Below are 113,092 nucleotides of genomic sequence, written 5' to 3' on the forward strand. Positions count from 1 at the left end.
CGAACGAAGCAGCTCTCTTCTCACACAGCGCCAAGCAGCTCCCTTCTCCCGTCGAACGAAGCAGCTTCCTTCTCACATAGCGCCAAGCAGCTCCCTTCTCCTGTCGAACGAAGCAGCTCCCTTCTCACATAGCGCCAGGCAGCTCCCTTCTCCCGTCGAACGAAGCAGCTCTCTTCTCACACAAAGCCAAGCAGCTCCCTTCTCCCATCGGGAGAAGGTGGCGCGTAGCGCCGGATGAGGGTACGGCCAGCAAGCGCCAGTAACGCTCTCGATGAGTGACGTCGCTGTCGCACATCCACGTGCAGCCACGCATGCTCCACAACGCAAAAGCCCGCATCGCTGCGGGCTTTTGCGTTTCCAATAGTTGTTGCGTCAATCAGCAGCGGCGAAGTGCGGAAGCGCGCGCCGGTTGCAGTCCTAGACGCCTTTGATCCCGGTGCGGGCGATCTCCGATCCCGCAACGTCCCGTGCCGATACCGGCGCGCTCCTAGTGCAGCGTGCCGGTATCGATAGGCGTGGGATCCAGGGTGGCGTCGACAAGCAGCGACGCCTTCCCCAGCGCGGGCTCAACCGCCCGGATTGAACGACAGCGTGCGGCGGGTGGTGACCGGTGCGGCAACCGGCTCGAAGCGCCAGCGCTTCACGGCGTTGAGCGCTTCGCGATCGAACACGCGCGGCGGGTTGGCGCGTAGCACGCGGGAGGCGGTGATCGAGCCATCGGTGCCCACGGTGAGCTCCACCAGCACTTCGCCGGAGGTACCGGCACGCAGCGCTTCGGGTGGGTAGCGCGGTGCCGGGGTGCTGATCGGACGCAGCGACTGCGCAGCGGGCGCTGCGGCGGCGGCGGCTGCCGGTGCCGGTGCCGGGCGTGGTGCGGCCGGGGCAGGGGCCTCCGCCTGACGGCGGGCAGCGGCCTGGCGCTCGGCTTCGGCGGTCTGCTGGCGGGCGGCTTCCTGCTGGGCGGCAATCTGCTGGGCAGCGGCGGCTTCGCGGGTCTGCTGTTCGGCCAGACGCTTCTGCTCGGCGGCCTGCTTGGCCTTGTCCTCGACCAACTTCTTGGCCTGCTCGGCATCCTGCTCGGAGCGGTTGGCGGCGGTCTTCATGCCCGTCTCCAGGCCCGACTTCAGGCGCGGCAGTGCCGGTGCCTTGGGGTCGACCTTTTCGATCAGCGCGATCAGGCGCTGCGCCTCGGGGAACTCTTCGCGGCTGATGCCTTGTTCGGCGGCGATCAGCGTGTACGGCAACAGGTCGGTCAGCGCGCTGTTGACGGTGGCGTCCTGCGGCTGCTTCTCACGCAGGGCCAGGTAGTACTCCACCGCGTTGTCGCCAACCGGGGCGTACATGCGGTTGTCCTGCAACGCCTTGGTGGCCGATTCGCGTAACTGATCGGCAGCCATCGACTGCACCTGCGGCGACACCGCGGTGGCGGGCGTCGGTGCCGCAGCCGATGCTGCCGGCGTAGTGCCGGTGGCAGGCGCGGTGGTGGCGGCCTTGTCTTCCTGCTTGGAGCAGGCAGCCAGGCCAACCAGCAAAATGACCGGCGCGATCCGGCGTGCCATACGGCCCTGTGTCAGATCCAACATGCGTCCCCCTTACCCCGAGTGCGAAAGATAACGTTGCTACGGCGAGCGCCGGCCATTGTTCCCGCAATGGACGGCAATGCCGCAATCTAGCATTGCTGGGGCGGTGTAAGCCAAGGGTTGCCGCAGCCGGATGCGAAATTCATCCTGCCGGGGCCGCCAGCGCCGCATCGGACGGCACGCGGGCGGCCGGGTCGGGCAGCGGCGGGGCGGGGCAGTGGTGACGCAGGAAGTCCGCATGCGGCGGCAACGTGGCCACGGTCGCGTCCACGCGCTGGCGGATGCTCTCCAGAAAATGGCGCAGCTCTGCATCGCCCATCAGGTCGGCGACCGGGTGGTGCTGCTGCGGGGTGATGCCCTGGCCCAGCATCACCTGCACCCAGGAGTTCTCTGCAAACAACTCGTTGCTCTGATGGAACACGCGCCCGCTCCGGCGGAACAGCTCCATGCGGTGGCGTAGCGAGTCGGGAATGTCCATCGCTGCGCAGTCGCGCCAGAACGGCGTGTCGCGGCGATCGGTGGCGTGGTAATGCAGGATCACGAAATCGCGGATATGCGCGATCTCATCGGCCGCCTGGCGGTTGTATTCGGCGATGTCCACCGCGTTGATCGTCTGCGGAAAGGTCTGCAGCAAGCGGACGATGCCGCGCTGGATCAGATGGATATTGGTCGACTCGATCGGCTCCAGAAACCCGCTGGCCAGCCCCAAGGCGACGCAGTTCTTTTCCCACACGCGGTGGCGCTGATTGGGTGTGAAGCGCAGCGCCCGCGGTTCGGTCAGCGCACGTCCTTGCAGGTTGCGCTCCAGCACCGCCCGGGCGCTGTCCTGATCGGTATACCGGCTGGAATACACGATGCCGTTGCCCACGCGGTGCTGCAGCGGAATGCGCCACATCCAGCCCGATTGATCCGCGCGCGATCGCGTATAGGTCACCGGCGGGCCCACCGATTCGGTCTGCACCGCCAGCGCGCTGTCGGCAAACAACCAGCGCGACCAATCGTCGCTGCCCACGCCCAGCGTCTTGCCGATCAGCAACCCCGCAAAACCGGTGCAATCGATGAACAGGTCGCCTTCCACGCGCGTGCCGTCCTGCAGCGTCAGCGCGGTGAGATAGCCGCTGTCCGGGTCGGTCTGCACCTCGCCGATGCGCCCTTCGATGCGCTGCACCCCAAAGCCTTCGCTGAAGCGGCGCAGGAAGCGCGCATACAGGCCCGCATCCAGGTGGTAGGCGTAGTTCATGCCACCGTTGGGCAGATGCGCAAAGCGGCCTTCCTGGGCGGCGCGCAATTCCAGACAGTAGTCGCCGAAGTCGCGTGCCACACCGCGTTGGCGGCCCTTCAACCAGAAGTGGTGAAACCCCGCGCTCCAGTGATCGGTGCCGGTGTGGCCGAAAGAGTGGATGTAGTGCTTGTCCACATCGCGCCAATGCTCGAAGCCGATGCCGAGTTTGAAGGTGGCCTGGGTGGCGGCCATGAACGCCGCTTCGTCGATCTCCAGCAGCCGATGGAAGGTGACCAGGCTGGGGATGGTGGCTTCGCCCACGCCTACCGTGCCGATCTCGTCCGACTCCACCAGGGTGATCTGCAACTGCCGGCCCAGCAGCTTGGACAGTGCGGCGGCGGCCATCCAGCCGGCGGTGCCGCCACCGGCGATGACCACGCGTCGCACCGGGCGCTGCTGGGGGTCCAAGGGGGCGGTGTACGACATGCGTCAATCCTCAGCGGTTCAAGCGTTGCAGCAAGCGTGCACGCAGGCTGCGGGCGCGGTTGTCGTCCATCGGGGCCAGCACACCGCGCGCCGCGTCGGGCACATGCGCGGCCGTGCTCTCATCGGCTTCGAACACGTAATGCCGGAACACCTCCTGCCAGGTGGCGCGTTGTTCCGGCGGCAGGTCGCGCATGGTGAGCAACGCCAGCATCAGCGCGTTCATCGGCGAATCCATGTAGGCCGGGCTTTGCCGCCACCAGAAATTGACCAGCACGTTGAAGCTTTCCAGCGCCTGGACGTGGTGCCACCACATGCTGGGAATGAACAACGCATCGCCCGGTTCCAGCTCGGCGACCACGGCATGTTCCAGCGCCTGCGCATAGCGCGGAAAGCGCTGCAGATCCGGCGCGGCGATATCCACCAGGCTGACCGGCTGCCCGGCCGGGGTCAGATCCAGCGGGCCGATGTACAGATTGCTCAACTGCTCGGGCGGAAACAGCGTAAAGCGGCGGCGCCCGGCGACCACGCAGGCCAGGTTGTCCGGCAAGTCCTGATGGGCGGCGATTCGCGTGCGGTTGCCGATCCAGATGCTGGCCAGCGGCTCGGCCTGCGGTAGCGCGATGGGATTGGCCGCGCGCAGGCCGGGCAGGTAGGTGTCCAGCGTGGTGGAGCCGACATAGATCGCCGGCGGCTGCGCGTTGTGCAGGTCGCGCAACAAGGTGTCCAGCACCACCGTCAGCGGCACGCGCTCGGGGCGGAAGTTGAAGCCGCTCATGTCCGCGTTGTAGAAGAATCGCCCGCCGATCTCCGGTGGCCCGACCTGCGCCACCACCGCTTCGCCGCGATCGAATCCACGCAGGTAAGCAGCTGCTGCCTGCGCGGACTGCGCACCGGCGCGGGCCAACGGCCAGTCGCGCACCAGCCCGCGCAGGACCAGCGGCGTGGTCGAACGCAGCAGCGCAGGATCCAGCTGTTGCGGATCCAGGCCGTGGCGTTCGTCGATGGCGCGCGGCTCAGCCGGCATGGCGGCGATTCAGGCGTTCGAGCAGGTGGCGGAATTGCGCGACCGAAGCCACCGCCATGTACAGCGGCTCCAGATCGCCATGCCGGTGCAGGTCCAGCAGCGCCGTCTTGCCGAGCGCGCGCAGGCGTTCTTCGTGCACGGTGTGCAGGCCGGCCAGCCGGCAGTCCAGGCCGTTATCCAGGGTCGCTTCGAACACGAACGGTTCCAGCAACTCGTAGCGCAGCAGGCGCTCGACGAAAGCGTCGCTCGCCGCCAGCCCATCGTGCAGCGTGCGCAGCAATTGGCTGATGTGATACAGAAAATCGGTGGTGCCGCCGTGTTCGCGGAACAGCAGCTCGCCGTCCTGGGTGCTGATGCGTGGGCTGTCCAGATCCACGTGCACCATCGGCCCTTCCGGTTGCTGGCCGATCAGAAACGGTTGGCGCTGGATCGCCAGTGGCACATACGGCGCATCCCAGCGCGCGCCATCCAGAAACAGGTTTTCGCCCAGGCGTAATCCCAGCAGGGCCAGCGGTTGAAACCGCCCGCTATCGTTGCGGTGGAACACGATCGGGTATTGGCCTTGCAGCTGGCGGAATTCCTGCGGAAACGTCGCCGCCGACATCACGTCATCGCCATAGGCGGCGCCATAGGCGGTGATCACGCGCAGATCGCGGTGATCGAGATTGTTCAACAACACAGCATTGGTCATGGGGGTCGCCACATCACGCGGGGGCGCGTGGCCCATGCTTGGACAGTTACCCCTCGCGCGGCAAGTGCCGCTGTCGTGCTGCACCTGTCGCAGGAAGGTCGTGCAAGCGTCCCGGCAGACGCGCTGCCGGGACGCTCGGTGCCGCAATTACATCACCAGAACTTGTAGCGCAGGCCCAGCATGTAGCGCGGGCCGGTCTGGGTGGCATAGACGATCTGGTTCTTCTGCCGGCCGTGCTGACGCTGCACTTCGTCGGTGAGGTTGATCGCCTCCAGGCTCAGCGACAGGTTCTCGTTCCACTGGTAGCCGATGCTCAGATCCAGCTGGCCATAGGCTTCGGTGTAGACCGGGTTGGGCTGGCCGCTACCGTCGAAACGCGCGGCCAGGAACTCGTCGCGCCAGTTGTAGGCCGCACGCACCTGCCACTTGTCCTTGTCGTAGAAGCCGACCACGTTGGCCGAATCGCTCAGGCCTTCCAGCGCGAACTGCTCGCCGATCACCGCGTTGTTGTAGGTCAGCCCGGAGTCGACCATGGTGTAGTTGGCCGACACGCCGAAGCCGCTGACGCCGAACATGTGCTGCAGGTTGAATTCCCAACCGTCCAGCGACGCCGAGCGCTGGTTGGCCGGCGCGGTGATGGCGAAGTTGGCCACCGGGTCGCCCGGCTGCCCGCTGATCACGCCGGTGGCGTTGCCGTTGGCATCGTCTGCCCCGCGCACCACGCCGGGCGCGCCGCCGCGGTTGCGGAAGATGTAGTTGCGGATACAGGTCAGGTCGGCCGAGGCGCAGCCGTTGCCCAGCGCTTCGTTCCAGTACGCACCGCCCACCGGGGTGTTCAATCCCAGCGCGGTGTCGTTGCGCGTGGTCACACCGATGTAGTTGTCGATGTTCTTGCGGAAGAAGCCCACCGAGGCGTAGCTGGCATCGCTGTAGTACCACTCCAGCGAAATATCGATGTTGTGCGAGAGCAGTGGCTTCAGGCCGGGGTTGCCTTCCTGGCCGGTGCCGCCTTCCAGGCGTGCGATCTGGTTGAGCGTCTGCCCGCCCTGGATGTCGCCCCAGCCGGGACGGCCGATGGTTTCGCCGTAGCTGCCGCGCAGCACCAGGTCGTCGGTGAGCTTGAAGCTCAGGTCCAGGCTGGGCAGCCAGTATTCGTACTTGCCGCTGCCGCCGGCGAAGGCCGAGTCGGCCAGACGGATCGGCAACTCGTTGTTGGCGACCCAATCGATGCCGACCGCCACCGGCACCAGCGCCTGCGCGTCCACCTTGGTTTCTTCGTAACGCACACCGGCGGCCAGGCTGATCGGCACGCGCAGATCGTCCCAGCTGTTATTCCACTGCAGGTAGGCGTTCTTGGATTTTTCGGTCACGCGGCGGTCGGTGGTAAACACCGGCGCAATGCGGTACAGCGACTCATCGCCGGCGGCTTGCGCGGCGGCCTGGCGTGCGCGCTCGAAGTCGAACAGGAACAACTGGTTGAACTGCGCCGGGTTGCCGCTGCCGCCGATCGCATCGAAATACTGCGCGAACGAGCTCGGAATCCACAGATCGTCCGGATAATCAGCCGCGGTGCCGTTGCCGCCCCAGGTATCGCGCTGCACGTTGGAGAACGCCGAACGATTCTTCACTTCGGTGCTGCCGATACCGAACTTCAACTGCGAATAATTTTCGAAGGTGAAGTCGCCGTTGACCTGCGCCTGGTCGATCTCCGACTTCATGTAGCTGTTGCGGAACGCCGAGCCGGTGACCAACGTGCGCGACGGGTCCAGCCCGTTCAGGCCAAAGCCCAGCTGCTGCTGCAACACCGGGAAATCCTTGCTGAAATCCACCACCGAGGTACCGCGGTAGAAGCCGGACACGCCCAGCGAATTGCTCGACCCGTACGGGCTGTCCGCGCCGGCTTCGGCGGTGGAGCGATGGATATCGAAGTTGAGCTTGAACTGATCGTTCACTGCCCAATCCACGTTGAAGCCCAGCGACTTGTTCTGGTTGCGCGTCGCGGCGTTGGAGCCGGCGGTAGCCAGATCGCTGGTAGCCGGGTTGACGATTTCCGAGTAGGTGATCGGACCTGCCACCGGACCATTGGTCCAGGCGCTGGCGGAGGGGCCGTAGTTGAACCACACCGACATTTCGTTGCGCTGCTGCTGGATCTTGTTTTCCGAGTACGTGTAATCCAGCGTGGTGGTGATGTTGTCCAGCGGTTTGTACTGCAGCACCAGCTGGCCATTGGTGCGCTGGCGCTCAACGCCGACCACGCGGTAGTTGAGGTTCTGCGGCACCGAGTAGATATCGTTCGGGCCGGGGCGGTTGACGATGTTCTCCGAGCCCGGCGTGCCCGGCTGCGGAATGGTGCCGTAGGCGGTGGAATCGCCACGGAACGAGCGCCAGCCGTTGGGTACGCCGACCTGGCTGTAGCCGAAGTCGCGTTCCTGGTAGCTGCCGCTCAACGACACGCCAAAGCGTCCATCGGCCGAGGTGGTGCTGAAGATGCCGGAGATTTCCGGCGTCAGCGAATCGCCCTGCAGGCGGCCGGGCAGGTTCTCGTTGGACGCATCGTGCACGCCCTTGAGGCCCACGTTGGCATGCATGCCCGGGTTGTCCAGCGGCCGGGCCGTCTTGATGTTGATGGTGGCACCGATGCCGCCGGTGGGCGTGCTGGCGCGGCTGGTCTTGAACACCTCGATGCCGGAGATCGACTCGGACGCCAGGTTGGCGAAGTCGAACGCACGCGAGTTGGAGGCATTGGATTCTTCGATGCTGGCGCCCGGCATCTGCCGGCCGTTCAACAGCACCAGGTTGAAGTCCGGGCCGACGCCACGCACGGTGACGCGCGAGCCTTCACCCAGCGAACGGTCGATCGACACGCCGCTGATGCGCTGCAGCGACTCGGCCAGGTTGGTATCGGGGAACTTGCCGATGTCCTCGGCCACGATGCCGTCGACGATGCCCTGCGCGTCGCGCTTGACGTTCATCGACGAGGTGAGGCTGCCGCGGATACCGCTGACCTGCACGGTATCGAGCGTGGCGGGGTCGGCTTGGCTGGAGCCGGGGACGGTCGAGGCCGACTGCGGCGCCGGCGCGGTTTGCGCGGCCAGCGGCGTCGACAATGCGAACAACAAGGCAGACGTCAAGCGCCGCGTGCGCGGCAGGGTGCGTAGCTCTCTCACGATGATTCCATCCCCAAGCAAAGAAAGCCGGCCCCAAACGGGACAGGCAAAGGTCGAACAGCAATCGCGCATTTGTTAGTGCCGGCTTAACAAAGTCAATTTGCAGTGCAGCATCGGCCGCAAGCCAATGGCGTCACACATCGTTCCAATACGCGCATCGCTTGATGCAGCCGCACTCGATCGCTTGGTCGTACCATCGGGCGTCGATGACACAGTGGCAGCTATCCCAGGGCGACCGACATGGCGACTGCGCACATCCAGCCGAGCGGAGTTGGCGCGTAGGTGCGGCAGGCAGGTTCAGCAGGGCGGGTGCGGGTGGCGACCTCGGCGCCTCGCAGGCCTGCCGACCACTTGCCTGCCGTGGTCCCATCGTCAGCCGCGCTGATCACCCTTTACGCACCGGAGCGAACCAATGATCGATCTGTACTACTGGCCCACCCCCAACGGCCACAAAGTCACCTTGTTCCTGGAAGAGGCCGGGCTGGACTACACGCTCAAGCCGGTCAACATCGGCAAGGGCGACCAGTTCGAGCCGGCATTCTTGAAGATTTCGCCCAACAACAAGATGCCGGCCATCGTCGACCATGCCCCGGCCGATGGTGGCGCGCCGCAAGCGGTGTTCGAGTCCGGCGCGATCCTGCTGTATCTGGCCGAGAAGACCGGCCGCTTCTTGCCGCGCGACGCCCGCGGCCGCATCGCCGCACTGGAGTGGTTGTTCTGGCAGATGGGTGGGCTGGGCCCGATGACCGGCCAGATGGGCCACTTCAACGTCTACGCACCCGAAAAGATTGCCTACGCCATCGATCGCTACAACGCCGAAGTCCGCCGCCTGCATGGCGTGCTCGACAAGCGCCTGGCCGAGCATGCGTTTTTGGCCGGCAACGATTACGGCATCGCCGACATGGCCAGCTATCCCTGGCTGCAGGTGTATGGCGACCTCAAGCCCGACTTCGAAGCGTTTCCGAATCTGCACCGCTGGCACACCGCCATCGCCGCCCGCCCGGCCACCCAGCGTGCGTATGCGCTCAAGGAGCAGGTCAATCCCAACGCCGGCAAGCCGCTCAGCGACGAAGAGCGCAAGCACCTGTTCGGCAAGCGTTGAGGCAACGCAGTAGGAGCGTTCGCGCAGCAGTACACGCGGCGATCGCGGCGACTGTTGCAACTGCGCAGCAACAACAAACGCAAGCAGCATCAGCAAGCAGAATCAGCAAGCAGCAAGAGCAAGCAGCAAGAGCAAGCAGCAAGAGCAACTAGCAAGAGCAAGCAGCAGCAAAGAGTTAGCAGCGGCACTCGCGCACATCACCCGCACGCGACAAATCGAACGCGGCTGATCGAGCCCCTCTCCCCCCGGGAGAGGGGTTGGGGTGAGGGTACGCAAGTAGCACCAGACCTACCGCGCCCCGCAATCTGCTTCGCATGCAATGCGCATGCATCCTCCGCAGCGCGCCAACTTCAACCGCCAGCCCAAACGCACTTCTGCTCGCCCAAAGCAGAGCGATCACACCCCCAGCACAGCCCTGCAGTACACGCACACACCCATGCGCGCACCATCCCGTGGCGAGCACACACCATCGCCACGCTTCTCAAACACCCCACGTGCCCGCATCCTGTGCGCTGTCTTCAGACAGGATCTTCGATGCGCGCCCTGTTCGCCGCCCTTGCCCTCATGCTCAGCACCGTCCCCATGGCCCACGCCGAAAAACTCACCCTGGAGGCCATCACCGGCCCGTTGCCGCTGTCGGGGCCGACATTGCTCAAGCCCAAGGTGGCCCCGGACGGCTCGCGCGTGACCTTCCTGCGCGGCAAGGACAGCGACCGCAACCAGCTGGATCTGTGGGAATACGACATCGCCAGCCGCCAGGCCCGCCTGCTGGTCGATTCCAAAGTGGTGTTGCCCGGCACCGAAACGCTCAGCGATGTGGAAAAGGCCCGCCGCGAGCGCCAACGCATCGCCGCGCTCACCGGCATCGTCGATTACCAATGGGCGCCGGATGCGCAGGCGCTGTTGTTCCCGCTGGGGGGCGAGTTGTATCTGTACGACCTGCACAAGACCGGCGCCGCCGCAGTGCGCCAGCTGACCCACGGCGAAGGCTTCGCCACCGACGCCAAGCTCTCGCCCAAGGGCGGTTTTGTCAGCTTCGTGCGCGAGCGCAACCTGTGGGTGATCGACCTGGCCAGCGGCAAGCAGCTGCAGCTCACCCGCGACGGCAGCGAGACCATCGGCAACGGCGTGGCCGAATTCGTTGCCGACGAAGAAATGGATCGCCACACCGGGTACTGGTGGGCGCCGGACGATTCAGCGATCGCCTTCGCGCGCATCGACGAAGCGCAGGTGCCGGTGCAAAAACGCCCGGAGGTCTATGCCGACCACACCGAGGTGATCAGCCAGCGCTACCCGCAGGCCGGGCAACCGAACGTCGCCGTGCAACTGGGCGTGATCGCACCGCGCGCCGCCGCCGTACCGACCTGGATCGATCTGGGCAAGCAGCCGGACATCTACCTGGCACGTGTGGACTGGCGCGATGCGCAGCGGCTGACCTTTCAGCGTCAATCGCGCGATCAAAAAAGGCTCGAACTGATTGAAAACACGTTGGCCAGCGGCAAGCAACGCACGCTGATCACCGAGAGCTCGCCGACCTGGGTGCCACTCACCAACGATCTGCGGTTTCTCAAGGACGGCCGCTTTGTCTGGAATTCCGAGCGCAGTGGCTACGAACATCTGTACCTCGCCTCCGAAGACGGCGCCACGCTCACGCCGCTGACGTCCGGCGCCTGGGTGGTAGACGCGCTGCTGGCCGTCGACGAGCAGGCCGGCCTGTTGTACTTCGCCGGCAGCAAGGACTCGCCCACGCAGACCCACCTCTACGCAGTGCCGCTGGCCGGCGGCGCCATTGAAAAACGCTCGACATCCAATGGCACGCATGCGGCCAGCTTCGCCAACAACGCCAGCGTGTATGTCGACACCTGGTCCAACACCACCACACCGCCGCAGATCGAGTTGTTTCGTGCCAATGGCGAAAAAATCGCCACCTTGCTCAAGAACGACTTGGCCGATCCGCACCATCCGTATGCCAGGTACCGCGACGCACAGCGCCCGATCAATTTCGGCACGCTCACCGCCGCCGATGGCAAGACACCCTTGCACTACCGGCTGACCAAGCCGGACAACTTCGATGCGAGCAAGCGTTACCCGGTCATCGTCTATGTCTATGGCGGCCCCGCTGCACAAACCGTGCTCGATGCGTGGCCTAGCCGTGGCGATGCGTTGTTCGATCAATATCTTGCGCAGCGCGGCTACGTGGTGTTTTCGCTGGATAACCGCGGCACTCCGCGACGCGGCCGCGACTTCGGTGGAGCGCTGTACGGCAAGCAGGGCACGGTGGAAGTGGACGACCAGCTGCAAGGCGTGGCCTGGCTCAAGACCCAGCGCTGGGTGGATCCGGCGCGCATCGGCGTGCAGGGCTGGTCCAACGGCGGCTACATGACGCTGATGCTGCTGGCCAAACACAGCGACGCCTATGCCTGCGGCGTGGCCGGCGCACCGGTGACCGATTGGGGTCTGTACGACACCCACTACACCGAGCGTTACATGGACCTGCCGGCCGGCAACGCCGATGGCTATCGCAACGCGCGCGTCGCCACCCACCTGGATGGCCTGCACGCCAAGCTGCTGCTGATCCACGGCATGGCCGACGACAATGTGCTGTTCACCAACTCCACCGCGTTGATGAGCGCGCTGCAGCAGCGCGGTACGCCGTTCGAGTTGATGACGTACCCAGGCGCAAAGCACGGGCTATCCGGCAGTAATGCATTGCACCGGTACAAGACCGCCGAGGCGTTTTTGCAGCGCTGCCTGATGCCGTCACAGCAGTAGACGGTTGCCGCTGCGTTAGACGTATCGCCTGTCGGTTTCCTCTGCGTTCGCACACGGAGTGCCATGTCGTTGCCGCCCCCCATTCCCGTTGCCTCGCCGCATCGTTTGCGCTCTGTCGAGTTCTGGAGCCGGCATTGGAAGTGGGTCGTTCCCGGCATCGGCGTGGCGCTATTCCTGCTGCTGGCATTGGTGATCGGCGCGTTGATCTACGTGATTACTGCGGCAGTGAAATCCAGCGATGTGTACCGCGACGCGCTGCGCATCGCCAAGGCCGACACGCATGTCGTGCAGACCCTGGGCACCCCCATTACCGAAGCGTTTCTGCCCGATGGCAGCATCAGTTATGTCGGCGACATCGGCGAGGCCCATTTCAGCGTGGGCCTGCACGGGCCGCGCGGTAACGGCAGCGTGCAAGTGGATGCCACGCGCAGGCACGGCCGTTGGACCTACCAGACCCTGACGTTTGCCGGTCCACACGGCGACCCGATCAGCCTGTCGCCAGCGACGTCTGCAACTCCCGCGTAGTCGCAGCCCCGTACGCCATGACTTAAGGCGGATTGCTGCCGCCGCCGCAGATGCGTAGGGTCGCGCTACTCAATTCGCGGATCTGCCTCATGAAGCCACTCGTTCTCGCCGTTGCGCTGGCGCTCGGTTCTTCGTTGCCGTTGCAGGCACAGACCGGCAAGACCGCGCCCACACAACCCGCCAGCCCGGCCTGGGTGCAGACCAGCAACGGATATGCGCAGATCCTGCTCAACGCGCAGGCGCCGTTCCAGCCCGAATACGCCAGCTTCTTCGGTGTGCCCGGCTACGACGATCAGGTTGTCGACCTGGGGCCGGACAACGCCGCGCGTTATCGCGATGCCATGCGCAAGGCGCGCGCCACGCTGCAAACCAAGCTCGCCATCGAGCGCGATGCCAATGTGCGCCAGGACCTGCAGATCATGATCGGCGCTGCCGAGCAGAACATCGAAGGCAGCGAGCTCAACGAGCGTTATCTGCTGCCCTGGAGCGACGCGCCTGAGGCGGTCTTCAGTGGTCTCAACGGTCTGCTGTCCGACCAGACCGTGCCCGAGCGCCGCGCCAAGGCGCTGGACCGCCTCAAGCGTTATGTCGGCCTGGTGCCAGGGAGCACGCCCACCACCACGCTAGCGCGCCAGCGCTACGAGGAAAAGCTGAGCAACAAGGCGTTGCTGCAGCCCACCCAGCGCGAAGTGGAACAGGCGCTGGCCAACGTGGACACCTACATCGCAGGCATCGGCGAGTTGTTCGCCAAGTACAAGATCGCTGGCACCGACGAAGCGCTCAAGGCCATGTCTACCCAGCTCAAGGATTACGCCAGCTGGACCCGCACCACCGTGCTGCCGAAGGCGCGCAAGGACACCCGTCTGCCCGAGCCGCTGTATGCGTTTCAGCTCAAGCAGGTCGGAATCGATATCGCCCCGCAGGTGCTGATCCAGCGCGCGCAGCTAGAATTCATGGAAACGCGCTCGGCCATGCGCCAGCTCGCCCCGCTGGTGGCCAAGGCCAAGGGCGTGCAGGGTAGCGATTATGTGCAGGTGATCCGTGCGCTCAAGGGCAACACCATCGCCGACGACCAGCTGGAAACCTACTACCGCGGCGTGATCGACCAGATCGATCCGATCATTCGTCAGCAGCGCATCGTCGATGTGCCCAACCGCCCGATGCAGATGCGCCTGGGCAGTGCCGCCGAAAGCGCTGCGCAACCGGCACCGCACTTCCTGCCGGCACCGCTGATCGGCAACACCGGCCAGCAAGGCCAGTTCGTGCTGCCGTTGGGCAACCCGACCGCCGACGGCGCCAAGAAGGAGCAGTACGACGACTTCAACTTCGGCTCGGCCGCCTGGACGCTCAGCGCACATGAAGGCCGCCCTGGCCACGAACTGCAGTTCACCGCCATGGTCGAACGCGGCGTCTCGCTGGCGCGCAGCATGTTCGCGTTCAACTCGGTCAACGTCGAAGGCTGGGCGCTGTATGCCGAAGCCGAAATGGTCCCGTACGAGCCTCTCGACGGGCAGCTGATCGCCCTACAGTTCCGCCTGCTGCGCGCCGCCCGCGCCATGCTAGACCCCATGCTCAACCTGGGCCAGATCGACCGCGAACGCGCGCGCCAGGTACTGGAAGACGACGTCGGCCTTTCGCCGGCGATGACCCGCCAGGAACTGGACCGCTACACCGTCCGCGCCCCCGGCCAGGCCGGCAGCTACTTCTACGGCTACACCCGCATCCTCGAACTGCGCATGCGCACCGAGCTGGCGCTAGGCAAGAAGTTCGACCGCCTGGCCTTCAACAACTTCCTGCTCGACCAAGGTCTGCTGCCACCGGATCAGCTAGCCAAGGCGGTGGAGACGCAGTTCGTTCCGGCGCAGCAGAACAAGCGCTGAGCACACGGCGCATCACAGGCATGCGGCAGCGGTCGTCAGCCGCCTCATGCCTGCGTTGTTTAAAGCCGTTGGACGGTTAGCGCGCTGGAGGTGGTGCGTCAGGCATGGCGCCGGTTTCCGCCCCCGCCGGCACCCAGATCGCCATCCCGGCCGCGCGCTTTTGCGTGGTCGGAATGCCGATCCCCAAACCGCCGCCGACGCGGCCGCCGTAGCTGCCGCCGCCGACCGACAGGCCGCCGCCGGAGCGCTCGGAGCCGACGCCGACGATGACCACGCCGTTGGCGCCAAGTTTGGCGGCCTCGCGTTTGAGCCGTTGCACGGCTGCATCGGTCTGGCCCTGGGTGCCGAAGCCGGCGGCGCTGGTGGATTCGAGCTGGGCGATCTCCATCGAGCCGACCGGGGCGTGCGAATAAACCTGCACCTGGGTGGGGTCGATCGGCGCGCGCGCCTGGCCGAGCATCACCTTGGAGCTGCTGGCGCAGCCGGCCAGCAGCAGGGCCAGTGCAGCGCCGACGACGAAATGCCTGTTCATGATGTGGCCCCCTGAATGTTGGTGATGACGGCGATGATCCGGCGCCCGGACTGAAGAGTGGCTAACACGAGGTAACAACCCACCTTCAGATGGGTGCTGGCGACGCGGAGGAGCCACGGTGTACGAGCGGTCCAGTCCGCACCGAGCACCCGCCTCGCCACCTAGTGGCGGCTGCCCAATGGGTTTGTCAGTCGCACTGGATCGCTCCGTACCTCGTCGCACCCTAGCCACGCCCATGTGAGGCTGCTGCCAAGCCGCCAGGGTGACCACCCGCCCACGGCGTCTTGGCAGCCGCCCCGTTAAGCTCGGCGTTTCTTCGATAGACGAGGTGGCACGTGGGATTGATCAGCCTGCTCTGGGGCATTGTGGCGCTGCTGTGGATGGTGCTGGCCTTCATCCCGTTGCTGGGATGGGGCAACTGGTTCCTGATTCCGTTCGCGGCAATGGGTGCGCTGATTGCGGCGATCGCGCTGTTGTTCACCTCGGCCGGCAACCGCGGCCGGGCCAAGACCGGCTTGCTGCTCAACGGGTTGGTGATCGTGGTTGGAGTGATCCGCCTGAGCCTGGGTGGCGGGGTGATCTAGGGCGCTTTCGACAAGGCTGCTAGGCATATGTGCGTCGGCGTGTGTCGACGCCCGTATCGGGCAGGGCTTGCATCCCCAGCCTTTGGGAGCGCTGCCTGACCTGCAGATAGGCCACGCCGATCGCGGCCTGCCATGCCGTTGCAGCGCTGCGACACTGCGTCGCAGCGCGTCCTGCGCGCGATGGCGGGCGTAAACTGACGCGCTATCTCAAGGAGCCGTGTCATGGCCCACCCGCACTATCGCCCCCGTCGCATGCGCCACGATGCGTTTTCGCGTCGGTTGATGCGCGAAAACACGCTGACCACCGATGACCTGATCTGGCCGGTATTCGTGCATGAATTATCCGGCCGCGCGCCCATCGCCTCGATGCCGGGCGTGGAGCGGCTGTCGCTGGACGAGCTGCTGCGTGAAGCAGAAAACGCGCTGGAACTGGGCATCCCGGTGATCGATCTGTTCCCGGTGATCGACCCGGCGGGCAAGAGTCTGGATGCCGCCGAAGCCTGGAATCCGGACGGCCTGGCGCAGCGTGCGGTGCGCGCGCTCAAATCGCGCTTTCCGGAGCTGGGGATCATGACCGACGTGGCGCTGGACCCGTACACCACGCACGGCCAGGACGGCATCATCGATCACACCGGCTATGTGCTCAACGAGATCACCGTCGAGGCGCTGGTCAAGCAATCGCTGTCGCATGCGCAGGCCGGCGTAGACATCATTTCGCCCTCGGACATGATGGATGGCCGCATCGGCGCGATTCGCCGCGCCCTCGATGCCGACGACCATCTCAACGTGCGCATCATGGCGTATTCGGCCAAGTACGCCTCGGCGTTCTACGGCCCGTTCCGCGATGCGGTGGGCAGCGCCGGCAATCTGGGCAAGGCCGACAAGACCACCTATCAGATGGACCCGGCCAACAGCGACGAGGCCATGCGCGAGATCGCGCTGGACCTGGAAGAAGGCGCGGACATGGTGATGGTCAAGCCGGGCATGCCGTACCTGGATGTGGTGCGCCGGGTGAAGGAAGAATTCCGCGTGCCGACGTTTGCGTACCAGGTCAGCGGCGAGTACGCGATGCTCAAGGCGGCCGCCGCCAACGGCTGGCTGGACGAGCGCCGCTGCGTGCTGGAAGCGCTGATGGCTTTCAAGCGCGCCGGCGCCGATGGCGTGCTGACGTATTTCGCGCCGCAAGTGGCGCGCTGGTTGCGCGAAGGCTGAGCGCGTCCAGACGTGCTGCGTGGAGCGGCGCTGTGGTGGCATCTTTCTTGGATGCCGCTGCAGGTGGGTGCGATGTAGTGAAGCAGGTCGTCGATCGTTTCGGTCGGATCTTCCGCGTGTTTGCACGGACCGGCACAGCCGGCCCGCCTCGCGCTGCAGCGATTGATCTGATGCCATGCGATCGACCTCCCGCACCTGGCACGGCGTCGGCCTGACAACACAGGCCGACAACTAAGCGTTGATCCGGATGCGCAGGAGTAGTCATCGGGCAGACCGCCTACGAGACCACGCAACCGCGATCGAACCAAGTGCGCCAGCTGCGATAACGATTCTCATCTACAATGGCGAGCCTTGCTGCTCCAGGTTGTTTGCGCGTGTTCAAGACGGTTCTGTTCCAACTGCACTGGCTGCTCGGCATCACCGCCGGTCTGGTGCTGTCGGTGATGGGCGTGACCGGCGCGCTGATGTCCTTCGAGAACGAAATCGTGCGGCTGGCCAACCCGGCCATCGCGCAGCTGGCGGTGCGGCATGCCGCCGGCGAGCGTGTGTTGCCGGTGGATGTGTTGCTGCAGCGCCTCGACCTGCTGCCGCGCGATGCAGGAAAACAGCAGGCGGTGACACGCATGCTGATCGACCCCACCGGCGCGCGGCCATCCACCGCACGTCTGGCGGGCAAAGGCGGCGGGCGCGTGTACTTCGATCCTTACACCGGCGCGCGTGTCGCCGCACCGCGCCTGAGCGGGGCGTTTGCGTTCATCGAGGACCTGCACCGCAATCTGACCGCGGGTAAGCGCGGCCAGGCAGTGACCGGGGCGTGCGCCTTGATCCTGCTGTTTTTCTGCGCGTCCGGGCTGTATCTGCGTTGGCCGCGGCGCTGGTGGAGCCTGCGGACCTGGTGGGTGGTGGAATGGCGGCGGCAGGGGCGCAGTTTTCTGTGGAGCCTGCACGCGGTGTTCGGCACCTGGTGTCTGCTGGTCTATCTGCTGGTCGCGCTGACCGGGCTGACCTGGTCGTACGACTGGTACCGCGACGGCATGGTGGCCTTGCTTGGCAAGGAGCCGGCCATGCGCGGCGACGGGGGCGATCATCGGCCGGCGACGGTGGATTTCGCACGTGTGCAGCGCACCTTGGACGGTATTCCTGGGACCCATCACGCCGCGTTGGATCTGCGGGTGCCCACCCGTGCCGGGCAGCCGATGAGCGTGCGGTTTTTGCCGGACCGGCCCGACCACGACCGCGCCTACGACAATCTGGAAATCGATGCCGCCAGCGGTGCCTTGCTGCAGCGCCAGGATTACGCGCGGCTGCCGCGCGGCCAGCAATGGCTGGTGAGCATGTTCCCGCTGCATTCGGGCAGTTTCTTCGGCTTGCCGGGGCGCATCGTGGTGATGCTGGCGAGCCTCGGCATGTCGGTGTTCTTCATCAGCGGCTGGATGCTGTACCTGGATCGCCGCCGCAAGAAGCGCGAGCTGCGCGCCGCACGCGTGGTGCTGCAGAACGCACCGCCGGCCTCGCAGGCTGAGCCATGGTTGATCGCCTTCGCCAGCCAGAGCGGCTTTGCCGAACGGCTGGCCTGGCAGGCGGCCGGGCATCTGCAAGCGGCCGGCCTGCCGGTGCAGGTGCGCGCGCTGGCGCAGGTGGATGTGCAGCAACTGCAGGCCACCCGGCACGCCTTGCTGGTGATCAGCACGTTCGGCGATGGCGAGCCGCCGGATGCGGCGCGCGCGTTCGAGCGCGAACTGATGCGCCAACGCATCGGTTTGCCGCAGCTGGCTTACGCGGTGCTGGCGCTGGGCGATCGCCAATATGCGCAGTTTTGCGGGTTTTCGCGGCGTATCGAGCAGTGGCTTGACGCGCAGGGTGCACGCGCGCTGTTTCCCACCGTGGAAATGGACAACGCCGATCCGCAGGCGCTGGCGCAATGGCATGCACAGCTGGCGCAGATTGCCGGCGCGCCGCTGGCCGCGGTTGCGCTGACGCGTCCGCGCCTGACCCAGTGGGCGCTGTCGTCGCGCACCCATCTCAATCAGGGCAGCGAGGGCGCGCCGATCTGGCGCATCGACCTGCAGCCACCGCTTGAGGCGCACTGGCAGGCGGGCGATATCCTCGAAGTGCAGCCTGCGCACGCCGATGCGCAGGTGTGTGCGTGTCTGGCAGCGTGGGGCCTGCCGTCCGATGCGTTGGTGCATGTCGATGCGCAGTTGCTGCCGCTGCATCAGGCCGCTGCCGAGCGTGTGCTGCCGCCCGCGCCCGCGACGCCGCCCGCGCCGTGTCCGGATCCACAGGCCTGGCTGGATGCCTGCGACTGGTTGCCCACGCGCGACTATTCGCTGGCCAGCGTGCCGGCCGATGGCGTGGCCACGGCGGTGGTGCGCCTGACCACCCGCAGCGATGGCAGTCCAGGGCTGGGCTCGGGCTGGTTGATCTGTCATGCGCCGATCGGGGCGGCAGTGCGCGCGCGGCTGCGCACCAATCCCGGCTTCCATCGCATCGAAGCGGCGCCGATGGTGTTGATCGGCAACGGCACCGGCATCGCCGGTTTGCGCGCCTTGTTGCGCGAGGCCGAGCTGGCCGGCGTGCACGGGCATTGGCTGCTGTTCGGCGAACGCCATGCCGCACACGACCGGCTGTTGTCCGACGAACTGCAGGCCTGGCAGTTAAGCGGTCATCTGCAACAACTGGACTGGGTGTTCTCGCGCGATCAGCCGCACAAGCGCTACGTGCAGCATCAATTGCGCGATGCCGGCGACGCGCTACGGCACTGGATCGATCGCGGTGCGGTGATCCATGTCTGCGGCAGCCTGGACAGCATGGCGCGCGCGGTCGACGTCACCTTGCGCGAACTGCTGGGCGACACCCGCGTGGACGCGCTGACGGCAGCGGGCCGCTATCGGCGCGATGTGTACTGAGCACAGTCATGACCACTGCGTCGCAGCCTTGGGGGGGGGGCTAACAACACGTCAAAGGCTGGTAGGTCGAGTGCGCGGCGCCCTCACCGCTCGCGGGACACGCCGTGCATCCGTCCGTGGAGGCTGGGTGGCAGCATCCATGCCGCCACACGGTCCCGCAAGCGGGGAGGACAGCGCACCAGGGAGTTGGTTAGTGGTCGCGTGAAAAGCGTCTTTCGCGCAAAGTGCATCGGTATTTGGTTGGTACGCCATTATCCAAAATGCACGTCACGCACTGCTCTTGACCGTGCACACCGACCATCTCGACGGGTCCTTGCCCGCTCACCGTCACGGGACCTTACGCGGCATGGATGCCGCGTAAGCGCTGACAAGTACTTGCAGCGTGTCCCGCGATGGTCGGCGGATGGGCCCTGCAGCCGAGCCGCAGATCAAGCCGCGAGTCAGCGCTCTGTAGCCCTGCAGCCAAGCCGTAAGTCAGCAGCTCTACAACCAGGCCGCAGAGCAGCTGCGCTGCATTGAAGACCCACATCCTCCGCTCTGAAATAGACCCGCGCGAAGTGCTTTGCCAGCCGCTCTTGTTTTGACTTCGCGCATCCATCCACCCTCAGCGGCAGCTGGCATCGCCCTCTATCGCCGGCGCCTTCATCCGGTAGAGATCCAGCTGGCCCGCGCGTGGTGCACGTGCGCTGCCGGTGACCAGCAGTTCGCCCGGTTTGGACGCATCCACCACCGCCGCAAACGTGCGCTCCTGCGGCCCGTTGAACGACAGCGGCAACGGCTGGCCCTGGGCGTAGTGCCCGTTGTTGCAAGCGGCTAGCAGCAACTGGCTGGGGCCATCGACCGCACCACGCGCCCATACCAGGCCACGCCCGTCGCCGAGCCAGGCCGCATCCAGTTCGTCGGCCGCGGTGTTGATGTCGCGCAGCGGCGCAGGCGCGGTGAACGCGCGCCCGTCCCAGTGCGCCACAAACACGTCCAGGCCGCCAGCACCGCCGTGGCCATCGCTGGCGAACAGCAGACGCGTGCCGTCCAGCGACAGGCTCGGTGCGCGCTCGTCGCCGCGGCTGTTGATCGCCGCGCCCAGCGATTGCACCGCGCCCAGGCCGCCTTGCGCATCCACCGGCACGCGGTACAGATCGCTGCCACCGGCGCCACCGGGCCGCGACGAGGCGAACAGCAGCCAGCGTCCATCGGCACTGAACAGCGGCGTGATCTCGTCCTGGGCGGTGTTGAGCGGCAGCGGCTGCGCGTCCTGCCAGCGCCCGCCGCGCAGCTGCGCCTGCCACAGGTCCCACCCCCCGGCGGCGCCGGCGCGGTCGCTGGCCCAGACGATGCGCTGCCCGTCCGGGCTGAGCGTGGCGTGCGCCTCGTTGGCCGGCGTGGACACCACACCCATGCCTTCGATGCCGAACTCGGCAAGTCCCGACGCGGACGGGACGAAGAGTAAACTCGCCGCCAGCGCGAGCGGCGTCCATCGAAGTTGCATGCGGTGTTCCTGCTCCAAGTCGCGCCCAGTCTAGTCAACCAGAGAGCGTTTCATGCCCGTATCCCGTTATGCCGTGTTCGGTCACCCTGTCGCCCATTCGCTGTCGCCGGCCATCCATGCCGACTTCGGCAAGCAGACAGGCATCGCGCTGGACTACACCGCCATCGATGCGCCGCCGGACGCGTTTGCCAGCAAGCTGCAGCGCTTCGCCGACGAAGGCGGCAAGGGCGCAAACGTCACCCTGCCGTTGAAGGAGGCCGCCTTTGCGCTGGCCGCCAGCCTGAGCGATCGCGCGCAGCTGGCCGGAGCGGTGAACACGCTGGTGCGTAACGATGGCCAATGGCAGGGCGACAACACCGACGGCGTCGGCCTGGTGCGTGACCTCACCGATCGCCACGGCCTGGATCTGCGCGGTCGTCGCGTGTTGCTGCTGGGCGCCGGCGGCGCCGCACGCGGGGTGGCACCGGCGCTGCTGGATGCCGGCGTCACCGAGATGGTGGTGGTGAACCGCTCGCCCGAGCGCGCCGACGCGCTGTGCGATGCGCTGGGCGAACCCGGTCGGGTGGTGTCGCGTTACATCGAAGACCTGCGCGAACTGGGCGACTTCGAGCTGATCGTCAACGCTACCGCCGCCGGGCGCGACCGCGACGCCGGTGCGTTCTCGCTGCCGCTGGGCCTGGTCAACAGCCTGACCGCCGCGGTGGATCTCAACTACGGCGAAACCGCCATCGCGTTCCTGGCCTGGGCACGCGCCGCGCACTGCCGTTACGCCATCGATGGCCTGGGCATGCTGGTGGAGCAGGCCGCCGAAAGTTTCGCGTTGTGGCATGGCGTGCGTCCGGACACCGACCCGGTGTACGCGGCGCTGCGCGCGCGCGACGCCGTGCTGGTCAGCGCGGACTGAGCCGTTGCCCATGACCACCACCGACATCCTGCTCAGCCTGATCACCAGCCTGCTGTCGCGGGTGCCGATGCTGATCGCCTTGTTGCTTGGGCTGGTATTGCTGTGGCGGGCCCCGCACGGGCCGCTGCGGCGTGCCGCGTTGGCCGGGCTGTGGCTGCTGCTGGGCTGTGTGCTGGCCGAGGTGGCCTTGCAGGCGATTCCGATGCTGTTGATGCAGCAGGGCAACGTGCGCCAGATCGGTCTGGTGATGGGCGTCGGCCGCTTCGTGCTGACCGCCGTGCAAGGCGTCGGTATCGGCGTGCTGGTGTGGACTCTGGCGCGCAGCCTGCAACGGCTGCCGCCTGCTGCGGGTTCGCGCGCATGATCCCGCTCAAGGCGTTGGCGCTCGTCCTGGTCGGGCTGATCTGTGCAGGGCAGGGCGGTTGGACGTTGCTGCATCCGCAGGCGCTGGCCACCGTCAACCGGGGCGGACTGCTGTACGAACGCTTTGGTCCGGCCGGTGTGGGCATCGGCATGCTGGCGATGGGCGTGGCCATGGCCGTGATCGGCGTGGTCTGGGCGCGCTACGCCTGGCCGCGACGCGGTTGATCCAACATTCCACAGAGTCCAGCTGTGGGGTGTACCCGGCGGTTGCCGGTCTTCGAGCGCCGCCAACGCATCTCTGAGTGATCCCAGAAGGACCGGGGTTGATCGAAAGCGGCAAGCGCAGCCTGCACGCAGATCTCGCGTGCAGCATTCGCCGCCATCTGCTGATGTGCGCGCTTGTGTCATCCGCTCCGGACATCGGTCTCCAAACCGTGCAAGGGCACCCGGCAAACAGGTTCAGCTGCCGCGCGTATCGGTCGCAGGCGCTGCGCCGGTCCGTGCGAAAATAGCGCGATGAGTGACCTTGCCCCACCGGCTGCGCCGTCCGCGCCCGTCCCCGCCCAGCGTGTGCTGACCGACCCGATCAAGGCCGGCATCCGCGACGCTTACGCCAAGCTGCAGGCCAATACGCCCGGTTTTGCCACCCGTCGCGCGCAGAGTCAGATGATCGGTCTGGTCTCGCGTGCGCTGGCCACCTCCGGCGGCATCGGCATCGCCGAGGCGCCCACCGGGGTGGGCAAGAGCCTGGGCTATCTCACCGCCGGCGTGCCGATCGCCCTGGCGACCAAAAAGAAGCTGGTGATCAGCACCGGCACCGTGGCGCTGCAGTCGCAGCTGGTGGAGCGCGATATCCCGGCCTTCCTCAAGGCCACCGGCCTGGAGGCAACCGTCGCCCTGGCCAAGGGCCGCACCCGCTATCTGTGCACGCGCAATGCCGCGGAGCTGGAAGGCGACACCAGCCAGAACGCCATGTTCGAAGACGAGCAGGCGCTCTACGATCGCCCGCTCAGCCCCGTCGATGCCGATCTGGCCAAACGGCTGGCCAAGGCCTACGCCGCACGCACCTGGAGCGGCGACCTGGACGATGCCCCCGAGCAGGTCTCGGTGCCGTTGCGCATGCGCATCACCACGCCCGCCTCCGGCTGTGCGGGGCGCCGCTGCAGTTATGCCGCGCAATGCCCGGTGCTCAAGGCACGCACCGATGTGCGCGAAGCGCAGATCGTGGTTACCAACCACGCCTTGCTGCTGTCCTCGCTGTCGTTGGGCGATGCCGAAAACGGCCAGCCGCTGATCGCGCCGCCATCGGACATGTTGCTGGTGCTCGACGAAGGCCATCACATCGCCGGCGTGGCCATCGACCAGGGCGCGGCCAATCTGCCGCTGGACGAGATGGCCAAGCGCACTGGCCGCATGCAGATTCTCATTGCCGCGGCGTATCGCGCGGTGGACAAGGACAAGGTCGGCAACCTGCTGCCCAACGAAGCCATCGATGTCGCCGCGCGGGTGTCCAAACTGCTCAAGGCCTTCCATGCCGAAGTCGAGCGCGTGTGGAAGCCCGAGCCTGGCGAGCGCGATCCGTTGTGGCGTGCCGCCAACGGCAAGTTGCCGCCGCAGTGGGGCCCGGCCATCGAAGAACTGGGCGAAGAAACCCGCGCGCTGTTCAACTGGGTACATGCCGCACATGGCGCAGTGGCCAAGGGCAAGCAGGACGATGCCGCACGCGAACGGCTGCAACGCAACCTGGGCCTGGCGCTGGAAATGGCCGAGCAGCAACACAATCTGTGGAGCGGCTGGCGGCGCGAGGATAAGGAAGGGCAGCCGCCGATGGCGCGCTGGATCACCCTCTCGCGCGAGGGTGATCTGATCTGCCACTGCTCTCCCGTGTCGGCCGCGCAAGTGCTGCGCACGATGATCTGGAACGAAGTGGATTCGGTGGTGATGACCTCGGCCACGCTCACCGGCGGTGGCGATTTCCAATCCTTCGCCATCGACAACGGTCTGCCCGATCACGCCGAAATGGCCTCGCTGGCCTCGCCATTCGACCTGCCCAATCAGGCCGAACTGATCGTGCCCAATTTTCCGGTCACCCCGGACGACCGCGAAGGGCATCCCAAGGAAGTGGCCAAATATCTGGTGCGCGAACTGGATTGGAACGCCAAGGGCAGCATCGTGCTGTTCACCTCGCGCTGGAAGATGGAAAAGGTCGCCGACCTGATGCCGCTGGCGCAGCGCAACCGTGTGCTGGTGCAGGGCGAAGGCAACAAGTCGCAATTGATCACCGAACACATGCGCCGCATCGCTGCTGGCGAAGGCTCGGTGTTGTTCGGTTTGAATTCTTTTGGCGAAGGCCTGGACCTGCCCGGCGATGCCTGCACCACGGTGGTCATCACCCAGGTGCCATTCGCGGTGCCGACCGACCCGCAGACCTCGACCTTGAGCGAGTGGCTGGAAAGCCGCGGCCACAATGCGTTCAACCTGATTGCGATTCCGCATGCGCTACGCACGCTAACCCAGTTTGCAGGGCGGCTGATCCGCAGCTCCAATGACCACGGCCGCGTCATCATTCTCGACTCGCGCCTGCTCACGCGTCGCTACGGCAAACGCATCATCGACGCGTTGCCGCCGTTCAAGCGGGTGATCGGGCGCTGAGTGCATCGGCACGTGGCATGCCAATGCAGCGCTCAGTGATCTCAAGCGCTCAGTGATGTCGACCGCTCAGTCGCGGTCGACAAGGTTGTACTTGAGCACTGCATAGCGACTGCCACGCATGGCAGCGTCGTCATCCGGCATGCCGCCGCGAGCGATCATGCGCAGCCTGTGTCACCTCATGCATGCGGGCGCAGTTGCTTGTCAGGCATCGCGTTGGTTGCTGCAGATGCAATGTTTTTTCGCGTGGCATCGCCTTGCAGTGCAGCATCGGTTTACGTATTTCGGTAGTGACGTCATGCGATGCGAATGCAGACGAGACGCTTGAAGCCGAAACAGTCGCGTTATCTGCAACACGCTGCCACACGAAAAGCGATGCATATCACGCAACGCAGTCATCATCATGTTCGCCTATCGCTGCGATCATAACTAATGACTTTTCACACTTCGGCCCGCTCGCCATGATTCAGGTCCTTCAACACGAGCTGACGCCATGCGCCCTGGATCCCTCATGGTGCTAGCCCTGCTAGCCCCCACGCTGATCGCTCCGCCGGTCTTCGCCCAATCTGTACTGACCCGTGACAACGGCGCCAAGGTTGGCGACAACCAGAATTCGCAGACGGCAGGTGCCAACGGCCCGACCTTGCTGCAGGACGTGCAGCTGATCCAGAAGCTGCAGCGCTTCGATCGCGAGCGCATTCCCGAGCGCGTCGTGCATGCGCGCGGTACCGGTGTCAAAGGCGAGTTCACCGCCACTGCCGATCTGTCCACCCTGACCAAGGCCAAGGTGTTCAGCGCCGGCGAAAAAACACCGGTGTTCGTGCGCTTTTCGTCCGTTGTGCATGGCAATCACTCGCCTGAAACGCTGCGCGACCCGCACGGGTTCGCGACCAAGTTCTACACCAGCGAAGGCAACTGGGATCTGGTCGGCAACAACTTCCCCACCTTCTTCATCCGCGATGCGATCAAGTTCCCCGACATGGTCCACGCGTTCAAGCCGGACCCGCGCACCAATCTTGACGACGACTCGCGTCGCTTCGATTTCTTCTCGCACGTGCCCGAAGGCACGCGCACGCTGACGCTGCTGTATTCCAACGAAGGCACGCCTGCCGGCTATCGCTTCATGGATGGCAACGGCGTGCACGCCTACAAGCTGGTCAATGCGCAGGGCGAAGTGCACTACGTCAAGTTCCATTGGAAGACGCTGCAGGGCATCAAGAACCTCGATCCCAAGCAGGTTGCCGCCGTCCAGTCCAAGGACTACAGCCACCTGACCAACGATCTGGTCGGCGCGATCAAGAAGGGCGATTACCCGAAGTGGGACCTGTATGTGCAGGTGCTCAAGCCGGAAGACCTGGCCAAGTTCGATTTCGATCCGCTCGATGCCACCAAGATCTGGCCGGACGTGCCGGAGCAGAAGGTCGGCCAGATGGTGTTGAACAAGAACGTCGACAACTTCTTCCAGGAGACCGAGCAGGTCGCGATGGCGCCGGCCAATTTGGTGCCGGGTATCGAACCGTCTGAAGATCGCCTGTTGCAGGGCCGTATCTTCTCCTACGCCGACACCCAGTTGTATCGCATCGGTGCCAACGGCCTGAGCCTGCCGGTCAACCGCCCGCGCGTAGCCGTTAATAACGGCAACCAGGATGGTCAGGGCAACATCGGTCAGACCAGCAGCGGCGTGAACTACGAGCCGAGCCGCCTGGAGCCGCGTCCGCAGGACACCGCCGCGCGCTACAGCGAACTGCCGCTGTCCGGTACCACCCAACAGGCCAAGATCACCCGCGAGCAGAACTTCAAGCAAGCCGGTGAGTTGTACCGCTCCTACGGCAAGAAGGATCGTGCAGATCTAGTGCAGAGCTTCGGCGAGTCGCTGTCCAACACCGACACCGAGAGCAAGCACATCATCCTGTCGTTCCTGTACAAAGCCGACCCGGAGTACGGCACCGGTGTGGCCCGTGTTGCCAAGGGCGACCTGGCCCGCGTCAAGCAGCTGGCCTCCAGCCTGCAGGACTGATCCATCCGACGGCATCGTGGCCACGCCGCGGTGCCGTCCCCGTCTTGGGAGAGCGATATGCGCACTCTGCTATTGATCATGCTGAGCGCCCTGTGCGCGCCAGCCATCGCTGCCTCGCCGTCTGCCACACCCGCAGCGACCACACCATCCACGTCCAGCCCCGAGCAGATCAAGCTGCAGCTACGTGAGTACTTCTTCGATGCCGCGCGCGAAGGCCGCCAGGAGATGCTGGCCGAGTTCATCCGCTCGCATTACGACCTCAATGCCCGCGATGAGAAGGGCTATACCGCGCTGATCCTGGCCGCCTACCACGGCCAACGCCCGGCGGTAGAGCAATTGCTGAGCGCAGGAGCCGACCCCTGCGCGCAGGACAAGCGTGGCAACACCGCGCTGATGGGCGCGATCTTCAAAGGCGAGCTCGGCATCGCAAAGCGGCTGATGCAGGCCGATTGCGCCCCCGACCAACGCAACAACGCCGGCCAGACCGCGGCGATGTATGCAGCGCTGTTCCAGCGGACAGACGTGCTCAAGGACTTGGCCGCCAAGGGCGCAGACCTCAGCCTCAAGGACGGGCAGGGCAACGATGTGACCAAGTTGCAGCGCGGCGAATTCGCCACCGCCCCGGCACGCTGAGCGTGTTCGGTAGCGCGACCTGCGGCCGTGCATGCTCCGCAAGTTGCGCGCCTGCGTAAGCTGTTCTTGAGGGTGCGCCACAGGGTGGAGTACGGACGATAGTCCGCAGCAACATTTGCCATGCGTGTTTTGCCATCACGCTACCAATGCTCCGAACGGCGGCGACCCTGGTGCGCGCAAGCGGCCAACAAGGCCATCGCCCAGCCACGGCCGCGAAGCCTTCCAGATCGGCGCGGCCGATGCTCCCAATTCGGCATGTATCACGCGGAGGCTGCGGTAGCTCCGTAGCGTCCGCATCTATTCGATCCTTGTTCGCTAGCGTTGTCAGCCAGTCGCATGACTTTCGATAGCGCTCGATGGCCGCGCTCGGCACGCGGTCAACGCATGAGAGTAAGTCGGCAGGTTTAGCGCAGCTCACCAAACGATGGTGCAGCCGCCAGATGGCGCGCACGTTGGTGGCCATATTCGTCCACTCCGGCTCTGAGCGTGGCGTCCACACCTACCTGACCACTGCCCGCCAGTGGTGTTAACCGCTCCTGGTCCCCGCGCTTGTTGTGGACAGACGACGAGTAGGGCATCCAGCCCAGAGCACCGATGCGTCCGGATGGCTCCGCACGGCCCTGGCCACGATGTCTCACGGTTCCGGCAAGCGCGCGGGGGGCACGTCTTTGACCGGGCTGCTGCTTGCATCCGGGGCTGCCCGGCGCGATCACCTCCGTGTGTCGCGCGCAAATCAGCAGGGCAACGACAGCACACGATCGTGACGTAAGCGACCTGGATGCGGCCACGCCAAACCGTGATGGCCATCCCGTCGGTTTTCCGCCACGCCTGCGTTGGAAGTCTGGCGGTGGTGATGATTTTTCCGCCATCCCGTCAGGAGATTTCTGACGTCGAAACCCTTGTGCGCCAAGGCTTTGACATAAAACTGAGCGCGCGCTGACTTGCTTGAAATTGGTTCGAAAAAAGCGCAAAAAACAGTTCAAGAACGGGTCGGGAACGCCGATGCTGGAGCTATCGCACCTTGGAACCCCCGGCCATGAAGCTCGATCCCTCCATCCCGTTCCTGATGTCCCTGCTCGCCATGGTGCTGTGCACCGCCACCGCCGTTGTCGCGCTGGTGTTCGGCCAGGTGCACGTATTGGCTACCTCGTGGAGCTTCTATGCGGTGATGGGCACGTCCCTGATCACCCTGGCTGCCTCTTACCACGCCCTCGGCAAGCCGCTGAGCGCCGAAGAGCGTGTGGGCTTCCGCAACCCGTAATCGCACCTACGTCCGGAAACGCGCGCAGCGTTACGCCAGTACCGGATCAAAGAAGCTGCGCTCGTCATTGACGATGCACCGCGTTCGCTCCGCATAGGCGAACGCCGACAGACACCCCGCATCCTGCAGCGATGCCACCCGATAGCTCCCGTACTCGGCGCGCGAGGGAAACGAAAACAGCGCCAACGCGATGTTGTTCGCCCTTTCCGACGGCAGAAAATAGCCGTGATGCTGGCCGCCAAAGCGCGCCACCAGCGGGATCCATAACCGCGCGTCATGTTCGAATTCGGCCAGTTGATAGCGGTCGGTCACCTAGCGCAGCAAGCAGGTGATCGTGCAGCAGGATCCGGCATCACGCTGCATCAGCGTGCCAGGCCACACTGCCGCAGATTCATCGACGCCCGTGTAAGCTATTGATCCTGCTTCGCATTCCAATGGCCGCTCGCTGCGGCCAACCGTCGATGACCGCTTCTGCCGATCGCTACGCCGCCTCCCTACGCCTGTCCGTTGCCCCGATGATGGACTGGACCGACCGGCATTGCCGGGTGTTCCACCGCCTGCTGGCGCCGTCCGCACGCTTGTATACCGAGATGGTGCATGCCAACGCGGTGATCCATGGCGATCGCACGCGGCTGATCGGGTTCGATCCAGTCGAGCACCCGCTGGCGCTGCAGCTCGGCGGCAGCGATCCGGCCCTGCTCGCTCAGGCGGCCGGCATCGCACAGGAATGGGGCTATGACGAAATCAACCTCAATTGCGGCTGCCCGTCCGATCGCGTGCAGGCGGGGCGCTTCGGTGCCTGTCTGATGCGCGAGCCGGCGCTGGTGGCCGAGTGCGTCGCCGCCATGTGCGCGGCCACCGACCTTCCGATCACGGTCAAATGCCGCCTGGGTGTGGACGATGACGACGACTACGCCGTGTTCGCCCGCTTTGTCGATCAAGTCATCGCGGCCGGCGCGGCGATGGTGGTAGTGCACGCCCGCAATGCCTGGCTCAAGGGCCTGTCGCCGAAGGAAAATCGCGAGGTGCCGCCGCTGCGCTACGACTGGGCATATCGCCTCAGGCAGGAGCGTCCCAACGTGCCGGTGGTGCTCAATGGCGGCATCGCCGCCGTCGACGCCGCGCTGGCGCATCTGCAGCAGACCGATGGCGTGATGCTCGGTCGCGCCGCATATCACGACCCGTATGTCTTGCATCAGCTCGATGCCGCATTGACCCAACGCCCGGTGCAGCCGCGCGAGACGCTGCTACGGGCGCTGCGTCCCTACGTAGAGTCCCAACTGGAGCAGGGGCTTGCGCTGAAGCACATCACCCGGCACGTGCTGGGCCTGTTCCATGGGCAGCCGGGCGGGCGGGCGTTCCGTCAGGTGCTGAGCGAGGGCGCACACCGTCCAGGCGCTGGCTGGGAGCTGGTCGAGCAGGCATTGCAGCGAACCGACAGCCAGCTCTGGCGCGTCGTTGCCTGATTGGCCCGGCGCTTGCATTAGCTGAACAGGCAGGCCAGGACCGTTGTTGATCACGATCTCGGAGCCCGGCATCGAGCGCGAAAGCCTTGCTGGCAGGGCGTCTGCTCCTTCGTGGCATTCATTTGGCTGAATGGCGTTAACACGAAGCTAAAAAGTTCAGATCGGATTCACCCCCAAAAATCAAGAATTTGGCTCAATTTACGGAACCCGGCCATTGTGTGATGCATGCTCGGTTTTACGAATTTTGAATGTTCCTGAACAACCCGCTAGGATCCAGTTGTGACCCATCCGCTCAGCCGCGTTCGCTCTGTCGCCCTGGTCGCCCTCTGGGGTGTCCTGGCCGCGCCGTCGGCGTGGGGTCAGGGGTATCCCATGGTGCAGGGTGGTCGCGAGGGCATGCCGGCATCGGCACGCGGTAACAGCCGCACCTTGTCGGACACCATCCGCCATGTGCAGCGGTCTACCGGTGGACAAATTTTGGCTGCCGAGCGTGTGCCGTACGATGGCGGCAACCTCAATCGGGTCAAGTACATGAAGAACGGGCGCGTCCACACCGTGGACGAGCTAGAGCAGCCGCAGGCCGCTCCACCGCCCAGCGCTGCCCCGCCCGATCCGCCAGCGCCACCACGTAGCGATAACCACTGAACGTAGATAGTTCTGCGTTCAGTCTCATAAATTCCCCGGCCGTTGGCCGATAACGTTACTAGGGAGAGTGCATGCGTATTCTTTTGGTCGAAGACGAAGCTCCGCTGCGCGAGACCCTTGCCGCGCGTCTGAAGCGTGAAGGCTTTGCGGTCGACGCTGCACAAGACGGCGAAGAAGGCCTGTACATGGGCCGCGAAGTGCCGTTCGACGTCGGCATCATCGACCTTGGCCTGCCCAAGATGTCGGGCATGGAGCTGATCAAGGCGCTGCGCGACGAAGGCAAGAAATTTCCGGTGTTGATCCTGACCGCGCGTTCGAGCTGGCAGGACAAGGTCGAAGGCCTCAAGCAGGGCGCCGACGATTATCTGGTCAAGCCGTTCCATGTCGAAGAGCTGCTGGCTCGCGTTAACGCGCTGCTGCGCCGTGCCGCTGGCTGGAGCAAGCCCACGCTGGAATGCGGCCCGGTGGCACTGGATCTGGCCGCGCAGACGGTGAGCGTCAACGGCGCCAACGTCGATCTGACCAGCTATGAGTACAAGGTGCTTGAGTACCTGATGATGCATGCCGGCGAACTGGTCTCCAAGGCCGACCTCACCGAACACATCTATCAGCAGGACTTCGATCGCGACTCTAACGTGCTCGAAGTGTTCATCGGTCGTCTGCGCAAGAAGCTCGACCCGGATGGTGAACTCAAGCCCATCGAGACCGTGCGTGGTCGGGGCTACCGCTTCGCCATCCCGCGTACCGAAGGCTGAGTCCGCGCGTCGGTAAACAGGAAGATCAGGTGCCGGGCCGCTCCAAGTGGTACAGACGTTGGCGGCCGCGCTCCCTGCAGGCCCGCCAGCTGTTGGCCGCCAGCCTCAGCTTGGTGGCCTTTCTGGCGTTGGCGGGCTACGCGCTGGATGTCGCCTTTGCCGATACCGCCGAAAAGAACCTGCGTGAGCGGCTGAAGAACTACGCCTCTGCCTACGCCGCCAACATCGACTTTGTCCGCGACGGTTCGATCTACATCGGCGGGCAACCGCCCGACCCGCGCTTCGATGTGCCTGGTGGCGGATTGTATGTGGAAGTCGTGCGTCCCGACGAAAGCTGGACCTCGATGTCGGCCGAAGGCCCGAACATTCCGCATGGCCGCATGCTGGAGCCGCGCCAGGAAGAATTCATCGGCCCGCTGGAGATGACCCAGATCGATGGCAGCCTGGGCCAGTTGTATCGCTATGGCCTGGGCGTCAGTTACGTCGAACGCGAACACGGCGGCGAGATTCCTTACACCATCTATGTGATGGAAGACGCGCGCTCGATGGGCGCGCAGCTGCGTGTTTTCCGTGGCGCGGTGTGGTTTTACCTCGGCAGTGCCGGCGTGGTGTTGTTGGTGCTGCAGGCGTTCATCCTGCAATGGAGCCTGCGCCCGCTGCGGCGTGTGATCAACGAGCTGACCAAGGTGCAGCGCGGCGAAATTCAGCGCATGAGCGAACAGCATCCACGTGAGCTGGAGCCGCTGACCGACAGCATCAACGCCTTCATCGAGAGCGAGCGCGACAACCTGGAGCGCCAACGCAATACGCTGGCCGATCTGGCGCATAGCCTCAAAACGCCGATCGCGGTGCTGCGCACGCAGCTCGACAGCGGCGCCTCTGAGCACGATCTGCATAAAGAGATGGACGTGCAGCTGCGGCGCATGAACGATCTGGTGTCGTATCAGTTGGCGCGTGCGGCCTCCAGCGGTCACAAGTTGTTTGCCGCGCCATTGCCGATCGAGCCGTCCGCCGAAGAAATCGTGCGCGGGCTGGAGAAGGTGTATTCGATCAAGGGCGTGTTGTGCGAGTTCGATATTTCGCCGGATGCGCGCTTTCATGGCGAGCCGGGCGACCTGCAGGAACTGCTCGGTAATCTGCTGGAAAACGGCTTCAAATGGGCGCGCAGCCGGGTGCTGCTGACCGCACAGCCGGGTCCGACCACCGGCAGCCGGCGTGCCGGCCTGATCCTGTCGGTGGAAGACGACGGCCCCGGCATTGCGCCGGAAGATGTCGCCAAGATTCTGCAGCGTGGTGTGCGTGGCGATGAGCGCGTGCAGGGGCATGGCATCGGCATGTCGATCGTGCAGGATCTGATCAAGGCCTACCGCGGTGAACTGCAGGTGGTGCGCTCGCAGGAACTGGGCGGCGCCCGCTTCGATGTGACCCTGCCTCCGGGTCTGTGACGCGCCTGCGTGTTCGGATGAACCCGTTGGCAATGGCCTGCGCTGCTCCGACAACCGTTTAACGCCTCGAACGTTTGCTTGACCATACTGGTCCGGTTGCAGGCAATTGCGATGGAGAGCCGCATGATCGAGCGCGTTGCACAGGTCTCTTGTGCGGAAACGCACCCTTCGCCACGGCGATGGCCGTGCAGGTGGCGCCTGGCGTTGCTGCTTGCCGGTGGTGCGGTTGCCGCCCTCGGCCACGCTGCCGAAGCGCCGTTGACGCCGACCCAGACGCGCTGGTTGCAACGTGCCACCTACGGTGTGGATGCCGATGGCGCCGCGCAGTTGCAACGGCTTGGCCCCAAGCGCTATGGCGCATTGCTGCTCCAACCCAGTGACGACGCTGTGTTACCGGCACCGATCCGTGCGCAGCTGCAAGGCTTCGACGCACTGCACACCCCGCTGGAAACCTTGTTGACGCGTTACGAGGCCGACAAGATCCGGCTGCAAGCCATGCCCGACGGCGATGAGAAAGTCGCCTTGCGCAAGGACTGGCAAGCGCGCGGCGGACAGATGCTCACCCAGGCGCGTCAGGCGCAATTACTGCGCGCGGTGTACGCGCCGGATCAGCTACGCGAGCAGCTGGTGTGGTTCTGGCTCAATCACTTCAGCGTGTATGCCGACAAAGGCCGCGTGAAGTGGATGGCCGCCGATTACATGGAAAACGCGATCCGCCCTAACGCCACCGGCAAGTTTGCGGATCTTGTTATGGCGACGCTGCAAAGTCCGGCGATGCTCGAGTATCTGGACAACGCCAAGAACGCCAAGGGCAAGGTCAACGAAAATTACGCGCGCGAACTGATGGAACTGCATACCCTCGGCGTGCATGGGGGCTACACCCAGCAGGACGTGCAGCAGCTGGCGTTGATCCTCACCGGCGCGGGCCTGGTGCCGATCAAGGCCGCAGGTGCGCCGCCCGTGCCAGCACCCGTGCGTGGCCAGCCGCAGGTGGTGCGCAAGGGAGTGTTCGAATTCAATCCGGCGCGCCATCAACCCGGCGACAAGGTGTTGTTGGGTCAGCCGATTGCCGGCGGTGGGCTGGATGAAATCGAACGCGCCGTGCAACTGTTGGTGCGCCAGCCGGCATGTGCGCGCTTCGTCTCGCAGCGCATTGCCGAGTACTTCGTCAGCGACACGCCGCCGCCGGCACTGGTCGCGCGCATGGCCAGCACCTTCCAGCGTAGCGATGGCGATATCGCCAAGGTCATGCAGACCATGGTGAATTCTGCAGAGTTTGCACAGGCGCAACCGCGCAAGTTCAAGGACCCCAATCGCTTTGTGGTCTCGGCGATGCGGCTGGCCTATGAAGACCAGCCCGTGATCAATGCCGGCCCGATGGCCAGTTGGGTACAGCAACTTGGCGAGCCGCTGTTCGGGCGCATCACCCCGGATGGGTGGTCGCTGCAATCGCAGGCCTGGACCAGCTCCGGGCAACTGGCGCGCAGGTTCGAGGTGGCGCGCGCGCTGGGCAGCGGGCCCAAGCAATTGTTCCGGCGCGATGGCGACAACGACACGCCGATTCCGCCGCTAACGCGCATCGACACGCGCGCGTCCTATCGCTGGATTGCGCCATCGCTGGCGACAGGTACGCAGCAGGCGCTGGAGCAGGCGCGTTCGCCGGCGGAATGGAACGGGTTTCTGTTGGCATCGCCGGACTTCAACTACCGCTGATTCATATCGCTGATTCACCGATGCTGATCACCGAGTGCGATGCAGGCATCGCCGTGGGAGTACACCATGCAACGACGTCAATTTCTGCTTGCTTCTGCTGCCGCCGCCGCCGCGACGAGTCTGCCCTGGGCTGGTCGCCTGTTTGCCGCTCCGCGCGACAGTGCGCGCCTGCTGGTGGTGTTCTTGCGCGGCGGCTACGACAGCAACAATCTGTTGGTGCCGCATGGCAGCGATTTTTATTACCAGTCGCGTCCCACGCTGGCGATTGCACGGCCGGATCCGGCCAATCCCGACAGCGCCATTGCGCTGGACGCGCAGTGGGGTCTCAACCCGGTGATGCGCGATGCCTTGCTGCCATTGTGGCAACGCAATCAACTGGCGTTCGTACCGTTTGCCGGCACCGATGATGTGTCGCGCAGCCACTTCGAAACCCAGGACGACATCGAATCCGGGCAAGCGGGCAAGCACCGCGACTATCGTTCCGGGTTCATGGCGCGGCTGTCGGGTGTTCTCAGTGGCGTGCCGGCGATTGCCTTCACCGATTCGTTGCCGCTGACCTTCCAAGGCGGCGGCGATCTGCCCAACGTCTCGCTGCGGGGCATCGGCAAGGGCGGGCTGGACGCGCGTCAGTCGCAGATCCTGTCGCAGATGTACGACGCCACGCCATTGGCGGCAGCGGCGCGCGAAGGACTCGCGTTGCGCCAGCAGGTTACCGCGCAGTTGCGCGAGGAGATGGAGCAGGCCGGCCGTGGCGCCGCCAGCGCACGTACGTTTGCCGATGAAACCCGGCGCATGGCGAGCTTGATGCGCGAGCGGTATCGGCTGGGATTTGTGGATGTTGGCGGTTGGGACACGCATGCCAATCAGGGCAGTGTGGCAGGCGGGCTGGCCAACAACTTGCGCAATCTCGGCGAAGGGCTGGCCGCGTATGCCGATGCGTTGGGCCCGGCCTGGGACGACACCGTGGTGGTGGTGATTTCCGAATTCGGCCGCACCTTCCGCGAGAACGGCAGCAAGGGGACCGATCACGGGCATGGCACCACGTACTGGGTGCTGGGCGGCGGCGTGCGCGGCGGTCGCATCGTCGGCGAGCAGGTTGCGGTGGACCAAGCGCATCTGCTGCAAAATCGCGATTACCCGGTGCTCAGCAATTACCGCAGTTTATTTGGTGGCGTGTTGCAGCGCTTGTGGGGTTTGTCGCCGACGCAGCTGGAGCGCGTGTTTCCAGGCGCGACACCGCGTGATCTTGGATTGGTGTAAGCGGCCTGTTGTGTTCGTGTCGGGCCACTCAGCGTAGTGCGCGGTATCTGCACCTGCTCATCCGCGCGCTGCATCTTCCTGCATTGCCATGTGCGCGTGGCGACGACGGTGAGAGGCAAGCACTCACAGCATCGTGGCGCCAACGTTTAACCGTGCGCACACGCCCAAACACGATCAGATTCACGCGACCTACGCGATGCAAACTGCGTCGCGCATGCATTCAAACCATGACGCAATGATCGCGCAGCGCCATCAACGTGACGCCTGCGACGCGAACGGCGACGGCCCGTACACGCTGACCAGATGCGCGGCGACCTCCGGCATCACCCGCTGCAGCACCTGCGGCGCCGAGAAGTGATATTCGCTGACCACCGCGAAAAATTCTTCCGGAGCCTCGGCTGCATACGGGTCGATCTCGGTGTCCTGGCCGGCATCCACGCGTTGGCAGAACGCAGCGAAGGCGTGCTGAAAATCGCGCGCCCAGCGGCGTTGCCGATCGCGCGGCAATGGTGGCGTGCCGTCGAGCGCACCGTCCAGTGCATCGAGCTTGTGCGCCATCTCGTGCACGATCACGTTGCAGCCGGCCTGCGGGTCGTCCAGATCGGCTTGCACATCGGCCCAGCTGACGATCAACGGACCTTGTTCCCAGGCCTCGCCGATCAAGGTGTCATCCCAGGCATGCATCACGCCGGCCGCATCCATCTGGGTGCGCTGCACGCGGAAGGCGTCCGGGTACACGATCAGTTGCGACCAGCCACGCCATCCCGCTGCGCCGATTTCCAGCAGCGGCAGGCAGCAGGTGGCAGCCAGCAACACGTGGTCGTGCGGCTGCAGCTGCAATCCATCGACCGGCGAAATGGTTTTTTGGTCCAGGAACTGCGCGGTCAGTGCACGTAGACGTTGCCGGCGTTGCGCATCGAGCGCAGCAACCCAGGCGCAGCGGTCATACACTGGCTGCCAAAGCGCATCAGGAATCTCGAGCGGCGGCCGGCGCAGCCAGCGCGTCAACCACTGGATCAGCGGAACATGCCCGGCAGAAAACTGTGCCAGCGCGGCATCATGCGCATGCGGGGGAACAAACTGTCGCCATCGCTGCCACCACCGCCGGTTGCCGGCGCAGGCTTGTGTTGCGGCGCGCGCGCCGGTGCTGCCGCGTCGCCATTTGGGGTTCTGCCGCGTGCGGCCGAGTTGGTGCTGACGCAGCTCTCATGATCGCCGTCGACCAACTGGTCCGATGCCAGTGCGGCAAGCGGAGCCAACAAGAACAGCAGGCAAACAGTGAGTCGGCGCATCGTCCACATCCAGGGCAAGCGGCGTGAGTCGCCGATCATAACGCGGTTTTCACTCCCTCACGCAAGCCGCGCTGGGCGGCCGCGAAGGCTTGGCGCATACTTTCGCGGATCGATTTGGGAACCGTTGCCGTGGATGACCGCGCGTTGCTGGCCAAACTTGCGAGCGGCCGGCTGTCCGGCGATGCGTTGGCGCGCGATGCCGGGTTGACCCGTGCTGCCGTGTGGAAGCGCATCCAGAATTTGCGCGCTGCCGGTGTCGATATCGACGGACGGGCAGGCGATGGCTACCGCCTGGCCGCGCCGCTGGACCTGCTGGATGCCACGCGGATCCGTGCCGCCATGGCAACCGACGCGGTGGCAGGCCTGGCCGCGCTGGAGGTGGCCTGGACACTGGAATCCACCAACACCACGCTGCTGGCGCGCCCGGCACCGGAACACGGCGTGTCTGTGTTGCTGGCCGAGCGTCAGACCGGCGGGCGCGGTCGCCGCGGCCGCCAGTGGACCTCGCCGCTGGCCGCACACATCTATCTGTCGGCATCGCGCCGTTTCAGCGGTGGGTTGGGTCAACTGGCCGGGCTGAGCCTGGCTGTGGGCGTGGCTGTGGCCGAAGCCCTGCGCGGGTGCGGGTTTGCCTATGTCGGTCTGAAGTGGCCCAACGACCTGCTGGCGCGCGAGCGCAAACTGGGCGGTCTGCTGATCGAAGGCGGCGGCGAGATGGCCGGCAATGCGCGTGCGGTGATCGGGCTGGGCTTGAACGTGCACATGCCGCCGGCCGCCGCCGCGGCGATCGATCAACCATGGGTGGATCTGGACACCCTGGCCGGGCGCGCGGTGTCGCGCGACAGCGTGGCGGCAGCGGTGCTGTCCAGCCTGCTGCCGGCACTGGATCTGTTCGAAGCGCAGGGGTTGGCGCCGTTTCTGGCGCGCTACGCGGCGCTGGATGTGCTGAGCGGGCGCACCGTGCAGGTTGAAGAAAGCGGAACCCTGCATCGTGGTGTGGCGCTTGGCCTGGCCGCCGATGGTGCATTGCGCGTGCAACTGGGCGAAACGGTGCGCCTGTTCCACTCCGGAGAAGTCAGCGTGAGACCTGCATGAGCGAGTGGTTGTTCGACCTGGGAAATTCGCGCTTCAAGTACGCCCCGCTGCACGGCAACCGTGCCGGCGACGTGCAGGCGTGGGCGCACGGTGCCGAGGCGATGGATGCGGCTGCGTTATCGGCGTTGCCGTCCGGGCGCATTGCGCACGTGGCCAGCGTGGCGGCGCCCGCATTGACGCAGCGGATGATCGCTTGCCTGCAGGAGCGTTTCGAGCAGGTCCGCATCGTGCGGACCGCAGCCGAATGCGCTGGCATCCGCATCGCCTATGCCGACCCGAGCCGCTTTGGGGTAGATCGTTTTCTGGCCTTGCTGGGTGCGCGTGGCGACGCACCGGTGCTGGTGGCCGGGGTGGGCACTGCGCTGACCATCGATGTACTCGGTGCCGATGGGCAGCATCACGGCGGGCGGATCGCCGCCTCGCCCACCACCATGCGCGAAGCGCTGCATGCGCGTGCGGTGCAGTTGCCGGCCAGCGGTGGCGCGTATGTCGAGCTGGCCAACGACACCGACGATGCCTTGACCTCCGGCTGCGACGGCGCGGCGGTGGCGCTGATCGAGCGCAGCCTGCACCACGCGCAGCGCAGCCTGGGCGTGCCGGTGCGGCTGCTGGTGCACGGCGGCGGCGCGCCACCGCTGCTGCCGTTGTTGCCCGATGCCAGCTTTCGCGCGGCCTTGGTGCTGGATGGACTGGCGACCTGGGCGATGCATTCGTCCTCGCCGTAGAGCGTCTTGTGCGGGTTGGACGAGAGGCGTTGGCCGCCAGCGGTGTGGAGCGGATGCGCTGTGGTGCCGGTGGGGCTGGCTCCGACATTCGGCAGCGGTGTGCTCGGCACACCAGCTTTGTAGAGCCCAGGCAGGGCTGCCTGACGCACGCGCTGCCGAGGGCCAACGCACGGAAACGACCATCGGGGGCGCCGAGACTGCGTTGCGCGCCTTGTCCCGTCACGGCACCGGACGCTTCGCACTCCCCCCAAGCCCCATGACACGCTCTAAAATCGGCGCATGTACGTACGCGCGCTCATCGTTGTCCTGATCATCCTCAATGCCGGGGTGGCACTGTGGTGGGCGTTGCAGCCACCGTCGGCGCCGCCGGCCGCACCACCGCAACCGCCCGGTGTTGCCCGGTTGGACGTGCTGCCGATGTTGCCGACCAAGGCGACAGCAGCGGTGCCGCGTCCAGAAGTCACAGCCGCTGCAACGTCGGATGCCGGTGCAACGGTTGCATCCAATGCGCCGGCCCCTGCGCCGACGACGCCTGTGCCGAAGCCAGTGCCAGCGGTGGTCGAGACAGCATCCCGTCCGGCCGAGCCTGCAGCGGCAGCGAAGGCCGCTTCCCCATCGGTTGATGAAGCCACCGCCGCCGCAAAGCCTGCAGCAGTGCCGTCGCCGGCGCCGCCGGCCGCCCCGGAGCGCTGTGTCAGCGTCGGGCCGTATGCGGCACGCAACGATGCCGATGCCGCGCTGGCGCGCGTTCGCGGCCAGGCTAGCCGCGCCAGCGTGCGCGAGGACGCCGACGCCGGGATCAGCACGTTCCGGGTGATGTTGCCCAACGTGGGCGACCGCGCCACGGCGCAGGCCTTGGTCAAACGCATTGCTGCCGCCGGCATCGGCGACTATTACGTGATTGCCCAGGGCGAAGACAACACTGTTGCGCTGGGGCAGTACCAGAGCCGCGAGCGCGCCGAGCGGCGTCAGGCCAGTCTGGTGAGCGCGGGCTTTCCCGCGCAGTTGGTGCCCAGCGGCAGCGGCCAATCGCGCTGGTGGGTCGATATGCGCAGTACGGCGACGGCCGCTGCGTTGCAGAGCGCCGCAGGCGCAACGCGGCAACGATCGCTAGATTGCTCCGCGCTGCGCTAGAATGCGCACCGGCGCGCAACGCGCCTGCCTTTGCCGGCATAGCTCAGTTGGTAGAGCAACCGCCTTGTAAGCGGTAGGTCCCCAGTTCGAATCCGGGTGCCGGCACCACGAAGGCCTTTCCGCTGTATCCCGGAAAGGCCCGCCCGCTGCCGGGCTTGGCGATCAGCTTCCCCAGAATGCGTCTTCCTGAACTTGATCGGCCGAGAACAGCCGGACTTCGACGATCTTGCCGTCTTCGATGCGCAGCAGATCCACGCCGGCCTGCTTGAGCGTCACGCCATTGGCCTGGCCGGAAAATTCCAGCGTGATGGCCACCCAGTCGCCACTGGCCATGTAGTCATCGGCACGGCTGATGGCGAAGGTGCCGTTGGAGACCTCCATCATCTTGCCCAGCATCGGCCCGACGACTGCCATGCCGCGGTGGGTGCCGGAGAACTGATGGTTGCCGGGCTGGTGCCAGATCACGTCGGGCGAAATGAGGCTGCCCAGCGTTGCGTGGTCGCCGGTCTGGACCGAGGTGATGTAGGACTTGGCAATGTCGATGTTGTTCATGGTGGTTTCCTTGGTTGGTTGAAATGTCAGCGTGCAAGGCCTGCAGGCGTGTGTGCCTGGTTGGCCGATCTTTAGTGGGAGTAAAGCGCGGTGCGGTCAGCGGCGATAGGTCAGGACATCAGGCTTTGCTGGGCGCCGGGATGTAACGTGATCGACCAATTGACGTGCACGACGCGCCAGCGTCCTTCGATGTAGCGGAAGACCTGTGTCGAATTCCAGGGAGTACCCGGCTTCTCACCGCCCTGGCCGTCGCCGAGGATGTTCTGCAGGTTGTAGTGCAACACAGCCATGTCGCGGTTATCGCTGACCATTACCACCGGCTGGATGTAGTCGTTGCGCAGGATCTTGAGCTTGCCCTCGAACACTTTGCGAAAGTAGGCCTCCACCGCCGCATGACCGTCCAGACGCAGCGCAGTCAAGGGATCGAAATACGACACGTCATCACTGTAGACCTCCAGTGCGCCATCGACGTCGCCCTTGTTCCAGCGTTCGTTGATGCCGTTGTCCACGGCCAGAATGGCCTGGGTGATCTGTTCGATATCGGCTTGCATCGTCTGTCTTCTCAGGAAAGTGGGGGGCGTGCTGTGGGAGTGATTATTGGACTTGATTCGCCGACGCGAGCGGTCCAAAGTGGACGGCTAATGATCATTTCCGGACATCTTTCAACTGGTGTGGGCAGATGACCAGTCCCGGGCGCACCCGTTTTGCGAAGGCGCAGGCGAGGTCGCAGATCCTGCCGCTGGCCTATCACCCGCAGGGCCCCTATGGTCTCGACCTAGAAGTCTTCACGGTTGCCGATCTACGAACCCGTGCAACCCCGGAAGAAGTGCAGGCGACGCACCGTTACGGATTCCACACCTTGTTGTGCGTGACCCAGGGCGTGTGCACCCAGCTGATCGACTTCAAGGCGATCGCCTGCGAGCCAGGTTCGCTAGTGATCGTGCGGCCCGGCCAGGCGCACAGCTATGGCATCAAGGACGACTGGGATGGTTGGAACGTGATTTTCCGCCAGGAGTTCGTGCTGCCGGCAGCAACAACGCCGGGCGATCTGAAGCTCGCCTTCGATCTGGGCAAACTGCCGGATCACGTGCACCTCGGTCGCGATGACTTGAAGCGGCTGACCGATGTGATCGTGCAGATGCGCCAGGACACGCAGATGGAGGCGCCGCAAGAAGACGTGCACGCCCTGTTGCGTCATCAGCTGCATGCGCTGCTGACGCGGCTCAGTATTCTGCATGGCCGTACCCACGTGCGCGATGTTGCGGTGTCTGCGGCGCTGCGCCGCTTCCACCGGTTCCAGCAGCTTGTCGAAGACTATTTTGCCCAGTGGCATCAGGTTGCCGACTACGCCGATCGACTTGGGTGCACGGAAAAGAGCCTGGCGCGCGCAGTGCAAGCGGCGATAGGCACCACCGCAAAGACCTTCATTGCCGCACGGATCAATCTGGAAGCCAAGCGCCTGCTGGTGCACACATCCCTGCCGGTTGCCGCAATCGCCGAGGAACTGGGCTTCGACGAAGCGACCAACTTCAACAAGTTTTTCAGGCGGGAAGTGAGTTGCACGCCGTCGGAATTTCGGCGGCGGTATCGGGTTGCCGAGCGATAGCGACCGCCTGCATGCGACTGCGCAAAGAGCGGTGACCCGCCGCCATCTCCGCCATCGGGACGTGATGGCGCGACGCGTCTGATGCGGTAGCGGCTTCGTCGGGACACCTGGCTGGCCGTGCCTTCAGCGCAACCGCGCTCCTCGGCAAGCGGGCCGAGCTCCCGTATGCGGGTAAGTCGCGCGTAGCTCGCAGCTCGAAAACCGACATCGCGCAGCGGTATTGCTGGCTGCGCGGCAGGACGCTTGGCAGGTCAGGCCGGGCGACCAGCCGAGAGCAGTTCCAGCACGGCCTTGCCGGCGTCGGACTGTGCGGCGTCGCCGCTCAAGCGTTCGGCCAGGGCTGCCACGACAATGGCATGGGTGTGCCGCAACACGCTGTCTGCATCGGCGCTGGCGTCCACGACATGTTTACCCGGCAATTGCAGCGCGGCGAAGATGGCACGGCAGCGTTCCAGGTTGTCCTGGGTTTCGAAGTGGTTGGGTGCGTCGCCGCGGGCGCGGATGCGGGCCAGGCCGGTGGGTGGCGGCAGGTCGAGCAGCAGCAGCACGTCCGGGCGCGGTGCGAAGGCATTGCGTTCCAACAGATCGTCCAGCGGCAGGCCGGCCGCGCCCTGGTAGGCGACCATCGACGGAAAGTAGCGGTCCAGGATCACGATGTCGCCGCGTGCCAATGCGGGGGCGATGAGGGTGTCCACATGTTCGTGGCGGTCGCGGATCAGCAGCTCGGCTTCTTCGTCCGCGCTCAGGCGGCCGGTGGCGGCGGACTGACGCAGCTGGGTGCCCCAGGGGCCATTGGTCGGCTCCTTGCTCAGCACGACGCGGGCGCCGGCCGCTTCCAGTGCGTTGGCCAGGCTGCGGGCGAGGGTGGTCTTGCCGGCGCCGTCGATACCTTCGATCGCGATCAGCAAGCCACCGGGCTTCAGTTCGATTGTCATCGCGCTACTTTATCCGATCGTGGCAATAGATCCGTCGCTGGCGATCTTGCAGGGCGTGCGCCCTGCATTGCTGCGGGGCGCTGGATCACGCAATGTCATGGCGTGATCGCAGGTGACGACCTTCATCCCAGACGACCTTCATTCCACATGAGCAGGTTGCGCAGGACGGTGGCGATGGTGGCAGCCCCGCTGGCACGTCCTCGCGCCCCGCTTGCTGGGCACGTTGGACCATGCATGCGCGTCCCGCCATCTGCCATCTGCCATCTGCCATCTGCCATGCACAAGCACCAAGCGTTCGAACACAACCCGCCGTCGAATCTATCGATGGCGCATCCGATGCCGAGCGGACGTATCAGCGAGGGTCTGGACAGCTCTCCCGCGCGCCGCCAGGCGCGGCAATCGCCGCAAGACGTCAGTCTTTGGCTGTGTGCAGCGGCGATCACTGCATCTGCGCCAACAGTGCGGTTCACGCGTGATATCGCGGGTTGTTCACGGGTTCCCCGGTCGCCGCGTTACCTGGCGCCGCCGGTATTGCCGATCCAGTATCACGGGTATGTCTTGCGCGATGTCAGGAATGTCCTGATGTCACCGCTTCTGTCCGCTGGGCATACTGAATAAGTCAGACACAGCGCTCATTTGTAGTACGACTGAGTCGCGTTTCTGGCTTCAAGGAAGAAGGACGCGTCGCCGCCACCCTAGAGGCGGCATCCCCCGCGTGACGCCCTTTTAGGCCCGTCGTGACCGGATTCCTTGTTTATTTTTTTGGCGTTTTGCCCGCCGCCGTACACGTACCGCGCCCGGGCGATCAGCTTGCCGAGGTATAGCGATAAGACAGCAGCGATTTCACCAAAAAGGTGATCTGGGTGGCCGAGCGCGCATCCACGCGCATGACCGGAATGCGGAAGCCTTCGGCCACCAGCGCATCGCGAAATGGCGGCAGCAGAAAGTCTTCGACCTCGTCGGTCATGGTGATGCCCACGGCCAGGCTGGCGTCCGGTGCGATCTGCGAAAACTCACGCAGCAACGCCAGGGTCGCGTCCAGCATCTGCGGGTCGCGCGCATTGCTCAGCACGATCACGCCGAGCGCGCCGTCGCAGACCAGCGGCCACATGAAATCCAGATATTTCTGGCCGGGCACGCCGTAGACGTGCAGCAATTCGCCGTCTTCCAGCTCGATGGAGCTGTAGTCCAGCGCGACCGTGGTGTAGGTCTTGTCGCCGTAGGCATCCTGGCTTAGCGGCATTTCGGTGCTGACCGGCTCCACGTCGGAGATGGCGCGCACCGCGGTGGTCTTGCCGGCGCCCATGCCGCCAACGAACACCAGTTTGTTGGCTGGAAGACTCATGACTGCGCCTGAGAAAGAGAGAGGCCAAACCGACGTGCGACCCAGGAGAAGAACCGGGAGTTACTGCTGTCCGGGCGACGCGGCGTTGAAGGCACGGGGATCTCCGCAGTCTGGGCAAGGCCGCTGGCAAGTGCGGCGGCGAACAGGCATTCCACCGTCTGCAGCGGTAGCTTGCAAGCATTGGCCAGCGCCTGCGGGCGCCACGGGCGCGCATGCAGGTGGGCAATGGCGAGCAGCTGCGCAGGCGAACTGGTGTCGGCGCTCAGCTCCGGCCACTGCCGTAGCTGCAACGCACGGCTGGCTTCCACCGCCGGCAGCGCGGGGCGCAGGTGCTCGGGCAGGGCGAAATACAGCGCTTCGAAGGAGAGGCGCTGCGTCAGAGCGGCATCGGCATCGCCGGTCACGCGCTGCCAGCCGGGGCGATCCAATGCGGCAACGAGCTCGGATAGCGACACGCCGGCCGGCAGGTGCAGGCAGTGACTGGATGGGTCCACGCGCACCAGCAGGTGCGCAGTGCGCAGCAGCACCGGGCTTGCGCCGAGTTCGCCGCGGCAATGGCGCAACAGCAGCGCCGGTTCGGCCACCTGGGCGGTATGTGGCGAAGACAACAGCAGACGCATCTGCTCGTTGAGTTCGCGCACTGTGGCGCCGTGCTTGAGCCAGGCGCCAGCGACAGGCGTGCGCGAGACAACCAAGACGCGCACCGGCTGGCCTTGCAATGCCTGCCATGCGGCCAGGCCGTCGGCCGTTTCCAGGCCCAGCACCACCACGTCGGCCGCATGCTGCGGCCATTCGCCCAACTGCACGTCGATACGCTCGGCGAGCAGCAGCGAGCACGCCAGTTTCAGGCGCGTGGTGTGCAGCAGATCCAGGCCGGCCGTGGCGACCCGCATGGCGTGAATGGGTGTGGTCATGAGATGGCGCCGTTTTGGCGCAGAAGAACGACAACACCTGCCGGTACGCACCGGCAGGCAGGGTCGGCGACGCGGGTGCGCCGCCGGACAGGCATCAACTGAAATCCAGGGTCTTTTCGAACGCCTTGAGCTCGTGGCGGGCCATGGCCAGGTTGGCCTTGGCGCGGTCCAGCACGACATACAGAAACAGCGTGCCGTTGCTTTCGAGCGGACGCAGCAGGTGGTACTGGCGCGACAGCGTGATCAGGATGTCTTCGATGGTGTCTTGCAGGCCGAGCTGCTCGGCGATACGGCGCTTGGCACGCACTACTTCGGTATTGCCGGCCGCGGCCAGTTCCAGGTTGAGCTCGGTGCCGCCGGTCATGCCCAGGGCCATGCCGCTATCGCTGTCGACCAGCGCGGCGCCGACGAAACCGGCGAGCGAATGCAATTGTTCCAGATTGAGTTTTGACATCGGTGGTCCCCTTCCAAACGGTGAGAAAAATCGGTGAGCTCATGCCAAGCACGAACAGTGCCAACGGCATCAGCCGGCCGCTTGCGCCAGGGCTGTGGCCAGGCGCCCGGCGCAGTCGCGCGCATTGAACAGCAGCGCGGCGGCATTGATATCGGAGCCGCCCACGGCGGTCAGCGTCAGCGGCTTGTCGGCGCGGATGCGGATCAGCACCAGTTGCCCGCCACGCGTGCTGATGGTCGCGTAGTCGGCCTCGCTCAGGCTCGACTCGCGGGCCAGCGTCTCGCCCAGGGTCAGGAACGAATTGGCCATCGCGGCTAAGCGACGTCCGTCCACATCCAGGCTGGATTGTTCGGTAATGGCGCGGCCATCGGCGGTGGACAGCATCAACAGCCGAATCCCCGGCTCGCGTTCGATGGTCTGTGCGAATTCGCGCCCGATCCGGTGCAGGTCGTACTGATGCGACGCCCGCGCGACTTCGCCCACGGCAGCCTTGACGACCTGGTTGACGGCGTTATGCGGCATGAAACTCCCCTGTTGCTGATGGCCCGAGCGCGTACGTGATGCGTGTCCTGCGCTGGCCGGCGCACCATACCACCGAGGTATTAGTGCGCAGTCACACCAGCCTCAGGCGCTTAACTGGGCGGTCAGACAAGCAGAATCTGCAAAGTCCAGCGGGCCACAAAGTGTCGTGGCACGTCACTGTAGCGGCGCGACAAGGCAGATCTAAACCCGTTCGTTTTGCCCGCAGACAGATGCAAACGGCATGCCGTGCTGCGCTGCCGCGCGTCACTGCGAGGGCGCGCCACTAGACTGCACGGCTTTATCGATGCTGGAGCAATACATGGCAACGCAGTACGTGCCGGTTTCCCTGATTGGCGTTCCCACCGATATCGGTGCCGGCCACCGCGGCGCACGGATGGGGCCGGAGGCGCTGCGCATCGCCGGGTTGCAGGAGGCCTTGGTCGGCCGTGGCGTGGAGGTGCGCGATCTGGGCAATCTGGATGGCCCGCGTAATCCGTGGCAGCTGCCGCAGGCCGGTTACCGGCATCTGGACGAAGTCGTCGCCTGGAACCAGGCGCTGATGGATGCCAGCTACGCCGAGCTGCAGGCCGGACGCATGCCGATCATGCTGGGCGGCGACCACTGCCTGGGCATCGGTTCGATCACCGCGGTGGCCAAGTACTGCCGCGAACAGGGGCGCCCGTTGCGGGTGCTATGGCTAGATGCGCACTCGGATTTCAACACCAGCGAGGTAACCCCGTCGGGCAACGTGCATGGCATGCCGGTGGCCTGCCTGTGCGGGCTGGGCCCGCAGGCGCTGACGCATCTGGGCGGCAGCGCGCCGGCGCTGCTCCCCGAGCAGGTACGGCAGATCGGCATCCGCTCGGTGGACCCGGAGGAGAAGCGCCTGATCAAGCAGCACCGCATCGACGTCTACGACATGCGTTACATCGACGAAGCCGGGATGAAGCGCACCATGGAAGCCGCGCTGCAGGGCATGAGCGCCGACACCCACCTGCATGTGAGCTTCGATGTGGACTTCCTCGACCCCAGCATCGCGCCGGGCGTGGGCACCACGGTGCCGGGTGGCCCCAACTACCGTGAGGCGCAGCTGGTAATGGAGATGATTGCCGACACCGGGCGCATGGGGTCGCTGGATATCGTCGAGCTCAATCCGGTGCTGGACAACCGCAATGCCACCGCCGAGCTGGCGGTGGATCTGGTCGAAAGCCTGTTCGGCAAGTCGACGCTGATGCGAGATTGATCCAGCGCTGAACGAGGCTGGCCCTCGTTCACATCAAATCCACGTCCGCGCAGTCAGATTTGGCGCCAAGCGAGGTGCGTTGGCACCGGGCGCAGACCGAGGAAGAGCAATGAAGCGACTGCTGACACTGATGGTGCTGGGCCTGTTCTCGGCCGGCGTGATGACTGGCTGCAACACCATGGCTGGCGCCGGCAAAGATATGCAGGGCGCGGGCGGCAAGGTCGAAAAGACCGCCGAGAAATGCAGCGACGGTAAGTGCTGATCCGTCACCGCTGGGTGGCGTTTGTTTGATTTGATTGATCTGCGGCAACGCGCCGCTTTACCCACGAAGGAGTCTGTTATGAAGCGTGCAATTGTGCTGCTGGTGCTGTCGATGTTCTCGGTCGCGATGTTGTCGGGTTGCAACACCGTCGCAGGTGCCGGTAAGGACGTGCAGGGCGCTGGCGAGAAAGTGGAAGACGCAGCGCGTAAGTGATCTGACGCCGCATGCAATGAAAAACGGGCCGCAGGGCCCGTTTTTTTTTGCCGAATTGACTGCGCTTCAGCGCACGCCGATCGCGCGGCTGCAGTGCTGCGCGCGCATGCGCAGATACACGTCAGCGCATGTGGTCGCCCGTTCAGTACGGTGATTGCCGGATTGACACCTCTTGATGCGCAACAAACGCAGCGCTCGGCAACCTGTCAGCACGGTCAATCGCGGCCGCATCAAGCGGAGTCAACGCAATGAACACTGACATCATTTCCGGCAAGTGGACCCAGCTCAAAGGCAAGATGCAGGCGAAGTGGGGCGATCTGACCGACGACGATTTCAAGGTTGCCGAAGGTAACGCCGAATACCTGCAGGGCAAGCTGCAGGAACGCTATGGCTGGGATCGCGACCGCGCCCAGACCGAAGTGCGCGCGTTCGAAAAGTCCGTGCGCGACGACACCTGATCTGCACACCGCGTCGCCCCCGCGATGGTGGGCGACGCTGCATTCTCTCGGGCCGCCCTGTGCGGCCCGTTCTGCGTCTGGCAAGCGCGCAGCCGGGGGATGAGGCGATGAGCAGCACGCGGAACCGTTAAACTTGCGCGCTGACTCCCTGGCATTACGCAGATGACCACTCGCGTTCTCACCGGCATCACCACTTCCGGCACCCCGCACCTTGGCAATTACGTCGGCGCGATCCGCCCGGCCATCCAGGCCAGCGCCGGCGACGATGCGGAGAGCTTCTATTTCCTGGCCGACCTGCACAGCCTGATCAAGGCGCAGGACCCGGCGCGCACCCAGCGCTCCACGTTGGAAATCGCCGCCAGCTGGCTGGCCTGCGGCCTGGACCCGGACAAGGTCTGGTTCTACCGCCAATCGGATGTGCCCGAGACCACCGAGTTGATGTGGTTGCTCACCTGTGTCGCCGGCAAGGGCATCCTCAATCGCGCGCATGCCTACAAGGCGGCGGTGGACAAGAATCGCGCCGACGGCGAAGACGACGATGCCGGCGTGAGCGCCGGGTTGTTCATGTACCCGGTGCTGATGGCGGCGGATATTTTGATCTTCAACGCGCACAAGGTGCCGGTGGGGCGCGATCAGATCCAGCACATCGAAATGGCGCGCGATTTTGCGCAGCGCTTCAATCATGTGTATGGACGCGACTTTTTTACCTTGCCCGATGCGGTGATCGACGAGCAGGTGTCCACCTTGCCGGGCCTGGACGGCCGCAAGATGAGCAAGAGCTACGGCAATACGATTCCGTTGTTCGCCCCGCGCGAGGAACTGCGCAAGCTGGTGTTTTCGATCCTGACCGACTCGCGCGCGCCGGGCGAAGCCAAGGACACGCAGGGATCGGCGTTGTTTCAGCTGTATCAGGCGTTTGCCACGCCGCAGGAAACGGCCGCCTTTGCGCAGGCATTTGCCGACGGCATCGGCTGGGGCGACGCCAAGCAGCAGTTGTTCGAGCGGATCGATCAGGAGATCGCACCGCTGCGCACGCGTTACGAGACGCTGATGGCCGATCCGGCAAAGATCGAAGCGATTCTGCGCGCCGGCGGTGCACGCCTGCGTGCGCGCTATGCCACGCCACTGCTGGCCGAGCTGCGCACTGCGGTGGGTCTGCGCGATCTATCCGATCAGGCGGGTCCTGCGGCCGCGCAGGCGGGTGAAAAAATCGCCTTGCCGCTGTTCAAGCAGTACCGCGAGAACGATGGCCAGTTCTATTTCAAGCTAACCGATAGTGCCGGTGCACTGCTGCTGCAGAGCGACGGCTTTGCCTCGCCACGCGATGCAGGCCAGTTGATCGCACGGCTGAAACAGGCCGAGCAGGCCAGCGATCTGCAGCTGCCGGGCGTGCATGCACAGGTCCAAGCCGATGCGATCCTTGCGGCAATGCGGCTGCTGCGCGAGGCGTGATCGGGGCGGGTGCGCAAGCTGCGGCAACCGCCTTGCGCGCGTGGGGAATTGCATCGCAGGTGCAATGCCGAGATTCAACAAGACGCTTGCGTAGTGCTTGAAGCCATCGTGCTAATGCATCGTTGCCTGGAACTACCGGCACACCGCGCACGCACTGCCTGCGCCTACACTGCGGCAGTCTTCTTTTAAGGCAGCTAACAAAACGTAGCGAGCGGTTGTCAGGTGGGTGTGGACGCCGCGCAGTGATCGGAGCGTACGCGTGGTACATGCCGCACCGAACAACGGCCGCACAGTCGTCTTGTCAGTTGCTTATCGCCACGGAATAGGAATGACAGCATTGAACGATCCCAGCATCCACACCATCGATACCGGCTTTGGCGGCGTGCAGTTCGACGCGGCGTATCTGATTGTCGAGGGGCAACGCGGGGCGTTTGTCGATTGCGGGACTTCCCTGTCGGTGCCGCATCTGCTGGCGGCAGTGCAAGCCGCCGGGCTGACGCCTGCGCAGGTGGAGTGGTTGATCCTGACCCATGTGCACCTGGATCACGCCGGCGGTGCCGGCGCCTTGTTGCAGCATCTGCCCAATGCGCGCGTACTGGTGCATCCGCGTGGTGCGCCGCATCTGATCGACCCGGCACGGCTGATTGCCGGTGCTACCGCGGTGTATGGCGAGGCGGAAATGGCACGCAGTTACGGCGAGATCGTGCCGGTGCCGGCCGAGCGCGTGGTGCAAGCGGTCGATGGCCAAGTTGTGCTGCTGGGCGAACGCGCGCTGCGCACGATCGATACGCCGGGACACGCGCGCCATCATCTATGCATATGGGATGCGCGCAGTCGCAGCTGGTTCACTGGCGACACCTTCGGGCTGTCGTATCGCCAGCTCGATAGCGCGCAGGGCGCTTTCATCCTGCCGACCTCTTCGCCGGTGCAGTTCGAGCCGGAGGCGATGCTGCAGTCGATCGCGCGGCTGATGGAGACCGCACCGCAGGCGATGTATCTGACCCATTACGGGCGGGTCACTTCGCCGGAGCCATTGGCGCAGGCGCTGATCGAGCAGATCCATGCGATGACCGCCATCGCACTGAGCTGCGCACAGCATACGGACCGCCATCGCTGCATGGTGGCGGGGTTGACCGAACTGTATCTGGAGCGCGCCCGCCAACATGGCTGCCGCCTGGACGACGCGGCGGTGGCGCAGCTGCTGGCCACCGATATCGAACTCAACGCGCAGGGCCTGGCGTGTTGGCTGGATCGCGCAACGCGGACCAGTTAGCGCGCTTGGAGCGGCTGACAAAATCTCTAGAACGCTGCATCAATTGCGGCGTGGATGCCGTCAACAATTCGATTAGCTCTCAAGCTGACCTACGCCTTGAGAAAGTAAGTCGGAGGACTGTGCTCACCGCCAAGCGGGCGCGGGCGCGGCCGGTGCTCGGTGCGGCATGTACCACGCGTACACTGCGGTTTCTCCGCGCCGTCCACACCCACCTGACGACTGCTCGCGACGTGTTGTTAGCCGCCCTTAGCCAGGCATGCAGTCCATGCGATTGAATACATTCTCGTGTCGTTGCGCTCCGGTGTTGGCCGCACGCTTGTAAACTGTGTGTCATCTATCTGTTGCAAGGCCACGCCGTGAATCCGATGCGCATCCTGTTGTTGTCCGCCTGCCTGTTTGTGGGAGGTGTGGCGCAGGCCGCCAACGATCTGCCGGGTGGCGGCATCGATGCGGAGGCGTTGTCGCGGCACGTGCGCTTGCTGGCATCGGATGAATTCGAAGGCCGTGCGCCGGCGAGCGCGGGCGAGCAGCGCACCGTCGATTATCTGGTCGAGCAGTTCAAGGCCGCCGGCGTGCAGCCGGGTGGCGAGCAGGGCGGTTGGACCCAGGCCGTGCCGCTGGTGCGCGCGCAGGTGGAGGGCCCGGTCAGCGCTACGCTGCGGGTGGGCGGTAAGACGCAGGCCTTGGTCAACGGCACCGATGTGACCTTGCAGAGCCTGCGGCCGATCGACAAGGTGGCGTTGAAGAATGCGCCGTTGGTGTTCGTCGGCTACGGCATCAGCGCGCCGGAGCGGCAGTGGGACGATTACAAAGGCGTGGACCTGCGCGGCAAGATCGCGGTGGTGCTGATCAACGATGCCGACTTCGACACCGCACAGCCAGGCGCGTTCGACGGCAAGGCGGTCACCTACTACGGCCGCTGGACCTACAAGTACGAAGAAGCCGCGCGCCGCGGCGCCGCCGGTGTGTTGATCGTGCACGAGACCGCGCCGGCCGCGTATGGCTGGGCCACGGTGCAGAGCTCGGGCCTGTCGCCGCTGTTCGATATCGAACGCAGCGATGCCGATGCGCGGGCGCAGCACGTGCCGGTGCGTGGCTGGATGCAGCGCAGCTTGGCAGCGTCGTTGTTCACGCAGGCCGGGCTGGATTTCGAACAGGCCAAGCAGCGTGCGCAGCAGCGCGACTTCGCACCGATGGCGCTGGGCGATGCCACGTTGTCGGTGGACTTCAAGCTCAAGCGCGAACGCGTGGTCACGCATAACGTGGTGGCCAAGCTCACCGGCACCCAGCATCCGGACGAGACGGTGATTTTCTCCGCGCACTGGGATGCGTTCGGGATCGGCAAGGCCGATGCCAGCGGCGATACGGTGCGACGCGGTGCAGTGGACAACGCCACCGGCGTGGCCAGCGTGCTGGAACTGGCGCGCGTGTTCGCCGCCGGCCCCAAGCCGCAGCGCACGCTGTACTTCATTGCATTGACCGCCGAAGAAAAGGGCTTGCTCGGTGCCAACTATTACGCGGCGCATCCGCTGGCGCCGTTGGACAAGACCGTGGCGGTGCTCAACATGGAGATGTTCAGCCCCGACGGCCCGACGCGCGATATCGCCTCGTGGGGCCGTGGCCGCGTGTCGCTGGAAGGCGATCTGGAACAGGCCGCCAAAGCGCGCGATCGCAGCTATTCGCCGGACCCGAATCTGGAAGCGGGCTTCTTTTACCGCGCCGACCATTTCGCCTTTGCGCGCATGGGCGTGCCGGCGATCACCGCAGGCCCGGGTCTGGACATGCTCAAAGGCGGCGTCAAGGCGGGCAAGGCATTGCGCGATACATACTTCGCCGACTGCTATCACCAGCCCTGCGACCGCTGGACTCCGCAATGGGATGCCACAGGCCATGCCGCCGATACCACGCTGGTCTACGACGTAGGCGTGGCGCTGGCCAATGGCCGGCAGTGGCCGAGCTGGCAGGATGGCTCGGAGTTCAAGGCGATCCGCGCCAAGAGCGATGCCGCGCGCAAGTAAGGCCTGACGGGTCAAACGCCCGCTGCGGTGTTACCGGGCCGGGCGTTGCATCGCTGGCGATGGCCGTGCGCAGCGCATCCAACCGCTAAGAGCAGCTAACAAAACTACTGTGCAGCCGCCAGGCGGGCGCGGCCGGTGCTCGGAATCGGCATGTACCACCCGTACACTCCGGTTCCTCCGCGCCGTCCACACCCACCTGACGACTGCTCGCTACGTTTTGTTAGCCGCTCTAAAGCGCGGAGCGTCGGCTGCAGTTTTATTTTTTGGGTTTGCCGCAGGGATAGCGCTTGCGCAGCGCTTCGATGATCAGGCCGGGAGCGGCTTCGTCCAGGCGCGCATCGGGCAGCGCGGTGATATCGGCGATGATCGGCAGCAGATCCGGCGGGCCGGCCTTGCCCGCCGGCATGCACCATTGCGTGCGATAGCTGGTGCTGGCCACGCCAAGCACGTAGGCGCCGGCGCGGCTGGCCGAGACCATGACCTTGAGTTCGGGCTGGTTCGGCGCGTTGATCTCAGGCGCCAGCGAGCCATCCAGCCCCGCCTCGATCAATTTGCGTCCGCTGAGTTCCCACGGCTCGAGTGTGCGTGCCGCTGCGGTGGTGGAGAGAAAGGTCAGGGCGGCCATGGCCAGCCAGGGAAGGCGACGCTGCATCTGCGCTCCGCAATGATGGGGTGAGTTGCACCATAGCGCGCAAGGCGGCGAAGGGCGTGCATGTAACGCCTCGGAGCGCCCCGCACTGCGACTGCGCGACCAGCAGACGCGCGCGGCCGGTGCTCGGCATCGGCATGTGTCAGATAGGCGCCAGTTCCTGTGCGCCGTCCATACCCGCATGCAGCCGTTCTTAGGTTGCGGCCAGACAGACGCAGCCGTGGCGCACTAACAACATGCCGCGCGTGCAGTGGTGTTGGTGCACGCCGTCCACGCGCTTGATACGTGGCTGCCAGGTGCCGTCAGCCGTTTTTGGGCTTGGGTAGGTGCTCTAGAATGAACGCTTCCGCTGCACTTGGCCCTGTTCCGATGTCTTCCTCTCACGACGCTGCCGCGCCTGCGCGCAGCGGGTTGGTCGCTCTCGCGTTGCTGCTAGTCTACGTGGTCTGGGGCTCGACCTATCTGGCGATCCGGTTTGCGCTGGAAGGCGGCGCGCAGCCGCTGACGATGGTGTCCGGCGCGCGCTTCATCATCGCCGGCAGCGTGCTCTACAGCGTGCTGCGTTGGCGCGGTGTAGCGGCACCGACGCGTGCGCAATGGAAGAACGTGGGCTTGATGGGCGCGGCCTTGTTGCTGCTGGGTAACGGCATGGTGGTGCTGGCAGAGCGCAGCGTGTCTTCGGGCTTGGCGGCCACGTCGGTGGCGTCGGTGCCGCTGTGGATGGCGTTGTTCGGCGCGTTGCGCGGGCAGCATGCCAGTCGTGGCGAATGGCTGGGCATCGTGATCGGATTTTTGGGCGTGGTGTGGCTCAACGCCGGCAGCAGTCTCACCGCAACGCCGGGGGGATTGGTGTTGTTGCTGATCGCGCCCATCGGCTGGGCATTCGGCTCGGTGTGGTCGCGTGGACGCGATCTGCCATCGCCCTTCATGACCGCTGCCGGGCAGATGCTGTGCGGCGGTGTGCTGCTGGTGAGCACCGGCCTGCTGATCGGCGAGCGCCCGCAGGCCTGGCCGACGTCGCAGGGACTATTGGCGGTGGCGTACCTATGCGTGTTCGGCTCGATCGTGGCGTTCACTGCGTACGTGTGGCTGCTGCATCACGTCCGCCCGGCGCTGGCCGGCAGCTATGCCTACGTCAATCCGGTGATTGCGGTGGCGCTGGGGGCGTGGCTGGGGCATGAGCAATTCACCGCGCACGATATCGGCGCGATGGCGGTGATTCTGGGTGGCGTGCTGGTGGTCACCCTGGCCAGGGCACGGCGATGAGTACGCCTGTGCCGGTGCCGGCGGAGGACGCGCGGCGCGGTCTGTTGATCACCGCCTCGGCCTTCGTGATCTGGGGTCTGGTGCCGCTGTATTGGCATCTGCTCAAGGCGGTGCCATCGCTGCAGATCATTGCGCACCGTATCGTGTGGAGCACGGTGCTGGTGGTGGCGTGGCTGGTGGCGACCTCGGGCCTGCGTTGGTGGCGCACGATTGCCGCGCAGCCGCGCGCGTTGTGGATGCTGGCTGGCAGCAGCGTGGCGATTGCGTTCAATTGGGGCCTGTATATCTGGGCGATCAACGCCGGGCATGTGATCGAAGCCAGCCTGGGCTACTTCATCAATCCATTGCTGAGCGTGTTGCTGGGCGTGCTGGTGCTGAAAGAGCGCCTGCGCGGCATCCAGTGGCTGGCCGTGGTGTGCGCCGCAATCGGTGTGCTGTGGTTGACCATCGATGCCGGTGCGCCGCCGTGGATTGCGCTGGGGCTGGCGGTGTCGTTCGGTATGTATGGCCTGCTGCGCAAGCTGGTGGCGGTGGATGCGGTCGCCGGCCTGGGCGTGGAAAGCGTGTATCTGTTCGTGCCGGCGCTGCTGCTGGCGGGATGGGGCGAGCAGGGCCACGGCGGCGCGTTCCTGAGCGGCTGGGATCTGCGCACCGATCTGTTGCTGATCTTCGGCGGCGTAGTGACGGCGGTGCCGCTGATCGGGTTTGCGTATGGCGTGCGGCGGATCCCGCTGTCGCTGGTGGGCATCCTGCAGTACATCGGGCCGAGCCTGCAGCTGTTGCTGGGCGTGTGGTTCTTCCATGAGCCGTTCGATCAGGGGCGTGCGATTGGATTCGCTGCGATCTGGGTCGGCTTGCTGCTGTTTGTCGGCGACAGCGTGCTGCGCGCGCGGCAGCCGGTGGCGGTGCGCTGAGCGCGTGCCGGCTGCGTCCTGTGCAAAGGACGCAGCGAGTGCTCGATCAGCTACTCGGTACCGGCATCGGCAACGCAACCGCCAGCGTGGAGGCCGGAAGTGCCTGCGGAGCGGGGCAGTGGCCGGGGCTGTGTTGAACCTGCGCCAGCCAGTGGTCGATCGGTGCGCCCAGCAGGTCCAGCCGCAGCGGCAGGCTCAGATGATTTTCGCCGCGCAACTCGACGTAATGCGCGCGCGTGCTGGCCAGCGCCAGGGCGCGGCCATGCGCCACCGGAATGTGTTGATCGGCATCGCCATGCAGCAGTAACACGCAGCTGCGCGTGTCGGCCAGCGCCTGCGCCACATCGACATGGTCCAGATCCAGTTTGAGCTGGCTGTCGGCGGCGGCGATCACCGCATCGAGATTCTGGTCGGCATAGCGCCAGCGTGCGTACGCCGCCACCGCGTGCCCGCGCCAGCCGCTGGGATGGCTGGTGAGCAGGTGCGGCACCATGTCGCGGATGCCGCGCCCGGCATTGGCGAAGGATTCCATCGCCACCACGCCGGCCACGCGCGGGCCGAGTTTGTCGGCGGTGAACAGCGCGGTGGCCGCACCATAGGAAATGCCGAACAGATACAGCGGCCCGTGGATTTCGCCGCGCGGCTGCAGTGCGTTGATGACATCGATCACGTCGTCGGACTCGCGCGTGCCGTAGCCCGACGGCCCACCGCCGGAATGGCCGTGGTTGCGCAGATCGATGGTGATCACCCGATAGCCGGCCTGTGCCAATTCCAGCGACCACGGCAGCAGCGAATCTCCATCCATCATCCAGCCGTGCAGCAACACCACGGTGCCGCGTGGCGTCGGTGGCGGCACGCGGGGCACGCTGAAGCTGAAGTCCACATCCAGCGCATGCGCCGGGTCGTTGCGCTGGCCCAGGTAGCGGTAGTGCATGGCGTATTGGCCCGGATCGATCGCACGCCAGAAGATCGGCACCGCATCGCGCGTGACCACATGGCCGCTGCGGTTGGGCACCGTGGCGATGGTGGCGGCGATGCGTTCTTCGTCCAGCAACGGCGACACACCACCGGGCGCGACCAGGCGCTCGCTGAGCGAGGTGGAGGACGAAGAACAGCCGGCCAGCCACAGGCAGGCGCAGGCCAGCAGAAACAGGCGCGTCATAGCGGCACATCGTTGGATCAAACGGCCGAGCAGGCTACGGCCTGCCGGGCCCGCGCATCTACCGCACTGGGGTGACAAAACGGTGACAGCCTGCAATACATTCAGTTACTGCAGGCAGCGCTGCGGCGACGGAGGCGGCGACTTCAAATCCCGACGCCCAACCCCAGGCGGTCCAACAACCACCTGAAACCGGAGACGCCACGATGCCGCCGCCACCGGCATCGCGCCTTCGCTGTAACCAATCCCCACTCCCAAATCCCGGCACTCCAACGGAGTGCCTACACCTCGCGCAATGCGGTGGTGATCGGCAAGCGCGCCGCGCGCAATGCCGGGAACAGCCCGCCGACCAGGCCAATGCCCAGCGCCCACTTCAAACCGCTCCACAGCAGCTCCGGCGACACCTTGAACTGGAACACCACTTGGCTGAAGTTGTTGCCCAGCGTGGAGACGGTGTAGCCGTTGAACACCGCCCAGGCGATCAACCCACCGAGCAGCCCACCCAGCAGCGCCAGCAGCATGGTTTCCAACATCAGCGCCATGATCACCGGCGTGCCGCGAAACCCGATCGCCCGCATCGTGGCGATCTCACGCGCACGCGTGGCCACCGCCGCATACATGGTGTTGAGCGCACCGAACACCGCGCCCACCGCCATGATCGCGCCGATCACCGTGCCCAGGATGCTGATCAGGCGGTTCAATCCGCCGCCTTGCTTGCCGTAATACGCGCGGGTGGTTTCCACATCCAGCTTGAGCCGCGGGTCGGCTGCCATGGCCGTCTTGAACTGATCGAAGCCGGCCTTGCCAGCGGTGCGCACGGTGATCGACTGGTACGCGCGGCGGTTGTAGGTGGTGGCCAGCGTCTGCGCATCGGTCCACATCTCCGAATCGTGCGCATCGCCGGAGGCGAACACGCCCACCACCGTCCATTGCTGGCTGCCCAGGGTGAGCGTCTTGCCCAGCTCCAGGCCGCGGAACTGATTCAACGCACCTTTGCCGACCACCATTTCGCGCAGGCCGGTGGTGAAGCGGCGGCCCTGCACGATCTTGACCTTGTCATGCACGCCCCAGGCCTGCTCGCCCACGCCACGCAATTGCGCATTGACGTCGGTGCCATCGGAGCGCGAAGCGATGTTGACCACCTGCGACAACTCCGGCGACACCATCGGGCGCCCGTTGGCATCGGTGGCGATCCCCGGCAGGCTGCCGATCAGCGGCACCAGGTCGCGGGTGATCACCGAGTTGGTCTCCGCCTGCGAGCCGCCACGCAAGACAATGGCGGTGGTGTCGTCGCCGGTGCTGTTGAGAGTGGCCTGGAAACCCTGGCCCATCGCCAGCATCGCCACCAGCACGCCGACCACGCCCGCAATGCCGACCACGATCACCGAGGTGGAGCCCCAGCGTTGCGGCAAGCTGGCGATGCCGATGCGTGCGGCGGCCAGCGACAGGCGGCCACTGCGCGTGACCACCAGCCACAGCGCCAGCAGCACCGCGATCGGCAGCAACCACATCCACGGCAGCGCGATCCACAGCCCCAGGCCGAGTGCCAGCAGCACCACGGACAACAAGGTGACGCCACGATCTTTCCATTTGCGTTGCATGTGCATGCTCCTGTCAGCGGCCGGCGAGGGCATCGACGATCTTCAAGCGCTGCGCGCGTAACGCCGGCAGCACACCCACCACGATGCCGATGCCGGCCATCAAGCCGAACGCCACCAGCCAGGTCTGCAACGGCACGGTCTGGGTCGGCATCAGCCCGCCGCTGCGCGCGGATACCGCCGGGATGACCAACTCTGCCAGGCCCATGCCGATCAACCCGCCCAGGCCGATCAACAACACCGATTCGATCATCACCAGGCTCAGCACCGTGCGGTCCTGAAAGCCCAGCGTCTTGAGCGTGGCCAACTCCGGGATGCGCTCGCGTACCGCCTGCGCCATGGTGTTGCCGGTCAGCAGCAACAGGGTGAAAAACACCGCGGCCATGATCGAGGTGACGATCAGCCCGATATCGGCGAACTGCTTGACGAAGGCCTGCTGAAACGCCGATTCGGTTTGCGACTTGGTTTCGTGATCGGAGTTGGCCGACAGCGCATCGATGGCCTGCGCCACGCGCGAGGCCTGGTCGGGGTTGCTCAGGGTCACCGTCAACCAGCTCACTTGATTCTTGATGTAGTCGTTGGATTCGTCGAAGTATTTCCAGTTCATCATCAACTGGCGTTCCTGATTGGCCGCCACGGTGCGATCCTTCATCCGATAGATGCCGACCAGTTGCAACGGCCAATCGTTACTGCCGCCACGCGGAAAGATGGTGGCCTGCAGCGGGATGGTGTCGCCGATCTTCCAGCCGAATTGCTTGGCCAGGGTTTCGCCGACCACCGCACCGGTGCGCGTGGTCTGAAAGGCCTTGAGTTGGTCTTTGGGAAGTGCGTATTCGCTGTAGACGTCGAAAAAGTTCGGCGCCACTGAAAAGTTGGGAAAGAAATTCTTCGGGTCGCGATAGATGCCGCCGAACCACATGGCCGAGGTCACATCGCGCACGCCCGGCACGCCGCGCACCTGCGCTTCCAGGCGGATCGGCAGCGATTGGGTGATCGACAGGCGCGAGGCCACCACCAGGCGATTCACCCCGCTGACGCTGCCGCCGGAGGTAAACGCCACACGCACCGAATCCAGCATGCCGAATAATAAAAACGCAGCCACCACCGACAACAGCGTCAGCAAGGTCCGTGTCTTGCTGCGAAACAATTGCGCCCACACCAGCGAGAAATACTTCATGGCAGCGCTCCTTTAGAGCGCGAGTGGCGCGTCGGCCAGCTCGCCCTTGTCCAGATGGATGGTGTGCGTGGCGTACTCGGCGGCCTTGGGGTCGTGGGTGACCATCACGATGGTCTTGCCGTGTTCGCGATTGAGTTCCTGCAGCAGGCGCAGAATTTCTTCGGCGTTGTGGCGGTCCAGATCGCCGGTCGGTTCGTCGCAGATCAAAAAAGTGGGGTCGGACACGATGGCGCGCGCAATCGCCACGCGCTGCTGCTGGCCGCCGGACAATTCACTGGGCTTGTGGCTGCGTCGCTCCTGCAGGCCCACCAGGGTCAAGGCGATCTCCGCATTGCGCTTGCGCTGCGCGGCGTTGAGCGAGGTCAGCAGCAGCGGTAATTCCACATTCTTTTGCGCAGTGAGCATCGGCATCAGGTTGTAGAACTGAAACACGAAGCCGACGTGGTGGCTGCGCCAGGTGGCAAGCTGCCCACCGCTCATGCGGTCGATGCGCTCGCCCTCGATTTCGATCTCGCCACCGCTGGGGCTGTCCAGCCCGCCGATCAGATTGAGCAAGGTGGTCTTGCCCGAGCCGGACGGGCCCATCAACGCGACGAAATCGCCTGCGGCAATTTCCAGATCGATGCCGTGCAGCACCTGCACCTGCTCCGGGCCGCGTTGGTAGGTCTTGGTGATGTTGCGCAAGCTGACGAGAGCGGTCATGGCGACTCCTGGCGATGCAATGGGATAAGGAAGCGATGCGGCACAACAACTGCGATTGTGTGAGCGACGATGCGAGGCACGACGACGGTGAAGCGATCCATCAGCAGCGTGGTGCTGTGCGGTGTGCGCGGAGAGCCAGCCGGATCGCCGTGTGCCGCACTCGCGCGACTCCCCGTGTTTGATGCCGTTTGAGGCCCTCTCAAACAGCACCTAACACCTGCTGTAAGCGGATGGGCTGGATCGCCTTCCGCTCTCTAACGACGATGTTTCATTGCAACAAGCCCATCCCGATGCAGCGTGATGCTGGCAACACCGATGCCGCGCGCCGCAAGCGATACCGCGGAACGGCGTTGTGCGTGCCGGGCCAGCCGTTACTGCGCAGCGTCGGCATCTGCTTCGGCCACGGTGTCGCCATCCTTCAAGGTCGCTGGCGGATTCACCACTACGCTGTCGCCGGCACTCAACCCCGAGACCACCTGGCGATCCTCGCCCATCGTCATGCCGGTGGTGACGGCGCGCTCGCTGACCGCATTGCGCTCGCCGACCACGAAGGCCACGGTGCGCGTGTCGCGTTCGACCAACGCCGCTGCCGGCACGCGCACGCCTTGCGGCTTGGCCGCTTCCTGCGGCTTGGCCTGTTCCAGAAAACTCACCCGCACGCCCATTTCCGGCACGATGCGCGGGTCCTTGACCTTGAGCGCCACCCGCACTTTCACCGTCGCCTTGCCGCGGTCGGCAGTGGGGATGATGGCGATCACTTCGCCGGGAATCTTCCATTCCGGGTAGGCGTTAAGTACCGCTTCCACCGGCATCTGCGGCTGCACACGTCCGATGTAGGACTCACCGACTTCCACTTCGATTTCCAGCGATTCCATATCGACGATGGTGCCGATGCCGGTACGGGTGAAGCCACCACCGGCAGACAGTGGCGAGACGATTTCGCCCGGCTGCGCCGCCTTGGCGGTGACCACACCGGCAAACGGTGCGCGCACCACGTTGAAGTCCGAGCGGATGCCGGCAATGGCCAGTTGATCGGAGGCCACCTGCACGTTGCGCTGTGCGTTCTGCAACTGCGCACGCAATGCATCGCGTTGCGCGGTGGCTTGTTCGTACTGCGAGCGCGATACCAGTTGTGCGCCCACCAGCGATTGCAGGCGCGTGGCATCGGTGTTTGCCACGGCCAGTTGCGCCTGTATGTTGTCGACCTGGCTGCGCGCGGCCGACACCTGCGATGCAGACAGTGTGCGCTGCGCATCGGCATCCAACGGGTCCAGCGTGGCCATCACCTGGCCCTGTTCGACGCGCATGCCTTCTTCGATCATCACTTCGCGCACCTTGCCGGTGACCTGCGCCGACACCGTTGCCATACGCCGCGCCACCACGTAACCCGAAGCATCCAGCACCGAGGCGCTGCTACTGCCGGCACTGATCGCCACCACCGGCGCGGTCTGCACCTTGATCACCGGTGTGCGGGTGAACCACCACGCGGCCGCAGCCAGCGTAATGACCATGACGATGGCGGCGATGATCCAGCCGGTGCGGCGCACAGGCGGCGGCGTGGCAGGACGCTGGCGGTCGATGCGGAGTTGCTTGAGCAGATCGGCGGATGTGTTCATCGATAACCAGGACAGAAGGCTGCGCAGAATGTGACTGCCTGCAGGGCGCGCCGCAAGCTGCCGGAAGTCACCAACTGCAGCGAGGCGACCAACGGTAAGCCGGCACGGCGCAACTGCAAGGTGCTGCGCAGCATGCGGCCAAGGCCGCCGTATCGACCAGTGACAGGTGTCACCTGCACGCCATGACAGGCGCGACTGTGCGCATCGGCTGCAAGCGACCACGCTTGCGCCACCGCCTGATTGCCGAAATCCCCATGCGCTGTCTCCGCCAGTCCGACGTCGACGTCCCTGCTGCCGCAACATCACATTGCACACCATCCACCAGCGGCGGTGACCCGCATGCATGAGGCCGCTCGTCCGCCGCGACCTGCCACGTGGCGCGCCCAGGCGAACCCGGCAGTGGCAGAATCCGCTCACCCCTACGGATCCATCCCGATGCACCTGAGTCTCCCGGCCTGGCTTCGTCCGGCCGCAAATTCGCAAGTGGCCGCGCGTCTGGCGCAGGGCCAATCGCCCTGGATGGATGCCGTGCATCTGCTGTGGTCGGCCTGGGTGTTTGTGGTGCCGGTGTTTTCTTCGCGCGGGTACGACAGCACCTGGTGGCTGTGCACGTTGCTGTCCTATCCGGTCTTCCTGCTGCTGTACGCACGCATGTTGCTGGCACCGCGCGGCACCCTGTACCGCTATGCCTGGGCGATGGGCGTGCTCAGTGCCGCGCTGCTGCCGATATACGCCTCGGGTATCAGCTACTTCGTATTTGCCTGCCTGAGTCTGCGCCCGTCCACGCGGTACGCGTTGTGGCGGCACTTCGCCATGCTGTTGCTGATGAACGCGCTGTACCTGGGCTGGGCGCGTTGGCTCGGGCTGGGCTGGCAGTCGTTGGTGTGGTTGCCGGTGTCGGTGCTGGGCATGGCGGCGGTCGGCGCGGTGTACAGCATCAACGAGCGCAAGGACGCGCTGCTGCGGTTATCGCAAGACGAAGTCCGCCGCCTGGCCGCCACCGCCGAACGCGAACGCATCGGCCGCGATCTGCACGACTTGCTGGGCCATACCTTGTCGCTGGTGGCGCTCAAATCCGATCTGGCCGCACGCCTGATCGAGCGCGACCCGCAGGCCGCACGGAGCGAGATCGATGCGGTGGCGCAGATCTCGCGCGACGCACTGGCGCAGGTGCGGCGCGCGGTCACCGGTATCCGCGCCGCCGGGCTGGTGGCGGAGCTGGCATCGGCCAAGGTGTTGCTGGACATGGACGGCATCGCGCTGGAGCACACGCTGGAGGCGCTGCCGCTGCCGCCCGAACACGAAACCGCGTTGGCGCTGGTGGTGCGCGAGGCGGCCACCAACGTGCAACGTCACGCGCAGGCACGGCGGGTGCGGGTGAGCCTGCGTGCACACGGGCAACAGGCGCTGCTGGAAATCACCGACGACGGCCGCGGCGGGGTGATCGTGCCGGGCAACGGCCTGGACGGCATGCGCGCACGCGTGCAGAGCCTGGGCGGTACGTTGGAGGTGGAGGCGTTGCCACGCGGCATGCGCTTGCGCGCCAGCATGCCGTTGCCGCAGCCCGTGCTGGAGCCGGCGAGTCCGCCATTGCCGGTGCCGCTGATGCCGCAATCGCGCTGAGCGCGCCCCTGGTTGGCACAGCGCTGCCGTGGCACGCGGTGCGTCAGCACTGCTATGGTGCCCAGCCGTTGCACAGATGCGAGCGCGAGCGATGATCCGGGTGTTGTTGGCGGAAGACCAGGCACTGCTGCGCGGCGCCTTGGTGGCCCTGCTGGGACTGGAAGACGACATCGAGGTGGTCGGCAGCGCCGGCGATGGCGAAGCCGCCTGGCGCGAGCTGCAGCGGCTGCAGCCGGATGTGCTGGTCACCGATATCGAGATGCCCGGATTGAGTGGCCTGGAACTGGCGCAACGCATCCAGCGCCAGGCGCTGCCGGTGCGGGTGATGATCGTCACCACGTTTGCGCGCCCGGGCTTTTTGCGGCGCGCGCTGGATGCCGGCGTGGCGGGGTATCTGCTCAAGGATGCGCCGGCCGAACAATTGGTCAGCGCGCTGCGACAGGTGCATCGCGGCGGCCGGGTGATCGACCCGCAACTGGCGATGGATGCCTGGGTGGAAGCCGACCCGTTGAGCGAGCGCGAACGCACTGTGCTGCGGCTGGCCGGCGAAGGCCGCTCGGCCAGCGAGATCGCGCAACAGTTGCAGCTCTCGCACGGCACCGTGCGCAATTACCTGTCCGAATGCATCGGCAAGTTGGGCGTGGCCAATCGCATCGAAGCGTATCGACTGGCGCGGCAGAAGGGCTGGTTGTAAGAGCAGCTAACAAAACTACTGTGCAGCCGCCAGGCGGGCGCAGCCGGTGCTCGGAATCGGCATGTACCACCCGTACACTCCGGCTCCTGCGCGCCGTCCACACCCACCTGACGACTGCTCGCTACGTTTTGTTAGCCGCTCTAAGTGTCTGCAGGCGCTGCGGTGTGTGATCGCTACTGACGCGTTTCAGCTGGCGCCAATCGAACGCCGCTGATCGCAAAGCGGGCGCGGCCAGGGCGTTCAATCGTCAGAGCTCATGCGAACGGTTGGTGGTTTTACTGCAGCCATGCATGGCGTGCGCACGCGTGCGGCATCTTGTAAGCAAGCGCACTGCGACGTTGCACGTCGTGCGTGCTTTGCAATCGCTTCGATACGCAACGGCGTGCATCGGTCATGCGCTGCGAAGAGATCGACAGCTATTCCAAATGCGTGCGAAGGCATGCCGTTGCCGCGCAGGTACACTGCGCAGCGATCGTCATCATCGCGAGTAACTGCATGAAATCTGTGTGGCTGTTGGGCTTGCTGCTGATCTGCGCATTCAACGCATCGGCCGAGCAATTCAAGATTCTGGTGGCGGCCATTCCCAACCAGTATCACCACGATTACATTCCGGTGGCCAAGCCGCAGTTCGAAGCGATGGCACGCAAGCAGTATGTCGAGCTGGTGTGGGCGTGGAATGCCAAGGCCTTCGATGGCGATCTCTCGCAATACGCCGCCATCGTGCTGCTCAATACCCCGGCCACGGATCTGGATCCGGCCCAGCGCGCCAACTTCCAAAAATACGTGCGCAATGGTGGTGGCGTGGTCGCGGTGCACAAGGCGTTTGCGATCAAGCGCGGCGAGTGGGAGTGGTACGACCATCTGATCGGCCGCTCGTTCCGCACCCACCCGTACATGCAAACCGCGATGGTCGATGTGGTGGACGCCAATTTCCCCGCCACCGCCGGCTTACCCAAGCGCTGGGTGTGGAGCGATGAGTGGTACGAATACGACCCGCCCTACAGCGACGATCTGGTCACGCTACTCACGGTGGATGAAACCAGCTACGACCCCACGCTGATCTGGCCGGGCCAGGTCGCCAAGGGCATGGGCAAACAGCACCCGGTGGCGTGGTATCACCACTTCGAAGGCGGCCGCGTCTTCGCCACTGCCTTAGGCCATCTGGCCGAGGCCTACAACGACCCACGCTATCTGGAGCATCTGTACGGCGGCATTTATTGGGCCGCGACCGGCAAGGGCATCCAAGCCTCAGAGCCAGCGGCCAAAACAAAACGCCAGCGTTAAGCACTCACTCCTCTTCCTGCGGGAGATGAGTGAGGGTATGGGGGGCAAAGTCACTCCAAATGGCGGGAATCAGAGGCTTCGTCCGTACCTTCATACGCCCCTGCGGGGGCAGCCTCTTTCGGCGGGACAAGGGAGATCAAGCCCCTCTCCCGGCGGGAGAGGGGTTGGGGTGAGGGTACGTCCACGCAGTCAAATCACTCCGTACAAGACGTCTGCCAACACCCAACCAGACCCATCAACGCGCAGAGCGCTCCCCGCGCGCCATGCTGGAAAACACGCCGTCGCGGCGCACCCATGCATGAAACAGCGCTGCGCTCAGATGACCAACGACGGTGGCGAACAACAGATACGCCAACCAGCCATGCGCACTGCGTAGCCACGCGTACAGCGCTGGGTCGTGCGGGACGATCGCCGGCAAGTTCGCGCCGGGCCACAGCACGATCGGATACCCGCCGGCCGAGAGCATCGCCCAGCCGATCAGCGGCATGCCCAGCATCAACGCATACAACAGCCAATGCGAGGCGATCGCGGCGGCCTTCTGCCAGGTAGGCAAATCCGCGGGCAAGGCCGGCGGCCGGTGGCGCAGGCGGTTGATCAAGCGCAGCACCGCCAGGATCAGGATCGCAATGCCCAGCGGGCGATGCAGGTCGATCAACCACGGCCGCTGCGTCACCGAGGCCACCATGCCCACGCCGACAAACAACATGGTCAGGATCATCGCGGCCATCAGCCAATGCAGCACGCGCGCGGGCAAATTGAAGTGGGTGTGGCGGCTCATTGGTGGGCTCCCTGGCCGGTAGCGTCGTTGCCCTTGCCGTTGGCGATCTCATGCTCGCGGCGGTTGAACGACTGCGAATACACCGACGAGCGTGCCGCCAGAATCGGGTCGTTGGAGGCGGCAAGGCCCTTGGGCAGAATCAACGGGTCGTAATTCAGGTCGCGGCAGGGGCCGGTGGCTTGCGGCTGCGCATGCTCCAGTGACAGGGTGCCGGCCACGATCTGTTTGCGACTGGCCGGCCAGGGCTGCGAGGGGTCATCCACCGGGTCGCCCGGCTCGGCCACGGTCAGCACCAGATCCCAGCGCAGTGAGCCCTGCGCCAGGCGCGCGTCCAGGTCGGTGGCCAAAAAATCGCCATCGGCCTGTTTGCGCTGTTCGGCGCTCAATTCCTTGAACGGCGTATGCGGGCGCATCGACCAACGGATATAGCGCTCGCGACCATCGCTGGCGATCGCGCGGAATGCGTTGACCCCGTTGTATTGGGTATTGGCCCAGCTATCCGACCACGGCGCGGTCTTGGCCCACTGCTGAAACTTGGCGGCCTCCGGATACTGCTTGCCGAAGGCAGACAGTTTTTCCGGGTCCGGTTTGCCGGTGGCCGGGTCCGGCTTGGAGGCCACATTCAAAGCCTGGAAGCCGGCAGGCGTGGCCACCACGAAGAACGGAAAGCTGTTCATGGCGGTGCGCCATTCCTGCCCGTCGTCGCTGCGCAACAACAGCGCCATGCTGCGCACGCGCGCCGCGCCATCGGCACCGTGCGGGTCGCCACCGCCGATCGACATGCGCCCCAGCACCGGCGTGCTGGCCTGGCTGAAGATGCGCGCCGACGACACCCAGGTCGCCTTGCCGCTGGACTGGAACTGCCCGCTCACGCACACGCCCTTGCTATGCGCGCGGCGAAAGCCCGGATGCGGCGGCCCGCTGGATTCGATGGTGTCGGTCATGCGCGCAGCGGTGAGCCGGTCGCCACCGATCCACCCGGCGGTCCAGGCAAACGCGATGGCGATGCCACCGGCAATCGCGGCAATGCCCAGCAACGGCAGCACGGGGCTGCGCGTGCGCTGGGGCGAGGGAGGTGGCAACGTCATGGCTGGCTCCGATGTGATGCGATGGACGGCGTGTCGACGGTCGCATGGCCAAGCCTCATCGCTGCGGCCGAGCACGTCTGTACAACATCATCCGCAATAGGCTGCCTCCGGCGCGTGATATCTCATTGCCGCACCGGCTGGCGGCAATCCTCTAATCGCCCATGCGCAGCGGCGATGCCGGCACTGCGTGGCGGTGTCGCTGCCAGGCGGCCGAGCAACGGTTCTGCACCGCGTTTGGTGCTGGAGTGTTCCATGGCCGGCGCCGCGCAGTCGGGCGTGCAGCAATCGCAGGTGGCGCGCTACATCACTTCCGACTTCCGACTTCCGACTTCCGACACGCCGCGCCTGGCGGTAAGCGGCAGGCTCTATCGACGGCTCCTAGCCGCCGTAACGCCCCTGCAGCATCGCAAACGCCGAGCGCAGCGCCAGGGCTTCGCCACCAGCGGGGCGGCCGGGGCGGTCGCTGTCGTTCCAGGCGTAGACGTCCAGGTGCGCCCACTGCTGCCCCGGCGCCACGAAGCGCTCCAGATACAGTGCGGCGGTGACCGCACCGGCCATGCGCGAGCCAGCGTTGGCCATGTCGGCCACGTGGCTGTTGAGATAGCGCAGGTAGGGGCGCCACAGCGGCATGCGCCAGACCGGGTCGCGGGTCTGCTCGCCGGCGCTGATCCAGGCCTGCGCCAGCGCATCGTTGTTGGCGAACAAGGCCGGCAGATCCGGGCCCAGCGCGATGCGCGCGGCGCCGGTGAGCGTGGCGAAATCCAGAATCAGGTCCGGGCGTTGTTCGGTGGCGTAACTGAGCGCATCGCACAGCACCAGGCGGCCTTCGGCGTCGGTGTTGTCCACTTCCACCGTGACCCCGGCGCGCGTGGTGATGACCTCGCCCGGGCGGAACGCATCCGGGCCGACCGCGTTTTCCACCGCGGCGATCAGCAGCGTCAGCCGCACCGGCAACTGCTGCGCCATGACCAGCCCGGCCAGCGCCAGCGCATGCGCCGCGCCGCCCATGTCCTTTTTCATGTTGCGCATGCCATCGGCAGGCTTGAGATCCAGCCCACCGGTGTCGAAGCACACGCCTTTGCCGACCAGCACCAGATGCGGATGCGCGGCATCGCCCCATTGCAGCTGGATCAGCCGTGGCGCGCGATGCGAGGCACGGCCGACCGCATGGATGGTGGGGAAGTTCTGCGCCAGCAACGCATCGCCCACGATCGCCTCGACCTGCGCGCCATGCGCCTGCGCCACTGCGCGCGTGGCATCTTCCAGCTGCTGCGGGCCCATGTCTTCGGTCGGCGTATTGACCCAGTCCCGCACCTGCAGGCACGCCGCGATCAGTGCGTGCGTGGCTGCCGAAGGCGTGGCCGCCAACTCGGCCGGCGCACGCGGCACCTTGCGATACCGCGTAAAGCGATAGGCGCCCAGCCCCCAGCCCAGATGCAGCAATGCCAGTTCGGCATCGCTCAGGCTGTTGGCCAGCGTCCAGCGGCTGGCCGGCGGCAGCGCCATCGGTGCGTGCGCGTAGGCATACGCGTCGGCGCGGTCGCCGACACCCACGATCGCGCCGGCCAGCCCTTGCTCGCCGGGCAACAACAACACGCTACCCGGTGCGGCATCGAACCGCTGCGCCTGTGCCCAGGACAACACTCGCGTGGGCTGCTCGGCGCACCAGCGCGCAAAGCCCTCGCGGTCGAGCACATACAGCGGCAACGCGGCGGCGGCGGGATCGGTAAAACCGGTGAGGTGCGACATGGACATCCTTCAATGGCGGTGTGCGCCGTCGGGTTGAACTCAGGCGGGAATGCAGATGCCGTCGCGCGCGGCGCCCGGGTGCGGTTGCTGCGCGTCCAGCCAGTCGGCCAGCCCGGTCATGCTGTCGAACTCCAGGTCCGGCTGCTGGGTCGGATGCGACCACTCCGCGCCGTCGCGATTGATCCAGCAGGCACGCAGGCCGGCATCCAGCGCGCCCAGCACGTCCATCCGCACGTGGTCGCCTACATGCAGCACCTGTGCGGGCGGCACGTCCAGACGCGCGCATGCAGCCAGAAAGATGCTCGCCTCCGGCTTGGCGCTGCCGTGTTCACGCGAGCCCAGCTGAAACGCGAAGTGGTGCATCAGCCCGATGCGCTGCAGATCGGCATTGCCGTTGCTGAGCGCGGCCACCGGCACATGCGCGGCGATGCGTGCCAGTGCGTCCAGCGCATCCGGATAGCATTCCACCTGGTTGCGCGCGGCATAGAACACTTCGTAGGCTGGTTCCACCAGCGCCAGATCGCCGCCGCTCTCGCGCAAGGCCATTTCCAGCGTCAACCGGCGTAGCGCACTGAGGTCGTGATGCAGCTGCGGATTGTCGGCAAAGCTGCGCTCACGCAGCTCGCGCATCGCCTCCACCGGAAACCGCTCGGCGGTGACCGGGCTGTGCTCGCGCATCCAGTCGTACAGCACTTGATCGATGCGCGCACCGATCGGTGCGAAGGGCCACAACGTGTCGTCGAGGTCGAGAGTGATGGCGCTGATCTGGAAGCTCATCGCAAGATTTTACGGTCTTGCGTCGGGATTGGGGAATCGGGATTGGGGAGTGGGGAATGGCAAGGGCAGGAGCTGCGCTCTACCCATTCCCCACTCCCGATTCTCGATTCCCGGCTACTCAAGCAGCCGTGCCCAGCGCTGCATCCCTTCCACCCGGCTCAGCACCATCTTGATGCACACCAGCAGCGGCACCGCGAGCAGCAGGCCCACCATGCCCCACAGCCAGCCAAACAGCATCAGTGCCAGGATCAGCATCAGCGGCGAGATCGCCATGCGCCGGCCCAGCACGATCGGAGTGACCACCTGGCCTTCGATGGTATGCAGCGCCAGATACAGGATCGCCGGCAGCATCGCCGACAAGGGGGTGCGGAATTCCACAAAGCCCATCAACAGCATCAGCATGACGCCGATCAGCGGGCCGACGTAAGGCGCGAAATTCAGCAGCGCCACGACCGTGCCCCAGAGCAGGGCCTCCGGCAGCGGAATTTGCAGCACGTACAAAATGCCTGCAAAAACCAGCCCGACCAGCGTATTGATCACGCTGATGGTGAGCACATACCGCGAGACCTCGCGCTCGATGTCCAGCATGATCTCGGTGGTGAAGCGCTGTTGCTGTCGATTGGGCAACAACGCAATCGCGTGCCGTTGCAGGCTTTCGCCATAGACCATGAAAAAGAACGTCAGCAGCACCACGGCCAGCACCGAGGCGGCCAGCTTGGGTGTGCGCACCAGCGCCTTGTACGGATCGTCCATCTGCGTGCGCACGATCTGCACACCGCGCTGGCCTTCGCCACCGGCGGCGCGTGCAAAGTTTTCCGCAGCCTGGTTGGCCTGCATCACCGGCTTGGTGAAATCGCGCACATCGCGTGCGATCTGGCGCATCTGGCGCGGTGCCTGTTGCACCCATTCGGCGGCAGGCCCAGCCAATTGCGCCGCCAACGTGACAGTGCCGGCCAGGCCCAGGCAGAGCACCAGCAAGGCGCCGAGAAAGCGTGGGATATACAGCTTGCGCAGTCCGCGCAGGATGGGGTTGCCGATCAGTGCGAAGAATGCCGCCAGCATGACTGGCAGGATGATCGTCTGCGCCGCCCATAAGGTGTAACCGACGGCAAGTGTTGCCAGCACCACCAACGAAGCCGGTGCGCGCGGACGTGGTGCCGGAGGCGGCGGAAGCGGATCTGCCGGAATGGCAGCATCCAAAGATTCAACGGAGATAGACATGCGCGCCCTGGCAGCAGACTGGCGTGCTGCCAGCGATGGGCCATTATCGGCACAACGCGTCAACGGCGCGCACAGGACCTGTGCGTGCGGTGTCAGTCCCCTCGTAGGCGACTGGCGGTCTCGACCATGCGCGGTGACGGCGCCTGAGCGCCGCAGACAACCTCAAACATCAGGCGGCGCGCTCGGGGGGCACCTGTACCACGGTGACGGTCGGTTCGGCCGCCACTTCTTCGGCATTGTCGGCGGCACGTTCGGCCTGTTCGGAGGCTTCCTGGGCGCGGTGGGCCGTGAACAAGGCAGAGATCGTGCTGACCATCTGCAGAATCTTGGGAATACCGCCCAGCTTGCCGGCGATGCTGCCTAGCGCGGCCTGCGGCTCGTTGCGGCCGGTCACAAAGCCCAGCCCGAAGCCGATCATCATGATGCGTGCCGGCGACCAGCCCGCACGCCAGGTCTGGCGCAGTTCGCCCCAGTGCGTGCGCGTTTCCTGCGCGCGCCCTTCCACTAAAACTTCGGCGCGTTCCACGCGCTGACACAAGGTGCCGAACTTCATGACTTGCCTCCACTGGCAGGCGCTGCGGCGGTGTCGTCATCGCTGGAATCGTCGAAGATGCCTAGCTTGACCAACTGACGCCGCGTTGCATTCATGCCGGTGTGATCGAAGTAGAAGAACACCCGCCATGCCGCGATTCCGGTCACCAGCAAACTCGCCAACGCGGTAAAGAACATCGCCTGAAACCACGACAAACCGGCTCGCTGCAGCAAGGCAATAATGGCGCCTGCCAGCAACAGCCACGACGACGCGCCGAACACGACGGCCACGCATGCCCACGCCAGGCCGCGCCCGAATGCACTGCGTGCCAGCTTTAGGTCGGCCGAGACCAGCCGGCGCAAGGCGCGGCTGGTCTCGTGGGCCGAGCCCAGCGTTGCGCGGCCGGCAGCACCGACCGCGCGTACGCTTTCGTCCAGTCCCGGCGTCTCCGGACGCGCGTCTGGCGCGCCGGAACCGGCAGCTGTAGAAGCCTGATCGACCACGACTTAGTTATCGTTGCTACGCGCAAGCTTGGCGATGACCCAGCCAGCGGCAAACGCAACGCCGAATGCGGCAAGCGGACGCTCGCGGATCAGGTCGGTGGCGCTGTCGAGCAGGTCGTTGCCCTTGGCAACCAGCACGTCCATCTGCTCCTTGGCAGCGGCGCCGCCAAATTCCGCAGCCGCCATGCCGGACAGCGCGGTGTCAGACAACTCGGCCTTGACGTTGGCACGGCCGAGCTTGAGCTCGTCGCCCGCAGCGCTGGTGGCGCCCTTGACGGCTTCACCGGCGGCGCTGGCGGCCGACTTCAGGTGGGTGCCGGCGTCGCTCAGGTTTTCCTTCAGCTGATCGGTATTGGTGGGGCTCATGCGATATCTCCTTCGGTCATTGATGGCAGCCGCCACTCACGTGCGGTCGTGCAGTAGCAATAGCATCGGGGGGGTGTAGGAGGCGTTAGTGGGAGCCGCGTGCAGTGCACAGTGCGTCAACGCATGAGCGCGTCGTACTGCGCGTTGCCACGCAGGATGCGCACCACCAGTTGCTGCGGTTTGCGCTGGAAATTGGCACGCCAGCTGGCCAGGTCCGCAAACTCGCCCACACTGCTGGCCACGATCACATCGCCGGACACCAAGCCGTTGGCCGCGGCGCGCCCGCCACGTTTGACCTCGCTGACCATGACCCCGGTAATGCCGGACTGACGCAGCGACTCGGGCAGGTCCACAAAGGTGGCGCCGCTCAACCGTGGGTCCAGCATGTCGCCGGTGACTGCGCGGTCCTGCTCCTTCAAGGTGGCCTTGAGCTTGAGCGGCTTGCCGTCGCGACGGATGTCCAACGTCACCGCACTGCCAACGGCCTGCAGACCCTCGTAGTTGTGCAGCGCCTCGGCGCTGTCCACGCGTTGATCGTTGGCAGCCACGACCACGTCGCCCGGCTGCACGCCGGCTGCGGCCGCCGCAGCGCCTGGCAACACGCGTGTCACCAGCGCACCGCGCAGCGAATCCACGCCTAGGCCCTGCAGCATCTGTTGGGTGAGATTCTGGGTTTCCAGTCCGAGCGTGCCGCGCACCACCACGCCCTTGGTCACCAGTTGCTCGACCACGTTGCGCGCGAGGTTGGAGGGAATCGCCAGACCCAGGCCGATATTGCCGGCCATGCTGCCCTGCGGATTGAAGCTGGCGGTGTTGATGCCGACCAACTGGCCTTGCAGATTGACCAGCGCACCGCCGGAATTACCGGGATTGATCGAGGCATCGGTCTGGATGAAGTTCTGGTAGCCGAGCCCGCGAATACCGCTACGTCCCACCGCCGACACGATGCCGGAGGTGACGGTCTGGGTGAAGCCGAACGGGTTGCCGATCGCCACCACAAAATCGCCCACGCGCAGCTGATTGCTGTCGGCCAGTTTGATGTCGGTGAGGTTGTCGGCCTTGATGCGGATCAGCGCGATGTCGGTGTCGGCATCGGAGCCGATGAAGTCGGCCTTGACCGTGCGCCCGTCGCCGAGCGTCACCTGCACGTCGTCGGCATTTTCGATGACGTGATGGTTGGTCAGCACATACCCTTTTTGCGCATCGATGATGACGCCGGAGCCCAGCGATTCGTTGATGCGGTCCTGCGGAACCTGCGGGAACAACCGGCGCAGGATCGGGTCGTTGAAGAAGGGGTTGCGCACGCGCACCACCTGCTTGGTGTTGACGCTGACCACCGCCGGCATCGCCTGCTGCAGCATCGGTGCCAGCGAAGGCACCGGTTGCCCGGCAACCGCGGCCGGTAGCGCAGCAGCGGCCGGCAGGGTGAAGTTGGTAGCGCCGGCCGGCGCGGCGTCGGCGCGGTTGTCCAGCCACGCGTCGATACCGGTGGCGGCAAAACCACCGAAGGCGGCGGCCAGGGAAAGCGTCAGCAAGGTGGGAAGCGGTCGCATGGAACGGATTCCGGGTTACGCGGTGGAAAGGGAATAAGGTGTCTGGCTACGTAAATCAAGCTGAACGAGAGTGCCAGCCAGCAATTTAACTGCCGGTGAAAGCGCCGCGCATGCCTTGTCGCCACTGCGTTGACAGCCCGTCGAGCCGGGCGTAGCGTCCGCTTGTTCCGATGCCTGTTCAGCATACGCATGCCATCGCGCATCGCCCGCATTTATCGAACTGATGCCCTTAAGGAGGGTCTATGAGCAACGGCAATGGTGTAACCGCAACCCTGTCCGACGCCGTCGACAGCGTCAAGAGCACTGCAACTGAGCTGACCGACACCATCGCCAGCACCACCAGCGAGGCGGTGACCAACGTGCAGGAAGCGGCTGGAGTGGCAGTGGCGGAGGTCAAGACGCGCGTCGCCAAGGCCCGCAAGGCGGTGGTCAAGGCCGAAAAGAACGTGGTCAGCAAGGCTGGCGAGGCGGCGAGTGCCGTCAAGCGCAGCGTGGCCAAGACCAAGCGCTCCTTGACCGCGACCAAGGACGCTGCGAAAGACAAGCTGACGGCGACCAAGGATGCGGCCAAGCAGAAGCTGCTCTCCACCAAAGATGCGGCCAAGCAAAAGCTGACATCGACCAAAGATGCCGCCAAGCAGAAGTTGAGCAGCACCAGCGCCGCGGCCAAGAAAAAGATCTCCGATACCAAGGCCAACACCAAGCAGAAGCTGGAAACCGCCAAGGCTAACGCCAAGGCCGAAGCAGCGGCGCTGAGCGCCAAGACCGCCGCCAAGAGCGCGGCACGCAAGACCGCCGTGGCAACGGTGAGCGCGCGCACGGCCGCGAAGAAGGCCGCAGCCAAATCGGCGTCGCTGAAGAAGTCGGTCGCCAAAGGCATCGCCAAGAAAGCGCCGCTCGCTAAGCAGGCCGCAACCAAGCAAGCCGCAGTGAAAAAGGCCCCGTTGAAGAAGGCCGTGACCAAGACCGCATTGAAGAAAGCGGCCAAGGTCACCAAAACGCCTGCAACGCGCGCAGTGGCCAAGACCACCGCCGCCCGCAAGGCCGTCGGCAAGAAGGCAGTCAAGCGCGTCACGCGCTGACGGCTGAGGGCGGCATTGCGTGACGCCGCTCGTGCTGGAAGCGCAGATGTGCGTTACACGTTGAGATATACGTAGACGTTGAGACGTATCGAGAGAGGCCGGCGCTGCCGTACAGCGTCGGCCTTTTTCATGCGTTTGCGTTGCTCCAGCTGCGTGTTGCTCCAACTGCACAAGGCTGCGCACGTACCCTCATCCGCCCCTGCGGGGCACCTTCTCCCGGTGGGAGAAGGGACGTGCGCTTGAGCCCCTCTCCTGCGGGAGAGGGGTTGGGGTGAGGGGACGCAGCGAAGCGCTCCAGGTGTTTCGACTGCAGCTTGTGTTGCTCCAACTGCGTGTTGCTCTAGCTGCGTGTTGTTCCAACTGCACGAGGCTGCGCACTTACCCTCATCCGCCCCTTCGGGGCACCTTCTCCCGGTGGGAGAAGGGAACTGCGTAGGCTTTGTCTCTCACCTACTCGATCCCGTCAACCAACTGCTCGGCGCCCTTGCAAATGCCGGCCTTCGCCGCGTCATACGCGCCCAGGCTGGCCTTGATGTTCATTGCGCTGGGATATTGCTTCTCGACATACGCGGCGAGCAGGCGATCGCTTTGCGCATCGAAAATCTCCACCGCATAGCTGACCGAGCCGGAGAACGCGCCCTCCTTGCCGCGTGCGGCCTGCACCGCGTTGTACGAACCGCCGCCCAGATCCACCTTCATGATGGTACCCAGTACGCGCTTGCTGGGCTTGGCGCCGGTCAGGGTGATGCGGACGCGCAAGGTGTCGCGATCGGCCGTCGTCGTCGGGCGCCAGCGCCGCGCGATGGCGTTGCCGAATTCCTGCTGCATGACGTCGGCCAACATACGCTTGTCCTGCTCTGGCACGTTGTCGAACTGTGCATCCGGTCCGCGGTAAACGGCGACCGGCTCGACGATCGCTGTGCGGTAGTGCGTCCAATCCACGTCGCTGTGATACGCATACGGCATGCGGTCGCCGCGGCTGCCGTCGTGCGGGCGTAGATAGCTGGACGAAGGCAATTGGCTATATGGCATGGGACGTGTGCTGGCGCAGCCGATCAGGGTGATGCCGACAACGGCAAGCGTGCAGCAACGGGCGAAGGAACGAACGGACATGAAAACGGCCTATAAGGGATTTAAACGATGGGGCAGGAGCGCGTGCGCGCATGCTCAATGCAGCAGACAACGCAGCAGCGCCAGTGCAAAGGCCGCACCCGCGGAAGTGAACAACACGCTGCGTGTGGCTCGACGTTGCAAACGGCGTATCTGGCGCGCGCTGCGGATATCCGGCAACGCGCACCAGATGTCTCGGTTGCGCGTACCGGTGCGGCCGCAGCGAAATTCCGTTGCCGGTACCAACGCAGTGGTAGACGCGATCACGCTGTCATTGGCCGCGGTTTGCATGGCCAATTGCGACAGCACGGTTGGAGCGCGTGGGGTGGAGCGGGTCGAGCGAATCATCACCATGCATCCTGGATGCGTGCGGTGAGTGCACTCTAGGCAGGCAGGTTTAGAAACTTATTGGAAGCGAGCAGAACGCCGCTAACATCGCGCCTGGTCTATTGGCGCGATCACCAAAACCAGTGCGCACCCACCAGATAGGCGCGGTGATCTACAACCGGCGATGGCGTTGTGTGCTGCGTCCGGCAGTGCTGTTTGGCTGGCTCGATCCCGATCATCTCGCGCATGGAATCGGCAAGGACCAAGCGTCCATCCCGCTTTCAATACGCCGTCCACACTCGCGTGACGGCCGCCTGCCAGGTTGTTTCAGCTGCTCTTGGCCGTCGGCGCGCCATCGCCGGCAAACACCGTGCGGACACACAGGCCGCGTCCTTCGTTGCCTTCGCAAGTTTCGATCGTCGCGCCATGCAGGCGCGCAATGCCCGCCACCAACGACAGCCCGATCCCGCTGCCCTGCACTTCGCTGCCCGGCACACGATAAAAGCGCTCGAAAATGGACGTATGTGCGGACTCCGGCACACCTGGGCCGTCGTCGCTCACCTGCACAAACGGGTGCAGCACATCGGCACGCAGGCAGTAGCCGCAACTGACTTCCACCGTGCCGCAGCTGCGCCCGTAGCGGATGGCGTTGTCGACCAGATTGCGGATCAGGATGCCCACTGCATCCACATCGCAACGCACCAGACACGGCGATGCCTCCACATGCAGATTGATCTGGCGCGCGTCGGCCTGCACGCTGAATTCGTCCAGCACATGCGAAATCAGTTCCCCCATCTCCACCTGGTGATAGGCAGCCGAACTGATGCCGGCATCCAGTCGTGCCAGATCCAGCAACTGCTCGGCCAGGCGGTTGCTGCGGCGCGCGGTCTCCAGCAGCTGACGCAGCGCGGCGTCCTTGGCCTCCAGCGTGGGCGCACGCAGGGCGACTTCTGCATAGGCATGCAGCGCCGACAGTGGCGTGCGCAGTTCGTGTGCGGCATCGGCCACGAAGTCGCGCTCGGCCTGCACCGCTTTTTCGACACGTGCCAACAGGGTGTTGAAGGAAGCGATCAGTGGGCGGATTTCATCGGGGACCTGATCCAGCGGCACCGGTTCGGTTTCAAGCCCGGTGCGCTGTGCGATGGCGCACGAAATGCTGCGTAACGGTCGCAGCGAGGTACGCACCGCCCACCACACCAACAGGCCAAGAATGCCCAGCTGCAGGGTGTTGAGCACCATCGCAATCAGGGTCTGCTTGAAGCTTATGCGCGAGGACGCATTGCCGAGCGGGGCGTCGATGTCCGCGTCGTTGGATGCCGTTGCGGGTGTGTCGAAGTGGTGCTGCAGCGCATCGGGTAAGGTGCTGACCAAGCGGTCGCCGAGCAGATTGAGTTCCTGCTCGACCACGCTGTGATGACCCTGGGTGACCAGCGCAATCAGAATCCATAGCGACGTCGACCAGCTCAGCAGAACGATGGCGGTCAGCGCCGCCAGCATGCGCGCCTGCAAGGATTTCATTCGGGCGCCTTGCCGACCATATAGCCCTGGCCGTAGACGGTGGAAATCAGCTGGTCGCCCAGTTTGCGCCGCAACTGATGCACATACACCGCAATCATGTTGCTGCCGCCTTCCGACGGGCCGCCATACACGCCTTCTTCCAGCTGGTCCTTGGTGACCACGCGTCCGGCACGTTCCATCAATGCCAGCAGCAAGCGATATTCATGCGCGCTCAACGCCACCCAGGTACCGGCGCGGGTGACCTTGCGGCTGCTCGGATCCACGCAGACATCGCCCTGGTTGAGCACCGGCACCACGCGGCCCTGGCTGCGGCGGGTGATCGCGCGCAGCCGCGCCATCAGCTCGTCGAACTGGAAGGGCTTGACCAGGTAATCGTCGGCGCCGGCATCCAGCCCGCGAATGCGGTCGGTGAGCTGGCCGCGCGCGGTCAAGGCAATCACCGGGGTGGCGTCGTAGTGGCTGCGCATGAAGCGGATCACCGTCAGCCCGGATTCGCCGGGCAGGCCGATATCCAGCAGCACCGCGGTGTAGCGGTGATCCACCAGTGCGGTCTTGGCCGCGTTGGCGCTGCCGACATGGTCGATGGTCCAGCTCTGCTGGCGTACGCCGTCGCAGATGGCATTGGCCAACATGGTGTCGTCTTCGACAAGGAGCAGGTGCATATAGGGTCCGCCGGGTATCGGGCAATCCGAGATCCGCAGCACTGTCGAAGATGCGCGTTAGGGAAATATTAGTGCATGCCCCGTCCGGCGCGGTTGCGTACCCGATGGGCGGCCGGCACGCCCGAGGCGCTCGGGCCGGCGGTTAGCTCAGCGCTGCAGGATCGCGCGCAGCGCCGGCTCCAGTTGCGGGTACTGGAAGCGGAATCCGGCGTCGAGCGCGCGCTGCGGCAGCACGCGCTGGCTGATCAGCAGCAGGTCGGCCATTTCGCCGAAGCCCAGCCGCAGCAGCCCGGCCGGCAGCGCCAGCAGCGCCGGGCGGTGCAGCACCTTGGCCAGGGTGCGCGCGAACTCGGCATTGCTGGCCGGGTTGGGCGCGGTGGCGTTGTAGGCGCCGGGCTGGCCGTGCTGCAGCAGCCAGACCAGCAGCGCCACCATGTCGGCACGGTGGATCCAGCTCATCCAGTGCCGGCCGTTGCCGAACGGCCCGCCGCCGCCCAGCTGAAATGCCGGCAGCATGCGTGCCAGCGCGCCGCCATCGCGGTCCAGCACGATGCCGGTACGCACCCAGCTCACGCGAGGGCCAAGCGTGCCGATGCGGGCGGCTTCCGCTTCCCAGTCGCGGCACAGCACCGCCGAAAAGTCGTCGCCCGCGGCATCTGCTTCGGTCAACACCGTGTCGCCGCGCTCGCCGTAATAGCCCACCGCCGAACCGGAGATCAGCACCGACGGCCGCTGCTCGGGTGCCTGCTGCGCCATCCAGTCGTGCAGTTGGCGGGTGATGCCCAGCCGCGAATCGCGAAAGCGTTGCTTGCGCGCATCGGTCCAGCGGCCGGCGGCCAGCGGTTCGCCGGCCAGGTTGATGACGGCCTCGGCCTGCACGCCGTCCAGCGTGTCGACAGCGGTCACGCCGGGCAGGGTACGGCTGGCGCGACGGGTGTCGCGCGTCAGCACGCTGACCTGATGGCCGGCGTGCAGCAGCGCGGGGCACAAGGCCTGGCCGATGAAGCCGGTGCCGCCGGTGATGAGCAAGCGCATGGGAGGTTCCTGGGCCGAGTCGATGCGGCACCATAGGCCAGGGCAGACCGAAGCGAAGTGAAGCTGGCACGCGGAGCGCTGGAATCTTGCCGATGCCGTGGCCGATATCTTGGTGCAGCTGGATCGGGATGGCGGCGTCGATGCGGGCGCCTGCAGTCGCGGTTGGCGTGTCGAGCACGGTGATGCAGCAATGCGCTCGACGTACTGCTGCCGCCAAACGCAAACGCGCCGGACAGGCCGGCGCGTTGCAGGGTGCAAGGGTGGTGCGCTTACCTCGACGACGATACCGCGTGGGCACGTTCGAAGTGCGCCGACACCACACGACGGGTCTCTTCCAGGTGCTGCTTGACCGGTGCGCTCTCTGCGGCGGGCAGTAGTTCGGAATCGATGATCTTGATGGTGTCGCCATGGTCGATGACCATGGTGCGCATGAAGGCGTTGCGATACGCATCCTTGCCGTCCGGCAGGGTCAGCGTCTTGGACAATGCTTCCACGGCGGCTTTGCCCTTGGCGTGCAGCGCGTCCGCACGCGGGCTGTCCTTGGCGCCCAGTGCCTTGGTCTTCTCGAGGTTGGCTTCGTGGTCGTGCAACATCTGCTGGGCGAATTCGCCGGTGGCGCCGCCCAGGTCCTGCTCGATGGCCTGCTTGGCCAGCGCAATCTCGTTTTCATCGATCGCGGCCAGCACGCCCAGCGCGCCGCCATCGCCCTTGGCCAGTTCGGTGGCCCCGCTCCCGCTCACCGGCGCGGCGGTGGGTTCCGGCGACACTGCCGGTGCAGTGCGCGAGGTATCGCCACCGGGGCGATCGCAGGCGGTAAGGGTCAGCATGGCCAGCAACGATGCAGCAACAAAAGTGGATTTCATGAATGTCTCGGGCTGAGTCGGCAGCGCCGACGATGAAATGTAAAGGAGCCGCTGCGCGGCTCCGGTAGTGCGTTGGTCAGGCCCACTGCGGCTGGGCGAGCGGTGTCATGCCCAGGGGTCTGATCGGTGTGCGGATTGCGTCCTGCGCGGTGCGGCATTGCCGCGCCATGCGCGTCGTGCGCTCGCGAATCATCGCGTGTTCGCTGATAGGCGCGCTGCCCAGCAGGCTGGCCACATGGAAGCCAAGGATTTCCTCCGCGCGGTCGCCTTGGTCGCTGATGATGTGCGGTACCAACCGCTCCAATCGTTCCAGCTCCTGCTGCACTTGATACGGGGTTTTCATGACGATCTCCAATGAATAACGGGTCTTGCGTATTACGTGTGTGCTCAACTGATGCGCGCGCCCAGGCGCTGCCAGCAGTCGGTTGCCAGCTGTTCGTAGTTGGACTGCGTACTGGATGAAATGAAGTGATGCTCAAGACGGTCGCGAAACAAACGCAGACGTTCCTGATCGCTCGAACGCGGTGCCTGCAGATAGATATCGCAGGCCATTTTCACCACCGGTGACAATTCGCTGAACTTGCCTGCGCCCAGATTTCCTTGGGCGTGCCGCGCCTGCCAATGCGCGATTTCGGCTTGTACATCGATGACGGATGGGTCTCTGCTCATGACTTGGGGCGTTCCGGGATTAAACAAACTTGACGTGCAGAGTAACTGCGGGTATGTCAACGAATGATCATCGAACGCAACCATTGCCTGCGATTTCAGCGGGCGACGCTTAATTGGTCAGCTTGTTTTCGCCTCTCTACACGCGTTGCATGCACAGGCATCGGTGCGATGTATGCCGCTTGCCAAGACGCCAGCGTTGCGTGCTGATCGGCCACACGCAATCGATGGGCGGCAGCGCAGCGATACGCACTGTGTCAGTCGCTACCGCATTGGCGCTTTCAATGCGCCTGCTTTTGTTGCAAAAACAGGCGTGCGGTGCCGCATTTTACGGAAGATTCTGAACCGCTCCACACCTGTGTAACGTCTGATCCGTAAGGTAGGCGATGACGTAATGGAGAGAGCAGACAGGATGCAGGAGAGTGAAAGCAGTCGTGGGAAGCCGCGCCATGCCAGTGGTACACCAGAAGCGCGCGTGTGGTGGCATGCCTTATTGGAACTGCGCGGTGGGCGAATGGCCATCAGTTTGATCGTGGTGGTGCTGATCGTGGTAGGCCTCTATCTGGCCTTGAAATAAGCGCAGACGCGTACCTGCAACATCGCACTGCGCCCCTCGGCCGCAACGAGCCTGGCGCCGGGATGCGGCCTTGCCGCAAGGGGATGTGATGGCAGATCCGTCATATGAGTGGGTGCGTGGATACACCACACGCATGGTGTCTGACGATGGACATGAGCGCGCCACGCATGCCTGGGTGTGCAGCGAAATTGCACGCCTGCTGGGCGCACACGATGGCGGTCTGTCCGATGTTGCGATGATCGATGAGGGTATCGGGCACCGCATCTTGCACGTGCCCGACGACACCTTGACCACCGAACAGGCCCATGCATTGGGAATTCACGATGCAGTCGGCTTGCTGGGTGGCATTGTGCCGCACGCGTTTATCGCCACCAAGGTCATCGGCCATCCATTGATCAGCGAGACGGCGACGCGAATCGATGGCTGGAATCAGGCGCTGGCGACCGCGCTGGTGCCGGCTACCTTGCCTGGCTATACGGTGTTTTCTCGGGACGATGCGCTGCATGCGCTGGACCTGTTGCTGGCCGACGGCGGTGTGCGGCTGAAACTGCCCACCGGCGTGGGTGGGAGTGGACAATGGCGCATTGCCGATACCGGCGAACTGGTGCAGGCGCTGGACAGTCTGCCAGCGGATTACCTGCGCACCCATGGCGCTGTGCTCGAGCGCAATATCCTGCAACCGCTGACGCATAGCGTGGGCGAATTGTGCGTGGCCGGAATCCAGATCGCGTATTACGGCACGCAATGCAGCGTGCGCAATGCGCAGGGCGATGAGGTCTACGGTGGATCGTCGCTGCACGTGCATCGCGGCTCGCTGGAAGTGCTGCTGGCCACTGCATTGCCGCCGTTGCAGCGGCGCGTTGTGGAACAAGCATGCCGCTACGATCGCTGCATCACGAATGCTACTGCCGGCCTGCACATTTCGCGGCGCAATTACGATGTGGTCACTGGCGAAGATGCGCATGCGGTGCCTGTCTGCGGCGTACTGGAGCAATCCTGGCGGATTGGTGGTGCGACGCCGGCCGAGCTGGCGGCGATCGCCTGTTTCCAGCAGCAGGCCGGCCTGCGCTGGGTGCACGCATCCACGCACGAACTCTACGAGGGCGAACCACCGGCCGATGCGCAGGTGTATTACCGTGCAACCCAGCCCGGCGCCGGTCCGCGCTACAAATACCGAAGGGTCTCAACCGACTGATGGAAGCCAAACTTTCCAGCATCGACATTGCGGTCGATCACGACGCGCTCAGCGGCACCTTGCTCACGCCCACCGGCATTCCGGCGGTGCTGTTCGTCCATGGCTGGGGTGGTAGCCAGCATCACAGCCTGGTGCGCGCGCGCGAGGCGGTGGGCCTGGGCTGCATCTGCCTGACCTTCGATCTACGCGGTCACGAAGGCCATGCCTCGATGCGGCAGACCGTGACCCGCGCGCAAAACCTGCAGGACATCATCGCCGCCTACGATCAGCTGGCGGGGCTTCCGTATGTGGATCAACAGTCGATCGCCGTGGTCGGCCTGAGTTATGGCGGCTACCTATCGGCGCTGCTGACGCGCGAGCGCCCGGTGGAGTGGCTGGCGTTGCGCTCGCCCGCGCTGTACAAGGACGCGCATTGGGACCAGCCCAAGGTTAGCCTCAATGCCGATCCGGATCTGACCGCCTACCGCCAACGTGCCCTGACACCCGACGACAACATCGCGCTGGCGGCCTGCGCTGCGTATACCGGCGATGTATTGCTGGTCGAAGCCGAGAACGACGTCATCGTGCCGCATCCGGTGCTGCGCAACTATGCCGATGCCTTCGTCAATGCGCGTTCGCTGACCGCGCGCGTGATTGCCGGCGCCGACCATGCGTTGAGCGTCAAGGAGCATCAGCAGGAATACACCCGCGCGCTGATCGACTGGTTGACCGAAATGGTGGTGGGCCGCCGGATTGCCCTGGCCAAGGAAGTGGTGGCTGCACGCAAGCAACTGCTCAAGCAGCAGGGCGACGCAGCGTCAACGGGGCAGGACGCGCTGGCGTTTCGCGGCGATATACGGGCGGTGGAAAACACGTCCGGTTGATCTGCCGCGCGTTTGCGTCGCCGTGCAGGCACACGTGTTGCAGCATGTTGCGCGGCCATCCCGACCATGCGGAACGCGCAAGGCGTCGTGATGCCGCAAGAGGCTAAGGAGGCGCTGCAGGTTATGGCCCACCGCAACCCACACAAACAAACGGGCCCTCGCGGGCCCGTCTGGTCTACTGCGGATCACTGGCTTTTAGCGCGGCCAATGCGCCGCGGTCTAAACGAGCTACGGATTACACGCGTGGATCGGTCGGGTTGCGACGTGCCGCATCGCCATGATGGTCCGAATCGAACGCCTCACGCACAGCGTGCTTGGCCTTTTCCCAGGTCAAACGCGAGTCGGCCTTGAAGCGGTCCCAGCCATCGCCCAGGTCGCGTTCCAGGTGGTCGTCCCACTGGCGGCCGGCATGCTGTTGACGCGCCTGCATGCCATAGCGGTAAGCCGGGCGATAGTCGTCATACGAATACTCGCTGTCACGGTAGCTGGCGCTGTCGAAACGGCCGGCATAGTGCGTGTCGCCATCGCGATACACGGTGTGGGTGCGATCGGCGCGATCCCACGCGTCGCGTGCAGCCAGACGTGCGTCATCCCATTCCAGGCGCGATTCGCCACGATGACGCGGCCACTCGCCCGCCAGCGTGGCTTCGGTTTCTTCCCAGGTGCTGGCGGGGCGCGTCTCGCGTGCCTGCAGGCCAAAGCCATACACGGTGGCGTAGTCGCGGTCGTAGTCGGTGCCTTCTTTGTAGTACGGGCGGTTTTGATGCTCCTGGCGCCAGTATTCGGTTTCTACGGTCGGGTCGAGGCGCTCGGCCACGCCCTTACCGGCAGCCGCACCTGCCACAACGCCGGCGGCCGCACCGATCAAGGTGCCCAGCGGACCAAACACCGTGCCTGCCAGTGCGCCTGCCGCCGCACCGCCAGCGATGCCGCCCACACCCACGCCAACCGGATGCGAGCCCGGGGCACCGGAGATCGGGTCGCGGTTCAAATCCTGTGCGTCTGCTTTGCGTTCCTGCTTGTCGAGATTGCTCATGCCGCCTCCGGTTACCTGATGGATGCAGCCTGCGAAGACAGGCCGCGAACGTGGCGCAACCATGGCGGCGCAAGAGTGAAACGCTTGTGCTTTGATGTGAGTGCCATCGCGACATGACTGAACTGTGCATTCGCATATGCGGATGAGGTCGCAGACAGCTTGCAACCTCGACATCGCTAAAAACATGACGAAAGAGGGCCGCGACTGCGACCCTCGGTTATCCCTTGATGCACACCACCTGGCGCAGCGTGTGCAGCACCTCGACAAGATCCTGCTGCGCGGCCATCACCGCCTCGATCGACTTGTATGCCGCTGGCGATTCGTCGATCACCGCCGCATCCTTGCGGCATTCCACATGCGCAGTCGCCTCGCGGTGCTGAGCCAGCGTGATCTGTGCACGCGCTGCGGTTCGGCTCATCACCCGTCCAGCACCGTGGCTGCAGCTATGGAAGCTCTCTGCGTTGCCCAACCCGCGCACGATGTAGCTGCGCGTGCCCATGCTGCCGGGAATGATGCCCAGCTCGCCGTTACGTGCGCTCACCGCGCCCTTACGGGTGATCAGTAATTCCTCGCCATGGTGCGTCTCCTTCTGGACATAGTTGTGGTGGCAGTTGACCGCCAGCTTCTCCAGCTGGAACTTCGGCAGACGGTGACGCATCTCCGCCAACACCCGCGCCATCATCGCTTCACGATTTTCGCGGGCGTAATCCTGTGCCCACGACACCGCTTCCACGTACTCATCGAACAACGGCTCGCCCTGCATGAAGAAGGCCAGGTCCTTGTCGGGCAGATGAAAGCCCAGCACGCGGTGTGCCAGTTGCTCACGCGCCCGCTCGATGAAGTAGGTGCCGATCAGGTTGCCGGTGCCGCGCGAGCCGCTGTGCAACATCACCCACACCGCGTCGGTCTCGTCCAGACAGAGTTCGATGAAGTGATTGCCGCCGCCCAGCGTGCCGATCTGGCACGCCAGCTTGTCGGTGCGGATGCGCTTGTGCTGCTGCTTGATCGCTTCCAGGCGCTGCACCAGCCCCGACTGCGCGATCCGCGTGTCGATGCTGTCGGGCAGGTTGCGATGCTCGCCGCCACGGCCGTTGCCGACCGGCACGCTACGCTCGATGCTGGAGCGCAGTTGCGCCAGGTTGTCCGGCAGGTCGCTGGCACGCAGGGTGGTGCGCACCGCCGCCATGCCGCAGCCGATATCCACGCCAACCGCCGCCGGGATGATGGCACCGCGGGTCGGGATCACCGAGCCCACGGTTGCGCCCTTGCCCAGGTGCACGTCGGGCATCACCGCCACCCATGGGCCGACAAACGGGACGGCGGCGATATTGCGCAACTGCGCATGCGCCTGTTCTTCCAGCGGCACGCCGCGCACCCAGCCCTTGATCGGGGTGGTGCTGCCTTCGGCGTGCAGCCATTCGAAATGTTGTGAAGTACTCATGCTGTTCATTCCTTTGCGCGGGTGTGCGGCCAATCCTTTCGCCGCACGCCCGCATGACTATCTGAGCGTCACCAACTGCTTCAGCACGCCGTCCAGGCCGCCGAACACGGTGAGCTTGTCGATCTTTTCGGTGACCTTCTCCAGCGCCTCCAGCTCCTTCAATCGCATCAGCACCGGGCTGTCTTCGATCAGCTTGGCGGTGTTGAGCAGCGAGCGGGTGGCATTGGCCTCTTCGCGCCTGCGGATCACATTGGCTTGCGCCTGCTTTTCCGCCTGCACGACCGCATTGAGGATCTCGCGCATCTCACCGGGCAGGATCACGTCCTTGACCCCAACGCCGAGCACGTCGATGCCGAAACCGCCCACGCTGCCACGCACGTAGCCGAAGATATCCGCGTCCAGCGATGCCTTGTCGCCCAGCAATTCGTCCAGCGTCTTGGCCGCAACCGCGCGGCGCAACCCGTACTGCAACTCGCGGTACAGGTAGTCGCCCGCCTTAGCTACACGCGTCCGCATTGCCACCGCATCGGTGACGCGCATGCTCGCTGCCAGATTGACCCGCAACGACACCTTGTCGCGCGTCAGCAATTCCTGGCCGGAGACCTCCACCGATTGCACACGCAGGTCGATCACCTCGGTGGCCACGTTCTTCTGGAAATTCCAGAACGCGTACGCACCGGGGCCGAAAGGTGCCATCAGCATGCCGTCGACGAACACCAGCCCGTGCGATTCGGCGGGCACGTCCATGCACACGGCCACGCGCGACACGGTGCCGAGCTGACGCAGGCGCCGCTGCACATCGCCCGGCACCTGCAGGCCATCGCCCAACGGCAAGCTCTGCACCTCGACGGTGGCCGCGCCGCGCCAATACAGCGCGCGGGTGCCCGGTGCCAGGACCTGGTCGAGCTTGCCGTTGCGGATCCGCAGGCCCACTTGCGCGGTGCCGATGTCCGCCAGCACGAAGTGCTGCGGCAATGCGGCGCCCAGCGTGTCGATCAGCATGTCGGCATCGCGGCCGACCTCGTCGCCACTGTGGATGTTGTGCACGCTGACTTCGGTACGGCTCAGCGGGTCGAACAGGCGGTAGACACCGGGCACGAGCACGCGCTCGAACCGGCGATTCCGATACACCAGGCCGCGCTCGCCGTCGCCGATCACGACCCTCTTGGTCCAGAACATGACACTTCTCCTTGGGTTGGCTCTGGTGGTCCGATCCGTAGGTACTGCCGTTTTGCCGCCCGGATCGGACTGATGGCCAAACGTGTGCCGATGCAACGCGGCGTTGGAAGGTGGAAACGCCGGTGACGGCTGCCGTGCGGGGCACGCTGCGCTGTTGGCGCCTGCCGATGCGTTGCCGCAGCTGCGCGATGGTTTGCGAAGGCAGGGCTGAGCGCAGGGTGACGCGTCCAGGGCAAGTGCCCGGCGACGTCGCCGCTGCTGCGTGCATTCACGCGATGCATTGCTTGAATGCACGCAGCATGGGCGTTTCCGTAAAGGGACTTGCGTCCCCGAGATGACCGGAAAGGTCATTGCTTGGAGCGGGAGTCGAACCCGCGACAGACAGATTAGAAATCTGTTGCTCTACCCTCTGAGCTATCCAGTAGTGGGTAATGCGGAATTGAACCGCGCCTGCGGATAGTGCCGCCGCTCGACCACGAGCCGATACCCAAAACGAGAAACACCAGAAAGATGATCGGTATACGCCACGGCACAGCCGCGCGCACCAGCTGGAATAAACTCCAGTCCGCAGACGATCTTTCGCACTGTTTCCGATGGCCGTTTTATTCAAACGGTCATTCAGTTGGTGCATGACCACACACCACCCGTGCCCGAAACCTGGGCACAGCGCTAACGCGCCTCGTGGCGATCCAACATCCCTGTTGTCGGGCAATCCGTGCCCGGGTTTCAACTGCGGTCATCCACAGGTTCACTACGAACGCACAACGAAAAACGCCCCCGGATGCAGCATCCGAGGGCGTTCGCGTGCCTCGGAGATCGGGTGACCGATCTCCTTGAATCAGGACATCAGCCGGTGATGGTGCGCACGTCCTGTTTGGCCGTGCACGCAAACGATGCCGCGCGAAGCGCGCCGGGCAGTCGATTGCGTTCGATGAAATGGCTGGTGTGCATGAGCGTGGGTCAGGTCCGGGTGCAGACAGTGCTGCGTAGGGCGCGAACATTACCTGCAGGTTTTTGGTTATGCAAGCACTTTATGAAAATAATTGATTATGTTTTTCTTCGGGCGTTGGGAATGCGGCGATTGAAAGGGTCGATCCGCGATGGATAATGCCGGGTCGATTGGATAATGATCGACACACGTTGCGCAGGAACTGTCGATGTGCGGCTGTGCAGACAAGGGTATTCCCGTTACACGGATGCGGTCGGGCATGCAGTTGCACTCGTGGCCGATGGTGCGCGGTTAGTGGCGTCTGGGGATGTGCGGTCGCAACCATGATGTACGGCAGTTGCCGCTGCCGACCTCGTGCCAGTCGCGTGCCTGCCGCGTACCTGCCGCGTACAGCAGCGGGTCCGGTCATTCACTACGAAAGGCGCAACCCGGGCGCAGGCAGCAGGCTGCCGTACCAAGTGCGCGCGGCGAGTAAAACGGCGGAGCTCAGCGCCAGGCGAACGCGATTGGTGCGTCATGCGCCACGCATCCGCCGCTGTGATGAGCACCGCCGTCGACACCTGATCTGACCACTGCGCGCGACGTGCAGTGAGCCGCGCTCAGCCGCCGTGCGTGCCGAGCGTGCGCGCGCCGGTCAGGATCATGCGCAGCATCTGCGAGATCTGTTCGATCAGTTCCGGGTCTTTTTCCGGTGGCGAGTCCATCGCCACCGCGCCCATTGCAAAGACCAGGCGGGTGATCGCCTTGGACACCAGCGCCGGCGCGTGCAACTTGGCGTTATCGGCGGCGGCCAGGCGGATCAGGTCCACGCGCAATTCGTCTTCGAAATAGGTCAGCTCGCGCTCCACCGCCTGCTTGAAGGCGTCCGACCCCACCGCGCCTTCGCGCAGCAGCACGTGCAGCAGCTTGTCGTCGGCGCGCAATTGCTCCATGAACGCTTCCACGGACACGCGGATGACGCTGCGGTCGGTGGAGGTGGCGCGCTGGCGCGCCTGCCCGATGATGGTGCGCAGCGAGCGCCCGGCCAGATCGATCAAGGACACCGCGAGCTCATCCATATCGCGGAACTGGCGGTAGAAGCTGTTTGGCGCAATGCCGGCTTCGCGTGCCACTTCGCGCAGGCTCAACGTGGACAGGCTGCGGTGCGGGCCGATCAGCGACAGCGCCGCGGCAATCAGGTCCTCGCGTGAAATCGCCGGCTTGCGTGACGGCGGCGCGTCGTGGGAAGGCAGGGCGATGGAGGTCATGAGGCAGCAGCCGGGCGTGGGGATGAATCATAGCCCCTCTGGTCGATATACAACTGTATACACGCGCGTGCATGCATGCGTATAGTGCAACCTATGAGCCTGGCACCCACTCCCAAGAGCAAGTCCCCGCTGCCTACACGGCTGGTGCGCCGGCTGGTGTCGCCACAGCTGTTCGATTTCTGGGCAACCCGGATCAATCCGCTGTGGACGCTGGATCGGCCCATGGCCCGTCTGGTCGAACGCAACGCCGCCAGCCGTGACGCGGTGACCTTGGTGTTTCAGGCCAATGGCCACTGGCAGGGCCTGCAGGCCGGCCAGCACGTCAGCGTGGGTGTGGAGATCGACGGCCGCCGTCTGCTGCGCAGCTACAGCCCCACCGTGCTGGCCGATGGCCGCCTGGCGATCACCGTCAAGGCGATCGAAGGCGGGCAGGTGAGCCGTTATCTGGCGCACGATGCGGCGCTGGGCACGGTGGTGTCGCTGGACCCGGCCTTTGGCGACATGCTGCTGCCGGCCGCGCCCACCCCGCTGTTGCTGCTGGCAGCAGGCTCGGGCATCACCCCGATGCGCGCTCTACTGCGTGCAGCCGCGCACGCCGGCATGCCGGTGGATGTGGACCTGCTGTACTGGGTGCGTCAGCGCGACGAAGCCTGCTTTCTGGACGAATTCGAGGCGCTGGCCGCCGCGCATCCGCGTCTGCGCGTGCAGGTGCTGACCACCCGCGAGGGTGCGGCGCCGGCGGCGCGCGTGGACAGCTATCCGTTGGAGCAGATCGCCGACTTGTCCGCACGTCACGTCATGGCCTGCGGCCCGGGCGGATTTGTGCAGGCGGCGCGTGCACGGTTGGAAGGTCAGGTAGCGGCGTTTCAGGCCGAAGCCTTCAGCGTGCCGACGCTGGACGACGGCGAAACCGGCGACGTCCAGGTCCAGCTGTCACGCAGCGGCCGTACGCTCACCCTGCCGCGCGGCCAGTCGCTGCTGGAAGGGTTGGAAGCGCAAGGCCTGCGCCCGAAACACGGCTGCCGCATGGGCATCTGCAACAGCTGCGCCTGCGCGCGTCAGTCCGGCACCACGCGTCACCTATTGACCGGTGAGCGCAGCAACGAACCCACCGCACAGGTGCGCCTGTGCATCAGTGCCCCGAGCACTGACCTGATCCTGGATCTGTAAGGAATCTTCATGAGCCGAGTTCATAACCGTGCCCTGTCCGCCGCCGAACTGCAGTCGTTTGGCGACGAACTCGATGCCATCCGCGCCCGCGTGCAGCGGCAGGTGGGCGCCGCCGATGCGCGCTACATCCGTCGCATCGTGGCCGCCGTGCGCTGGACCGGCGTGGCCGGCCGCGCGCTGCTGTTTTTGGGCGCGTTCGTGCACAGCGTGCTGATTCCGGCCTGGATTGCCGGCGTGGTGCTGCTGACGCTGTCCAAGATCCTGGAGAACATGGAGCTGGGCCATAACGTCATGCACGGCCAGTACGACTGGATGGGCGACCCGCAGCTCAACGGCAACACCTACGAGTGGGACATCGTTGCCACCGGCGACAACTGGCGCAAGACGCACAACTTCAAGCACCACACCTATACCAACGTTCGCGGCATGGATGACGACATCGGCTACGGCCTGCTGCGGATCTTCCCCGAACAGCGCTGGCGCCCGTTCTACCTGGTGCAGCCGTTTATCGCGGTGGTATTTGCGCTGCTGTTCGAATGGGGCGTGGCCATCCAGGACCTGCGCCTGGGCCGCTGGTTCGCGGGCAAGATGAAGGCCGCCGAATTGCGCGCGTCGTTCCTGCCGGTGGGCCGCAAGATCGGCCGCCAGATGCTTAAGGACTACATCGTGTTCCCGCTGCTGGCCGGCCCGTTCTTCCTGACCGTGCTGCTGGGCAATCTGGCCGCCAACATGCTGCGCAGCATCTGGACGTTCGTGATCATTTTCTGCGGCCACTTCACCGCCGATGCGGAAGTGTTCCCGAAGGAATCGATCCGTAACGAGTCGCGCGGCCATTGGTATCTGCGTCAGTTGCGCGGCTCGTCGAATCTGACCGGCGGCAAGCTGATGAACGTGCTGTCGGGCAATCTGAGTCACCAGATCGAGCACCATTTCTATCCGGATCTGCCGGCCAATCGTTACGCACAGATTGCGGTCGAGGTGAAGCAGATCTGCGCGCGCTATGGGCAGCACTACAACACCGGCTCGCTGCCGCGTCAGTTTGGCCAGGTGATGTGGCGGATCGTGCGGCATGCCTTCCCGAGCCGGCCCAAGCCGGTGCGCCAACGCGGCGCTGCGCTGCAAAGCGCTTGAGTGATACGAGAAAGGCCGCCATTGGCGGCCTTTTTTTATGTGGGTTATCGCCGCGACGGTAAGCAAAGCAGCAAGACGCGGCGGGTCAGCGCAGCGCTGGCCTCACGCGTCTGCATGCGACCCACGCGTGTGGTCGGCGTTGGCAAGCGATGCACCCGGATCCAGTGCACGGGTGAGGGTGGCTGAGCGACAGCACAGTGATTGCGATCGCCACTTCGACAGCAGGCCAGTTTGTGCGTTAGCGCTGCGGCCACGTGTCTGCATGCGACGCACGCGTGTGGTCTGCTAGGCGAGCGATAGACACCGCTCCGGTGTACTGACGAGGTGGACCCAGCGACAGCACCGTGGTTGCGAGCGTCACTTCGACACCAGGCGACATCGTGAGTGATTGCAGCGGTTGCAGGATTTCAGCCCGATGACGGTGATGAGCCTGAGCGTCCCAGTCGTGCCAGCCGAGGCCAAGAAGCACGATAGTGCAGCCTAGATCCTGCGTGTGGTCTTCAAGGCATCGAAGCGGCTTGCCGGGTGCCTTGAGGGCAGTGGTTGCCTATCTGAAACCGTGTGCCGCAACGCTGCGCGCCTGCGCGTGATACGCGATGAAGCCGGTCGCCGGCAGCGCGCGCGAGAACAGCCAGCCCTGCGCAAGATCCACGCCGTGTGCGCGCAGGTAATCCAGTTGCTCCTGGCGCTCCACGCCTTCGGCAATCGTACGTAGCTGCAACGTCTTGGCCATTTCGATGATGTGCGCGGTCACCGAACTGGTGGCCGAGTGGGTGCCGATGGTGTCCACGAACGACTTGTCGATCTTCAACGCATCCAGTGGCAAGCCTTGCAGGTACTGCAGGCTCGAATAGCCGGTGCCGAAATCGTCGATCGACACCGTATGGCCGGCACCGCGTAGATGGGTGATGGTGGTGCGCGCCGCATCGATGTCCATCAGGCTGCGCTCGGTCGCCTCCACCCACAATTGCCCGCTGTTCACCCCGGTGCCTTGCAGCGCCTGCGCCAGTACCGACTGCACACGGCCGCTCTTGATGTCGCCGGCCGAGACGTTGATGGCCACATGCAGCGCGGGATCGGCGGCCAGGGTGGGGCCGAGGTCGCGGATCACTTCGGCCACTACCAGATCGGTGATCGGCAAGATCAGGCCGCTTTCTTCTGCCAGCGGAATGAAGGCATCCGGTGGCACCAGCACGCCGTCCGGCTGTTGCCAGCGCACCAGCGCCTCGGCACCGACGCAACGGCCGTCGTCGAGCGCAATGATGGGCTGGTAGTGCACGATGAATTCGCCGCGCTGCACCGCAATCTCCAGCCGTGCCAGCGGCGACAAGCGGCGTCGTGAGACCCACAGCACCAGGCCGACCAGCAGCACCGCCAGCGCGATGCCGGCCGGCACCACCTGCAGCCGTGCGGCGGCCAGCGGCCCGCGCAGATAGGCGGCAGGCTCGGTGACCACCGCGGCCCAGTCGCCGCGCCGGTCGCGCCCGGACAACACCTGCGCGTCGGCGATGCTGCGGATGTCGATGTCGATGTCGATGTCGGTGTCGGTGGCGTCGCGTGGCGTCACCAGCAACTGTTCGGCGGCGGTGCCGGTGCTGCTGAGAAGGTGCCCGTCGGGCGTGCCGATCGCCAGCTGCAGGCCGGGCGGGATGTTGATGTCGGTCAGCGTGTTCGGGTTGATCAGGACGTTGTAGTCGCCAAGCTGCAGCGCCATCAAGGGATGCTGCGGATTGGCCAGCGGCAACAGCCGGGTGGTCACCGCGATGCCGCGCTTGACCACGAAGTCCGGGCTGGTCTGCGGGATGCTGTCGGGCAGCTGCCCCCATGAGGTACAGCGCAAGCGGCGTTGCTGGAAATGTCCCAGTTCGACGATGTAGTGGTTGGTCAGCACCAGCGCGCGCATCTGCGCCAGATGCGCGGGCGAGCAGGACGGCATCCGTGAGGTGGCCATGCTCAGCAAGGCACCATGCGCTTCGTCGAAGGCGGTTTCGGTACGCCGGATCGACAGCGCTGCCAGCTGGCTGAGTCTGCTTTCTTCGCGCGACAACGCCAGCCGCCACGCCAGGTAGTAGGACAGGCCGATCGGAAGCGTTGCGCACAGCAGCACCAGCAGCACGGTCAGACTGATGATGCGTTGACGCTTCACGTCACCACCCGCATCGGCATGGGGGCCAGCTCATGCGCGCGGTCTCGTGTAACCGGCGCGGTGGACCACGATCTGCGCGTACGCCACGGCCCGATTGCCACGCGCCGTAGCGCGCCGTACCGGCGTGATGTGGACCACAGATATGGACGGATGAGGCTGCACGTCGCGAATGTACGACACACGCGTGCATTGCGCGCGTCCGTCGAGCGAAGTCGACGTGATTTTTCTGCCGCCAGGTGCACGTGCGCTGCGGCAGTTGCCACAGCCAATGGATTCACGCGCCTGCACGCAGGTGCGCGTTAGGGTCGGTACGTCTGCGCTCGCCAACGCGGGCTGCGGGACCACCCGGTCCCCTGCAAGGCGCTCTCACTGGAGGAATCACCTATGACAACGCAGAAAGAACGCGTCGGCGGCACCGATGCGGTACCGATCTTCAAGATGCACGAAACCACGCGCGATGGCGAACTGGTCAAGTACGTGGTCGGCGACACCGGCGTGGCGTTCGACAGCCTGGAGGGCGCGCAAGCTGCTGCCAAGGATCTGGGCACGCTCAACGGCTGAGTAGGGCGGTTGATTGCAACGGTTGATGACACGGGCGACCTGGTCGCCCCGGTAATCGCCGGAGGTCGAAGCGGCCGGAGCGGAGGAGCGGCGTAGCTTAGTGCGGCGCGGTTTCCATACTCCGGCCGTTGTTGTATGGGGTTGAGTAGCAGAGTCTGTCTGCAGCGGAGTGCTCGATCGCAGTGGCGCTTTGGATCGGCTAACAACCCGTGGCGAGCAGTCGTCAGTTGGGTATGGATGGCGCGCTCGGAGCCGGAGTTTGCGAGTGGTCCGCCGCACCGAGCACCGGCCGCGCCTGCCTGATGGCGGCGCAGTCGTTTTGTTAGCCGCCCTCAGTTAGCAATGCTGCCGGCAGCTTGCACCGATGCCTGGCGTGTGGGCCCGATGCAGGACGACTTCGTTAACAACACGTCGCGCTCAGCGCGTATGGGCGTGCTGTCGGCATATGGCGCATGCCGCGCGCTGATCAGCGGTGTACTGGGAGTCGAGGGCCAGCCGCATCTTGCGGAGTGCATGCCCAGGCCGCGGCTGACGTGCGCCGCGCACTAGCAGTGATCGCCACGCATCCTCAGGGAAGCGGTTGCTCGGTCAGCCGCCCGGTGTGCGGGGTGTGGATCAGTGGCGCCAGGTCGAACCCTTGTTCGCGCGCATGTGCCAGGTAAGTCTGGGCGATGTTTTCGTCCAGCTGCGGCAGGCGCGCCAGCAGCCACAGATAGTTGCGATCAGGACTGCCCACCAATGCGGCGGTGTATTCCGCATCGACCCGCATCACCCAGTAATCGCCCTTGGTGAAGGGAATCCAGCGCAGGCCTTCGGGCAGGAAAGTCACTTCGAGCCGGGCGTTTGTCGCGTCGATGGCGCGCGCCTGACCGACCGCTTCCTCCAACGCGCCGGCCGCGGTCAGGCAGCGGTTCTGCACGCGCACAGTGCCGTCGTCTTGCAGCGAATAGTGCGCCGACACATCGGTACAGTCCGCATCCTCGAAGCGGATCGGCAATCTGGCGATCTCGTACCAGGTGCCGAGATAGCGGTTCAGATCCAGCGACGCAACGGTGATCAGTTCGGGAAATCGGCTCATGACGGCCTCTGCGCAAGGGGATGGCAGACGTTGTACGTGCATGGCCATGAAGTGGATGTTGGGACGCGCAGACCGGCTGCCAGGTGCTTGCCATCGCTTGTGCTGCCACTGCCGGTGCCTGTTTGTCGTCGAAGTTCTGGGCAAGCTGTGGGTAGCTGGGCCATCAAGCGGATGTTGGAAAGCTCAGCGGCCGGCTATCAGGTACGTGTCATCGCTTCGCGCTATCACTGCCGGCGCCTGTTTGTCGCCGCCGTGCGCAAGCGATTGGTTGCAGATATACAGCGGCGTGCGATCTGGCGTTTTCTGCGCAGCCAACTAAGAGCGGCTCACAAAACGACTGCGCGACCACCATGCGGGCGCGGCCGGTGTTCGGTGCGGCATGGGCCACTCCTATAGCCCCGTTTCACGTGCGCCGTCGACATCCACCTGACGATTGATCGCTAGGTTGTGTGAGCCTCAGGATGCCTCACTGGCGGCAGTCAGTGCGCGATCCAGCTTGCGATAGCCGATCGCTTCGGTCAGATGAGGCGTGGCAATCGCGGCGCTGTCGTCCAGATCGGCGATGGTGCGCGCCACGCGCAGGATGCGATGCATCGAACGTGCGGACAGCTGCAGATGCTCGATCGCACGTTCCAGCAGCAGTTGGTCGTCGTTGTGCAGCCGGCAATGGCGATCGGTGTCCGGCTGATCGAGTTGCGCATTGGGCAGCGCGCTGCGTGCGAGCTGGCGCTGCCGCGCGGCAACCACACGCGCACGCACGCTGGCGCTGTCTTCGCCCAGGTTGCCGCTGCGCAATGCCTGTGGCGGCAACCGCGGCACATCGACATGCAGGTCGATGCGGTCCAGCAGCGGCCCGGAGATGCGGCTGCGATAGCGGCGGATGCTGTCGCTACTGCAGCGGCACCGCCCGCTGCCATCGCCGGCCCACCCGCAAGGACATGGGTTCATCGCCGCCACCAGTTGAAACCGTGCCGGGAAATCCACGCTGCGCGCTGCACGCGAGATCGTGACCAGACCCGATTCCAACGGCTCGCGTAGCACCTCCAGCGTCTGTCGTTGCCACTCTGGAAGTTCATCCAAAAAAAGCACACCGTTATGGGCCAGCGAAATTTCGCCAGGGCGCGGATGCGTGCCGCCGCCGACCAGGGCGACGGCGCTGGCGGTGTGATGAGGAGCGCGGTAGGGGCGCTGCCGCCAGCGGGCAAGGTCCAGTCCGCGGCCGCTGATGGAGGTAATTGCGGCAGTCTCCAGGGCTTCGGCTTCGCTGGCTTCCGGCAGCAGGCCGGGCAGGCGCGAGGCGAGCAGGGTCTTGCCGCATCCGGGGCTGCCGACCAGTAGCAGGTGATGGCCACCGGCTGCGGCGATCTCCAGTGCGCGGCGTGCGTGCGGTTGGCCACGCACGTCGGCCATGTCGGGCAGGGCACGTGCACCAACCGCTGCCACCGCCAGTTCGGCAGCAGGCGCCTGCTGGGTGCCATTGAGGGCGGCGCAGACTTCCAGCAACGTGCGTGCGGTGAAAGCCTGGAGGTGCCCGGCAATGGCGGCCTCGGCGCCGTTGGCCAGCGGCACGATGAGCCGTCGCCCGGCCTGCGCGGCAGCCAGGGCGGCCGGCAGCACACCATCGACGCCACGCAGCTCGCCGGTCAGCGCAAGCTCGCCGATGAATTCGTATTCGGCCAGCGCCTGCCGGTCGATTTGCCCGCTGGCAGCCAGGATGCCGAGCGCGATCGGCAGATCGAAGCGGCCGCCGTCCTTGGGCAAATCCGCCGGCGCCAGATTGATGGTGATGCGCCGGGCCGGGAATTCGAACTGTGCGCACAGCAAAGCGGCACGCACGCGTTCGCGCGATTCGCGCACCGCCGCCTCGGGCAGGCCCACGATCTGGGTGGAAGGAAGGCCGCCGGAGAGATGCACTTCCACCCGAACCTCAGGCGCGTGCACCCCCACGCGGGCACGGCTGTGCACCAGCGCCAGACTCATGGTGGAGGGCTCGTCAGGGGGTGTCGGAGGAACCGGGCGCCGCACTGGGCGATGCGCCCGGTGCGCGCGCTTCCAGTGCGGCGACGGCCTGCTCCAGCGCGTCGAGTTTTTCGCGCGTGCGCAGCAGCACTGCACGTTGCACATCGAATTCTTCGCGGGTGACCAGGTCGAGCTTGCCCAGGCCGGCCTGCAGTGCGCCCTTGAAGGTGCTCTGCAGTTCTTCGCGCGATTGGCGCAGGCCCGGCGGCACCAGGTCGCTGAGGCGGCGGGCGAGGTCGTCGAGCTGATTGAAATCGATCATGGTGTTCTCCGCAGGTCCGTAGGAAGCCTAGTGCAGGCCGGGACACACGGGACATCGGCAAGGCAGTCGGCAGGCGGTAAGGATAGTCCCATTCGGTTGTGGGCCGCGGTGACGGTGGCTAAGAGCAGCGAACAAAACGGCTGTGCTCACCGCCAGGCGGGCGCGGCCGGTGCTCGGTGCGGCATGGACCACTCGCACGCTCCGGCTCCTCCGCGCCGTCCGCATGCACCGGACGACTGCTCGCTACGTTTTGTTAGCCGCTCTAAGCATGGGTGAGTGTTGCAGCCGTCCACGGTATGCTGCGCGCCCGTCATGCCCTGGGATCTGCATCAATGAAAATGATCATGGCCATCGTCAAACCGTTCAAGCTCGACGATGTGCGCGAAGCACTCGCCGGCTGCGGCGTGGCGGGCATCACGGTGACCGAAGTCAAGGGCTTCGGTCGGCAGAAGGGCCACACCGAGCTGTATCGCGGCGCCGAGTACGTGGTCGATTTTCTGCCCAAGGTGAAGATCGAAGTGGCGGTGACCGACGACCAGGCCGAGCGTGTGGTCGAAGCCATCGTGGCCGCCGCCGGCACCGGCAAGATCGGCGACGGCAAAGTCTTTGTGTACGACCTTGGCACCGTGGTGCGCATCCGCACCGGCGAGCTGGATAGCGACGCGCTGTAAGGTCTGTCGAGTGCGGCGCTGCGGTGCGGCGGCGCCTCTGCTGCGTGCTGAAATATGCTCACGGCATTGACGCGCGCATCAGGGGTTTTTCAACGCTGACAGCGCATGCGCCGATCGATTGATGCGCTGGGCAAGGCCGTGTTGCAGGCAGAACGGAATGGCTGCAATGCGCCTGTCACTGACGTAGCGGCGGCGTCCACCGCATGCTGAAAGTGCTGGCGCTGTCGACGCGTGCATCAGGACTTCTGCGACGCCTACACCACACGCGCCGATCGAATGATGCATGCGGCGATGACGCGTTAGGGGCAAAACGGAACGGTGGGGATAACTGCCCTGCGCCTGTCATGGTGGGCCGCATGCGAGCCTGACCGCGCGACCGCTACATCCGATGTGCCACGGACTCAGGTCGGTTCCGACGCCAGCGTGGCGTCTTGGCAGCTCTCGTCATGGCCCCCGCGCGCTGGTGGAGCGTCGAGTACGCCCATGCTTCATTCGGCGATATGGCCGTCTCGCCGTCGCTTGATGTGGACTCGCTGCTACCGCAACCATGGTCCTGACTAAGCCAATCGCCCCGCGTTTCATACCATTTCAATACCGCAGCTCATGGCCGGCGCGCCTAGTTCCTTTCGGTCCGGACGGCGCATTCGCTCATAACAATCGCGGCCAAAACCAGGCTGGAACCTCTAAGACCAAGCCACGCTTGTCGCCACGCAGCGACTTGCCTACTCTATGCCGTAATACCATTCCAATACCGGAGTTCGGACATGAAGCGACGCAACAGGAAGTCGGGCTTGCGCCTGCTCTCGGTCTTGGTGGCAGTGGGACTGACCGCCCCTGCGCTGGCCGAGCCGGTCACTCAGCCGGCGCTGTTTCCGACCCCGGTATCGATCGTGCTGGATGGGCAGACGATCAGCTTGGGCCGGTCGGTGGTGCTGGTCGTCGCGCCGGGCGCGGACCCGGCCTCGGTCGCGTTGGTGCGCAGCCTGCTCGGGTCGGCCGGCGTCAGCAAGATCGCCACCGCATCGCGCCTGCCGACCACGCTCGATCGCCCGCATATCGTCATTGGCACCGGCGAGGCGGCGGTGGTGCGCGATGCACTGACGCGCAGCAAGGCCACGCAGGACACACATACCGAAGGCTATACGTTGACCAGCGTTGCGCTGGGCGGCGGCAGCCTGATCACGCTGGCCGGCCACGACAGCGATGGCCTGTTCCATGCCGTGCAGACCCTGCGTCAGTTGCTTGAGCGGCCGGCCATCCCGGCGCTGGTTATCCAGGATTACCCGGCCATGCCGATCCGCGGCACGATCGAAGGTTTTTACGGTGCGCCGTGGTCGATGGCCGACCGCAGCAAGCACATCGATTTTCTGGCGCGCACCAAGGCCAACACCTACATCTACAGCCCCAAGGACGACCCGTACGCGCGCGACCGTTGGCGCGATCCGTACCCCAAAGCGACCTTGAAGGCGCTGGGCACGTTGGCGGCCACCGCCAAGCGCAACCATGTCGATTTCGTCTATGCGATTTCGCCCGGGCCGAGTGTTTGTTTTTCCGATCCGGCCGACGCCAAGGCGTTGCTGCGCAAGTTCGATGCGTTCCGCGCGCTTGGCGTGCGCAGCTTCTATGTGGCGTTGGACGATATCGAATACACCAAGTGGAACTGCGAGCGCGACAAGACCACCTTCGGCGAGTCCGGTGCGCAGGCGGCGGGCATCGCGCAGTCGCATCTGCTCAATCTGGTGCAGGCCGATCTGGTCGCCCGCCACGCTGCTGCGTCGGAGCTGATCATGGTGCCGACCGAGTATTTCGACGCCAAGGAAAGCCCGTACAAGGAGGCGCTGCGTAAGCATCTGGACCCAAAGATCGTGGTGCAGTGGACCGGCACCGACGTGGTGCCGCCAGCCATTTCTATTCCCGATGCGCGCGCGGCGACCAAGGCATTCGGGCGCAAGACGCTGCTGTGGGATAACTACCCGGTCAACGATTTCGAAACTTCCGCCGGCCGCTTGTTGATGGCGCCGTATGCGCGCCGCGAGGCCGGGCTGTCGGCCGAGTTGTCCGGCATCGTCTCCAACCCGATGAACCAGGAAGTGCCCAGCCGCGTCGCAGTGATGGGGCTGACTGCGTTCGCGTGGAACGACAAAGGCTACGACGCGCAGCGCACCTGGCATGCGGCAGCGCGCGATCTGGCCGGTGGCGATGCGCGCGTGACGGCGGCATTGCTCACCTTCTTCGATACCCAGCATCTGGCGCCCACCTTTGGCAGCCAGCCGTGGCAGGAGCAGGCGCCGCGTCTGAAGGCCGTGCTCGACCAGGTGCGCGAGGCGATCGCGTTGGGCGATGCCACGGCGCGTAGTCAGGCCATTGCAATGCTGGCGCGTACCGCCGACGACATCGCCGCTGCGCCTCAGATCATTCGCGACGGTGTAACCGACAAGGGCTTTGCCGAACAATCGCGCCCCTGGCTCGACGCGATGGAAAGCTGGGGCCGCGCGCTGCAGCAGACCGCCGCCGGCCTGGATGCGGCCAATCGCGGCGATACCGCAGCGCCGGCGTTGTTTGCCGATGCTGCCGCAGTGGCCGCCAAGGCCGCGGCCGTCCCCTCGATTCCCGGCGCCACGCGCTTCGGCGGGCCGGTCAAGATTGCCGATGGGGTGCTCGACCGCTTCGTGGCAGACGCACCGACGCTGATCGCCTACAAGGTGCCAGCCGGATCGGCAGCGGTAGAGCACTGACGGCGCTGCTGGCGATTAAGAGTAGCCAACAACACGACGGTGCTCACCGCCAGGCGGACGTGGCGCGCGCGGTGTGGCATGTACCACTCGGACACTCCGGTTGCTCCGCGCCGTACGCACCTACCTGACGACTGCCCACTAGGTTTTGTGAGCCGCTCTTAGCTGTTACGCGTCGCGTTTGAGGCGGCGATACAGCCGCTTCCAGCCACCGCGCAGGCCACGCACCCAGCCCGGCTCGGCGCTGCGTGCGGCCTCGTCGGCGGTGGGTGCGATCCCGGCCAGGCGCTGGCGCATCTTCTGGAAATTGGCCACGTCGCTGCGTTGCAGTTGGCGTGCCACCGTGCCGCGCCGCAGCCAGCGCGGGATCCGCCACGCCGAGGTGAAATCGATCAGCACCGGCACCCCGGCACTGACCACCACGTTGGTGCCGTGCAGATCGTTGTGGGTGATGCCGAACGCATGCAGGCGACGCAGCGCCTGCTGCAATTGCTGGAAGACCTCCTGGCCCACCACCGCACTGGCGCTGAGCGTGTCGCCGGGAATGAACTCCATCCCCAGCGCCAGGCCGCCCAACGTACCGAGCAGGGCCGGGGCATGTCGCCAGCCGTGCAGGCGGCGCAGCATGCGCGCTTCATGGCGGACCATCAGCCTTGCGATGGGTGCCAGCAGCGTGCGGCGATAACGGCCGTAGTCCTTGACCACGGCCAGTTGCCCGTCCAGATGGGTGCGGTAGACATTGGGCTCGAGCAGCCGTGTGCCCTGTTTGAGCAACACGGGAGTGACGACCTGCAGGCTGGACACATCCAGCGGTTGGTAATGCATGACAGTTCTCCGGACCCTGGCGGCGCGGAGGTGTCACGCGTGACGCAGGTCCAAGGGGATCACAAGGGATCGGGGTCACGCAATTTTAGAACTTGCGAGTATTGAAATTACATTTGTTTAACAAATGAAATGTTCCGGACATGGAACGCCCTTGCAATTCAGTCGGTTGAAGCGCTCAGTTCCTTCCAAAACCACTGGGCTGCCGCGCGCTGCGGAAGCGCCACTCCGCAGGTGCCGGCACGTGCGACATAGCCGCCCAGTCGCCATCCGCGCGAGACCGGGACGGGAGGTGGCGATCGGTTGGCGGGGTTGTCAGCCTCGGTTTGGAACACGTCAAAGCCGCACTCCGGCGGACCGTCTGTCGACGCGCGTCTCAGCGCTTCTTGACAGGCAATGAGACTCCAGACACTGTGCGCGCTGCGGTCAGGGGGCTGCATCACGCGCGCGTCGCGCACATCCACGCCGATGTGCCACGGCCGCTGCCTTGGGCAGTGCAGTGATGCGGGGACGCTCCCGGAAAGATGACGGCAACTGCGCCACTTCCAGACGCTGTCGGGTCCGCCTGCGTGCGCACGGATGCGGGAACGAGGGAGGATCACTTCATGGGGAATGCGATGAAAAAGACTGCAACACTGCTGTTGGCCTGCACGGCGCTTGGCGTCACGGCACAGACCTCGGCGCAATCGTTGTCGCGCGGCTGGGATAGCTACCGGAAACAGCAAACGCAACCGCAGGCAGGCACGCAGGGCAACTCTGCACCGGCCGCGCCGCTGTCGCGGCCCTCGCACGCCGGCAACGGCGGCGCTCCGACGGCCGTCGGTGGAAGCGGAAGCGCAAATGTGGCCGAAGAGACTGGCGGATTTGCCACCGTCACGACGCAGACGCCTGCGGTGGATGCGCCGCCTGCACCGGCCTATGTGCTGCCAATGCCGCGCGAAGAGGATCAACGTCTGAAGAGCGGCGTTTTTCTGGGCGTGCAGGGTGGTCAGGGCAAAGTGTACGAAGGCATCGAACAAGACATGCTCGGCTTCAACGCAGGCTATCGTTGGAGGGCGGGTCCGGCGACGCTGGTCGGCATTGAGGCGGCAGTTGGGAAGCTGGCCCGTATCAGTGATCACGACGGCGCCTACGTCCCTAGCGTTGAGTTCGGAAGTCTGGGCGCCATGGCACGTTTCAACTTTGGCGACAGTCCACTGTTCGCCGTGGTGCGCCTAGGCTACTGGTCGGCCAACTCCAATGGCGAATCCAATGAACGGGTTTCCGGCGGGTATGCCGGTGCCGGATTAGGCGTAGATATTGGCCGGCATGCGAGTTTGAGCGTGCTCTATACGAACTATCTCTATGCCAACGACTACTACGATTCCGACGAAGACATCACCATCAATCGCGCGGATGTGTTCAACGTCGGCGCCGAAGTCCGCTTCTGAGTGAAGTGGATGCTCGCAAAAGGGCGGACGGCAACGTCCGCTCTTTTGCGTTCCGGCGACGCATCCTGACAGCGATATCTGGACACGCGTAGCACGCGTGCCTCAGCTGGCCAGCTTGCGTTGCAGAGGCGTCCATGCAGCTTGCTGTAGTGTCGTGCGCAACGCGGTGATCAGCCGGTGGTGAGAGCAGATGAACGCAGTGGCGCAGTTGTTGACAGACGAACAGGACCCGGTGGCCGCCGGCAAGATCCTGCCCAAGGTGACCGAGCTGTTGACCGCAGACGAGCAGGTCGCCTATCTCGGGATCCAGAAAAAGATGGTGATGAATCTGTCGCCCGATGCGGTGGTGCTGACCAACCGTCGATTCATCGTGGTGCGGCCAACCCTGTTTGGCATGACGTTCCAGGATTTCCCCTGGCGCGATGTCCAGGATGTGCACCTGAGCGAGCAAATGCTGGGCGCCACCATCACCTGTCGCACCGTGCAAGGCCGTATCGCGGCGATCGACAGCCTGCCCAAGCGGCAGGCGCGACGCATCTACGCCTACGCGCAGCAGGTGGAAGAGGTGGCCTACGAAAAACGTCAGCAGCTGGAAATCGAAAAACTGCGCGTGGCGGCCGGTGGCGTGGTGGTGCATGCGCCGCCAGCGCACCTGCAAGCGTCCCCGGCAGCGCAACCGCTGGCGATAGACGACCCGGTGCAGGTGCTGGGCAAGTTGAAGCAATTGCTGGATGCCGGGCTGGTCACCCAACAGGAATTTGATGTCAAGAAGGCCGAGGTATTGGCGCGGCTATGAGCTGCGTGCTCTGCGCGCATGCTTGAGCGGACACGCGAGGCCGTCGGCGTAGGCCTTGAAGCGGCTGATAAGTAGCCGGCGTGATGTGGAGACGGACGGCACCCTCGGAATCGGCCTGGACGCACGGCAGAGACCGATTGCGCGCGGCGAACGCGCCGCGGCCTGTCAGTGAGCGCAGCAGTGTTGTCATCCGCGCTTCGTCGCGCCGCTGCGCTGGCGCAATGCAGTGCGCTCAACCGTCGTTGCAACGGTTACCTCATCGCAACGAACTTCCCACCAGCGCGACCAGGTTTGGCAGCGCCGTCATCGAAGCGATGGCTGCGGATCGTTCAATCAACGACCACCGCAAGCGTAATGCCGCGCTCGCGGTGGTCGGGCTGCCTTACTCGCCCAGCGCCTTGGCCACGAACGGCGGTGACACCAGCACGCCGGTATGCAGATGGGCGGTGTAATACAGCGTGTCGAAGCCCTTGGCCTGCGCATCGGCCTGGCGGAAAGCGAAGTCGGCCTTGGGCTGCTTGCTGGCCATGGTCACGCTCCACCAGCCGGTGGGGTAGCACGGCTGCGGGAACGGCAGTGTCTTGAACGACTGGAAGCCGGCCTTGCCCATTTCGGTGCGCATTTCGTTGATCAGGTCCAGCAGCGCCAGCGGCGATTCGGACTGCTGCACCAGGATGCCGTCGTCCTTCAGCGCCTTGAAGCAGCTGTCGTAGAACGCCTTATTGAACAGGCCTTCGGCCGGGCCCACCGGGTCGGTGGAATCGACGATCACGATGTCCACGCTGCCGGCCGGGCAATTGGCCATGTAGGCCACGCCATCGTCGAACAACAGCTCGGCGCGTGCGTCGTGGTTGGAGTCGCACAACTCGGGGAAATACTTCTCCGACATGCGCGTGACCTGCTCATCGATATCGCACTGGGTGGCGCTTTCCACGCCCGGGTGCTTGAGCACCTCGCGCAGCGTGCCGCAGTCGCCGCCGCCGATGATCACCACGCGCTTGGGCGCGGCGTGGGTGAACAACGCCGGGTGGCTGATCATCTCGTGATAGAAAAAATTGTCGCGAGTGGTGAGCATCACCGCGCCGTCGATGAGCATCAGCTTGCCCCAATCGGTGGTCTGGTAGATCTCGATCTTCTGGAACGGGGACTGCACCTCGTCCAGCTTGCCGCTGATGCGAAAACCAATCGCCGAGCCGGTCGGCTGGAAGTGTTCGATGTACCAGTTGTCGTTGGCGCTCATGCAAAGTCCTAAAAGAAGGGGCTGTCCCTGCTCCCACCGGGAGAAGGTGGCGCAAAGCGCCGGATGAGGGGGAGGGCGCAGCCGCGTGCAGCCAAACTGCGCGGTGGCCGACCCCGCAGACCACCCCGCTCCAGCAGGAGAGGGGCGTTAAGTCGGCGCGGATTGTAACGGACCGTCTGCATGTCAGGCGTTACAATTCACGCCCTTTTGCCCCTGCCGAGACAACGAAATGAGCGATTGGTCCCTCGACCAAGCCCGCAAGACCTACTCGATCCCGCACTGGGCCGATGGGTATTTCGATGTGAACGCCGCCGGACACATCGTGGTCACGCCTACCGTCGACGGCCCATCGGTGTCGCTGCCCGAGGTGGTGGACGCCGCGCGCGCGGCTGGCGCCAAGCTGCCGCTGCTGGTGCGCTTCCCCGACATCCTGGGCCAGCGCCTGGGCAAGCTGCAGGCGGCCTTTGCGCAGGCGCAAGCGGAGTGGGACTACGCCGGCGGCTACACGGCCGTGTACCCGATCAAGGTCAACCAGCACCGCGGCGTGGCCGGTACCCTGGCCAGCCATCACGGCGACGGCTTCGGGCTGGAAGCGGGCAGCAAGCCGGAGCTGATGGCGGTGCTGGCGCTGTCGCGTCCGGGCGGGCTGATCGTCTGCAACGGCTACAAGGACCGCGAATACATCCGCCTGGCGCTGATCGGGCGCAAGCTCGGCCTGCAGACCTTCATCGTCATCGAGAAACCCTCCGAGCTGAAGCTGGTGCTGGAAGAAGCGCGCGCGCTGGACGTCAAGCCGGGCCTTGGCGTGCGCATGCGGCTGGCGTCGCTGGGCGCGGGCAAGTGGCAGAACAGCGGTGGCGACAAGGCCAAGTTCGGGTTGTCGCCGCGTCAGGTGCTGGACCTGTGGAAGACGCTGCGCGACACCGAGTACGCCGATAGCCTGCAGCTGCTGCACTTCCATATGGGCTCGCAGATTTCCAACGTGCGCGACATCGCCAATGGCATGCGTGAGGCCACGCGTTATTTCGTGGAACTGTCGCGGCTGGGCGCCAAGATCAGCCATGTGGATGTCGGCGGCGGTTTGGGCATCGACTACGAAGGCACGCGTTCGCGCAGCTATTGTTCGATCAATTACGGCCTGCATTCGTACGCCAGCAATATCGTGCAGCCGCTGGCCAGCGCTTGCGAAGAACACGGCCTGACCCCGCCGCGCATCGTCACCGAATGCGGCCGCGCGATGACCGCGCACCATGCGGTGCTGATCGCCAACGTGTCCGAAGTGGAGCAGGCCCAGGAAGGCCGCGTGCCGGATGCGCACGACGACGAGCCGGCGGCGATTCGCCACCTGCGCGAGATCCACGACGAGCTCGATGTGCGCCCGGCGGTGGAACTGTTCCAGGAAGCCCAGCACTTCCACGCCGAAGGCTTGAGCGCCTACGCACTGGGCCAGATCGACCTGACCCACCGCGCACGTATCGACGACCTGTTCTATGCCATCGCGCATGGCGTGCGGGCGCGGCTGAGTTTCGATGAGAAGAGCCACCGCCCGGTGCTGGATGAGCTCAACGAGCGGCTGGTGGACAAGTACTTCGTCAACTTCAGCGTGTTCGAATCGATCCCGGACGTGTGGGCGATCGATCAGGTGTTTCCGATCGTGCCGATCGAACGCTTGAACGAAGCGCCGCAGCGGCGCGGCATCATCGCCGACATGACCTGCGATTCGGACGGCATGGTCAAGACCTATGTCGAGAACGAAAGCCTGGACAGCTCGATGCCGCTGCATGCGTTGAATCCGGGCGAGAGCTACCGCATTGGGTTTTTCCTGGTCGGTGCCTACCAGGAAATCCTGGGTGATATCCATAACCTATTCGGTGATACCGATGCGGTGGAAGTGGCCGTGGACGGCGATGGCTATCGCATCGTGCAGCAGCGTCGCGGCGATACCACCGATGTGATGCTGGATTACGTGGGGTATCAGCTGGAGACGCTGCGCGCGACCTATGCCGAACGCATCGCTGCAGCGCAACTGCCACCCGCGCGCGCACAGGAACTGCACGACGCCCTGGAGGCCGGCCTGACCGGCTATACCTATCTGTCCGACGAACCCTTGGGCTGATGCATGGCGCGCGCTGCGGGCCTTTGCCGCAGCGCGTTGATCCTGTTTTCAACCAATCTGCTTCACGCGCTGCCACCGCAGAAGTGCACGCAGCGCGCTCGCCCGTGGCGCTGCCCAACGGCGCAATGCTGCGACCGGCGTCCGCCGCGTCGCACGTGACCCTGACCGCATAGCTGGCCGCCAGGCAGCCGTCTTGGCTGTCTTGATGGCAGCTAGGCGTAAGCCCGTACCAGGCAAGCTCAGCCGCACCATGGGCTGCGATCTGCGCAGCGCCACATCAGCAAAACGCGGCGACGCTGCATGCCGATGACAAGCAGACGACGCTTGCGTGATCGTGCGACCACCGGCAGCGTTGCTGCAGAAAACACCGTGTTTCATGCAGTGATTTGCATAATACGCAGGCGCATCAACGCTGGCATGTGCACTGGTCTTATGCGTTGCGATCCTTAGAGGTGGCGCGAACGCCGCATCCCCTCCTTCGTTGCGCTCAAGTGATCTGCACGTCATGCGCCGCCGTTGCAGCTGGCGCGTGTTGCCAAATACCCGCTGTTTTACGCAGTGATTCGCACGAAATGCAGGTGTATCAACGCTGGCGCGCGCACTGGTCTTATGCGCGGTGCTCGCTGCGAGTAACGCGATAAGCGCAGCGTCTGTTCGCTGCCGGGCGCAGAGCGTTTGCGCATTGGGTGCTGTATTCGCGGTGTTTTCTTCCAATGCGGATCGTTGTCGCATCGCATTTGCCTGCCGCTATGCATGCAGAACACTAGTTGAAATCACACTTCGGTTAAAAATTTTTGCACATCACATGCAATTCGTGATTTTTGCACGGTTCTGCCCGCGAACGAATTGTTAGTGTTCGTTTAACTTGTCGGGATACAAGTTGCTCTAATCAGACATCTGCACGTCGAAGTTTCGATTGTGCCTGTCGCCTCGTTGTGCGTGCCCATTGTGCGTTTCCACCGTGTATTGCCGGCATCTGCCGACAGTCGATGGTGCTTTCTATCTTGCGTTTTATTACTTAGGTGCTGATCCGGCGTCACTGTGACCGCAACGCGGCCAGGGTCCGCCGGGCGACCGCGCGCCACACAAAAGGATGCTTGCAATGCACGCCGATGTCGCCCCACTGTTTCCCTTGACCAGAGCGCAACGCGGCCTGTGGGTGGCCAGCAAGTTGCATACCGACAACACCTTGATGCTGTCGGAAGCGCTGGAAATGTTTGGTCCGCTGGACCCTGCGCTATTGATCCGCGCCACCCTGCAGCTGGCGCGCGAGTTCGACACGCTGCGGCTGTGCATCGTGGAGCACGATGGCGTGCCGCAGCAGGTGATCCTGCCCGAGTACACCGCGCCGGTTCCTTTCTTCAACGTCAGCGAAGATCCCGCGCCGCGCAATGCCGCCGAGCACTGGGTGGACGAACAAATCCGTCAACCGGAAGACCTGGAGCATGGGCCGTTGTGGCATTGCGCGGTGTTTCGGCTCGGCGAAGATCATCATATGTGGGTGCAGTGCGTCAGCCATCTGGTGATGGACGGCTATTGCGCATCGATCATGATGCAGCGCATGTCGGTGCTATATAACGCGTACGCCGCAGAGCTGGAGCCGGAACCTGCGCAGTACGGCAGCGCGTTGTCGCTGGTCGAGATGGAGCAGCAGTACCGCGCCTCCGACCGCTTCCAGCGCGATCGCGAGTACTGGATGCAGCAGCTGGCCGATCTGCCGCCGCCGGCAACCCTTGCACGCCCCGGCAATCATCTGTCCACCGGGCTGTTGCGCGGCACCGGGCAGTTTTCGCCGCAGCAGGTGGTGCGTCTGCGGGCGATGGGTAAGCACTACGGCGCCAGCTTGCCGCAGATGCTGATCTCGCTGATCGCCGCCTATTACTACCGCTGTACCGGTGCCGAAGATCTGGTGCTGGCAATGCCGGTGACCGGCCGCATCAATGCGCGCTACCGGCAGACCGCCGGGCTGGTGGCCAATGTGATCTCGCTGCGTCTGAAGATGGACCCGCAGCAGCCGATCCATGCGTTGTTTGCACAGGTCGCGTCGGTGGTCAGGCATGCCTTGCGGCATCAGCAATATCGCTTCGAGGACGTACGTCGCGACATCGGCATGTTCGGCATCGACCAGAAGTTCGCACGCCTTGCCGTCAATATCGAAGCCTTCGATTACGCCCTGCGATTTGGCGAGGCATATGCGATACCGCATAACCTGTGCAACGGCCCGGCCGACGATCTGACCATCTTCTGCTACGAGCGTGGCGACGGCGCGGCCCTGCGCTTCGATCTGGACGCCAATCCGGCGTTGTACGACAGCGACGAGCTGGCCGAACACTGCCGCCGTCTGACCCATCTGGCCGATGCCGTGCTGGCAAACCCGGAATGCGCGCTGGGCGAGGTGGACGTGCTGGGCGATGAAGAGCGCCACCGTTTGCTGCACACCTGGAATCACACCGCCGCGCCGTTGCCGGAAGCTGCCACGTTGTTGCACGGCATGTTGCAGCGTGCCGAGATGATGCCTGCGGCCGTTGTCGTGCAATACGACAACCGCACGCTGGATTACGCCACGCTGTGCGAGCTCGCCTCGCGGATCGCTGCGCAGTGGGTGGCCGATGGGGTGCGTCCCGGCGATGTGGTTGCGGTCGCATTGCCGCGCAGCGAGCATCTGCTGGTGGCCCTGCTGGCCATCATGTGGAGCGGCGCGGCCTATCTGCCGCTGGATCCGGAAAGCCCGGCGGCGCGCAATCGGCAGATGCTCAACGATTCCGGCGCCATTGCGCTGGTCTGCGAGCCGGCATTGTGCGAGCGCTATCTGCTCGGCGGCATGGTGTGGCTGGACCCGCGCCCGGCGCATTTGCCAGCGGCGATCGCCCCGATGGCGACCCCGGATGGGACGGCCTATGTGCTGTACACCTCCGGCTCCACCGGCACGCCCAAGGGCGTGGAGATCAGCCATCGCAACCTGTTCAATTTCCTGCATGCGATGGACCACGAGCTGGCGTTGCGTCCGCGCGACCGCGTGCTGGCGGTCACCACCATCACCTTCGATATCTCCGGGCTGGAGCTGTATCTGCCGTTGCTGGTGGGTGCCCGCGTGGTCATCGCACCGGCCGGCATCAGTCACGACCCACGCGGTCTGTCGCGCCTGATTGCCCACGAGCAGATCAGTCTGGTGCAGGCCACGCCGTCGCTGTGGCGCATCCTGCTTGCCAATCAGGATCTGTCGCTGGATCGCATCCATGCGCTGGTCGGTGGTGAGGCCTTGGTGCCCGAGTTGGCGACGCAATTGCTGAGCCGGGTCGGGCGCCTGACCCAGTTGTACGGACCAACCGAAACCACTATCTGGTCGACCATCATGCCGCTGCAGTTGGCCGATGCCACCGCACCGCCGATCGGCAGGCCGCTGCTCAATACGCGCGTTTACGTGCTGGATGCGCAGCGGCAACCCTTGCCGACCGGTGCGGTCGGTGAGCTCTATATCGGCGGCGCGGGCGTGGCCAAGGGCTATCGCGGCAAGCGCCAACTCACCAGCGAGCGCTTCCTGCGCGACCCGTTCGCCAATGACGGCAGCAGCATGTACCGCACCGGCGACCGCGTGCGTCAGCGCCGTGACGGCTTGCTGGAATTCATCGGCCGCGCAGATGCGCAACTGAAGATCCGCGGTCACCGCGTGGAGCCGGCGGAAATCGAAAATGCGCTGCTGCTGCATGCGCAGGTGGCACAGGTAGCGGTGGTTGCGCACAGCGATGGCGACAACGCCGTGCAGCTGCTCGCCTACGTCGTGGGCAAGCATGGCAACACGCCGTCGAGCGAATTGCTGCGCGCCCATCTGCAGCAGCGTTTGCCGGCGGCGATGATTCCGAGCCTGTGGATGCCATTGCCGGCGTTGCCGCTGACAGCCAATGGCAAGCTGGATCGCCGCGCATTGCCTGCACCGGGCGCGTTGCCCAAGCTTGCGCATGTGGCGCCGCGCGACGCACTCGAGCAGCAGCTTGCAGCCCTGTTGCAGGAAGTGCTGGGCATCGAGGTGGTGGGGGTGGACGATAATTTCTTCGAGCTCGGTGGCGACTCGCTGCGTGCGGCGGAAATGGCCGCACGTTTCCCGCAATTGTTCGGCGTCGACCTGCCCTTGGGCGCGCTGTTCCA

At 65.0% G+C, this 113,092-nt stretch carries 101 protein-coding genes, 2 tRNA genes and 8 other RNA genes (1 of these 111 cut by a window edge); 56 read left to right on the forward strand and 55 right to left on the reverse strand.

Annotation, left to right across the window (positions count from 1 at the left end; translation table 11 throughout):
- Nucleotides 1–566 precede the first annotated feature (566 nt).
- From ABQU90_RS18430 to ABQU90_RS18450, 5 genes are all read right to left on the reverse strand, one after another.
- Entirely contained in the window at nt 567–1,583 is a 1,017-nt protein-coding gene (locus ABQU90_RS18430) for an energy transducer TonB (RefSeq protein ID WP_323523336.1), read from the reverse strand.
- Nucleotides 1,584–1,722: 139 nt separating this feature from the next.
- Nucleotides 1,723–3,288: a tryptophan halogenase family protein gene (locus tag ABQU90_RS18435; RefSeq protein WP_323523337.1), complete on the reverse strand. Its 1,566-nt coding sequence runs from the start codon at nt 3,286–3,288 to the stop codon at nt 1,723–1,725.
- A gap of 10 nt (nt 3,289–3,298) precedes the next feature.
- Nucleotides 3,299–4,312, reverse strand: coding sequence for a cupin-like domain-containing protein (locus ABQU90_RS18440; protein WP_323523338.1), 1,014 nt, complete (start codon nt 4,310–4,312; stop codon nt 3,299–3,301).
- Nucleotides 4,302–5,003, reverse strand: coding sequence for a SapC family protein (locus tag ABQU90_RS18445; protein WP_323523339.1), 702 nt, complete (start codon nt 5,001–5,003; stop codon nt 4,302–4,304). Before ABQU90_RS18445 ends, ABQU90_RS18440 begins: the two co-directional genes overlap by 11 nt.
- A 152-nt stretch (nt 5,004–5,155) precedes the next feature.
- A complete protein-coding gene (locus ABQU90_RS18450; RefSeq protein ID WP_323523340.1) occupies nt 5,156–8,170 on the reverse strand; it encodes a TonB-dependent receptor in 3,015 nt (1,004 codons plus the stop codon).
- Between the two features lie 412 nt (nt 8,171–8,582).
- Here ABQU90_RS18450 and ABQU90_RS18455 point away from each other — a divergent pair, with 412 nt between their 5' ends.
- The 4 genes from ABQU90_RS18455 to ABQU90_RS18470 all read left to right on the forward strand — a co-directional run bounded on the left by ABQU90_RS18455 (nt 8,583) and on the right by ABQU90_RS18470 (nt 14,449).
- Nucleotides 8,583–9,272 carry a glutathione binding-like protein gene (locus ABQU90_RS18455; protein WP_115514187.1) on the forward strand — a complete coding sequence of 230 codons (690 nt, stop codon included), beginning with the start codon at nt 8,583–8,585 and terminating at the stop codon, nt 9,270–9,272.
- A 534-nt stretch (nt 9,273–9,806) separates the two neighbouring features.
- Nucleotides 9,807–12,044: a S9 family peptidase gene (locus tag ABQU90_RS18460; protein WP_323523341.1), complete on the forward strand. Its 2,238-nt coding sequence runs from the start codon at nt 9,807–9,809 to the stop codon at nt 12,042–12,044.
- A 63-nt stretch (nt 12,045–12,107) separates the two neighbouring features.
- Entirely contained in the window at nt 12,108–12,569 is a 462-nt protein-coding gene (locus tag ABQU90_RS18465) for a cytochrome c oxidase assembly factor Coa1 family protein (RefSeq protein ID WP_323523342.1), read from the forward strand.
- Nucleotides 12,570–12,658: 89 nt separating this feature from the next.
- Nucleotides 12,659–14,449, forward strand: coding sequence for a DUF885 domain-containing protein (locus ABQU90_RS18470; RefSeq protein WP_323523343.1), 1,791 nt, complete (start codon nt 12,659–12,661; stop codon nt 14,447–14,449).
- A 76-nt stretch (nt 14,450–14,525) separates the two neighbouring features.
- Here ABQU90_RS18470 and ABQU90_RS18475 read toward each other — a convergent pair whose 3' ends face one another.
- Together ABQU90_RS18475 and ABQU90_RS18480 are read right to left on the reverse strand one after the other, a co-directional pair.
- Nucleotides 14,526–14,981: a hypothetical protein gene (locus ABQU90_RS18475; protein WP_115529411.1), complete on the reverse strand. Its 456-nt coding sequence runs from the start codon at nt 14,979–14,981 to the stop codon at nt 14,526–14,528.
- Nucleotides 14,982–15,040: 59 nt separating this feature from the next.
- Nucleotides 15,041–15,116, reverse strand: a non-coding RNA gene (locus tag ABQU90_RS18480) — sX9 sRNA.
- A gap of 206 nt (nt 15,117–15,322) precedes the next feature.
- Here ABQU90_RS18480 and ABQU90_RS18485 point away from each other — a divergent pair.
- The 3 genes from ABQU90_RS18485 to ABQU90_RS18495 all read left to right on the forward strand — a co-directional run bounded on the left by ABQU90_RS18485 (nt 15,323) and on the right by ABQU90_RS18495 (nt 19,686).
- A complete protein-coding gene (locus ABQU90_RS18485; RefSeq protein WP_311239350.1) occupies nt 15,323–15,565 on the forward strand; it encodes a hypothetical protein in 243 nt (80 codons plus the stop codon).
- Nucleotides 15,566–15,787: 222 nt separating this feature from the next.
- Nucleotides 15,788–16,777 carry a porphobilinogen synthase gene (hemB, locus tag ABQU90_RS18490; protein WP_316689210.1) on the forward strand — a complete coding sequence of 330 codons (990 nt, stop codon included), beginning with the start codon at nt 15,788–15,790 and terminating at the stop codon, nt 16,775–16,777.
- A 374-nt stretch (nt 16,778–17,151) separates the two neighbouring features.
- A complete protein-coding gene (locus tag ABQU90_RS18495; protein WP_323523344.1) occupies nt 17,152–19,686 on the forward strand; it encodes a PepSY domain-containing protein in 2,535 nt (844 codons plus the stop codon).
- A 604-nt stretch (nt 19,687–20,290) separates the two neighbouring features.
- On the opposite strand, the gene ABQU90_RS18500 is transcribed toward ABQU90_RS18495, so the two are convergent.
- Nucleotides 20,291–21,172, reverse strand: a complete 882-nt coding sequence (locus ABQU90_RS18500) for a TolB family protein (RefSeq protein ID WP_323523345.1) — start codon at nt 21,170–21,172, stop codon at nt 20,291–20,293.
- Between the two features lie 52 nt (nt 21,173–21,224).
- Here ABQU90_RS18500 and aroE point away from each other — a divergent pair, with 52 nt between their 5' ends.
- The 7 genes from aroE (at nt 21,225) to ABQU90_RS18535 (ending at nt 28,999) form a co-directional block, all read left to right on the forward strand.
- On the forward strand, nt 21,225–22,076 hold the full coding sequence (gene aroE / locus ABQU90_RS18505; protein ID WP_323523346.1) for a shikimate dehydrogenase: 852 nt from the start codon (nt 21,225–21,227) through the stop codon (nt 22,074–22,076).
- A 10-nt stretch (nt 22,077–22,086) separates the two neighbouring features.
- Entirely contained in the window at nt 22,087–22,440 is a 354-nt protein-coding gene (locus ABQU90_RS18510) for a hypothetical protein (RefSeq protein WP_323523347.1), read from the forward strand.
- On the forward strand, nt 22,437–22,664 hold the full coding sequence (locus ABQU90_RS18515; RefSeq protein ID WP_055847167.1) for a hypothetical protein: 228 nt from the start codon (nt 22,437–22,439) through the stop codon (nt 22,662–22,664). The genes ABQU90_RS18510 and ABQU90_RS18515 overlap by 4 nt, the downstream gene beginning before the upstream one ends.
- 291 nt (nt 22,665–22,955) lie before the next feature.
- A complete protein-coding gene (gene dinG, locus ABQU90_RS18520; RefSeq protein ID WP_323523348.1) occupies nt 22,956–25,091 on the forward strand; it encodes an ATP-dependent DNA helicase DinG in 2,136 nt (711 codons plus the stop codon).
- A 508-nt stretch (nt 25,092–25,599) separates the two neighbouring features.
- The gene (katB, locus tag ABQU90_RS18525; protein WP_193552479.1) at nt 25,600–27,105 is read left to right on the forward strand and encodes a catalase KatB; all 1,506 of its coding nucleotides are present in this window, start codon (nt 25,600–25,602) and stop codon (nt 27,103–27,105) included.
- 57 nt (nt 27,106–27,162) lie between these two features.
- Nucleotides 27,163–27,738, forward strand: a complete 576-nt coding sequence (locus tag ABQU90_RS18530; protein ID WP_055847175.1) for an ankyrin repeat domain-containing protein — start codon at nt 27,163–27,165, stop codon at nt 27,736–27,738.
- Between the two features lie 1,036 nt (nt 27,739–28,774).
- On the forward strand, nt 28,775–28,999 hold the full coding sequence (locus tag ABQU90_RS18535; protein WP_055847177.1) for a hypothetical protein: 225 nt from the start codon (nt 28,775–28,777) through the stop codon (nt 28,997–28,999).
- Between the two features lie 30 nt (nt 29,000–29,029).
- Here the strand turns inward: ABQU90_RS18535 and ABQU90_RS18540 are convergent, their stop codons facing one another.
- Nucleotides 29,030–29,311 (reverse strand): NIPSNAP family protein, encoded by a 282-nt coding sequence (locus ABQU90_RS18540; protein WP_236699215.1) that lies wholly within the window; start codon nt 29,309–29,311, stop codon nt 29,030–29,032.
- A 149-nt stretch (nt 29,312–29,460) separates the two neighbouring features.
- Between ABQU90_RS18540 and dusA the strand changes: the two genes are divergently transcribed.
- The 6 genes from dusA (at nt 29,461) to ABQU90_RS18570 (ending at nt 36,283) form a co-directional block, all read left to right on the forward strand.
- Entirely contained in the window at nt 29,461–30,465 is a 1,005-nt protein-coding gene (dusA, locus tag ABQU90_RS18545) for a tRNA dihydrouridine(20/20a) synthase DusA (RefSeq protein ID WP_323523349.1), read from the forward strand.
- Between the two features lie 336 nt (nt 30,466–30,801).
- On the forward strand, nt 30,802–31,110 hold the full coding sequence (locus ABQU90_RS18550; RefSeq protein WP_055850192.1) for a hypothetical protein: 309 nt from the start codon (nt 30,802–30,804) through the stop codon (nt 31,108–31,110).
- Nucleotides 31,111–31,181: 71 nt separating this feature from the next.
- Entirely contained in the window at nt 31,182–31,865 is a 684-nt protein-coding gene (locus tag ABQU90_RS18555; RefSeq protein WP_002808458.1) for a response regulator transcription factor, read from the forward strand.
- A gap of 74 nt (nt 31,866–31,939) precedes the next feature.
- Entirely contained in the window at nt 31,940–33,310 is a 1,371-nt protein-coding gene (locus ABQU90_RS18560; RefSeq protein ID WP_172797239.1) for an ATP-binding protein, read from the forward strand.
- A 123-nt stretch (nt 33,311–33,433) separates the two neighbouring features.
- Complete coding sequence (locus ABQU90_RS18565) at nt 33,434–35,023, forward strand: DUF1800 domain-containing protein (protein WP_407078788.1); 1,590 nt, start codon at nt 33,434–33,436, stop codon at nt 35,021–35,023.
- A gap of 66 nt (nt 35,024–35,089) precedes the next feature.
- Complete coding sequence (locus ABQU90_RS18570) at nt 35,090–36,283, forward strand: DUF1501 domain-containing protein (protein ID WP_323523350.1); 1,194 nt, start codon at nt 35,090–35,092, stop codon at nt 36,281–36,283.
- 252 nt (nt 36,284–36,535) lie between these two features.
- Here the strand turns inward: ABQU90_RS18570 and ABQU90_RS18575 are convergent, their stop codons facing one another.
- Together ABQU90_RS18575 and ABQU90_RS18580 are read right to left on the reverse strand one after the other, a co-directional pair.
- Nucleotides 36,536–37,291 carry a M90 family metallopeptidase gene (locus ABQU90_RS18575; RefSeq protein WP_323523351.1) on the reverse strand — a complete coding sequence of 252 codons (756 nt, stop codon included), beginning with the start codon at nt 37,289–37,291 and terminating at the stop codon, nt 36,536–36,538.
- 8 nt (nt 37,292–37,299) lie between these two features.
- Nucleotides 37,300–37,614: a hypothetical protein gene (locus tag ABQU90_RS18580; RefSeq protein ID WP_055847189.1), complete on the reverse strand. Its 315-nt coding sequence runs from the start codon at nt 37,612–37,614 to the stop codon at nt 37,300–37,302.
- A gap of 90 nt (nt 37,615–37,704) precedes the next feature.
- Between ABQU90_RS18580 and birA the strand changes: the two genes are divergently transcribed.
- The 4 genes from birA to ABQU90_RS18600 all read left to right on the forward strand — a co-directional run bounded on the left by birA (nt 37,705) and on the right by ABQU90_RS18600 (nt 40,637).
- Nucleotides 37,705–38,670, forward strand: coding sequence for a bifunctional biotin--[acetyl-CoA-carboxylase] ligase/biotin operon repressor BirA (gene birA, locus ABQU90_RS18585; RefSeq protein ID WP_503064417.1), 966 nt, complete (start codon nt 37,705–37,707; stop codon nt 38,668–38,670).
- Nucleotides 38,667–39,395, forward strand: coding sequence for a type III pantothenate kinase (locus tag ABQU90_RS18590; RefSeq protein ID WP_323523353.1), 729 nt, complete (start codon nt 38,667–38,669; stop codon nt 39,393–39,395). The genes birA and ABQU90_RS18590 overlap by 4 nt, the downstream gene beginning before the upstream one ends.
- 279 nt (nt 39,396–39,674) lie before the next feature.
- Nucleotides 39,675–40,529, forward strand: a complete 855-nt coding sequence (locus ABQU90_RS18595; protein ID WP_323523354.1) for an SPOR domain-containing protein — start codon at nt 39,675–39,677, stop codon at nt 40,527–40,529.
- 32 nt (nt 40,530–40,561) lie between these two features.
- Nucleotides 40,562–40,637: transfer RNA gene (locus tag ABQU90_RS18600), tRNA-Thr, on the forward strand.
- Nucleotides 40,638–40,691: 54 nt separating this feature from the next.
- On the opposite strand, the gene ABQU90_RS18605 is transcribed toward ABQU90_RS18600, so the two are convergent.
- Both ABQU90_RS18605 and ABQU90_RS18610 read right to left on the reverse strand, forming a co-directional pair.
- Nucleotides 40,692–41,081, reverse strand: coding sequence for a nuclear transport factor 2 family protein (locus ABQU90_RS18605; RefSeq protein WP_115514171.1), 390 nt, complete (start codon nt 41,079–41,081; stop codon nt 40,692–40,694).
- Between the two features lie 110 nt (nt 41,082–41,191).
- The gene (locus ABQU90_RS18610; RefSeq protein WP_115514170.1) at nt 41,192–41,632 is read right to left on the reverse strand and encodes a YybH family protein; all 441 of its coding nucleotides are present in this window, start codon (nt 41,630–41,632) and stop codon (nt 41,192–41,194) included.
- A gap of 128 nt (nt 41,633–41,760) precedes the next feature.
- Here ABQU90_RS18610 and ABQU90_RS18615 point away from each other — a divergent pair, with 128 nt between their 5' ends.
- Nucleotides 41,761–42,687, forward strand: coding sequence for a helix-turn-helix domain-containing protein (locus tag ABQU90_RS18615; protein ID WP_323523355.1), 927 nt, complete (start codon nt 41,761–41,763; stop codon nt 42,685–42,687).
- Nucleotides 42,688–42,938: 251 nt separating this feature from the next.
- Here ABQU90_RS18615 and tmk read toward each other — a convergent pair whose 3' ends face one another.
- From tmk to ABQU90_RS18640, 5 genes are all read right to left on the reverse strand, one after another.
- On the reverse strand, nt 42,939–43,622 hold the full coding sequence (gene tmk / locus ABQU90_RS18620; RefSeq protein ID WP_055847214.1) for a dTMP kinase: 684 nt from the start codon (nt 43,620–43,622) through the stop codon (nt 42,939–42,941).
- A gap of 805 nt (nt 43,623–44,427) precedes the next feature.
- Nucleotides 44,428–44,967, reverse strand: coding sequence for a GTP-binding protein (locus tag ABQU90_RS18625; RefSeq protein WP_115554835.1), 540 nt, complete (start codon nt 44,965–44,967; stop codon nt 44,428–44,430).
- Nucleotides 44,964–45,881 carry a hypothetical protein gene (locus ABQU90_RS18630; protein WP_323523356.1) on the reverse strand — a complete coding sequence of 306 codons (918 nt, stop codon included), beginning with the start codon at nt 45,879–45,881 and terminating at the stop codon, nt 44,964–44,966. The genes ABQU90_RS18625 and ABQU90_RS18630 overlap by 4 nt, the downstream gene beginning before the upstream one ends.
- Before the next feature lie 94 nt (nt 45,882–45,975).
- A complete protein-coding gene (locus tag ABQU90_RS18635) occupies nt 45,976–46,335 on the reverse strand; it encodes a roadblock/LC7 domain-containing protein (RefSeq protein ID WP_055847222.1) in 360 nt (119 codons plus the stop codon).
- 69 nt (nt 46,336–46,404) lie between these two features.
- Nucleotides 46,405–46,857, reverse strand: a complete 453-nt coding sequence (locus tag ABQU90_RS18640; protein ID WP_055847225.1) for a roadblock/LC7 domain-containing protein — start codon at nt 46,855–46,857, stop codon at nt 46,405–46,407.
- 319 nt (nt 46,858–47,176) lie between these two features.
- Here ABQU90_RS18640 and rocF point away from each other — a divergent pair, with 319 nt between their 5' ends.
- From rocF to ABQU90_RS18665, 5 genes are all read left to right on the forward strand, one after another.
- Nucleotides 47,177–48,100 carry an arginase gene (gene rocF / locus ABQU90_RS18645; RefSeq protein ID WP_115555151.1) on the forward strand — a complete coding sequence of 308 codons (924 nt, stop codon included), beginning with the start codon at nt 47,177–47,179 and terminating at the stop codon, nt 48,098–48,100.
- A 109-nt stretch (nt 48,101–48,209) separates the two neighbouring features.
- On the forward strand, nt 48,210–48,362 hold the full coding sequence (locus ABQU90_RS18650) for an entericidin A/B family lipoprotein (RefSeq protein ID WP_055847227.1): 153 nt from the start codon (nt 48,210–48,212) through the stop codon (nt 48,360–48,362).
- Between the two features lie 78 nt (nt 48,363–48,440).
- The gene (locus ABQU90_RS18655; protein ID WP_005989324.1) at nt 48,441–48,575 is read left to right on the forward strand and encodes an entericidin A/B family lipoprotein; all 135 of its coding nucleotides are present in this window, start codon (nt 48,441–48,443) and stop codon (nt 48,573–48,575) included.
- A gap of 248 nt (nt 48,576–48,823) precedes the next feature.
- Nucleotides 48,824–49,033, forward strand: coding sequence for a CsbD family protein (locus ABQU90_RS18660; RefSeq protein ID WP_115514165.1), 210 nt, complete (start codon nt 48,824–48,826; stop codon nt 49,031–49,033).
- Between the two features lie 162 nt (nt 49,034–49,195).
- Entirely contained in the window at nt 49,196–50,485 is a 1,290-nt protein-coding gene (locus ABQU90_RS18665; protein ID WP_323523357.1) for a tryptophan--tRNA ligase, read from the forward strand.
- A gap of 192 nt (nt 50,486–50,677) precedes the next feature.
- Here the strand turns inward: ABQU90_RS18665 and ABQU90_RS18670 are convergent.
- Nucleotides 50,678–50,753, reverse strand: a non-coding RNA gene (locus tag ABQU90_RS18670) — sX9 sRNA.
- A 60-nt stretch (nt 50,754–50,813) separates the two neighbouring features.
- On the opposite strand from ABQU90_RS18670, the gene ABQU90_RS18675 reads away from it, so the two are divergent.
- The 4 genes from ABQU90_RS18675 to ABQU90_RS18690 all read left to right on the forward strand — a co-directional run bounded on the left by ABQU90_RS18675 (nt 50,814) and on the right by ABQU90_RS18690 (nt 54,002).
- Entirely contained in the window at nt 50,814–51,758 is a 945-nt protein-coding gene (locus tag ABQU90_RS18675; RefSeq protein ID WP_323523358.1) for an MBL fold metallo-hydrolase, read from the forward strand.
- A 166-nt stretch (nt 51,759–51,924) separates the two neighbouring features.
- A non-coding RNA gene (locus tag ABQU90_RS18680) (sX9 sRNA) lies at nt 51,925–52,000 on the forward strand.
- Nucleotides 52,001–52,123: 123 nt separating this feature from the next.
- Nucleotides 52,124–53,776, forward strand: coding sequence for a M28 family metallopeptidase (locus ABQU90_RS18685; RefSeq protein WP_407078789.1), 1,653 nt, complete (start codon nt 52,124–52,126; stop codon nt 53,774–53,776).
- A 150-nt stretch (nt 53,777–53,926) separates the two neighbouring features.
- Nucleotides 53,927–54,002: non-coding RNA, sX9 sRNA (locus tag ABQU90_RS18690), on the forward strand.
- Between the two features lie 30 nt (nt 54,003–54,032).
- Here ABQU90_RS18690 and ABQU90_RS18695 read toward each other — a convergent pair.
- Nucleotides 54,033–54,428: a Rap1a/Tai family immunity protein gene (locus ABQU90_RS18695; RefSeq protein WP_323523359.1), complete on the reverse strand. Its 396-nt coding sequence runs from the start codon at nt 54,426–54,428 to the stop codon at nt 54,033–54,035.
- A 366-nt stretch (nt 54,429–54,794) separates the two neighbouring features.
- Between ABQU90_RS18695 and yedA the strand changes: the two genes are divergently transcribed.
- Both yedA and rarD read left to right on the forward strand, forming a co-directional pair.
- The gene (gene yedA / locus ABQU90_RS18700; RefSeq protein ID WP_323523360.1) at nt 54,795–55,691 is read left to right on the forward strand and encodes a drug/metabolite exporter YedA; all 897 of its coding nucleotides are present in this window, start codon (nt 54,795–54,797) and stop codon (nt 55,689–55,691) included.
- The gene (gene rarD / locus ABQU90_RS18705) at nt 55,688–56,605 is read left to right on the forward strand and encodes an EamA family transporter RarD (RefSeq protein ID WP_115529393.1); all 918 of its coding nucleotides are present in this window, start codon (nt 55,688–55,690) and stop codon (nt 56,603–56,605) included. Before yedA ends, rarD begins: the two co-directional genes overlap by 4 nt.
- Before the next feature lie 46 nt (nt 56,606–56,651).
- Here rarD and ABQU90_RS18710 read toward each other — a convergent pair whose 3' ends face one another.
- From ABQU90_RS18710 to ABQU90_RS18730, 5 genes are all read right to left on the reverse strand, one after another.
- Nucleotides 56,652–57,767 (reverse strand): alpha/beta fold hydrolase, encoded by a 1,116-nt coding sequence (locus tag ABQU90_RS18710; protein ID WP_323523361.1) that lies wholly within the window; start codon nt 57,765–57,767, stop codon nt 56,652–56,654.
- A 278-nt stretch (nt 57,768–58,045) separates the two neighbouring features.
- Nucleotides 58,046–59,371 carry an ABC transporter permease gene (locus ABQU90_RS18715; protein WP_323523362.1) on the reverse strand — a complete coding sequence of 442 codons (1,326 nt, stop codon included), beginning with the start codon at nt 59,369–59,371 and terminating at the stop codon, nt 58,046–58,048.
- Between the two features lie 7 nt (nt 59,372–59,378).
- Complete coding sequence (locus tag ABQU90_RS18720; protein ID WP_323523363.1) at nt 59,379–60,539, reverse strand: ABC transporter permease; 1,161 nt, start codon at nt 60,537–60,539, stop codon at nt 59,379–59,381.
- 12 nt (nt 60,540–60,551) lie between these two features.
- Entirely contained in the window at nt 60,552–61,241 is a 690-nt protein-coding gene (locus tag ABQU90_RS18725) for an ABC transporter ATP-binding protein (protein WP_055847251.1), read from the reverse strand.
- Between the two features lie 371 nt (nt 61,242–61,612).
- Nucleotides 61,613–62,857 (reverse strand): efflux RND transporter periplasmic adaptor subunit, encoded by a 1,245-nt coding sequence (locus ABQU90_RS18730; RefSeq protein WP_323523364.1) that lies wholly within the window; start codon nt 62,855–62,857, stop codon nt 61,613–61,615.
- A 435-nt stretch (nt 62,858–63,292) separates the two neighbouring features.
- Between ABQU90_RS18730 and ABQU90_RS18735 the strand changes: the two genes are divergently transcribed.
- From ABQU90_RS18735 to ABQU90_RS18750, 4 genes are all read left to right on the forward strand, one after another.
- Nucleotides 63,293–64,480, forward strand: coding sequence for a sensor histidine kinase (locus ABQU90_RS18735; protein WP_323523365.1), 1,188 nt, complete (start codon nt 63,293–63,295; stop codon nt 64,478–64,480).
- A gap of 91 nt (nt 64,481–64,571) precedes the next feature.
- On the forward strand, nt 64,572–65,174 hold the full coding sequence (locus ABQU90_RS18740) for a response regulator transcription factor (protein ID WP_115514154.1): 603 nt from the start codon (nt 64,572–64,574) through the stop codon (nt 65,172–65,174).
- A 61-nt stretch (nt 65,175–65,235) separates the two neighbouring features.
- Nucleotides 65,236–65,311: non-coding RNA, sX9 sRNA (locus ABQU90_RS18745), on the forward strand.
- Between the two features lie 358 nt (nt 65,312–65,669).
- Complete coding sequence (locus ABQU90_RS18750; protein ID WP_104614822.1) at nt 65,670–66,458, forward strand: ThuA domain-containing protein; 789 nt, start codon at nt 65,670–65,672, stop codon at nt 66,456–66,458.
- A 235-nt stretch (nt 66,459–66,693) separates the two neighbouring features.
- On the opposite strand, the gene ABQU90_RS18755 is transcribed toward ABQU90_RS18750, so the two are convergent.
- The 10 genes from ABQU90_RS18755 to ABQU90_RS18800 form a co-directional block, all read right to left on the reverse strand.
- The gene (locus tag ABQU90_RS18755; RefSeq protein WP_115554825.1) at nt 66,694–67,236 is read right to left on the reverse strand and encodes a cytochrome b; all 543 of its coding nucleotides are present in this window, start codon (nt 67,234–67,236) and stop codon (nt 66,694–66,696) included.
- On the reverse strand, nt 67,233–68,324 hold the full coding sequence (locus tag ABQU90_RS18760; RefSeq protein ID WP_323523366.1) for a catalase family peroxidase: 1,092 nt from the start codon (nt 68,322–68,324) through the stop codon (nt 67,233–67,235). The genes ABQU90_RS18755 and ABQU90_RS18760 overlap by 4 nt, the downstream gene beginning before the upstream one ends.
- Nucleotides 68,325–68,446: 122 nt before the next feature.
- Nucleotides 68,447–68,578 (reverse strand): hypothetical protein, encoded by a 132-nt coding sequence (locus ABQU90_RS18765; RefSeq protein ID WP_323523367.1) that lies wholly within the window; start codon nt 68,576–68,578, stop codon nt 68,447–68,449.
- 124 nt (nt 68,579–68,702) lie between these two features.
- Nucleotides 68,703–70,073, reverse strand: coding sequence for a leucyl aminopeptidase family protein (locus ABQU90_RS18770; RefSeq protein WP_115554822.1), 1,371 nt, complete (start codon nt 70,071–70,073; stop codon nt 68,703–68,705).
- 39 nt (nt 70,074–70,112) lie between these two features.
- Nucleotides 70,113–70,850 (reverse strand): HAD family hydrolase, encoded by a 738-nt coding sequence (locus tag ABQU90_RS18775; protein ID WP_323523368.1) that lies wholly within the window; start codon nt 70,848–70,850, stop codon nt 70,113–70,115.
- A 114-nt stretch (nt 70,851–70,964) separates the two neighbouring features.
- The gene (locus tag ABQU90_RS18780; RefSeq protein ID WP_055847280.1) at nt 70,965–72,071 is read right to left on the reverse strand and encodes an AI-2E family transporter; all 1,107 of its coding nucleotides are present in this window, start codon (nt 72,069–72,071) and stop codon (nt 70,965–70,967) included.
- A gap of 169 nt (nt 72,072–72,240) precedes the next feature.
- Complete coding sequence (locus ABQU90_RS18785) at nt 72,241–72,624, reverse strand: hypothetical protein (protein WP_055847283.1); 384 nt, start codon at nt 72,622–72,624, stop codon at nt 72,241–72,243.
- Nucleotides 72,621–73,106, reverse strand: coding sequence for a phage holin family protein (locus ABQU90_RS18790; RefSeq protein ID WP_311239107.1), 486 nt, complete (start codon nt 73,104–73,106; stop codon nt 72,621–72,623). Before ABQU90_RS18790 ends, ABQU90_RS18785 begins: the two co-directional genes overlap by 4 nt.
- 3 nt (nt 73,107–73,109) lie before the next feature.
- Nucleotides 73,110–73,472: a hypothetical protein gene (locus tag ABQU90_RS18795; protein WP_055847289.1), complete on the reverse strand. Its 363-nt coding sequence runs from the start codon at nt 73,470–73,472 to the stop codon at nt 73,110–73,112.
- A 116-nt stretch (nt 73,473–73,588) separates the two neighbouring features.
- Nucleotides 73,589–75,025 (reverse strand): Do family serine endopeptidase, encoded by a 1,437-nt coding sequence (locus ABQU90_RS18800; protein ID WP_323523369.1) that lies wholly within the window; start codon nt 75,023–75,025, stop codon nt 73,589–73,591.
- A 242-nt stretch (nt 75,026–75,267) separates the two neighbouring features.
- Between ABQU90_RS18800 and ABQU90_RS18805 the strand changes: the two genes are divergently transcribed.
- On the forward strand, nt 75,268–76,107 hold the full coding sequence (locus ABQU90_RS18805) for a histidine biosynthesis protein HisIE (RefSeq protein WP_115529383.1): 840 nt from the start codon (nt 75,268–75,270) through the stop codon (nt 76,105–76,107).
- 450 nt (nt 76,108–76,557) lie between these two features.
- Here ABQU90_RS18805 and ABQU90_RS18810 read toward each other — a convergent pair whose 3' ends face one another.
- The 8 genes from ABQU90_RS18810 to ABQU90_RS18845 form a co-directional block, all read right to left on the reverse strand.
- Nucleotides 76,558–77,220 carry a DUF3313 domain-containing protein gene (locus tag ABQU90_RS18810; protein ID WP_323523370.1) on the reverse strand — a complete coding sequence of 221 codons (663 nt, stop codon included), beginning with the start codon at nt 77,218–77,220 and terminating at the stop codon, nt 76,558–76,560.
- Nucleotides 77,221–77,274: 54 nt separating this feature from the next.
- On the reverse strand, nt 77,275–77,565 hold the full coding sequence (locus ABQU90_RS18815; protein WP_115563434.1) for a hypothetical protein: 291 nt from the start codon (nt 77,563–77,565) through the stop codon (nt 77,275–77,277).
- Between the two features lie 306 nt (nt 77,566–77,871).
- Nucleotides 77,872–79,062: an ATP-binding protein gene (locus ABQU90_RS18820; protein ID WP_323523371.1), complete on the reverse strand. Its 1,191-nt coding sequence runs from the start codon at nt 79,060–79,062 to the stop codon at nt 77,872–77,874.
- Complete coding sequence (locus tag ABQU90_RS18825) at nt 79,059–79,724, reverse strand: response regulator transcription factor (RefSeq protein WP_055847304.1); 666 nt, start codon at nt 79,722–79,724, stop codon at nt 79,059–79,061. Before ABQU90_RS18825 ends, ABQU90_RS18820 begins: the two co-directional genes overlap by 4 nt.
- Before the next feature lie 147 nt (nt 79,725–79,871).
- Nucleotides 79,872–80,759, reverse strand: a complete 888-nt coding sequence (locus ABQU90_RS18830) for a TIGR01777 family oxidoreductase (RefSeq protein WP_323523372.1) — start codon at nt 80,757–80,759, stop codon at nt 79,872–79,874.
- A 269-nt stretch (nt 80,760–81,028) separates the two neighbouring features.
- On the reverse strand, nt 81,029–81,622 hold the full coding sequence (locus ABQU90_RS18835; protein WP_055847310.1) for a DUF4142 domain-containing protein: 594 nt from the start codon (nt 81,620–81,622) through the stop codon (nt 81,029–81,031).
- Nucleotides 81,623–81,698: 76 nt separating this feature from the next.
- A complete protein-coding gene (locus ABQU90_RS18840) occupies nt 81,699–81,965 on the reverse strand; it encodes a hypothetical protein (RefSeq protein ID WP_055847314.1) in 267 nt (88 codons plus the stop codon).
- A 44-nt stretch (nt 81,966–82,009) separates the two neighbouring features.
- Entirely contained in the window at nt 82,010–82,291 is a 282-nt protein-coding gene (locus ABQU90_RS18845) for a hypothetical protein (RefSeq protein WP_323523390.1), read from the reverse strand.
- Between the two features lie 409 nt (nt 82,292–82,700).
- Here ABQU90_RS18845 and ABQU90_RS18850 point away from each other — a divergent pair, with 409 nt between their 5' ends.
- The 3 genes from ABQU90_RS18850 (at nt 82,701) to ABQU90_RS18860 (ending at nt 84,923) form a co-directional block, all read left to right on the forward strand.
- Entirely contained in the window at nt 82,701–82,865 is a 165-nt protein-coding gene (locus tag ABQU90_RS18850; RefSeq protein WP_164497025.1) for a hypothetical protein, read from the forward strand.
- Nucleotides 82,866–82,953: 88 nt separating this feature from the next.
- Complete coding sequence (locus ABQU90_RS18855; RefSeq protein WP_323523373.1) at nt 82,954–84,060, forward strand: DUF3182 family protein; 1,107 nt, start codon at nt 82,954–82,956, stop codon at nt 84,058–84,060.
- On the forward strand, nt 84,060–84,923 hold the full coding sequence (locus ABQU90_RS18860; protein WP_055847320.1) for an alpha/beta hydrolase family protein: 864 nt from the start codon (nt 84,060–84,062) through the stop codon (nt 84,921–84,923). The genes ABQU90_RS18855 and ABQU90_RS18860 overlap by 1 nt, the downstream gene beginning before the upstream one ends.
- A gap of 235 nt (nt 84,924–85,158) precedes the next feature.
- On the opposite strand, the gene ABQU90_RS18865 is transcribed toward ABQU90_RS18860, so the two are convergent.
- The 4 genes from ABQU90_RS18865 to ABQU90_RS18880 all read right to left on the reverse strand — a co-directional run bounded on the left by ABQU90_RS18865 (nt 85,159) and on the right by ABQU90_RS18880 (nt 89,000).
- Nucleotides 85,159–85,959, reverse strand: a complete 801-nt coding sequence (locus ABQU90_RS18865; protein ID WP_323523374.1) for a hypothetical protein — start codon at nt 85,957–85,959, stop codon at nt 85,159–85,161.
- Between the two features lie 217 nt (nt 85,960–86,176).
- On the reverse strand, nt 86,177–87,400 hold the full coding sequence (locus tag ABQU90_RS18870) for an RtcB family protein (RefSeq protein ID WP_323523375.1): 1,224 nt from the start codon (nt 87,398–87,400) through the stop codon (nt 86,177–86,179).
- 57 nt (nt 87,401–87,457) lie between these two features.
- A complete protein-coding gene (locus tag ABQU90_RS18875; protein WP_323523376.1) occupies nt 87,458–88,579 on the reverse strand; it encodes a slipin family protein in 1,122 nt (373 codons plus the stop codon).
- Nucleotides 88,580–88,933: 354 nt separating this feature from the next.
- A tRNA-Arg gene (locus tag ABQU90_RS18880) sits at nt 88,934–89,000 on the reverse strand.
- 399 nt (nt 89,001–89,399) lie between these two features.
- Between ABQU90_RS18880 and ABQU90_RS18885 the strand changes: the two genes are divergently transcribed.
- Nucleotides 89,400–89,687 carry a hypothetical protein gene (locus tag ABQU90_RS18885; RefSeq protein WP_323523377.1) on the forward strand — a complete coding sequence of 96 codons (288 nt, stop codon included), beginning with the start codon at nt 89,400–89,402 and terminating at the stop codon, nt 89,685–89,687.
- Between the two features lie 440 nt (nt 89,688–90,127).
- Here ABQU90_RS18885 and fabR read toward each other — a convergent pair whose 3' ends face one another.
- Nucleotides 90,128–90,775: an HTH-type transcriptional repressor FabR gene (gene fabR / locus ABQU90_RS18890; protein WP_055847328.1), complete on the reverse strand. Its 648-nt coding sequence runs from the start codon at nt 90,773–90,775 to the stop codon at nt 90,128–90,130.
- A 93-nt stretch (nt 90,776–90,868) separates the two neighbouring features.
- Between fabR and ABQU90_RS18895 the strand changes: the two genes are divergently transcribed.
- Together ABQU90_RS18895 and ABQU90_RS18900 are read left to right on the forward strand one after the other, a co-directional pair.
- Entirely contained in the window at nt 90,869–91,945 is a 1,077-nt protein-coding gene (locus ABQU90_RS18895) for a ferredoxin reductase (RefSeq protein ID WP_323523378.1), read from the forward strand.
- Nucleotides 91,946–91,954: 9 nt separating this feature from the next.
- Entirely contained in the window at nt 91,955–93,076 is a 1,122-nt protein-coding gene (locus ABQU90_RS18900) for a fatty acid desaturase family protein (RefSeq protein WP_115514138.1), read from the forward strand.
- A gap of 547 nt (nt 93,077–93,623) precedes the next feature.
- Here ABQU90_RS18900 and ABQU90_RS18905 read toward each other — a convergent pair.
- Complete coding sequence (locus ABQU90_RS18905) at nt 93,624–95,222, reverse strand: EAL domain-containing protein (protein WP_323523379.1); 1,599 nt, start codon at nt 95,220–95,222, stop codon at nt 93,624–93,626.
- A gap of 384 nt (nt 95,223–95,606) precedes the next feature.
- On the opposite strand from ABQU90_RS18905, the gene ABQU90_RS18910 reads away from it, so the two are divergent.
- The gene (locus ABQU90_RS18910; RefSeq protein ID WP_005989247.1) at nt 95,607–95,783 is read left to right on the forward strand and encodes a hypothetical protein; all 177 of its coding nucleotides are present in this window, start codon (nt 95,607–95,609) and stop codon (nt 95,781–95,783) included.
- A 197-nt stretch (nt 95,784–95,980) separates the two neighbouring features.
- On the opposite strand, the gene ABQU90_RS18915 is transcribed toward ABQU90_RS18910, so the two are convergent.
- The 4 genes from ABQU90_RS18915 to ubiK all read right to left on the reverse strand — a co-directional run bounded on the left by ABQU90_RS18915 (nt 95,981) and on the right by ubiK (nt 99,142).
- Nucleotides 95,981–96,053, reverse strand: a non-coding RNA gene (locus tag ABQU90_RS18915) — sX9 sRNA.
- A 298-nt stretch (nt 96,054–96,351) separates the two neighbouring features.
- Nucleotides 96,352–96,861, reverse strand: coding sequence for a lipocalin family protein (locus tag ABQU90_RS18920; protein ID WP_311239118.1), 510 nt, complete (start codon nt 96,859–96,861; stop codon nt 96,352–96,354).
- A 456-nt stretch (nt 96,862–97,317) separates the two neighbouring features.
- Nucleotides 97,318–98,841 carry a YifB family Mg chelatase-like AAA ATPase gene (locus tag ABQU90_RS18925; RefSeq protein ID WP_323523380.1) on the reverse strand — a complete coding sequence of 508 codons (1,524 nt, stop codon included), beginning with the start codon at nt 98,839–98,841 and terminating at the stop codon, nt 97,318–97,320.
- 13 nt (nt 98,842–98,854) lie between these two features.
- Complete coding sequence (gene ubiK / locus ABQU90_RS18930) at nt 98,855–99,142, reverse strand: ubiquinone biosynthesis accessory factor UbiK (protein ID WP_055847344.1); 288 nt, start codon at nt 99,140–99,142, stop codon at nt 98,855–98,857.
- 183 nt (nt 99,143–99,325) lie between these two features.
- On the opposite strand from ubiK, the gene ABQU90_RS18935 reads away from it, so the two are divergent.
- From ABQU90_RS18935 to ABQU90_RS18950, 4 genes are all read left to right on the forward strand, one after another.
- Nucleotides 99,326–99,401: non-coding RNA, sX9 sRNA (locus tag ABQU90_RS18935), on the forward strand.
- Nucleotides 99,402–99,438: 37 nt separating this feature from the next.
- On the forward strand, nt 99,439–99,813 hold the full coding sequence (locus ABQU90_RS18940; protein ID WP_202863455.1) for a P-II family nitrogen regulator: 375 nt from the start codon (nt 99,439–99,441) through the stop codon (nt 99,811–99,813).
- 764 nt (nt 99,814–100,577) lie between these two features.
- Nucleotides 100,578–102,548 (forward strand): glycoside hydrolase family 84 protein, encoded by a 1,971-nt coding sequence (locus tag ABQU90_RS18945; protein WP_323523382.1) that lies wholly within the window; start codon nt 100,578–100,580, stop codon nt 102,546–102,548.
- A 78-nt stretch (nt 102,549–102,626) separates the two neighbouring features.
- Nucleotides 102,627–102,702, forward strand: a non-coding RNA gene (locus tag ABQU90_RS18950) — sX9 sRNA.
- An 11-nt stretch (nt 102,703–102,713) separates the two neighbouring features.
- On the opposite strand, the gene ABQU90_RS18955 is transcribed toward ABQU90_RS18950, so the two are convergent.
- Nucleotides 102,714–103,370: a phosphotransferase gene (locus tag ABQU90_RS18955; RefSeq protein WP_323523383.1), complete on the reverse strand. Its 657-nt coding sequence runs from the start codon at nt 103,368–103,370 to the stop codon at nt 102,714–102,716.
- Nucleotides 103,371–103,984: 614 nt separating this feature from the next.
- Between ABQU90_RS18955 and ABQU90_RS18960 the strand changes: the two genes are divergently transcribed.
- A complete protein-coding gene (locus ABQU90_RS18960; RefSeq protein ID WP_323523384.1) occupies nt 103,985–104,797 on the forward strand; it encodes a hypothetical protein in 813 nt (270 codons plus the stop codon).
- Between the two features lie 190 nt (nt 104,798–104,987).
- Nucleotides 104,988–105,593, forward strand: coding sequence for a PH domain-containing protein (locus tag ABQU90_RS18965; RefSeq protein WP_323523385.1), 606 nt, complete (start codon nt 104,988–104,990; stop codon nt 105,591–105,593).
- A 382-nt stretch (nt 105,594–105,975) separates the two neighbouring features.
- Here the strand turns inward: ABQU90_RS18965 and speE are convergent, their stop codons facing one another.
- A complete protein-coding gene (gene speE, locus ABQU90_RS18970; RefSeq protein WP_115559232.1) occupies nt 105,976–106,833 on the reverse strand; it encodes a polyamine aminopropyltransferase in 858 nt (285 codons plus the stop codon).
- 229 nt (nt 106,834–107,062) lie between these two features.
- Here speE and speA point away from each other — a divergent pair, with 229 nt between their 5' ends.
- Together speA and ABQU90_RS18980 are read left to right on the forward strand one after the other, a co-directional pair.
- Complete coding sequence (speA, locus tag ABQU90_RS18975) at nt 107,063–108,949, forward strand: arginine decarboxylase (RefSeq protein WP_055847359.1); 1,887 nt, start codon at nt 107,063–107,065, stop codon at nt 108,947–108,949.
- Between the two features lie 1,102 nt (nt 108,950–110,051).
- Nucleotides 110,052–113,092, forward strand: the 5' portion of a protein-coding gene (locus ABQU90_RS18980; RefSeq protein WP_323523386.1) for a non-ribosomal peptide synthetase. Its footprint extends 940 nt past the window's final position; 3,041 of the gene's 3,981 nt are visible here — the first part of the coding sequence; it begins with the start codon at nt 110,052–110,054; the stop codon falls past the right edge of the window.

This window comes from Xanthomonas sp. WHRI 10207, assembly GCF_040202975.1.
Classification (GTDB): Bacteria; Pseudomonadota; Gammaproteobacteria; order Xanthomonadales; family Xanthomonadaceae; genus Xanthomonas.

What these genes read in the sequence shown, in the direction of transcription:
- ABQU90_RS18795 (WP_055847289.1), bottom strand. Translation starts at nt 73,472, where the DNA reads ATGAGCCCCACCAATACCGATCAGCTGAAGGAAAACCTGAGCGACGCC.
- ABQU90_RS18665 (WP_323523357.1), top strand. Translation starts at nt 49,196, where the DNA reads ATGACCACTCGCGTTCTCACCGGCATCACCACTTCCGGCACCCCGCAC.
- ABQU90_RS18445 (WP_323523339.1), bottom strand. Translation starts at nt 5,003, where the DNA reads ATGACCAATGCTGTGTTGTTGAACAATCTCGATCACCGCGATCTGCGC.
- ABQU90_RS18605 (WP_115514171.1), bottom strand. Translation starts at nt 41,081, where the DNA reads ATGAACAACATCGACATTGCCAAGTCCTACATCACCTCGGTCCAGACC.
- ABQU90_RS18715 (WP_323523362.1), bottom strand. Translation starts at nt 59,371, where the DNA reads ATGCACATGCAACGCAAATGGAAAGATCGTGGCGTCACCTTGTTGTCC.
- ABQU90_RS18925 (WP_323523380.1), bottom strand. Translation starts at nt 98,841, where the DNA reads ATGAGTCTGGCGCTGGTGCACAGCCGTGCCCGCGTGGGGGTGCACGCG.
- dinG (WP_323523348.1), top strand. Translation starts at nt 22,956, where the DNA reads ATGAGTGACCTTGCCCCACCGGCTGCGCCGTCCGCGCCCGTCCCCGCC.
- ABQU90_RS18870 (WP_323523375.1), bottom strand. Translation starts at nt 87,400, where the DNA reads ATGAGTACTTCACAACATTTCGAATGGCTGCACGCCGAAGGCAGCACC.
- ABQU90_RS18865 (WP_323523374.1), bottom strand. Translation starts at nt 85,959, where the DNA reads ATGAGCAATCTCGACAAGCAGGAACGCAAAGCAGACGCACAGGATTTG.
- ABQU90_RS18960 (WP_323523384.1), top strand. Translation starts at nt 103,985, where the DNA reads ATGAAAAAGACTGCAACACTGCTGTTGGCCTGCACGGCGCTTGGCGTC.
- ABQU90_RS18635 (WP_055847222.1), bottom strand. Translation starts at nt 46,335, where the DNA reads ATGTCAAAACTCAATCTGGAACAATTGCATTCGCTCGCCGGTTTCGTC.
- ABQU90_RS18785 (WP_055847283.1), bottom strand. Translation starts at nt 72,624, where the DNA reads ATGAAGTTCGGCACCTTGTGTCAGCGCGTGGAACGCGCCGAAGTTTTA.
- ABQU90_RS18475 (WP_115529411.1), bottom strand. Translation starts at nt 14,981, where the DNA reads ATGAACAGGCATTTCGTCGTCGGCGCTGCACTGGCCCTGCTGCTGGCC.
- ABQU90_RS18840 (WP_055847314.1), bottom strand. Translation starts at nt 81,965, where the DNA reads ATGAAAACCCCGTATCAAGTGCAGCAGGAGCTGGAACGATTGGAGCGG.
- ABQU90_RS18945 (WP_323523382.1), top strand. Translation starts at nt 100,578, where the DNA reads ATGAAGCGACGCAACAGGAAGTCGGGCTTGCGCCTGCTCTCGGTCTTG.
- ABQU90_RS18770 (WP_115554822.1), bottom strand. Translation starts at nt 70,073, where the DNA reads ATGTCGCACCTCACCGGTTTTACCGATCCCGCCGCCGCCGCGTTGCCG.
- ABQU90_RS18595 (WP_323523354.1), top strand. Translation starts at nt 39,675, where the DNA reads ATGTACGTACGCGCGCTCATCGTTGTCCTGATCATCCTCAATGCCGGG.
- ABQU90_RS18720 (WP_323523363.1), bottom strand. Translation starts at nt 60,539, where the DNA reads ATGAAGTATTTCTCGCTGGTGTGGGCGCAATTGTTTCGCAGCAAGACA.
- ABQU90_RS18810 (WP_323523370.1), bottom strand. Translation starts at nt 77,220, where the DNA reads ATGTCCGTTCGTTCCTTCGCCCGTTGCTGCACGCTTGCCGTTGTCGGC.
- ABQU90_RS18875 (WP_323523376.1), bottom strand. Translation starts at nt 88,579, where the DNA reads ATGTTCTGGACCAAGAGGGTCGTGATCGGCGACGGCGAGCGCGGCCTG.
- ABQU90_RS18725 (WP_055847251.1), bottom strand. Translation starts at nt 61,241, where the DNA reads ATGACCGCTCTCGTCAGCTTGCGCAACATCACCAAGACCTACCAACGC.
- ABQU90_RS18910 (WP_005989247.1), top strand. Translation starts at nt 95,607, where the DNA reads ATGACAACGCAGAAAGAACGCGTCGGCGGCACCGATGCGGTACCGATC.
- ABQU90_RS18740 (WP_115514154.1), top strand. Translation starts at nt 64,572, where the DNA reads ATGATCCGGGTGTTGTTGGCGGAAGACCAGGCACTGCTGCGCGGCGCC.
- ABQU90_RS18755 (WP_115554825.1), bottom strand. Translation starts at nt 67,236, where the DNA reads ATGAGCCGCCACACCCACTTCAATTTGCCCGCGCGCGTGCTGCATTGG.
- ABQU90_RS18955 (WP_323523383.1), bottom strand. Translation starts at nt 103,370, where the DNA reads ATGCATTACCAACCGCTGGATGTGTCCAGCCTGCAGGTCGTCACTCCC.
- ABQU90_RS18675 (WP_323523358.1), top strand. Translation starts at nt 50,814, where the DNA reads ATGACAGCATTGAACGATCCCAGCATCCACACCATCGATACCGGCTTT.
- dusA (WP_323523349.1), top strand. Translation starts at nt 29,461, where the DNA reads ATGACCGCTTCTGCCGATCGCTACGCCGCCTCCCTACGCCTGTCCGTT.
- ABQU90_RS18615 (WP_323523355.1), top strand. Translation starts at nt 41,761, where the DNA reads ATGACCAGTCCCGGGCGCACCCGTTTTGCGAAGGCGCAGGCGAGGTCG.
- ABQU90_RS18630 (WP_323523356.1), bottom strand. Translation starts at nt 45,881, where the DNA reads ATGACCACACCCATTCACGCCATGCGGGTCGCCACGGCCGGCCTGGAT.
- ABQU90_RS18610 (WP_115514170.1), bottom strand. Translation starts at nt 41,632, where the DNA reads ATGCAAGCCGATATCGAACAGATCACCCAGGCCATTCTGGCCGTGGAC.
- ABQU90_RS18825 (WP_055847304.1), bottom strand. Translation starts at nt 79,724, where the DNA reads ATGCACCTGCTCCTTGTCGAAGACGACACCATGTTGGCCAATGCCATC.
- ABQU90_RS18440 (WP_323523338.1), bottom strand. Translation starts at nt 4,312, where the DNA reads ATGCCGGCTGAGCCGCGCGCCATCGACGAACGCCACGGCCTGGATCCG.
- ABQU90_RS18650 (WP_055847227.1), top strand. Translation starts at nt 48,210, where the DNA reads ATGAAGCGACTGCTGACACTGATGGTGCTGGGCCTGTTCTCGGCCGGC.
- ABQU90_RS18580 (WP_055847189.1), bottom strand. Translation starts at nt 37,614, where the DNA reads ATGATCGGCGACTCACGCCGCTTGCCCTGGATGTGGACGATGCGCCGA.
- speA (WP_055847359.1), top strand. Translation starts at nt 107,063, where the DNA reads ATGAGCGATTGGTCCCTCGACCAAGCCCGCAAGACCTACTCGATCCCG.
- ABQU90_RS18775 (WP_323523368.1), bottom strand. Translation starts at nt 70,850, where the DNA reads ATGAGCTTCCAGATCAGCGCCATCACTCTCGACCTCGACGACACGTTG.
- ABQU90_RS18465 (WP_323523342.1), top strand. Translation starts at nt 12,108, where the DNA reads ATGTCGTTGCCGCCCCCCATTCCCGTTGCCTCGCCGCATCGTTTGCGC.
- ABQU90_RS18815 (WP_115563434.1), bottom strand. Translation starts at nt 77,565, where the DNA reads ATGATTCGCTCGACCCGCTCCACCCCACGCGCTCCAACCGTGCTGTCG.
- ABQU90_RS18820 (WP_323523371.1), bottom strand. Translation starts at nt 79,062, where the DNA reads ATGAAATCCTTGCAGGCGCGCATGCTGGCGGCGCTGACCGCCATCGTT.
- ABQU90_RS18830 (WP_323523372.1), bottom strand. Translation starts at nt 80,759, where the DNA reads ATGCGCTTGCTCATCACCGGCGGCACCGGCTTCATCGGCCAGGCCTTG.
- ABQU90_RS18735 (WP_323523365.1), top strand. Translation starts at nt 63,293, where the DNA reads ATGCACCTGAGTCTCCCGGCCTGGCTTCGTCCGGCCGCAAATTCGCAA.
- ABQU90_RS18845 (WP_323523390.1), bottom strand. Translation starts at nt 82,291, where the DNA reads ATGAGCAGAGACCCATCCGTCATCGATGTACAAGCCGAAATCGCGCAT.
- fabR (WP_055847328.1), bottom strand. Translation starts at nt 90,775, where the DNA reads ATGACCTCCATCGCCCTGCCTTCCCACGACGCGCCGCCGTCACGCAAG.
- ABQU90_RS18470 (WP_323523343.1), top strand. Translation starts at nt 12,659, where the DNA reads ATGAAGCCACTCGTTCTCGCCGTTGCGCTGGCGCTCGGTTCTTCGTTG.
- ABQU90_RS18500 (WP_323523345.1), bottom strand. Translation starts at nt 21,172, where the DNA reads ATGCAACTTCGATGGACGCCGCTCGCGCTGGCGGCGAGTTTACTCTTC.
- tmk (WP_055847214.1), bottom strand. Translation starts at nt 43,622, where the DNA reads ATGACAATCGAACTGAAGCCCGGTGGCTTGCTGATCGCGATCGAAGGT.
- ABQU90_RS18455 (WP_115514187.1), top strand. Translation starts at nt 8,583, where the DNA reads ATGATCGATCTGTACTACTGGCCCACCCCCAACGGCCACAAAGTCACC.
- ABQU90_RS18855 (WP_323523373.1), top strand. Translation starts at nt 82,954, where the DNA reads ATGGCAGATCCGTCATATGAGTGGGTGCGTGGATACACCACACGCATG.
- ABQU90_RS18965 (WP_323523385.1), top strand. Translation starts at nt 104,988, where the DNA reads ATGAACGCAGTGGCGCAGTTGTTGACAGACGAACAGGACCCGGTGGCC.
- ABQU90_RS18430 (WP_323523336.1), bottom strand. Translation starts at nt 1,583, where the DNA reads ATGTTGGATCTGACACAGGGCCGTATGGCACGCCGGATCGCGCCGGTC.
- ABQU90_RS18570 (WP_323523350.1), top strand. Translation starts at nt 35,090, where the DNA reads ATGCAACGACGTCAATTTCTGCTTGCTTCTGCTGCCGCCGCCGCCGCG.
- yedA (WP_323523360.1), top strand. Translation starts at nt 54,795, where the DNA reads ATGTCTTCCTCTCACGACGCTGCCGCGCCTGCGCGCAGCGGGTTGGTC.
- ABQU90_RS18435 (WP_323523337.1), bottom strand. Translation starts at nt 3,288, where the DNA reads ATGTCGTACACCGCCCCCTTGGACCCCCAGCAGCGCCCGGTGCGACGC.
- ubiK (WP_055847344.1), bottom strand. Translation starts at nt 99,142, where the DNA reads ATGATCGATTTCAATCAGCTCGACGACCTCGCCCGCCGCCTCAGCGAC.
- ABQU90_RS18765 (WP_323523367.1), bottom strand. Translation starts at nt 68,578, where the DNA reads ATGGAACACTCCAGCACCAAACGCGGTGCAGAACCGTTGCTCGGCCGC.
- ABQU90_RS18900 (WP_115514138.1), top strand. Translation starts at nt 91,955, where the DNA reads ATGAGCCGAGTTCATAACCGTGCCCTGTCCGCCGCCGAACTGCAGTCG.
- ABQU90_RS18940 (WP_202863455.1), top strand. Translation starts at nt 99,439, where the DNA reads ATGCTGCGCGCCCGTCATGCCCTGGGATCTGCATCAATGAAAATGATC.
- ABQU90_RS18800 (WP_323523369.1), bottom strand. Translation starts at nt 75,025, where the DNA reads ATGCGACCGCTTCCCACCTTGCTGACGCTTTCCCTGGCCGCCGCCTTC.
- speE (WP_115559232.1), bottom strand. Translation starts at nt 106,833, where the DNA reads ATGAGCGCCAACGACAACTGGTACATCGAACACTTCCAGCCGACCGGC.
- ABQU90_RS18760 (WP_323523366.1), bottom strand. Translation starts at nt 68,324, where the DNA reads ATGACGTTGCCACCTCCCTCGCCCCAGCGCACGCGCAGCCCCGTGCTG.
- ABQU90_RS18460 (WP_323523341.1), top strand. Translation starts at nt 9,807, where the DNA reads ATGCGCGCCCTGTTCGCCGCCCTTGCCCTCATGCTCAGCACCGTCCCC.
- ABQU90_RS18565 (WP_407078788.1), top strand. Translation starts at nt 33,434, where the DNA reads ATGATCGAGCGCGTTGCACAGGTCTCTTGTGCGGAAACGCACCCTTCG.
- hemB (WP_316689210.1), top strand. Translation starts at nt 15,788, where the DNA reads ATGGCCCACCCGCACTATCGCCCCCGTCGCATGCGCCACGATGCGTTT.
- ABQU90_RS18780 (WP_055847280.1), bottom strand. Translation starts at nt 72,071, where the DNA reads ATGTCTATCTCCGTTGAATCTTTGGATGCTGCCATTCCGGCAGATCCG.
- ABQU90_RS18805 (WP_115529383.1), top strand. Translation starts at nt 75,268, where the DNA reads ATGAGCAACGGCAATGGTGTAACCGCAACCCTGTCCGACGCCGTCGAC.
- ABQU90_RS18510 (WP_323523347.1), top strand. Translation starts at nt 22,087, where the DNA reads ATGACCACCACCGACATCCTGCTCAGCCTGATCACCAGCCTGCTGTCG.
- rarD (WP_115529393.1), top strand. Translation starts at nt 55,688, where the DNA reads ATGAGTACGCCTGTGCCGGTGCCGGCGGAGGACGCGCGGCGCGGTCTG.
- ABQU90_RS18850 (WP_164497025.1), top strand. Translation starts at nt 82,701, where the DNA reads ATGCAGGAGAGTGAAAGCAGTCGTGGGAAGCCGCGCCATGCCAGTGGT.
- rocF (WP_115555151.1), top strand. Translation starts at nt 47,177, where the DNA reads ATGGCAACGCAGTACGTGCCGGTTTCCCTGATTGGCGTTCCCACCGAT.
- ABQU90_RS18835 (WP_055847310.1), bottom strand. Translation starts at nt 81,622, where the DNA reads ATGAAATCCACTTTTGTTGCTGCATCGTTGCTGGCCATGCTGACCCTT.
- ABQU90_RS18685 (WP_407078789.1), top strand. Translation starts at nt 52,124, where the DNA reads ATGCGCATCCTGTTGTTGTCCGCCTGCCTGTTTGTGGGAGGTGTGGCG.
- ABQU90_RS18660 (WP_115514165.1), top strand. Translation starts at nt 48,824, where the DNA reads ATGAACACTGACATCATTTCCGGCAAGTGGACCCAGCTCAAAGGCAAG.
- ABQU90_RS18655 (WP_005989324.1), top strand. Translation starts at nt 48,441, where the DNA reads ATGAAGCGTGCAATTGTGCTGCTGGTGCTGTCGATGTTCTCGGTCGCG.
- ABQU90_RS18530 (WP_055847175.1), top strand. Translation starts at nt 27,163, where the DNA reads ATGCGCACTCTGCTATTGATCATGCTGAGCGCCCTGTGCGCGCCAGCC.
- ABQU90_RS18625 (WP_115554835.1), bottom strand. Translation starts at nt 44,967, where the DNA reads ATGAGTCTTCCAGCCAACAAACTGGTGTTCGTTGGCGGCATGGGCGCC.
- ABQU90_RS18750 (WP_104614822.1), top strand. Translation starts at nt 65,670, where the DNA reads ATGAAATCTGTGTGGCTGTTGGGCTTGCTGCTGATCTGCGCATTCAAC.
- ABQU90_RS18860 (WP_055847320.1), top strand. Translation starts at nt 84,060, where the DNA reads ATGGAAGCCAAACTTTCCAGCATCGACATTGCGGTCGATCACGACGCG.
- ABQU90_RS18640 (WP_055847225.1), bottom strand. Translation starts at nt 46,857, where the DNA reads ATGCCGCATAACGCCGTCAACCAGGTCGTCAAGGCTGCCGTGGGCGAA.
- ABQU90_RS18920 (WP_311239118.1), bottom strand. Translation starts at nt 96,861, where the DNA reads ATGAGCCGATTTCCCGAACTGATCACCGTTGCGTCGCTGGATCTGAAC.
- ABQU90_RS18515 (WP_055847167.1), top strand. Translation starts at nt 22,437, where the DNA reads ATGATCCCGCTCAAGGCGTTGGCGCTCGTCCTGGTCGGGCTGATCTGT.
- aroE (WP_323523346.1), top strand. Translation starts at nt 21,225, where the DNA reads ATGCCCGTATCCCGTTATGCCGTGTTCGGTCACCCTGTCGCCCATTCG.
- ABQU90_RS18695 (WP_323523359.1), bottom strand. Translation starts at nt 54,428, where the DNA reads ATGCAGCGTCGCCTTCCCTGGCTGGCCATGGCCGCCCTGACCTTTCTC.
- ABQU90_RS18535 (WP_055847177.1), top strand. Translation starts at nt 28,775, where the DNA reads ATGAAGCTCGATCCCTCCATCCCGTTCCTGATGTCCCTGCTCGCCATG.
- ABQU90_RS18710 (WP_323523361.1), bottom strand. Translation starts at nt 57,767, where the DNA reads ATGACGCGCCTGTTTCTGCTGGCCTGCGCCTGCCTGTGGCTGGCCGGC.
- ABQU90_RS18895 (WP_323523378.1), top strand. Translation starts at nt 90,869, where the DNA reads ATGAGCCTGGCACCCACTCCCAAGAGCAAGTCCCCGCTGCCTACACGG.
- ABQU90_RS18555 (WP_002808458.1), top strand. Translation starts at nt 31,182, where the DNA reads ATGCGTATTCTTTTGGTCGAAGACGAAGCTCCGCTGCGCGAGACCCTT.
- ABQU90_RS18590 (WP_323523353.1), top strand. Translation starts at nt 38,667, where the DNA reads ATGAGCGAGTGGTTGTTCGACCTGGGAAATTCGCGCTTCAAGTACGCC.
- ABQU90_RS18730 (WP_323523364.1), bottom strand. Translation starts at nt 62,857, where the DNA reads ATGAACACATCCGCCGATCTGCTCAAGCAACTCCGCATCGACCGCCAG.
- katB (WP_193552479.1), top strand. Translation starts at nt 25,600, where the DNA reads ATGGTGCTAGCCCTGCTAGCCCCCACGCTGATCGCTCCGCCGGTCTTC.